Source organism: Mesorhizobium sp. M1273 (assembly GCF_040318195.1).
GTDB lineage: Bacteria > Pseudomonadota > Alphaproteobacteria > Rhizobiales > Rhizobiaceae > Mesorhizobium.
On sequence record NZ_JAMYLV010000014.1, the window covers coordinates 1 to 109,592 of the forward strand.

The following is a 109,592-nucleotide window of genomic DNA, read 5'->3' on the forward strand; positions in this document are numbered from 1 at the left end:
CCGTCGTCGCCACAATGCGCAAGCTTCTCACCATTCTCAACGCTATCGTCCGGGATCAAAAACCGTGGCAAACAACTTGACAGCCAAGACAGTCGCTCTCCCCAGCGGGGAGAAGGTGGCCGCGCAGCGGCCGGATGAGGGGGCCTCTCTTGCCCGCTACGCCGCCGCACTCCCCTGCCCGGCCGCGTCCCGAAACCAGCCAAGCCCGGCATCCGTCCCCGCCTTCGGCTTGTACTCCGCCCCCACCCAGCCGGAATAGCCGATGCGGTCGATGTGGTTGTACAGGAAGGGAAAATTGATCTCGCCCGTCCCCGGCTCATGACGGCCGGGATTATCCGCAAGCTGGATATGCGCGATGCGGTTGAGGTTTGCCTCAATGGTACGGGCGAGATCCCCCTCCATGATCTGCATGTGGTAGATGTCGTATTGCAGGAACAGGTTCTTCGAGCCGACGCGGTCGATCAGGGCCAGAGCCTGGTCCGAGTAATTCAGGAAGAAGCCCGGAATGTCGCGGGTGTTGATCGGCTCGATCAGCAGCCTGATGCCGGCCTGCTCCAGCTTTTCGGCCGCGAAAGCCAGATTTTCGGCGAAGACGTCTTCCAGCACGGAGCGGTCGACGCCTTGCGGCGCGATGCCGGCGAGGCAGTTGACCTGCTCGCAGCCCAATGCGTGCGCATAGGTGACGACCTTGGCAATGCCTTGCCGGAACTCCGGCACGCGGTCGGGCAGGATCGCGATGCCGCGCTCGCCCTTGGCCCAGTCGCCGGCAGGCAGGTTGAACAGGACCTGCGTCAGCCCGTTCTTCTTCAACCTGGCTGCGACGACATCCGGCGCATGGTCATAGGGGCCGATATACTCGACGCCCTTGAAGCCCGCGCGGGCGGCGGCATCGAAGCGGTCGAGGAAGTCATGCTCGTCAAAGAGCATCGAAAGATTGGCTGAAAACCGTGGCATGGCAGTAGTTCCTCATATGCGGCTTAGTCGAGCATGACGATCGCCGTGGGGGCATCTTCGTGATGTTCGGCTAGCTCCTCGAATTCGGTGATCTTGTCGATTTCAGTACCCATCGAAACGTTGGTGACGCGCTCGAGGATGAATTCGAGCACCACCGGAACCTGGTGCTCGTCCATCAGGCGCATTGCCTCTTCGAAGGCACCGGCGAATTCCTCCGGCCGGCGCACCCGGACCGCCTTGCAGCCCATCGCCTCGGCAACGGCGACGTGGTCGACGCCGTAGTCCGCCTCAGGCTCGTTTTTCCGGTTGACGTTCTCGAAGGCCAGGCTGACTTCGAAATCCATCGAAAAGCCGCGCTGCGCCTGGCGGATCAGCCCGAGATAGGCGTTGTTCACGACGACATGGATGTAGGGCAATTTGTGCTGTGCGCCGGCCGCCAGTTCCTCGATCATGAACTGGAAATCATAGTCGCCGGACAGCGCCACAATTGTGCGGTCCGGATCGGCGGCGCGAACACCGAGGGCTGCCGGCAATGTCCAGCCGAGCGGGCCGGCCTGGCCGCAATTGATCCAGTTGCGTGGCTTGTAGACGTGCAGGAATTGCGCCCCGGCGATCTGGGACAGGCCGATCGTGGTGACATAGGTGGTGTCGCGGCCGAACGCCTTGTTCATCTCCTCGTAGACGCGCTGCGGCTTCAGCGGCACCTGGTCGAAATGGGTCTTGCGCTTCATTGTCTTCTTGCGCTGCCGGCATTCGCCGGCCCAGCCCGACCAGTCGCGCAATTTCCCGGCCGTCCTCCACTCGGTGGCGACGTCGAGCAGCATTTTCAGCGCCGCACCGGCATCTGAGACGACGCCAAGGTCCGGTGCGAAGACCCGGCCGATCTGCGTCGGCTCGATATCGACGTGGATGAATTTCTTGCCCTTGGTGTAGACGTCGACCGAACCGGTGTGGCGGTTGGCCCAGCGGTTGCCGATGCCGAAAACGAAATCGGCTTCGAGCATCGTGGCATTGCCATAGCGGTGCGAGGTCTGCAGCCCGCACATGCCGGCCATCAGGCGGTGGTCGTCGGGGATCGCACCCCAGCCCATCAGCGTCGGAATGACAGGCACGCCGGTGACCTCGGCGAACTCGATCAGCAGGTCCGACGCATCGGCGTTGATGATGCCGCCGCCGGCGACGATGACAGGCTTTTCCGCCGCGTTCAGCATCGTCAACGCCTTCTCGGCCTGGGCGCGCGACATTGCCGGCTTGAACGGCACCAGCGGCTCGTAGGCATCGATGTCGAACTCGATCTCGGTCAGTTGCACATCGACAGGCAAATCGATCAGCACCGGCCCCGGCCGCGACGAGCGCATCAGATGGAACGCTTTCTGCAGCGCCATCGGCACCAGATAGGGTTCCATGACGGTGACCGCCCATTTGGCGACGGGTGCGGCGATCGCCGCAATGTCGACGGCCTGAAAATCCTCCTTGTTGAGACGCGCCCGCGGCGCCTGCCCGGTGATGCAGAGGATGGGAATTGAATCGGCAGCGGCCGAATAGAGGCCAGTGATCATGTCGGTGCCGGCAGGACCCGAGGTGCCGATGCACAGACCGATATTGCCCGATCTGGCGCGGGTAAACCCTTCGGCCATATGCGAAGCCGCCTCGACGTGCCGCGCAAGGATGTGGCGGATACTGCCCCTCGCCTTCAGCGCCGAATAGAGCGGGTTGATCGCAGCACCCGGCACGCCGAAGGCACAGGAGATGCCTTCCTTTTCGAGAACGAGAACCGCTGCGTCGACTGCGCGCATCCTGGCCATGTCAGCCTCCACGGAATTGTTGATAGCCGATGATGCCAGCGAACCAATGATTTTTCAATTTTTTCAGAATATTTTTTCATTTCTAGAAAACGGCTCTTGTGGATTGAATTGATTTGACTTTCTGTTTTCCACGAATTCGCTTCGCAAATCGGTGAAAAACTTTTTCATTGCCTTGTTGCGCGAACAGAGCGAAGAATGGTCCGATGGAGACCACCGAAAAACGCCAGCGCGGCCGGCCGCGCGCCTTCAACGGACCGTCCGAGGCCGCTTCGGTGCAGTCGCTGGACCGGGCGCTGCGCATCCTGGCAATCGTTGCCGATGGCAGCGGCCTGTCGCTGAGCGAGATCGCCGCCAGTTCCGGTCTGCCGGCATCCACCGCCTACCGCATGCTGACGACGCTGGAGAACCACGGCATGGTCGAGTTCGACGGTACCGACCAGCTGTGGTCGATCGGCGTCGAGACCTATCGCATGGGCGCGGCGTTCCTGCGCCGCCGCAAGCTGGTCGACCGCGCCCGTATCGTCATGCAGGAATTGATGGAGAAGACCGGCGAGACCGCCAATCTCGGCGTCGCCGAGGACGATTGCGTCGTCTTTGTCAGTCAGGTCGAGACGCATCAGGCGATCCGCGCCTTCTTCCGGCCGGGGACGCGCAGCTCCTTCCATGCCTCGGGCATCGGCAAGGCAGTGCTGGCGCATCTCGAGCCGGAACGCGTCGCCACCATCCTGCGCCGGGCCGGGCTGGAGCGCTTCACCGAAAACACGCTGTCCGATATCCCGGCGCTCGCCCGCGACCTGGTGACGATCAAGCTGCGCGGCTGGTCGGTAGACGACGAGGAGCGGCATCCGGGCATGCGCTGCGTTGCCGCCGCCATCTTCAATGAGTTCGGCGAGCCGATCGGCGGCGTTTCGGTCTCCGGGCCGACGGTGCGGGTAACGCCGGAACGGCTGGCCGAGATCGGCCCGCTTGTGCACGATGCGGCGGCGGAGGTGACAAGGATGATCGGCGGGCTGCCGACCCCTCCCGGCCTTCGCAGCGAACCGAGCGCATGGCAGCGCTGACCAGCGTCGAATGGTGCGACATCTGCCAGGATGGCCAAAGCTAGGCCCCGGGCACCGCGCTCTTGGTTGATAGGTCGTAGAAATCAAGCAGCATCGCCAGCCCAACTCCGCAGGCGGTGAAGATTAGGCCGGCAATGAAGATACGATTGGCGCGTTCATAAACGCGCCGTTGTAGAGACGTTAAGTCGAGCAGCAACCGCAGCGCTCGTATCTGCAGGGCAATGCCGATCAAAATCGGCGCGACGGCGGCCAGGTGATAGATTTCCCATGGTATCGGGTTGGCGGCCCAATGCGTGATGAAGCCCAGCGAGAACGCCAGCAGGATGCCGACGGTGGTGATCGTGCCGTTGCGGAAAATTGTCTCGATCGGCTCTTCGTTCGGATCTTGCTCGCCCAAGCGCCCTCTCCCTGTTTCGCTATCGGTGCAGACTAGGCTGTTGGGAAATCGCTGTATACTGCCGGGTTCCTGGTGAAATCAGAGACAAATGATAGCTAAATTGCTTGGAGACTGAAGCTGGCGCTGCCCCTCATTGGCCTACCGGGCATTTCTCCCCGCATAGTGACGGGGAGAAAGAAGCTGACCGCGACCTTGGCGCCCTCTTGCAGCGCTGGAGACTGGCGAAATCATCGCCGAGAGCGTCCCTTCTCCCTGTCACTATACGGGGAGAAGATGCCGGCAGGCAGATGAGGGGCAGCGCCGACACTGATAGTCAGTCGATTTCGACAGGAAGCCTATCGCCGAACAACAGAAAAAGGGCCAGTGGGGCGCCCTTCCGGTTGCATGAAACGGTCACGTCCTCCCAAGCTGGCATCGTGGCCCTCAAAGCCAGCAGCGATGGCGATAGCCGTCGTAGCCGACATAGGTGTCCGAGTACGGGTCGTAGCTCTGGTAGCGATTGAGGCAGCGCCGGACGTGCCACGAGCCGCCGTCTTCCTCGATATAGACGGTGCGCGGCTGGGCCAGCGCGTTGCCGAGCAGGAAGCCGCCGACACCTGCGGCAATGCCGATGCCGAGGTGCTTGTGCTTGTGATGGGCGGCCGACGGCTGAACGGTGCCGACCAGCATGGCGGCGGCGACAGTGGTGGCGACGAGGCCGGAAATGATGGTGCGCTTGAACATGACGATCTCCTTGTTGTGGGAGGCGATCCAACCGCCTCTTGACCATCAGTCGTCGCGACAAGGAAAAAGGTTCGAAGGTCCTTTTGGATTTTTTCTCGGCGGGCGAAATCGCGCGGTCTGATGCGCGACCACGAATGGTCGCGCCGTCGACAGTTCACCGGAACAACCGGCAGGCCTCACCCCATCCCGGTGATGTGGCGAAGCCAGAAGGCGAGCGCGATGAAGCCGACGATGGTGGTGACGCCGGTCCAGTCGATATTGGCGTGCTTCAGGTCCTTGATGAGCTTCACCAGGAGAACCCAGGCCACGACGACGAGCGGGAGAATGATGACAAACCTGATCATGCGACAGCCTCGCTGATGCGATTGCACCTTCGATCAATATAGGAAGCGAATTGGCCGTTTTCAGGACGCCTTGGCGGCAGAACCGGCGCGTTCGCGGCAGCCGAAAACGGAGTTTTGTCTTTACTGGCGCGGCAAATATGGTAACCGGAGCGCCGTGCCCTTGTAGCTCAGCTGGTAGAGCAGCGGTTTTGTAAACCGAAGGTCGGCGGTTCGATTCCGTCCGGGGGCACCAGTACGGGCTTCTTGAGACCTCCGGGGCGCTTGATATCTGCTCATCCCCGATATCCACAGGCCGGGGCCGTCAGGATCGGTAGCACATCAGCTTCAACGCATATATTCCCTAGCGGAAACCATAGTTCCCTAGCGGAAAACCTAGGAGTCTTCGTTGGAGCAGAAACGCACGACCGCCCCCTTCATCAACGGCATATTTGGCGGATTTATCGTCTTCGCCTTCGCGTTCGGTTTCCGTTTCCTGCTAAGTCCCGATCCCGATCCAACATCAAGAGCAACGACAAGCCTTTCAGTACTGGCCTTCGCCATTTGTTTCGGCGCAGCCTTCCTCCGCGAGCACCGGCGCCAGATTGCCGCCGCCAGAGAATATATAAGCCGCCCAAGACCGTATTAGGGGCGTACGTGTCGGGACCGTCCTCGTCGGGTCACCAGAAACTTCCGTGCAATTGCTGGCAAAATCTGTCGCCAGACAACGAGTTAGCATCTCATATCTAGAGACGCTGAGCCCGGGCGTGACTTCGCCGTTGCAGAGCCGTCATTTCGGCCCTCTCTCCCGGCCTCGGCCATCTCGTACCATTCGATTAAATTGCTCCTGTGTATATTAGCACTCGCTCAATTAAGCGCGCCGACAATGTCGGTGCGGCGGGCCAAAAACCAAAGGGTGTTGTCATGCGAAGTGATTTCGCCGCGGCGCGCGAGCTTTTGGAGTGCGCACAAAACCGCCTCTGCGGCGCGGATGGAACGAGCCGACGCGTCAACGAGGCCCTCGACGCGCTGATTGAAGAAATAGCCATCGCGGAATTCCGCAAGGCGCCACTGACGGTCGTGCCGTTTCCGCGAGCGCGGCCGCCTAAGCATGTTCGGTAGAGCGCTGATCGCGCGCGTTGACGAAGAGCCGGCAACTGGTGTTTCCGCAATCGCCCGTTGGAGCGTCGTTGAACGACCAAGCCTTTGACGATAGAGTTGCCGGGCATTGGTGCTCTGAAACTCCGGAGCCGATCCATGTCACGCTGTGGAGATGTCTACGAGAACAAGGTGACCGGCGAATATGCGGTCATCCTGCGTGGCACCGAAGACCGCGGCCAGGGACCTGGCATCGCTCATCTGACCGCCCGGCCGGGAGCCGCAGTGGTGGGCGAGCACTTCCACCCGAACCTGACGGAACGGTTTACCGTCCTCCGTGGCCGTCTCGACGCTTGCATCGCCGGGAAGACTTTGTCCCTGGAGCCTGGCCAATCCGCCACGGTCGAAGCAGGCGTCGCACATGATTGGTGGAACAGCAGCAAAACCGAAGAAGCGCATGTCCTGGTCGAAGTCGACCGGGCGCCAGGTGCGGACAATGTCGACCCGAACCGTTTCGAGCTGCTGATCGGCATGCTCTTCGGCCTGGCCAATGCCGGCAAGGTGGACAGAAAAGGTAGACCTTCGCCGCTTCAGGCAGCAGTCATCGCCAGGGAATTTGCCGACGTGATCGTCTTCACGCACCCGCCACCTGCGATTCAGCGAGTGGCGCTGGCGATCCTGGCGCCACTCGGCCATCTGCTCGGCTATCGCGCGATCGACCCGGACTACTGCAAGCCGCACGGGCATGTCACGCCGGCTCCTGAAATCCTCGCTCGAGCAGGCCTAGTAGCCGGATGATCGGGGTCCATATTGGGCGCCCGGCATTTTTGTCGGCAGGATGCTGCCATGTCGCGAACTCTGATCGTCGTTGGTCTCAGCATAGTCGCCATAGGCCTGCTGTGGCCTTGGTTGGCCCGGACCGGCCTTGGCAGGCTGCCCGGCGATATCGTGATCGAGCGTGAGAACTTCAGGCTTTATGTCCCTATCACGACGGGGATACTGGTCAGCATCGTGCTCTCGGCCATTCTATGGCTGATCAACCGGTAGGCGATGCTCCGGCTGCGGCGATTTGTGTTGCAGGCCCAACTCGCCCTTGATCTTCTTACACTCCGATCGCCGCCACCAATATCCTGTTCTGCCTGCGTATCGCCGTGCGCAGTTCGGCAATCCTCGCCTCCTCGCGCTTCACGAATTCGATGAACATCATGTTCATGTTGTTGAAGATGAGTTCGCCGAGTGCCGGCCCGTCGATGTCGCGACGCACCAGGCCGAGCGCCTGCAGGCGGACGATCAGCGCGCGGATCTGCTCGGTCAGGGCGCGGTCCAGCCCGGTATAGGCCTGGCCGAACGGGCTGTCGGGCAGTTGCGTCGAGATCGCCATCGCCTGCCGCCACATCTCCTTGCTGAGATAATGCAGCGAGTGCTCGATATAGATGCCGAGCAGCGTATCGAGAGCGTCGCCGACATTGGCCGGCGGGTTGGCGACGACGCCGCGCCCGGCATTGAGCACCTCGTTGACCTCCATCGAGACGATGGCGCCGAGGATGTCGCCCTTGTTCTGGTAGTAATTGTAGATGGTACCGACCGAGACTTCGGCCTGCGCCGCGATGGTCTCGATCTTGGCGCCTTCATAACCGGCATCGCGGAAAAGCGCCGCCGCCGCCTCGATGATGCGGCGGTGCCGATCCGCCTTCTGCCTTGCCCGCAATCCGCTCATAACGGCTGTTTGCCACAAAAACAGAATTGACTCAATTTTAGAATTGGTTCAATTTTTCCTACAAGCCAAAAAGGCAAGGGAGAACACTCGATGTCCGTCAATCCAAAGACCCCCAATCCAACCGTCAGGAATCCGCTTTCCGTTCTGAAGAGCCATCTCCAAGGCGCCTGTGCCGCGGCAGCACTGCTGCTGGCGGCGGGCAGCCTCGCTCAGGCGCAGGATCTCAACGCACTGATCTGGTGCGATCACGCCGATCCGGCGCTGCTGCAGCCGTTCGAGGAGGCCAACGGCGTCAAGGTCAATGTCAAGGAGTTCGAAGGCACCGGCGCCGGCCTGGCGATCGTCGATCAATCACAGCCCGGCGATTGGGACGTGATGGTGATCGACAGCATCGACGTGCCACGCGGCGTCGAAAAAGGCCTGTTCGAGCCACTGCCGGAAGACAAGCTGCCGCTGGCCGACCTGTTTCCGCAGGTGAAGATGGACAGTTCCACCGTCGTCGACGGCAAGCGCTACGGCATCACCGAAAAGTTCGGCTACAACACGATCGGCTACAACAAGACCAAGGTCGATCCGGCCGACATGCAGTCGCTTGCCGCGCTGACCGGCGATAAGTACAAGGGCAAGATCGCCATCTACGATTATTACCTGCCGGTCATCGGCATGGCCGCACTGGCGATCGGCAAAAAGACCGCCGAGCTGACCGAAGCCGACCTTCCCGCCATCAAGGAAGAGCTGCTCAAAATGAAGGCCAACGCAAAGCTGGTCGGCGAAGTGACCGCCAGCCAGACGGCGCTGGCGACCGGCGAGGTCGACATTCTGGTCGGCGGCGGCGAATGGGTGACGGCGGGGCTGGCCAAGGAAAACCCTGCCCTCGACTTCTCTATCCCGAAAGAAGGAGCCGTGCTGTGGTCGCAGTCGCTGGCAATGTTCAAGGATTCCAAGAACAAGGAGCTTGCGCTTAAATTCATCCAGTACATTATGAGCCCCGAAGGCCAGGCGCGGCTCGCCACCTCGTCCTGCTATTGGGGCATGCCGGCCAACAGCAAGGCGGCGTTGAGCGACGAGCAGAAGAAGATCCTGCGCTTCGACGAGCAGCCGGAATTCCTCGCCCGCGCCCAGTCCTATCCTGCGCCGAATGCCGATCTCGACAAGAAGATGCAGGACGTCTGGACCGAAATGCTGCAGGCGCAATGACCGGCTGCCGGTCGTGAACGCCGTCAACAGTGGGCGTGCCCTGCCCTGGGCGCTGGTCACGCCGGCGCTCGGCTGGACGCTGCTGTTCTTCGTGCTGCCCTTCGTCGCCATGGCGGTATCCAGCCTGACGGCACATGAAGGCGGCGGCTTCACGCTGTCCAACTACAGCCAGTTCTTTGCCAATCCGTCCTACTGGCAGGCGATGGTGAACTCGCTGCAGGTCACAGCGATCGTCACCGTGATCTCGGTGCTGCTCGCCTATCCTTTTGCCTGGATCCTGGCCGAACAGGTGCCGGAGCGCTGGCAGCGGCTGGCGCTGATGCTGGCAGTGCTGCCGTTCTGGACCTCCTATGTCGTGCGCTCCTATTCGTGGCTGCTGGTGCTGGCGCAGAACGGCGTCGTCAACCATGCGTTGACCGGCTCCGGCCTGTTCAGCGAACCGCTGCAGCTCGCCAATACGCGGCTGGCCACCGTCATCGGCTTCGTGCATTTCTTCGTCATGCTGTTGACGCTGACGATCTTCGCCAATCTGAAGCAGCTCAGCCCCAGCTATCGCAAGGCCGCCGCCGACCTCGGCGCCGGGCCGGTTCGGATTTTCCTGCATGTCGTTCTGCCGCTGACGCTCCCCGGTATCATGGTCGGCGCCTTCCTCACCTTCGTGCTGTGCATCGGCGACTACATCACGCCGCAGATCCTCGGCGGCAACAACGAGCTTTTGATGCCGCAGCTCGTCATGATGCAGATCGGCCGGCGCGGCGACTTTCCGCTCGCTTCGGCGTTGTCGATCATCCTGATGGCGGTGGTCACCGTTGCCTATCTCGCCTGCTCCCGCTGGCTGAAGATCGAGCGGGCCTGACCATGCGCGCGCTCATCCGCCTCGTCTCCGGCCTTTACGCCATCGCAATCTACGGCTTTATCTTTCTGCCGGTCATCGTTCTGGTGCTGTTTTCGCTGCAGGCAACCTCGTTTCCGATCCCGCCCTTCACCGGGCCTTCGCTGCGCTGGTACGAGGCCGTGCTCGCCGACACGCGGCTGACTTCGGCTCTGGTCAATTCGCTGCTGGTGGCGGTCGTCTCCTCGGCTGCCGCCGTCACGTTGGGCTTTCTCTCCGCCTGGGGTTTTGCGCGCTTCGCTTTGCCGGGCTCGGGCCTGATGCGCGGGCTGATCACCTTGCCCTTGACCGTCAGCTATCTCATCATCGGCATGGGGCTGCTGGTGCTGTTCAACTGGGCCGGCGTGCCGAAGTCGCTCATTGCCGCCGGCATCGGCCATGTGGTGATCAACCTGCCGCTCTGCTTTGCCATCGTCTACAGCCAGATGGGCGACCACCAGATCAATATCGAGCGCGCCGCGCGCGACCTCGGCGCGCCCGAATGGACGGTGCTGCTGCTGATCACCGTGCCCGTCATGGCGCCGGCGATCTTCGCCGGTTTCTTCCTGTCGATGACCTTCTCCTGGGACGAGTTCGTCATCTCGTTCCTGTTGACGCGCTTCGACACGACGCTGCCGGTCGAGATCTGGAACCTGCTGCGCTCCGGCCTCAATCCCAAGACCAACGCCGTCGGCTCGCTGGTCTTCGCCGTCTCCATCGTACTGGTGGTATTGTTCGAGCTGATGCTGTTGCGAAGGAAGCCGGCATGACCGCGCCACTGGTCGATATAAGCTCTGTCTCGCATCGCTTCGGTCAGCACACCGTGCTGAAGAACGTCTCGCTGACGATCGAGCCTGGCAGCTACACGATCCTGCTCGGGCCGTCTGGCTCCGGCAAGACGACGCTTCTGTCCATCCTCGGCGGCTTCGTCACGCCGAGCGAGGGCAAGGTGCTGATCCGCGGCGAGGACTGCACGGCCGTGCCACCGGCGAAGCGGCCGACGACGACCGTGTTCCAGGATTATGCGCTGTTCCCGCATATGAGCGTCGGCAGCAATGTCGGCTTCGGGCTGCGCATGCGGGGTGTCGATGCCGCAACCCGGGCAGCAAGGGCGCGCGAGGCGCTGGCGCTGGTTGGCCTCGCCACCGCCTTCGACAAGAAGCCGCACCAGCTTTCCGGCGGTCAGCGGCAGCGCGTGGCACTGGCGCGCGCCCTGGTGGTCGAGCCGGCGGTGCTGTTGCTCGACGAGCCGCTCGGCGCGCTCGACCTGAAATTGCGCCGGCAGATGCAGGACGAGTTGAAGGCGATCCAGAAACGCGTCGGCACCGCCTTCATCCACGTCACCCACGACCAGGAAGAGGCGATGGCGCTGGCCGATCATTGCGTGGTGATGAATGACGGGCGCATCGAGGACGAAGGACCGCCCGAGCGCGTCTATGCCCGGCCAGCGACGCGCTTTTCCGCGACTTTCATGGGCGAAAGCACGCTGATATCGGGAACGGTGACCGAGGCGAAGAGCGGCAAAATCGCCGTCACCACGAAGCTTGGGTCGCTCTCGCTGCCCGGCACATTGCCGGCCGGCTCGACCGTTGCGCTGGCCATCCGCCCGGAGCATCTTGTTCTCGGCGCTGCCGGCGGTGCCGTGGCGCTCGGTACGGCCAAGGTCAGCGACGTCGTCTTCCAGGGCAGCTTCAAGCGTGTGCTGGGGACCTCCACGACCGACCCGGCGCTGCACTTCATCGCCAAGGTCGCGGCCGCATCGGCCGTCCAGCCGGGCGACGTTGTCGCGGTATCGTGCGATGCTGGCGACATCATCCTGCTTGCGGACCAAACATGAGCACGCTTCCAATCATCGACGCTCCTGACTGGTACGAAACTATCCGCATGGGCGATGGCGTGACGCTGATCCACGAGCCGTGGATCAAGCCGTTCTTCCGCTGCAACATCTGGCATGTGCGCGGCCGCGACCGCGATCTTCTGTTCGATACCGGCCTCGGCCATTTCAGCCTGCGCCGCCACGTGCCGCTGGTCACGGAGCGCAAGCTCACCTGCGTGGCCAGCCACACGCATTTCGACCATATCGGCTGCCATCACGAATTTCCCGACCGCTGCGTGCACCCGGCCGAGGCCGAAATCCTCGCCGATCCACGCAACGAATGGACGGTTGCCGACCGCTATGCCACTGACGAGATGTTCGACGGCATGCCGCAAGGTTGGGACACCAAGCGCTACCAGATCCTGCCCGCACCAGCCGGCCGGTTGCTCGAGCAAGGCGACATGGTCGATCTCGGCGACCGTGCCTTCGAGGTCATCCACACGCCCGGCCATTCACCCGGCGGCATTGCGCTCTACGAAAACAGGACGGGCATCCTGTTTTCCGGCGACATCATCTATGACGGCCCGCTGATCGACGACGTCTATCACTCCGATATCGACGATTATGTCGAAACGCTGCTGCGCATGCGCGATCTCGATGTCTCGGTCGTGCACGGCGGCCATTTCCCGAGCTTCGGCAAAGTCCGCTATCGCCAGCTTGTCGACGAATATCTCGCGCAAAAGCGCCAGGCCGGCTGCCATCTGTTGCAAGCCCGATAAGCACTGGCGCTGTGGCGTCAAAGCGCCCTTTGCGGACAGGGTGTCCCCGCCGCGTCGCCGCAGCGCGAGGCCGTGGGCTCGGGTCTAAAGCTCTTTTCCTCCGCCTGGCGCACCAGTTCCGCGAAAGCCAGGGCAAAACTTGCCAGCATCAGGAAGACAATAATCAAGCGTGCCAGCGGCAATAGATCGGCCTCGACTGGTTAGCCCCCACGCCGCCCGTCCGCTGCCGGCTAACATGATCGATATGGCTTTACGAGAGTTTAAGGCGAGTCTTAACCATCACATCATTTTGTCCTCCGACATGATGCGCGAGTGCGGCTTGTTTGGTCGCCATCTCCAGGCACCTCCCTCCCTTTGCAGAAATGCCCACCCATGCTAACCCGGCGCTGGCGCGGCCCAGCAACCGGTCGCCGCCAATCGGTCGCCAGACGGTCGTCGCCAATCGGTTGTCGTTGAGAGCCATGAGCAAAACCGCCAGCCGTTTCGCCTTCGTCTCATCCGGTACAGCCGACGCCAATGCAGCGCTGGAAAGCCTCTCTGCGCGTTACGGCCAGGCCTCCGTCGAAGAAGCCGGGATCGTCGTGGCGCTCGGCGGCGACGGCTTTCTGCTGCAGACCCTGCGTGAGACGATGAGCACGGGAAAGAAGGTCTACGGCATGAACCGTGGCACCATCGGTTTCCTGATGAACGAATACCGCGCCAGCGGCTTGACCGGGCGCATCGCGGCGGCCGTTGCCGAAACGATCCGTCCGCTGGAGATGCAGGCGGTGACGGCCGAAGGCGAGACGATTTCGGCGCTCGCGATCAACGAGGTTGCGCTTTGGCGCCAGTCGTACCAGACGGCCAAGATCCGCATCACCGTGGATGGGCAAGAGCGGCTGGAGGAATTGCACTGCGACGGCGTGATGATTGCGACGCCGGCCGGCTCGACCGCATATAATCTGTCGGCGCACGGGCCGATCCTGCCGCTCGACGCTCCGCTGTTGGCGCTGACCCCGGTCAGCCCGTTTCGTCCGCGCCGCTGGCGCGGCGCGCTGCTCTCCAACAAGGCGATCGTGCGTTTCGACATTCTGGAGCCGGAAAAGCGGCCGGTGAACGCCGCCGCCGACCACACCGAGGTCAAGGCGGTGACGACGGTCACGGTGAGGGAATCGCCGACGGCAACGGCGACGCTGCTGTTCGATCCCAACCATTCGTGGAACGAGCGCATTCTCGCCGAACAGTTCAGGTATTGAACAGACCGTGCAAATAAAAACCCGGCACGAGGCCGGGTTCCTATTTGACAACACAAGTGTTGCGGCGGCCGATCGTTGCGATCAGAACTTGTAATTCAAGCCGATGACTCCGGTGTGTATGCGGACCTTTGCTTCGACATTCAGGCCGGTGTCGACTGCATAATCGCTCTTGCCCAGATCGAAATATTTGTATTCGCCCTTGAGCGACCAGTGATCGGTAAAGGCATATTCCAGGCCCGCGCCCAGGGTCCAGCCTGCTCTGGTTTTCGAGGTGCCGTTGGTCCCGATCGGACCGCTTGTGCTAATCTCAACCCTGCCGAAGCCGAGACCGCCGGTACCGTAGATCAGCAGCCTATCCATCGCATAGCCAATTCGGCCACGCAGCGATCCGAGCATCTTTACATCGGAGTCGCAAGAGAAGGTGGGGTTCGGACAATCCGTGCCGCCATCGATATGGGCGGCCGAGATGTCCGCCTCGACGCCATAGACTATATTTCCGCTCTGGAAATTGTAACCGGCCTGGACGCCGCCCAGGGCGCCGCTGCCATCATGATCAGCCGTCCCGCCAACAGTATATTCCCAGTCTACTTTGCTGCTGCCACCGCCGACATGTGCGCCTAGATAGAGGCCCGTCCAGTTATACGTTGATGCGACCGGCAATTCCACGACATCGGCCGCGATCGCCGGAGTCAAGGCCGCTGCCAGAAACGCTGCGGAAAGAAAAGCTTTCTTCATAATGTGGCCCCCTTAGCCAAGAAAAATAGATGAATCATTTGTGGCTAGTTTCTGAGTTATTTCAAATCTCAAATGGCACTTTGGCGTGTGGTCAGAATGAATGCACCCTGGCGTTGCTGATCTGCAACACCTGCGCTGGTGCGAGAATCTCGCCTTGCTGAAGAGCAGGCCATCGACGAGCGGTAACCATCGCGATTAAGCTTACGGCTTCACAATCGCGCCAATGCCGCCCGTTTGTGTTGACAAATCGTGGGCTTGCGCCTACCTGCAATACCGATCTTGCAGGCGCGCGGCGCTTGCCGCGACTGCATATGTTGCGCCCCCGAACCAGCCAAAGACAGCCAAACTTGTCCTCAGACACCCAGATCGCTCAAGAAGCGTTGACCTTCGCAGACCTCGGCCTGTCGCCGAAGGTCCTTTCCGCAGTTACCGATGCCGGCTACACCGAGCCGACGCCGATCCAGGCTGGTGCTATCCCGCACGCCTTGCTCGGCAAGGACGTGCTGGGCATTGCCCAGACCGGCACCGGCAAGACGGCGTCCTTCGTCCTGCCGATGCTCACCCGGTTGGAAAAGGGCCGTGCCCGCGCCCGCATGCCGCGCACGCTGATCCTCGAGCCGACGCGCGAGCTCGCCGCGCAGGTCGAGGAAAACTTCGTCAAATACGGCAAGAACCACAAGCTCAACATCGCACTGCTGATCGGCGGCGTGTCCTTCGACGAGCAGGACAAGAAGCTCGAGCGCGGCGCCGATGTGCTGATCGCGACCCCCGGCCGCTTGCTCGACCATCGCGAGCGCGGCAAGCTCCTGCTCAACGGCGTCGAGATCCTCGTCATCGACGAGGCCGACCGCATGCTCGACATGGGCTTTATCCCCGACATCGAGCGTATCTGCGAGATGATCCCGTTCACCAGGCAGACGCTGTTCTTCTCGGCGACGATGCCGCCGGAAATCACCAAGCTCACCGAGAAATTCCTGCACGCACCGGTGCGCGTCGAAGTGTCGAAGGCAGCATCGGCCGCCACCAACATCATCCAGCGGCTGGTGAAATCCGGCCCGAAACCCTGGGACAAGCGCGAGACGCTGCGCAATCTGATGAAAGCCGAGGATGCCGAGCTGAAGAACGCCATCATCTTCTGCAACCGCAAGATCGAGGTATCGGAGCTGTTCCGCTCGCTGCTGAAATATGACTTCGACGCCGGCGCCCTGCACGGCGACATGGACCAGCGCGCGCGCATGCAGATGCTGGCCAATTTCCGTGACGGCAAGCTGCGCTACCTCGTTGCTTCGGATGTCGCGGCGCGTGGCCTCGACATTCCCGATGTCAGCCATGTCTTCAATTACGACGTGCCGATCCACGCGGAGGATTACGTCCACCGCATCGGCCGTACCGGCCGCGCCGGGCGCTCGGGCAAATCCTTCACCATCGCGACCAAGTCGGACACCAAATACATCGACGCCATCGAGCGGCTGATCGGCACGAAGATCGAGTGGCATGACGGCGATTTGTCGACGGTCGTTGCCAGCGAAGGCGGCGAGGATGAGGCCCCGCGCCGTGGCCGCGGTGCGCCACGCCGTGCCGGCCGCAAGGACGACGCCAAGGACAGGGGCGAGCGCAAACCGCGTGAACGCCACGCCAAGCGCAGCGAAGAAGCAGCGCCAGAAGCAGTTAGCGAGGAACAGCCGGTCGTGGCCGAAGCCACCGTCGCCGACATCGACGAGCGGCGTACCCGCAAAGAGGCGATCCGCTCGGAAAACAGCGAGCGCCAGGCTTCACCTGAACGCAAGGCTTCGCCCGATCGCAACGAACGGCGCGCGCCGGAACGGGGCGACACCAGGCCGCAGCGCGAGCGCCCTGCCCGCCAGCGCCAGGAAGACAATGACGCGACCGTCGGCTTCGGCGACGACATGCCGGCCTTCATGCGGATCGTCGCCAAGGTCTGACACGGCTCGCGCGCGGCCCCGCCGACGCGCGAAGCACCCTCTTTTGAGAAGTACTGCTCTCGGTAATCTTGTGGCGTTGCTGCGAGGCGGTCGATTTTGGTGCTGCCGGCGATCCGTATGCCGCTAGGCTCGCTATGTGGCTAAAGATCCCTGAGCTCCAGGCGGGATGCCAGCAGGTCCAGAAAAGCGCGAACTTTGGCTGAGGACGACCTGCCTTCCGGCCACACGGCGTGTATCGGCACCGGCACCGGCTCGAATTCGGTTAGAACCAGTTCCAGGCGGCCATCGTCCACCAGGTGCTTTACCTGCCAAAGCGGCGAGTAGCCCAGACCCAATCCCTGAACCGCGGCCGCATAGATCGATATCATCAAATTCGACCGGAAGGTACCCGCGACCTTCACCGGCCGGGGCTTGCCTTCAATCTGAAACATCCATTCGCCTGGGCGGCCGTCGACGGTTCGTACGATGCATTGATGCTCACGCAATTCGAGCGGATGGGCCGGTCGGCCGTGTTGCTGGAAGTAGGCAGGTGCGCCGAACACCACGCGCCGCAGCGCGCCCAGGCGCTTCGCACGTAAATTGGAATCCGGCAAATTGCCGATTCGGACAGCCAAATCGAGGCGCTCGGCATCGAGATCGACAAATTCATCGGAAAGCTGGAGGTCAACCTCGACCCGGGGATATGTCCGCATATAATCGGCGATGACCGGCACGAGGAAGTCCGGGCCGAACAGAACCGGGGCACTGACACGCAGGATGCCCCATGGCTCCGACCGTCGATTGGCCGCCTGAAGCCTGGCTTCGTTAATTTCCTCGACGGCGGGTTTGATGCGCTGGAAAAAGGCCGCTCCGGCTTCGCTCGGCGTCGAGCGGCGTGTCGTCCTGTGCAGAAGCTCGACCCCGATTGATTCCTCCAATGTCGCCAGGGACCGGCTGACCGACTGCAGTGAGCGGTTCAGCCGGCGTGCGGCAGCCGTCAGACTGCCATGCTCGACAATGGCAATGAAGGCTTCGAAATCATCTATCCGGCTCATCGCTCATCGCTCCTTTCTACCGAAAATCGGGAGAACCTATCGCAAAATCGATCAATTGTAACGAAGTTCGCTAGATTTTATCTTCCCTGCACAGGCCGAAAGGCAGACTCGAAGGAAGGAGATCGTCATGCGAACACCCAGTCCAACGGTCCTGGTCGTAGGCGCCGCAGGCCGCGTTGCCGGTTTGGTGGTGCCTGAACTCGTCCGCCGCAATGCCAGGGTTCGAGCGCTTGTTAGTGACGCCGCGAGTGCCGAAAAAGCCCGGAAAGGCGGCGCATCCGAGATCGCGATCGGAGATCTGCGCAACCATCGGAGCCTTGAGCAGGCCGTGAAAGGTGTCGACGGTGTCTTTCACATCGGACCGGCCTTTGCTCCCGACGAAGCCGCCATGGGGGTTGCCATGGTTGAGGCGGCGGCGCGAGCAGGCGTTCGAAAGTTCGTCTTTTCGTCGGTGATCCAGCCGACCAATACGAGGCTGGAAAACCATGCAAGCAAGGTACCCGTTGAAGCTGCCCTCTATTCGACGAACATGGAGTACACCATTCTGCACCCGGCCAATTTCATGCAAAATATCGCGCCGGCCTGGCCGTCCGTCGTCGAGCACGGCGTTTTCGCCGAGCCGTTTCCAAGGACGGCGAAGCTCGCCCGCGTCGACTATCGCGATGTGGCTGAAGTGGCGGCAATCGCACTGACCGAAGCGCGTTTGTCCTATGCGACCCTCGAGCTGTGCGCCGACGGTATGCACAGCCGCGAAGAGGTCGTCGCCATGATGAGCGAAGCGCTTGGCCGGCCGGTTTCGGCGGGCGAGCCGACATTTCAGGACTGGGCGGCGAAGGCCCGCCTTCCCTATACCGACCGGCAGTTGCAGATGCTGGCCAAAGTACACAGCCACTACGCCAAATACGGCCTCGGCGGAAACAGCCTGACGTTGCGTGCCGTGCTTGGCCGCGAGCCGCGTTCGCTACGAAGCTTCATTCAGGAATTGGCGCTGCAGACGGCATATGCCGCCTGATCGTCCTCACAATAACGCCTACGCAAATTTTTTTGATTAGGAAGATTTCGATGCAAGCATCACCGGACCGAGCCTTCAAATTGAGAAAGCTGCCGCCCTCCTACGGCGCGGTGGTGATGCCGTTGGTTCTTTCGATTCTGATGTCCTCGATTGTCTCGGCGGTTTCGACGGCAATCGGCGCAGGCTGGACGAACGGGTTTATAGCGGCCTGGAGCTATGCATGGGGCGCTTCATGGCTTGTCGCGTTTCCCAGTCTGCTGATTGTGCTTCCGATCGTGCGCCGGATCGTTGCCGCGATTGTCGATCAGCCGGCCCGGTCCTGACATCACGAACGAAGGATGCCGGCGGACGGAGGGCCGACATAGCCATTAGAGCGGCCCCTTGCGGGGCCGCGGCCGGTTCGTGCGCTTGCCTCAGGTAAGCGGCGACAGCTGGATCTCGACGCGGCGGTTCTGAGCCCGGCCGGCAGCGGTCGCGTTGGAGGCGATCGGACGTGTCTTGCCGAAGCCGGTGACGGCGAAGCGGCGGGAATCGACGCCCTGTCCGGACAGATAGTTGGCGACCGCCAAAGCACGGCGCTGCGACAGGTCGAAATTGTGCTCGTCGCTGCCGGTCGAGTCGGTGTGGCCGAACACGTCGACGGTGGTCTGGCGGAACTTTTTCAGCACAAGGGCCACCGAATTCAGCACCGGATAGAAACCGGCCTTCACCGCGTCCTGGTCGACGTTGAAGGTGATGTCGGACGGCATATTGAGGATGATCTGATCGCCGGTGCGGGTGACGCTGACGCCTGTGCCCTGAAGCTGTCGGCGCAGTTCGGCCTCGTTCTGGTCCATGGTGGCACCGATGGCACCGCCGGCAAGCGCGCCGATGCCCGCGCCGATCAGCGCGTTGCGGCGGTCGTTACCGCCGGCAAGCATGCCGAGCCCGGCACCCGCCAAAGCACCGAGACCGGCGCCGGCAGCGGTGTTGGAAACCTTCTGTTCCCCGGTGTAGGGATCGGTGGTGCATGCGCTCACGAGCACAGCCGTCGCCACGACGGCGAGCACAATCTTTTTCATATGGTGGTCCCTCTCCATTCCACGGCCGCGCAACGGCGCACCGCATCAGCCCTTCCAGCGACTTGTAACATGAAATGCGGCGAAAAGCGGACCAGCAAAAGCCGCTGCCGCGGCTTTCCCCGGCTCAATTCCACACGCCTGCAGCGGCTCGCGCGACCACCGCAATTCGACCGGCTACCAGAGATTCTTGCCGTCGATGACCACCACTTCGACCTTGTCGAGATCGAAATCGTCGAACAGCCGCGAGTTCACGCTGATCTTCGGATTGTCGAAATTCGGCTCGCCTGTCGACCAGTCCGGCGTCTCGGTGAAGGTCCCACAGCCGCAGCTGGCGCAAAAACCGTGTTTTATGGTTTTCGATCCCCACTGGTAGAACGAAACATTCTCCGGCGGGCTGGTGAGCCTGAATTGGGATGGGGTGTAATAGGCCCACAACGAACCGCGTTTTGAACAGAAGGAACAGGTGCATCGCGTCACTGTCTGCGGTGCTTGCGAGACCTCGAACGTCGTCGCCTTGCAGTGGCAGCTTGCCTTGATCGTCATGGATTGGTCCCTCACAATGCCGCCCGTAAGCAAAGGCAGCATAAAGAAACGCTCCTGACAACTGCCTGTCAGCGACCTGTGAGCCTGCGATGCACAGGTTAAAAGTGCTGGAGTGCCGACCGAAGGCTCATCGATCCAAAGCCGCCGCACACCCCCGGGTCAGCCCGTCGGCAAGCTTTCGGGCGTCATGCGCTAATAGGACGATGGCGGCACGAACAGGCAGATGGTCTTTCCGTCATTGGCACCGGCAACGGAGCACCAATGATATTCGCCGTCGGGCGAATTCTTGATCCGCTTGTCGCTATAGGCCACGACTTCCCCGGTTCCTTTGATGACATAGCCCTCGGGACGTTCGCTGATCGATGTCTGAGAGACCTCGCGGCAATCATAGCCCGAGCAGCAGGAGAAGGGATAGCTCCAGCCTTGCGGCATGGCCGCGGTCGGCTTGGCATCATGCGCCAGAGCAGGCGCCGCAAATGGAATGGCGGCAGCTATCAAAACCACTGCCGCGACAAGTGAATTCAGGAGTCGGCGCGCCGTGCGGGCGACTGGGGCCGGTCTGGTTGTGAGAGCAGGCATGAGCGCAGTTCCTATCAACGGTTGTCAAGCATTTCGCTTGCCCGTTCCCGGAACGTGTCTTCCCAGTGGCCGGATCGTCAGGTCGCAGATACGCCGCGTCCGGCCATAAATGCTTTTTTCCTCCCCAGCGCATGAATGCTGGGCTGATTCCTTGGTCGGCGCAAGCAATTGCTGTCGCAACCGAACGCCGACCTCTGCAGCCGGAACCAACCTGCCGTCCTGATTGACGAAACCTGGTCAACCCCGGCAGCGGGATCGCCAATAACGGGATTTGGCTCGCGCTGGTTCCAGGCTTGGCACCGGCGGCCCGCGGCATCCGCGTCAAAAGCGGAAATCGATTTTTGAAAAATCCGATGAAAAACAAAGTTGTAGAACGACAGGTAAGTGCAAATTGAGAGCTCGTCACTCTCGCGCGATGGCCGTAACTCTCGCGTGATGAACCCACATTCCTGCCGGATTGGTGCCCGGCGGCCTCAGTCGATATCGGCCACCGTTTCGCCGGCGCCACCTTCGATCCGCTGCGACAGTGAGGCTTCCATGAAATCGTCGAGGTCACCGTCGAGCACGCTCGACGGGCTGGTGCTCTCGACACCGGTGCGCAGATCTTTCACCAGCTGATAGGGCTGCAGCACGTAGGACCGTATCTGGTGGCCCCAGCCAATATCGCTCTTCGACGCTTCGGTGGCGTTCGCCACCGCTTCGCGCTTCTTCAGCTCTTCCTCGTAAAGCCGCGAGCGCAGCATTTCCCAGGCCTTGGCCTTGTTCTTGTGCTGGGAGCGCTCGGCCTGGCAGGCAACCGCGATGCCGGTGGCGAGATGGGTTATGCGCACCGCCGAATCGGTGGTGTTGACGTGCTGGCCGCCCGATCCCGACGACCGATAGGTGTCGATACGGACGTCGGATTCGGAAACGTCGATGTCGATCGTATCGTCGATGACGGGATAGACCCAGACGCTGGCGAAGGAGGTGTGGCGGCGCGCATTGCTGTCATAGGGCGAAATCCGCACGAGACGATGCACGCCCGATTCCGTCTTCAGCCAGCCGTAGGCGTTGTGGCCCTTGATCAGCAGCGTGGCGGACTTGATGCCGGCTTCTTCGCCGTCATGCACTTCAAGCACCTCGACCTTGAAGCGCCGGCGCTCGGCCCAGCGCGTATACATGCGCAGAAGCATCGAGGCCCAGTCCTGGCTTTCGGTGCCGCCGGCGCCGGCATGGACTTCCAGATAGCTATCGTTGGCGTCAGCCTCGCCCGACAGCAGCGTTTCGATCTGGCGCGCCTTGGCCTCGCCGCGCATCGAGCGGATCGCCGCTTCGGCCTCCGCGATGACGCCCTCGTCGCCCTCTTCCTCGCCAAGCTCAATCAACCCGATATTGTCTTCCAGGGCCTGGGTGAGGCCTTTGACGGCGGCAATGCCTTCCTCGAGGCCCTGACGCTCGCGCATCAGCTTTTGTGCTTCCAGCGGCTCGTTCCAGAGGCTCGAATCCTCGGCACGGACGTTCAGGTACTCAAGCCGCTTTATGGCTTGGTCCCAGTCAAAGATGCCTCCTCAGCAGGGTGATCGCCTGCCTGATCTCGTCGACAATGTTTTGCGTTTCCGCGCGCATGGCTGGCTGTTCTGTCCTGTTGCTGGATGGCGGTTTGGTGGCGCGATACATAGGGACGGCACGGTCTCCTGTAAAGCGCCGGCCGCTGTAATGTACCGGCCCCTGTAAAGCGGAATGGACCGGCTCGACCATCATCGTCAAGCCGGCCCGACCCGATGTAGCGATTGTCAGTAGAGCCCGCCGCCGCCCGACTGGATGGCCTGGTTGGCCTGCGGCGACAGCGCCCCGCCGGTGGCGTTGGAGCCGTCCGCACCCATGCCGATCACCCAGTAGCTGTCGGCGGGACCGGTACCCGGCTTGAAGGCTTCGATGATGGTTCCGGCGTCACCCGCGTTGGCTCGCATGCCGGTCTTGCGATTGATCGCAATCAGCTTCATGCCGTCCGGAACCTTGAAGTCGACATTGGGCGTGCCGTCCAGCGCCACGCGCATGAAATCCTTGAAGATCGGCGCGGCAAGGCCGCCGCCGGTCGCGCCCTTGCCAAGGCCTTTCGGCTGATCGTAGCCCATATAGAGGCCAACAACGAGGTTCGGCGTATAGCCGATGAACCAGGCATCCTTTTCGTCGTTGGTCGTTCCGGTCTTGCCGGCGATGTGACGGCCGAGCTCGTTGATGGTGGCGCCGGTGCCGCGTTGCACGACGCCCTCCATCATCGATGTGATCTGGTAGGCGGTCATCGGATCGAGCACCTGCTCGGAATTGTCGACCAGCTCCGGCTCTGGCTGGTTCTGCCACTCGGCGGCGTTGCAGTTCGAGCAGCCGCGTTCGTCCTGCCTGAAGACGGTCTTGCCGTAGCGGTCCTGGATGCGGTCGATCAGCGACGGCTTGATCGACTTGCCGCCATTGGCCATGATCGAATAGGCCGACACCATGCGCATCACCGTCGTCTCGCCGGATCCCAGCGCCATCGGCAGATACGGCGCCAGGTGATCGTAGACACCGAAACGCTCGGCATATTCCACGACCAGCTTCATGCCCATGTCGTTGGCAAGCCGCACCGTCATCAGGTTGCGCGATTTCTCGATGCCGGACCGCAAGGTCGCCGGGCCGGCCACCGTTCCGTCGTAATTCTTGGGCGTCCAGGTCGTGTTGCCGCTCTGGATGGTGATCGGCCCGTCCATGATCACGGAGGCGGGCGTATAGCCATTGTCGAGGGCGGCCGAATAGACGATCGGCTTGAACGACGATCCCGGCTGGCGCATAGCCTGCGTCGACCGGTTGAACTCCGACTGCGCGTAGGAGAAACCGCCGACCATGGCCAGGACGCGTCCGGTATGCGGATCCATGGCGATCAGGCCGCCTTCCACTTCGGGAACCTGGCGCAAGCTGTAGCTGTTGTCCGAGCCGTCGTTCTTCTGCACAAAAATCACGTCGCCCGGCTTCAGCACGTCGGCCGGCGACTTCGCCTTGACGGTCCTGCCGTCGACGACGTGGCGCATGGCGAAGCTCATGTCTTCCTTGCTGACGGTGCCTTCGACGCGGTCCGTGACGATTTCGCCGGAGATCTGGCGCGTCGGCTGCAGGCCGATGGACAGGCCGGTGGCCGAGCTGTCGAGCACGACGGCGAGCGACCATTCCGGCACATCCTCCAACCGCTTGACGTTGCCCAGCGGCACACCCCAGTCGCCGGAAACGTCGATGCTCGTGACCGGCCCGCGGTAGCCGCGCAGCGTGTCGAACTTCATAAGTCCGTTCTGCATGGCCTTGCGGGCAATCAGCTGCATCTTCGGATCGAGCGTCGTGCGGACGGAAAGGCCGCCTTCGTAGAGCGCATTCTCGCCGTAGCGCGCGATGATCTGGCGACGCACTTCCTCGGTGAAATACTCCCCGGCGAAGAGATAGTTGCCGGTGCGGCGCGGCGTGACGCCGAGCGGCTCGGCCTTGGCCTTCTCGCCTTCTTCATGCGTGACGTAGCCGTTCTCGACCATCTGGTCGATGACCCAGTTGCGGCGCTCCAAGGCGCGATCGGCATGCTTGAAGGGATGGTAGTTGTTCGGCCCCTTCGGCAGGGAGGCGAGATAGGCGGCTTCGGCCACGGTGAGCTCGTTCACCGATTTGTCGAAATAGGTGAGCGCAGCACCGGCGACGCCATAGGCGCCGAAGCCGAAGAAAATCTCGTTGAGATAGAGCTCGAGAATGCGATCCTTCGAGTAGGCCTGCTCGATGCGGAAGGCGAGGATCATCTCCTTGATCTTGCGCTCGTAGGTCTGGTCTGAAGACAACAGGAAGTTCTTCGCCACCTGCTGGGTGATCGTTGAGGCGCCGACCTGGCGCTTTCCCGAACCAACATTCTGCAGGTTGACGACAATGGCCCGGCCAAGGCCGGTCACGTCGATGCCGGGGTGATTGTAAAAGTTCTTGTCCTCGGCCGACAGGAAGGCCGCCTTGACACGATCCGGAATCGCCTGAATCGGCAGATAAAGCCGCCGCTCACGCGCATATTCGGCCATCAGCGCGCCATCCGACGCGTGGATGCGGGTCGTCACCGGCGGCTCGTATTTGGCCAGCACCTCGTAATCGGGCAGGTCCTTCGACAAATGGCCGATATAGATCGCAACGCCCGCCGCGACCAAAAGGGCCAGCGTCGTGCCGATGCCGAAGAAATAGCCAATGAGACGAATCATACCCGCTCCAGTCCTTGGTTCGGGAATTTCCTAAACGAAGCCGCCCTTCACGCAAGCTTTCGGGACGATCCCAAACCGTAATCGCAAAATCCATGTCGCGACCATGTGGGCAAAATACGGCAGCGTGGAATTTCGGTTTCGAATGCCGGAAATAAAAGCACAGGGTGTTGTCGCCGTGCAACGCTGCTTCAGGTTGTGGGCGCCGGCGGACATTTCAGCCTCCGGCCCCGGTTCCGCTCTTGGCCGAAGCAAACAGGGCAACGGCGTTGGTTATGCTCTGGGTCGCCTTGTTGCGCCAATCGGCGCTGAGCAACTGCGCTTCGTCCTTGGCGTTCGACAGATAGCCGAGTTCGACCAGCACGGATGGAACGTCCGGCGCCTTCAGCACCTTGAAGCCGGCAGAACGCTGCGGGTTGTTGATCAGACCGACGCTGGTGGAAAGCTGGCCGACGAGAGTATGGGCGAAGCTCATCGAAAAACTATGCGTCTCGCGGCGGATCAGGTCGATCAGGATATCGGTCACTTCCTTGCTGTCGTCCTTGATCTCCATGCCGGCGAACTGGTCGGAAAGATTTTCACGGTCGGCAAGCGCCTGCGCCTCGGGATCGGAAGCCTTGTCGGACACGGTGTAGACGGTTGCGCCGCGAATGCCCTTGAGGCTGATCGTGTCCGCATGGATCGAGATGAGCAGGTCGGCCTCATGCTGTCGGGCAATGCGCACGCGGTCGTCGAGCCGCAGGAACTCGTCCGTTTCGCGCGTCAGGAACACGTCGTATTTGCCGCTGGCGGCGAGCTTGTCGCGCAGTTCCATGGCAAAGGCGAGCGTCACGTTCTTTTCGACCGTCCCGTTCAGGCCCTCGGCACCGCCGTCGATGCCGCCATGGCCGGGATCGATGACGACGGTGAAACGATGGCCCGGATTGGAGACCGGCCCGGTACCGACCCTGCCGGCCTTGTCGGCGGAGACCGTCGAACCGGTGGTCAGCGCCTGATTGGCGAGCGCTGCGTCGAATTCCCGCTGCGAGGCCGCCGACATGTCGATGGCAATGCGGTAGCCGTTGCCGTCACCGTTCTTGAGCACGTCGAGATTGTCGACGGCGAACGGTCCCTTGCCGGTGAGAATCAGCCGCGATTTCCCCTCGCCGAGCTCGCCGTAACGCACGGCGCGGACAAGGCCGCGCGGCTTTACATCCTTGGCATTGAGGGCAAATTTGGTGGCCGGCAGATCGATGACCAGGCGATTGGGGCCGCGCAGCAGGAACCATTTGATGTCGGGCTCGCGGTCGAAATTGATGACGATGCGCATCTTGGTGGCATCGCCGGCCATCTTGTAGCTTATGGCGCCGAGCGGTACGTCGGCAGCACGCGAAAGCGGCGAAAAGACCAGGCAAGCCAGGATCAGCGGCAGCAGGCAGGCGGTGCGGAAGAACCAGCCTCCATGATGACGGCCCTTGTCTGCGAAGCCTGCCAGTCCCATCTTTCTACCAATCGCTCCCGTTTTGGCGTCATGCCCGATCGCTTGTCGAAGTGCCCTGTCGCTTGTCAAAGTGCCGGCAGACCGCGAACTCGATTAACGATTGGTATCCAGAGAAGGTTAACCAAGCCTTTTCATGGAAGGCTTGGGACCTGGGCTTCCGCTGCGGAACGGCTTTTTGCCGGCATCGGGAATCGGGGTTGCCTTCCAACCCGCCAAATCATAAAAGCGATGGTGGATCACTGCAATCCTGGAACCGTCCTCCTCCGCAGCTTCCTGCTACAGGTCAGACGCAAGACGGCTCCTTTCGCTTCAGGCGAAGAAGGCATCGGTGATCGCGACGATTTTCGCAGGCGTGCTCCCGTGGCGGGGGAATCGCCTGCGTGAGCAAAACGGCCGGGATTGTCCCGTGCCGGCTCTGTATGAGCAAACAAGCTGGTCCGGTTTTTCCCGGGCTTTGGTTCAAAAGGTTCTGCTGGTGACGATGGCTTCAAGCGCAATCATGGAAAGGTCCGCAACAAACCGCGCCACTACGGCTGCGGGCGGCACCGCCATGGCGCTCAGGCAGCGGCCGGCGGACGTTCAATTGTCCGGCACCCATGTTCCAGGTCCACGGCAGCGGGCATTGCCTCGCAAGCTGCGGCCGACGGCTGCCGGGAGGAAACGAAATAATGCCCAACAAAATGCTGATAGACGCCTCCCACCCGGAGGAAACACGCGTTGTCGTCGTTCGCGGTAACCGTATTGAAGAATTCGACTTTGAATCTCAGGACAAGAAGCAGCTCAAAGGAAACATCTATCTCGCCCGCGTAACGCGCGTCGAACCTTCTCTTCAGGCAGCCTTTGTCGAATATGGCGGCAACCGTCACGGTTTCCTCGCCTTCAGTGAAATACACCCCGACTACTACCAGATTCCGGTCGCCGACCGTCAGGCGCTGCTGCGTGCGGAAGCACAGGAAGCCCAGGACGAAGAGGACGAGGAAGCCGCCGAAGGCGAGGACCGCCAGAGCCGCGACCGTGGCAAGCGCGGACGCCGGCGCGGCGGCAAGAGCCGCGACCGCGGCGAGCACAGGCGCGAGGCAGGCGCGGCCGACGGCGAGAATGGCGAGAACGGCGAAGATGCCGTCGCAGAAAAGCTGGATGCCGTTGACGACAACACCATGTCCGACATTGCCGGACAGAGCGAGGGTGCCGCCGGGCAGAGCGATGAAGCCGCCGATCGCGGTGAGACCGAGCCGTCCGAAGGCGGTTCCAGTTCCATCGCTGCCAGCGTCGATGCCGACGTAATCTCGGAAGCCGTCCCGCAAGTCGAGGTAAGCGGGCCCGAGACAAGCGGGACCGAGACAAGCGGCGAAGCAACCTCCGAAGACAATGATCGCGGCATGCTGGAAGAGGTGCAATCCTCGCATCCGGACGATCACGAGGTCGAATCGGTCGGTGCCGAGGACGCGCTGGAAGAAGTGCGCAACCGCCGCAAGCCGGTCCGTCGCCAGTACAAGATCCAGGAAGTGATCAAGCGCCGGCAGATCCTGCTGGTGCAGGTCGTCAAGGAAGAGCGCGGCAACAAGGGTGCAGCGCTGACCACCTACCTGTCGTTGGCCGGCCGCTATTCGGTGCTGATGCCGAACACGGCCCGCGGCGGCGGTATTTCGCGCAAGATCACCAATGCGCAGGACCGCAAGCGGCTGAAGGAAGTGGTCGCCGATCTCGAAGTGCCGCAAGGCATGGGTGTCATCCTGCGTACGGCAGGCGAAAGCCGCACCAAGGCAGAGATCAAGCGCGACTACGAATATTTGATGCGGCTTTGGGAAAACGTCCGCAATCTGACGCTGCAATCCACGGCCCCTGCCCTGGTTTACGAGGAAGGCAGCCTGATCAAGCGCTCGGTGCGCGACCTTTACAACAAGGATATCGACGAGATCCTGGTTTCCGGCGAAGAAGGCTACCGTGAGGCCAAGGACTTCATGCGCATGCTGATGCCGAGCCACGCCAAGGTGGTTCAGCCGTTCCGCGACACGACGCCGATCTTTGTGCGCAACGGCATCGAAGCGCAGCTCGACCGCATGCTGCAGCCGCAGGTGACGCTGAAGAGCGGCGGCTACATCATCATCAACCAGACGGAAGCGCTGGTCGCCATCGACGTCAATTCGGGCCGTTCCACCAAGGAGCACTCGATCGAGGACACCGCACTTCACACCAATCTGGAAGCCGCCGAGGAAGTCGCCCGGCAATTGAGGCTGCGTGATCTCGCCGGCCTCATCGTCATCGACTTCATCGATATGGAGGAGAACCGCAACAACCGCTCCGTCGAGAAGCGGCTGAAGGATCACCTCAAGAACGATCGTGCCCGCATCCAGGTCGGCCGCATCTCGCATTTCGGCCTGATGGAGATGTCGCGCCAGCGCATCCGTGCCAGCGTGCTGGAATCGACGATGAAGCCTTGCCCGCATTGCGGCGGCACCGGCCATGTGCGCTCCGATTCGTCGGTCGCGCTGATGGTGGTGCGGGCAATCGAGGAATTCCTGCTCAAGGATTCGCGCAGCCACATCACGGTGCGGACGCCGGCGGCGACCGCGCTCTATGTGCTCAATCACAAGCGCGGCACGCTGGTGGAATTCGAGCATCGCTTCGGCGTGACCATCACCATCGAAGCCGATGACGCGGTCGGTGCACAACACTATGCCATCTTCCGCGGCGCGCTGGCCGAAAAGCCGGAAGGCTTTGTCGAGGCGCGCACGTTCCCGGCCTATGTCGAGCCGGAAGAACCCGAGGACGAGATCGTCATCGAAGAGGAAGACGAGGAACCGGTGCAGGCCGAGCAGCCACGCCCTGCCCAGCAGCCGCAGCAGCCAAGGTCCGGCGAGGACGGCGAAGGCCGCGATCGCAAGCGCCGCAAGCGCCGCAGACGGCGCGGCGGCAAGGATCGTGAACATGGGGATCGTGAACACGGGGATCGTGAGCACGGGGAACGCGAACATGGCGATCGCGAGCATGGCGCTGCTGTGGAAGGTGCTTCCGTTTCGGCGCCGATAGACGATGCCTTCGTCGCCGCCGGCGATCAAGGTGCCGAAGCGGAACGTGAAGCGCCGGCCGGTGTTGCCGAAACGGCGGAAGCGGCGGACGACGGTCACGGCAAGAAGCGCCGGCGCGGCAAGCGCGGCGGCAAGCGCAATCGCCGCGAAGAGGGCGAAGGCGAGATCGAAGCCAGCGCCGGCGAGCCGGCCGCCATGACGGAAGGTGCGGTGTCGGAAGCACAGCCCGTGACCGGCGAGCCGGAAGGTGCGCCGCCGGCCGAAGAGCTTGCGGTGCGTGCTCCGGCGAACGACGACACGCCGAGCGCCGAAAAGCCGAAGAAGCCGCGCCGCGCCGCCAAGCCGAAGAAGGTTGCGGCGGAAGCAGTTGCCGAGATTGCGGGCGCCGAGACATCGGCTGCCGAGGCCGCCTCCGTGGCTTCCGGCGAGACCCCCGCACCGGTGTCGCAGGAGACCGAAGTGGCGGCTGCCGGGGAAACGCCGAAGGTCCGGCCGTCGCGGCGCAAGCCCGTACCGGTGGATGCTCCGGTCGTGCCGGTCGTCTCCTCGATCGTCCCGGACGAGGCAAAGGCCGACGAGGCAAAGACCGAGGAAGCAAAGGCCGAGGACAAGCCGAAGCGTGCCGGCTGGTGGCAGCGGAAGGGCTTTTTCTAAGCTTTTCCGCGCATTAGCCAGACTTTCTGATTAAAAAAAATCCCGCGCTGCGGATCGGCTGCGCGGGATTTTTTGCTCCAATTCAGGCGACAGGCACCAGAGCGGAATGCATTCAATTGAATGGGGCATTCCGCTCTAACTGTTTGTTTTGCTGCATTTGTGCGGACGCCAAATGATTCCATTTGGCTGCAAAATGCTTATGGTGCGAAGATCGACCAGTTCATCGTCTTCGCCAGTTTTTCCAACGCGATCGAGCCCAGCCTGGAATTGCCGTTGGCATTGAGGCCAGGGGACCAGACGGCAAGCGAGGCGACGCCCGGCACGATCCCCAATATGCCGCCGCCAACGCCGCTCTTGCCGGGAATGCCTACGCGGAAAGCGAAGTCGCCGGAGCCGTCATAGTGGCCGCAGGTCAGCATCATCGCGCCGATGCGGCGGGCGCGCTCTGCCGAGACGACGGAATGCCCGGTCGCCGGTTCTTGCCGCCATTGGCAAGGAAGCGGCCAGCCAGGGCCAGTTGCCGGCAGCTCATGGCGATAGCGCAATGGTGGAAATAGACGCCCAGCGCCAGTTCCGGCGCATGGTGAAGATTGCCGAACGATTTCATGTAATTGGCAAGCGCGAAATTGCGAAAGCCGGTGGCGCGTTCGGACGCCGCGACCTCGCGGTCGATGACGATGGTGTCGTCATCGGCCAGGAACTGGATGAAGCGCAGGATCTCGCCGATCGCCTCGCGCGGCTGATGGCCGGCAAGCAGGATGTCGGAGACGACGATGGCGCCGGCATTGATGAATGGATTGCGCGGAATGCCGTTCTCGTGCTCGAGCTGGACGATCGAGTTGAACGGATTGCCCGAAGGTTCGCGCCCAACCCGCTGCCACAGCGCGTCGCCGACATTGCCGAGCGCCAGCGTCAGCGTGAACACCTTTGAGATGCTCTGGATCGAAAACGCCTCGTCGGCGTCGCCCGCGGTCAGCATGCGGCCGTCATTGGTCACCGCGGCAATGCCGAATTTTTTCGGATCGATCTTGCCGAGCTGGGGGATATAGCTGGCGACGTCGCCGCGATCGGTACGCTCCGCCATTTCGGCAGCGACCTCGCGCAACGCCTGTTCAAGCTGGGGCGCCTGTTCAAGCTCCGGCATCGTCGCCCCCGCTACTTCAGCCAGCGTTCGATACGCGCCATCGCCTCGACCATGTCGTCGTGGCTGCCGGCATAGGAAAAGCGCATCGTGCGATGGCCTTGCAGCGGGTCGAAATCGCGGCCCGGCGTCGCCGCCACATGCGCCTCGGCAAGCATCCTGCGCGCAAACGCCATGCTGTCATTGGTGTGCCTGGTGACGTCGCAGAAGGCGTAGAACGCGCCGTCCATGGGCGCGGCCAAAGCAAAGCCGAGCTCCGGCAGGCGTTGTATCAGGAGCTCGCGGTTCCAGGCATAGCGCGCCTTCACCGCTTCCAGCTCTGGCGTCGCCTTGAATGCCTCGATCGCGGCAATCTGGGACAGTTCGGGCGGCGAGATGTAGAGGCTCTGGGCGATGCGCTCGACTGGCCGCACCAGTTCCTGCGGCAGCACCATCCAGCCGATGCGCCAGCCGGTCATGCAATAATATTTCGAGAAGGAATTGATCACCGTCACATCCGCGCCGAAAGCAAGCGCCGTCGTGTCGGGCGCCGCATAGGCCAGCCGGTGATAGATTTCGTCCGAGATGACGGCGATGCCGAGCTCTTGCGCCGTTTTGACCAGCGCCTCGAGATCGCCGGCGGGAATGACCGCGCCGGTCGGGTTGGCCGGGCTGGCGAACAGCACGCCCTTCAGCGGTTTTTCGCGGTGCGCGGCTTGCAGGTGCTCGGCATGCAGATAGGCGGCGCCGTCCAACTCGATCTCGGCGATGTCGATGCCGAGCGCGGCCATGATGTTGCGATAGGCAGGATAGCCGGGCGCAGCGATGGCGACGCGGTCGCCTGGATCGAACATTGCCAGGAAAGCGAGGTTGAAGGCAGCCGACGATCCGGTGGTGACGGCTATCCGCTCGGGCGAAACGTCAAGCCCGTAATGCTCGCCATAATGCGCCGCGATCGCCTTGCGCAGGCCGGCGAGGCCCAGCGCGTCGGTATAGCCGATGCGGCCTGTCTTCAAGGCATTGGCCGCCGCTTCGCGAACCCCGGCCGGCGCCGGATCGGAAGGCTGGCCGACGGCCATAGAAACGACCGGCAGGCCCTTGGCTTTCAGCCGATTCGCCTCGGCCAGGATGTCCATAGCATGGAACGGTTCGACCGCGCCGCGGCGCGAAAGCGAAACAACCATTTTTCAATCCACCACACTTGTCCACACGTGCCGGCCATGCTGGCCGCGCCGCACAAATGCCCGATTGGTGTGGGGATCACAAGTTCGGTAAGTTTAGGCTGCCGACTTTTCATCCTTCGCCCACTCGTCTACCAGTGGACCTGCCATGTTGAGCCGACCCAAATCGACGATCGCCAGGACAGCGCGCGCCCTCGCGATGCTTTCGCTTGCCGTGGTGGTCGCCATAGCCGGCTCGGTCAATGCCTTTGCGCAGAATGTGCCGGTTGTGCGCGATGCCGAGATCGAGGCGCTGGTGCGCGATTACGCGCGGCCGATCTTCAAGGCGGCGGGCTTGTCGGGCGACGCCATCAACATCGTGCTGGTCAACGACCAGAGCTTCAACGCCTTTGTTGCCGGCCGCCGGCTGTTCATCAACACCGGCGCGCTGATGACGGCCGAAACGCCCAACGAGATCATTGGCGTCATTGCCCACGAGGCCGGCCATATCGCCGGCGGACACCAGCAGAAATTGCGAGAACAGCTCGAGCGCGCCAAGACGATGGCGATCCTGGCGACGCTGCTTGGCGCCGGCGCCATGGTGGCCGGCGCCACCAGCAACAGCCGCGGTCTCGCCGGCGCCGGCATGGGCGTGGTGGCCGGCGGCGGCGAGATGGCGCAACGCAGTATCCTCGCTTATCAGCGCACCGAAGAGATGACCGCCGACCGTTCGGCGATCACCTATCTCAATGCAACCGGCCAGTCCGGCATGGGCATGCTGAAGACGTTTGGCCGCTTCCAGAACGCATTGTCGCTCTCGGGCGCGCAAGTCGATCCCTACAGGATCAGCCATCCGATGCCGCAGGAGCGTATCGCCAATCTCGAAGTGCTGGTGAAGCAGAGCCCTTACGTCGACAAGGTCGACCCGCCGGCACTGCAGCAGCGCCACGACATGATGCGCATCAAGATCGCCGCCTACATGCAGGGCCAGGCGGCGGCGTCGCGATTGATGCGCAAGAACCCCGGCAGCCTCGCCTCACGCTATGGCGACGCGCAGATGACCTATCTGTTCGGCAATCTGGCGTCGGCGCTCACCAAGACCAACGCGTTGATCAAGGAACAGCCGAAGAATCCCTATTTCCAGGAATTGCGCGGCGACATCCTGATGAAGGCGAACCGGCCGAAGGATGCGGCGGACGCCTATGCCAAGTCGGTCAGCCTCGATCCGGCGCGATCGGGGCTGCTGCCGGTCTCGTACGGCCAGGCGCTGATGGCGATCGGCGCGCAGGATTCGCTGAAGAAGGCGGTGGCGCAGATCAACACCGGCCTCGGACGGGATCGCGAAAACGCCGCCGGATACCGCTATCTGGCACAGGCTTACGGGGAACTCGGCAACATCCCGGCCGCCGAGCTTGCAACCGCCGAAGGGCATTTCTATTCCGGCGACTACAAGAATGCGAAAATCTTCGCCATGCGGGCGCAGCAGAGCATGAAGCGGGGCGAGCCGGGCTGGCTTCGCGCGCAGGACATTATAAACTACGCACCATCAGGTAAGAAGAAGTGAACCTTTCGGACGCAGGCTGCGACACAGCCAAACCGGGCGGACCCGAACACAGGCAAGAGGATCGAGGATCATGACAAAGGCAATTCTGCTGGGCACTACCGGAGTGGCAGCGGCTCTAGCGATGCTGGCGTTCGGCTTCGTCGCCGGCAATCCGCAGACGGCGAAGGCCGGCATGGCACAGCTTGCCCAGACGACGTCCTCAGGTACCAAGCTCGACCGTGCCGAAGTCGAAGGCATCGTCCGCGACTATCTCCTGAAGAACCCGGAAGTGCTTCTGGAGGCCCAGCAGGCACTCGAGGCCAAGCAGAAGGAAGAACAGCGCGTCGCCAGTCTCGGTGTCATCAAAGACGCCAAGGACCAGATCTTCAATTCCTCATTCGACGGTGTTGTCGGCAATCCGAACGGCAAGGTCACCATCGTCGAATTCTATGATTATAATTGCGGCTACTGCAAACGCGCCATCGACGACATGCGCGCGCTGACCAAGGCCGATCCGGACCTGCGCTTCGTGCTCAAGGAGTTCCCGATCCTCGGCCCGGATTCGCAGAAGGCGAGCGTCGTCTCGATGGCCTTCCATTTGATGAAGCCGGAGAAATACGGCGAATTCCACAATGCCCTGCTCGGCGGCCAGGGGCGCGCCACCGAGGCGGCGGCGATCAAGGTGGCGCTGTCGCTCGGCGCCGACGAGGCGGCGCTGCGCGAAAAGATGAAGGACCCGAGCATCACCGAGGCCTTCTCCAAGACCTATGACCTCGCCACCAAGCTCGCCATCACCGGAACGCCGTCCTATGTCGTCGGCAACGAGGTGGTGTTCGGCGCGCTTGGCAAGGAAGTGCTGGCCGAAAAGATCGAGGCGGCGAAGGCCGCGCTCTGATCAGCATTCGGGTTTCGATTAGGCTGCGGGTTTCCGGCACGGGCCGTTTTCCGGCTGTTGTGGACGGCGAAAGAACGCACTTGCGCTCTTTTCGCCAGCGTCTATGCCCATTATAGAGGGTCCGGCGCGCCGGCTTAGCCGCGCCGGGAAAGGTCGGCATTTTTTGAAAACGGTTTTCGTCCTGAACGGCCCCAATCTCAACGCGCTCGGCAAGCGCGAGCCGGGCATCTATGGCGGCAAGACGCTTGCCGCGATCGCCGACGACTGCAAGCAGGCAGGTGCCGCACTTGGGCTGGAGATCGATTTCCGCCAGTCGAACCATGAGGGCGACCTCGTCGACTGGATCCACGAGGCCGCCGACAAGGCCGCCGCAATCGTCATCAATCCGGGCGCCTACGGCCATACCTCGATCGCCATTCACGATGCCATCCGCGCCGTCGCGCCGCTGCCGGTGGCTGAGGTGCATCTCTCCAACATCCACGCGCGGGAACCATTCCGCCACGTCTCCATGGTCGCGCCGGTCGCCGTCGGCATGATCTGCGGGTTCGGGCCGCTCGGCTACACGCTGGCGCTGCAGGCGCTGGCTGCACGCCTATGACCGGCCAACAAACAGAAGGCTCGAAAATGTCGATAAAGAAGAACGGTGTTGACCAGCAGCTGATCCGCGATCTGGCGGGCATACTGAACGACACCAACCTGACCGAGATCGAGGTCGAGCTGGGCGATCTGAAGGTGCGCGTCTCGCGGCAGGCGCCGGCCGTCCATGCCGTCGCCGCAGCTCAGCCGGCCTATGCCCCGGCAGCTGCGCAGCCTGCGGCAGCGGCCGCGCCGGCGACGCCCGACGTGTCGAAGAACGCCGTTGCCTCGCCGATGGTCGGCACCGCCTATCTGGCACCGTCGCCCGACGCCAGGCCGTTCATCGAAATCGGCCAGAAGGTCAAGGAAGGCCAGACGCTGCTGATCATCGAAGCAATGAAGACGATGAACCAGATCCCCTCGCCGCGCGCCGGCACGGTGACGGCGATCCTGTTTGAAGATGCGCAGCCGGTCGAATATGGCATGCCGCTCGTCGTGATCGAGTAGAGCCGGGAACAGGCGAAAGATGTTCCAGAAAATCCTCATCGCCAATCGCGGCGAAATCGCCCTCAGGGTGCTGCGCGCCTGCAAGGAGCTCGGCATCCAGACGGTGGTGGTGCATTCGACCGCCGACGCCGACGCCATGCATGTGCGTCTCGCCGACGAGAGCGTCTGCATCGGCCCGCCGCCGTCGCGCGACAGCTATCTCAACATCCACCAGATCGTCGCCGCCTGCGAGATCACCGGCGCCGACGCGGTGCATCCCGGCTACGGTTTTCTGTCGGAGAACGCCAAGTTCGCCGACATCCTCGCCGCGCACAACATCACCTTCATCGGCCCGACCGGCGACCATATCCGCATCATGGGTGACAAGATCGAGGCCAAGCGTACCGCAAAACGCCTCGGCATTCCCGTGGTGCCCGGCTCCGACGGCGCGGTCACCGAGGACAAGGAAGCCAAGCGCATTGCCGCCGCGATCGGCTACCCCGTGATCATCAAGGCATCGGCCGGCGGCGGCGGGCGCGGCATGAAAGTGGCGCGTAGCGAGGCCGATCTCGAGGTGGCGCTGCAGACGGCACGCTCGGAGGCGGGTGCGGCCTTCGGCGACGACGCAGTCTATATCGAGAAATATCTGCAGAAGCCGCGCCATATCGAAGTGCAGGTGTTCGGCGACGGCGCCGGGCGCGGCGTGCATTTCGGCGAGCGCGACTGCTCGCTGCAGCGCCGCCACCAGAAGGTCTGGGAAGAAGCGCCCTCGCCGGCGCTCAATGCCGAGGAGCGCGCGCATATTGGCGGCGTCTGCGCCAGGGCGATCGCCGATCTCGGCTATTCCGGCGCCGGCACCATCGAATTCCTCTATGAGGACGGCGAGTTCTATTTCATCGAGATGAACACGCGCCTGCAGGTCGAACATCCGGTGACCGAGGCGATCACCGGCATCGACCTCGTGCACGAGCAGATCCGCGTCGCCTCGGGCGGCGGGCTTTCGGTGCGCCAGGAGGATATCCGCTTCCACGGCCATGCCATAGAATGCCGCATCAATGCCGAGGATCCGCGCACCTTCACGCCCTCGCCGGGCACCATCACCCATTTCCACACGCCGGGCGGGCTCGGCATCCGCGTCGATTCCGGCGTCTATTCGGGCTACAAGATCCCGCCCTACTACGACAGCCTGATCGGCAAGCTGATCGTGCATGGCCGCAACCGCGTCGAATGCATGATGCGGCTGCGGCGCGCGCTCGACGAATTCGTCGTCGACGGCATCAAGACGACGCTGCCACTGTTTCGCGACCTCGTTGGCAACGCCGACATCGCCAATGGCGACTACGACATCCATTGGCTGGAAAAATACCTGGCCGAAGGCGAGTGATACAGGGCGAAGCGATGACCCGTCCCTACGCACCCGGTTATCGCATCCCGACCGACCTTTTGCTCAAAGCCTATGCCTCCGGCGTCTTCCCGATGGCCGAAAGCGCCAATGACCCCGAAGTATTCTGGGTGCGGCCGGAGACGCGCGGCATCATTCCGCTCGACGGGTTCCACATACCGAAAAGCCTGAGAAAGACGATCCGCAAGAACCTGTTCGAGTTCCGCATCGATTTCGACTTTGAGGCGACGATCGAGGCCTGCGCTGAAAGGCGCGAGGAACGTCGGTCGACCTGGATCAACGCGCCGATCCGCGAAGCCTATATCGAGCTGCATCGGATGGGCCATTGCCATTCGGTCGAGGCCTGGCACAACGACCGATTGGTCGGGGGGCTCTACGGCGTATCGCTCGGCCGCGTGTTCTTCGGCGAGAGCATGTTCGCCAGGGAGACCGACGCGTCAAAGGCCTGCCTGGTTCACCTCGTCGAACGCCTGAAGGCGCGTGGCTTTGCACTGCTCGATACGCAGTTCACCACCGAGCATCTCAAACGCTTCGGTGCAATCGACGTGCCGCGCGGCAAGTACGAGAAGATGCTGGCCGAGGCGCTGAAGGGCGAGGCCGTGTTTTTTCCATAACCTGGAATGGCTCATCGTTTCACAGGAACGCAATTCCGGACGGAAAGCCGTTCACACTTCCTGGAATTGCTCTTGCGGCCGGTCAGCCTTTTGCTGCCGTCACCAGCGGCGTCTGTGCGTGGAACATCATCTTCCAGCCATTGACGCGGTGGACATAGCCGGTGCTGACCAGCGCCGCATAGGCTTCGCCATCTTGCCGCGTCGCACGCGCCTCGTAGGTCAGCATGACGATGTCGCTGCCCGGCTCGATGATGCCCTTGAGGTCGATGTCGAGATCGCGCCAGCGGTTCGGGTCCGTGGCAGTTGCGGCCAGATCGGTATTGCTCATCACCCGCGCCATCTGCGGGAAGGCCACCAGGCAGTCGGTATCGGCATTGGCCTTGAAATAGTCGGCACCGCCGGTCCAGAATCCCCTTTCGATGTCGAGAAGTTCGTTCTTGTTGGCCATCATCATGGCAACCTCCTCCGTAGAGAGGCACCAACGCTCGGGCAACGCGGCGGTTCCGCAGGGCGCGGTATGCGCCGCGCACTGACAGATTCTAGTTGGTTTTGGGGGCGGCGGGTGCCGGCACGTCGGACTTCTGCTTGCAGCCCTTCAGCCAGATATCATAGACGGCATGCTCGACGGCGTTGATCCCGGGGCTTTCGGCAAACATCCAGCCGGTGAAGATACGGCGTATTTTCCGATCGAGCGTGATCTCGTCGACCTCGACGAACGAATCCGTCTTCGGCTCTTCGTTTTCGGGCCGCGAATAGCAGATGCGCGGCGTCACCTGCAAAGCGCCGAACTGCACCGTCTCGTCGATATAGACATCGAAGGTGATGATACGGCCGGTGATCTTGTCGATGCCGGCGAATTCAGCGACTGGATTGGTGATGCGCTCGGATACTGCCGGTGCTGCAGGCGCCACCGACGCGTCCGGCGCAGGCGGCGCCAATTCCTGCGCAGTAGCGAGCGCCACCATAGAAGCGAGAACGACCGCGGTTAATCCGCCCGTCAAAATTCGGCTGAACATGCTCATGCAAGGTCCGGTGGTTTGCGCCCGGGTGATTCTCTTAACGCCAAGGCTAGTTGCTGCTGTCGGATCAGCAAACAGCTAAACAGCAATTGTGGCGACAAAGGACCGCCCTCGTGGGACCGCCCCCGTGGGGACCGCGCGCGTGTCGCGGCGATCGATCACGAACCAGGCGTCCAGGCGTCGTAGTCGCCCGTCACCTGCGGACGATGCTGGTTGGTCAGCACCGAGCCTTTCGGGCGATAGGCCGCGGGGCTGCCGGTGAGGTTCGGCACATGCGGCTTTTGCCAGTCGCGTGGCTTGTAGTCTTCGCTTGGCGGCGCAACGTCGACACGATGATGGATCCAGCCATGCCAGCCGGGCGGAATCGCCGAGGCTTCCGAATAGTCGCGGTAGATGACCCAGCGACGGGTGCGGCCTTCCGAATCGACGCCGCCCTCATAGTAGACGTTGCCGACCTCGTCCTGCCCGACCTTCTTGCCGTGCCGCCAGGTGTGGAAGCGCGTTCCCAATGTCTGGCTGTTCCACCAGGTGAAAAACTGCAGAAGGAAAGTCTTCATCCAAATCCTCGTGGCAAGTCCTTGAAGCAAGTCCTCGCGGCGGCTGCGGCGCCTGTTCCTGCTTATGGCGTCACGGCATTGCGAAGGCAAGGGTCTTGCCGCAACAGGCGAGCAAATGGCTGACGGGAAAGCGATACGTTCATGCTATTTTCGCGGCCGTCCGAAGCAGATGAAATAGGTTGTTGGCAACCTTACGCAGCGTTATTCTAGCAGTTGAAGCTTCGTTGCCTCAAGGACGGCAAATGAGAGGGGCTCATGTCATCGCTGGCGGGCACGGCCGGTCGCGCATTGCCGCAGGTCGTTGAGGCGATCTACGATTCGATTGCCGACGTCGGCCGCTGGCAGGCGACACTCGAGGCCATCTGCAATCTGGCGGAAGGCCAGCTTGCCATGCTCGCCGTCATCGACACGATCAGCAGCTCCGCGCGGTTTTCGGTGTCCTGCGGCGATCCCGCAGTTCTTGAGCCGTTGAAGCATGACTACGGCTCGCAAGTGCCGTTCTATGCGGCGGTTCCCAAGATGGAGATCGACGTGCCGTTCACCGTCGATTCGATCTACGCCCTGCAAGGCCCGGATACGCGACAGAGATGGCTCGAAAGCCGCATCGTGCGCGAATGGGTGCAACCCAACCGCCTGGACGATTTCTTCTGGGTGGCGTTGATGAAGCGGCCGACCCGGATCGGCACGTTGATGGTGGTGACCGACAAGGACAGGCGCCAGATTTCCCGCGAGGATCTCGAGCTTGTCAGCCTGCTGGCACCGCACGTGCGGCGCGCGGTGACCATCGGCGACCTGTTCGAAGCCGAGCGGCGCAAGGCCGAAATCTTCCGTTCCATCATCGAAAGCCTCGACCATCCGGTGCTGATCGTGGCCGAAGACATGACCATCATCTTCGCCAACCCGTCAGCCGAAACGCTGCTCGCCGAAAACATCTCGGTCGCTTGCGTACGCGGACAGCTTTCCTTCACCTATGCCAACGCCAACGCCGCGATCGGCCGTGCCGTCCAGCTCGGCACGCGCGACGAATTCGCGCTCGGACCTTGCGGCATCAACATTCCCCTGGCCAGGACGGTGGTTCCGGCGGTGGCCCATGTCATGCCGCTGGCGCGGCGTGAAATCTCGGCGCGCATCTCGCAACGCGCCGCCGCAGCGATCTTCATCGCCGCGGCGGGTTCGACACCGACCCCGGCGCTGGACGCCATTGCGGCGCTGTTCGGACTGACCGCGGCAGAAAGGCGAGTCGCCGGTCACGTTGCCGCCGGCCTGACGCGAAAGGAAATCGCCGCGGCCGGCGGCGTCTCGGACGGCACCGTCAAGTCGCAGCTGGCGACGATCTTCGACAAGACCGGTACCGGCGATCAGCGCGAGCTCGAACTGTTGATGCGCGAATTGTCACCGCCGTTGCGCTCCAGTTGATTTTGCTCAGGTTCCCCGGACCGGCAGCGGTCCAAAAGACTCGGCCGGTAAGTTTTTCAAACCTTTGACACCATCGTCCGCAAAATCTGGGAAACGAAACCGGCATCGTTGCAATTCGGCCAAAATCATGGTGCGGTCGTTCGCGGTCCAGAAACGCGGCACTATGCTCGGCTGGAATGAAAATGGTTTCTGGCGCGGATCTCGATCTTTGACACCGACATCTACCGAGCGGCTGCTCCCCTACCTCTTTCTGCTTGGGCTGATCGTAATCGCGGTCGCTTTCCGGCCACTGCTGCCCGTCGACGAAACGCGATATCTCAGCGTCACCTGGGAAATGTATCTGAGCGGACAGATCTTCGTCCCGACGATGAATTTCGCGCCCTATCTGCAGAAGCCGCCACTGCTGTTTTGGCTGATCGACCTTGTCTGGAACATTTTCGGCGCCAGCCGGCCGGCGGCGATGCTGGTCATCTTCGCCGCCTCCTCGCTCGTCATCTGGCTGACGACGGCGTTGGCAAAGACCCTGTTTCCGGGCCGCGACGACATCGCTCGGCGCATCCCCTGGCTGGTTGCCGGAAGCAGCGTGTTCGTCATCTATTCGACGCTGATCCTGTTCGACCTGTTGCTGACGGTCTTTGTGCTCGCCGCGCTGTTGTCGTTGATTGCCTTTGCCCGCAGCGGCAACCGCTGGCAGGCCGTTCTGGCCGGGCTGTTCATCGGCATGGGCGTGCTGACGAAAGGCCCAGTGGTGCTGATCCATATCGGCGCGCCCATCCTGTTCTACCCGTTCTGGCGCGACCGGCGGGCGGGACTGACGACACCGAACTTCCTCGCTGGAGTGGGCCTGGCCCTGCTCGCCGCACTAATTCCGGTGGCGATCTGGCTGGTGCCGGCGACCATCCTGACAAAAGGCAATTTCGTTTATGATCTCGTCTGGAACCAGTCGGCGGGGCGCGTCACCGGCAATTTGCGCAATTCGCATGGCCGGCCGTTCTATTTCTATCTGCTGCTGCTGCCCGTCATGTTCATACCGTGGATCTTCATACCCGAGGTGTGGCGGTTGAAGCTGCGCACGCGGATACGCAACCTGATCGACGCGAAGTCGCCGGATCTGCGCGCCTTGCGCCTGCTGTCATTCTCGTTCGTTGCCGTGTTTCTGGTGTTCAGCGCGATATCCGGCAAGCAGCCTCATTATGTCGTGCCGATGTTGCCGTTCGTGGTCATCCTGTTCGGCTATTTCATGGCGGAGATCCCGCTCGCCAGGCTGAAGAGCTCGGCCATCGTCATGCTTGTCATTTTCGGCATTGGCCACGCGGTGGCATCGGCAACCGCGTTCAAACGCTATGATCTGACGCCGCTCGCCAACTTCATCTACGAGCGAAAGGATGCGGACTGGGCCGTGGCTTTCGACTATCAGGGCGAAGTCGGCTTCCTGGCCCGGTTGCAAAAGCCGTTCGAAAGCACCGACAAACCGGAAGAATGGCTTGGCTCGCATCCCAGCGGCTATGTCATCGACAAGGTTTCCAAGGATCCCGGCACTGCAGGGCAAATCGCGTTCCGGCTTCGCGTCGAACGCGGCTATCTCGTCGTGCTGAAGGGACAGCATTGACGATCGTCACCGGTATGCGAGTTCGTCCCCCGCGCGGGAGATGAAGGCGTTGCTGCTTCGTGGTTCCATCGCTCGATAGAACCGGGAGGTATTCATGCGCAAGCTCATCTCGACGACGCTTTTTGCCGTATCGCTCGCTGTGGCCGGCCTTGCCGCCGATCCGGCATGGAGCTTCAAATGTCAGTCCGGAACGATTGGGCAAGGCAGTTGCTCCTGCTCCGGGACCGCCGACTGCACCGATATGCGGCATTCCAAAATGTGCAAGGGCGACCTGAACTGCGGTTCGGGCAAATGCTCCTGCACGGCCGCATTGGTAGTCGACCCCGGCCCGAAAACCCCCAAGCCCAAGGTCGTCGCGCCGATGGCGACAACCAAAGGCGTCGTGAAGCAGTAGATATCCAATCCGAAAGGACGGCGGCTCGACGTCGCTGGGCCGGCCCGATGTTTCGCGGTTCGTCCCCCATGCGGGCGATGAACCGCTGTCGAAGAAATGGTGTTGTCTAGCCGGAGGGTGGTTTCCAACCGAAAGAGCGAGGATACCATGTTGAAAACCTGCACGATGCTGTTCTTCTGCCTGATGGCGGCCGCCGCGGCCGCCCAGCCGCCGCCGTCGGGGCCGCCGGTTCCCAGTGCGGCACTTGCCCCATGCAACGCCACACAATCGAACAGGCCCTGCAAAGCCGAACTCGGCGTGTTCCTGATCACCAACACCGTCCGCAACCTGGCGCAAGCCAAAGTCGACGCCACCAACGCACAGCTGGCCGCCCAGGGACGATCGTCACGCGCATCGATCGAATCGCTGAAGCAATGGCGGCCGTCGCGCTTTGCGACGCAGATGCTGAACCAGCCGAACAGCTGGTTTGTCAAAGTTCCTTACATCCTGACCATCAAAGTCTCGATCCCGGTGACCTCCGACCGCCACATCGGCATTCCCATAGACGTCAACGTCTTCTGCAGCGGCTGGCAGACCGATTCCAGCCAGGTCATCATCCGCTCGCAACCCGGCCCGGCGAGCTTCGAGGGCGGCAACATCCTCGAAGACGTTTTCAACGTCGGCAATTACATCGACGCTCAGGTACGCAGCTCGTTTTCGGCACCTCTGCCGGTGACGACGCCGGTTCCAAATTCGAAATGCTCGGCAATAGACGGCTCCGATGCCGGCACACAGGCCACCGGCGATGATCTCATCTTCTGGACGGTGCCGCGGCGCAACCTGGTGGTGACGGACGCCATAGCCAAGCCGACGGTTGAAGTGACCTTCGACAGCCTCACACGCCTGCCAGCCCGCGACTTCCACAACAATGTCGTCTATGCGGAATCCGAGGCCATAAACCTCAACGTCTATGCCAATGAGGATGGTCGTCAGAAGGCGCTGACGATGCGCGAAGGCGACGTGGCTGCGCTGAACGTTCCCGCAGTACGGCTGGACGCGCGAAAATACGATTCGCTGGTCGTCATCGGCAATGTCGACCAGCCGCCGAACGACCCCAGAGACAGCGCCTTCGCAGTAGCGGCCAAGACTGCGGGATTCGGTGCCGGTTCCAAGATCATGCAGATCCCGAAGTGGTATTCGAGGCCGCCGGACCAGTTCAATCCCAAGCCTACATGGATCAGAGTTCCCGGCTATGAGCTGCACTATACGGTACGCTATCTCAACAGCGGCGGGCTGGCCGTCGATGGTGGAACCAGTACGGTCCGGCCTCCAAAAGTCGCCGTTCCGATAGAGACGCTCATCAAGCCGAAAACGCCCTGACGCGGCCGCTCGCGGATGACGGCGGCGGTTCAGACCGCTACCGCCTTCCCCCGCGCGGCAGATGCGGCAGCACCGGCATCATGGCCTGATCTTGCCGGAACAAACGCGCCGCTGCGCCACGAGCGAGCGGCGCCATCGATGGAGACAAACGATGCAGCACCTTCCCCTCACCATGCCCGCCGTCCGGATCATTGCGGCAATCTCGCTGCTTGCCTTCCCGACCTTCCTGCCGCCGGTCACGAGCCCGGCGAACGCGCTGCCGGTCAGCCAATCCTGCCGGATCACCACCTATTACAAGACTGCGGCAAAGGCGACGGAGGTTGGCGTGCGCTCGACGTGCCAGGGCGTCAAAAAATGGGGCGTCACCTCGAAATATTACGAGGTGGAAAAAATCGAAGCCGCCACGCCCCCGCACACGTCGGGCGGCGGCGGCAGCCTGCCATGCGAGTTTCTCGCTGCCGGCTGCTCCAACCTGCCTGAGAAACGCAACTGAGCGCCAGGCAAACGAGCTAGCCGATCGCCTTCTCCAAAACCAGCGCCGGCAATCCCGAGGCGCCGCCGCAATCGGCCGTGTTGCCGGCGGGCAAGAACCCTCTCGAGCGGTAGAAGGCGACAGCCGGAGCATTTGCTTCCTCGACCTCGACACGCAGCGTCCGGGCCTCCGGAAAGCTGGCCTCGATCTCGTCCAGCAACGCCTGGCCGATGCCTTGCCTCTGCCAGGCCGGATGCACGTAAAGCTGGTTCAGCATGACGATCCTGGCATCCGTGGTAGCGGCGGCGAAAGCCATGCCGCCGATGTTTTTGCCGTCGTCGGCGACCAGGAACTCCGAGTTCGGCCGCGTCAGCCGTGCCTTGAGCGCGGCGATAGAATGCCATTCATCGGTGATTTCGGTGACCCGCGGCCCGCCGTAGATGGCATCATAGGTGGCATGCCATGTCTCGACCAGCAATGCGCGCACCGCCGCAAGATCGCGCTCGCCGGCGGTGCGGACGAACATCCTACTCGATCCCGAGCCTGGCCTTGACCAGCTCGTTGACCGCTTGCGGATTGGCCTTGCCGCCGGTCGCCTTCATCACCTGGCCAACGAACCAGCCGGCCATGGTCGGCTTGGCGCGCGCCTGTTCGACCTTGTCCGGGTTGGCAGCGATCACCTCGTCCACCGCCTTTTCGATGGCGCCGGTATCGGTGACCTGCTTCATGCCGCGGCTTTCGACCAGCTGACGCGGATCGCCGCCCTCGTTCCAGACGATCTCGAACAGATCCTTGGCGATCTTGCCGGAGATGGTGCCTTCCTTGATCAGGTCGATGACCGCGCCGAGCTGATCGGGCGAAACCGGAGCATTTTCAATACTCTTGCCGGCTCTGTTCAACGCACCCAGCAAATCGTTGATGACCCAGTTGGCGGCAAGCTTGCCATCGCGACCGGCGGCCACCTTCTCGAAATAGTCGGCGACCGCCTTTTCCGATACCAGGATCGAGGCGTCGTAGGTCGACAGGCCGAGCGAGGTGATCAGCCGCGCCTTTTTCGCGTCGGGAAGTTCCGGCAGGTCTGTTGCCAACGCGTCGACATAGGCCTGGTCGAATTCCAGCGGCAGAAGGTCGGGATCGGGGAAATAGCGGTAGTCGTGCGCTTCTTCCTTGGAACGCATCGAGCGCGTTTCGCCCTTGTTGGGGTCGAACAGCCGCGTTTCCTGGTCGATCTTGCCGCCGTCCTCCAGGATGGCGATCTGGCGGCGCGCCTCGTAGTCGATGGCCTGGCCGATGAAACGGATGGAGTTGACGTTCTTGATCTCGCAGCGCGTACCGAATTCGCCGCCGGGCCGGCGCACCGAGACGTTGACGTCGGCGCGCAGCGAGCCTTCGTCCATATTGCCGTCGCACGTGCCGAGGTAGCGCACGATGGTGCGCAGCTTGGTGACATAGGCCTTGGCTTCATCGGCGGAGCGCATATCCGGCTTGGAGACGATCTCCATCAGCGCCACGCCGGAGCGGTTGAGATCGACATAGGACATCGTCGCATGCTGGTCGTGCATCGACTTGCCGGCGTCCTGCTCCAGATGCAGGCGCTCGATGCCGACCTCGATGTCCTCGAATTCGCCCTGCCGGTCCGGGCCGACCGAGACGATCACCTTCCCCTCGCCGACGATCGGCTGCTTGAACTGCGAGATCTGGTAGCCCTGCGGCAGGTCGGGATAGAAATAGTTTTTCCTGTCGAAGACCGATTTGTGGTTGATCTCGGCCTTCAGGCCCAGCCCGGTGCGGATCGCCTGCTTGACGCATTCCTCGTTGATGACCGGCAGCATGCCGGGCATCGCCGCGTCGACCAGGCTGACATTGGCGTTGGGCGCGGCGCCGAAAATGGTCGAGGCGCCGGAAAACAGCTTTGCCTGCGAGGTCACCTGCGCGTGGACCTCGAGGCCGATGATGATCTCCCAGTCGCCGGTGGCGCCGGGAACCAGGCGCTTGGCGTCGGGCGTGCGGGTGTCGATAATGCTCATAAGGGCCTGCATACTGAAATTGCGGATATGCGAGAACGCATATTTTGATGTGCAACTTCGCTAGTGCAAACCGCCAAAAGAGACAAGCGCAAAGCCGCAGGCCGCCGACGCGGCACAGGCCCGCACCTGCCGCGATGAACTGCGATAGCAGCTTGAAAAATCGAACTGCCGGCAACCCGGCCGCCGTCACCTATGCCGTGGCGATATAGGCCCTGATCTCCTCGGCCTCGCGCTCGACATCCTCGATGCGCCGCTTGACCACGTCGCCGATCGACACGATGCCGTCGAGCAGCCCGTTCTTTTCCACCGGCAGATGGCGGAAGCGGCCCTTGGTCATGATCTCCATGACCTCGTTGACGGTGTGGTTCTCATTGCAGATCTTCACCTTGGGCGTCATCGCCGAGCGGACGGCAAGGTCGAGCGCCGCCGCCCCCTCCTTGGCGAGAACCCGCACCACATCGCGCTCGGAAAGAATGCCGACGATCTTGTGATCGCCGTTGGTGATGACCAGCGCGCCGATCCTGTGTTCGGAAAGCATGCGGATGGCTTCGCTGAGCTTTTCGTTCGGCCCGAGCGTCACCACGTCGTGGCCTTTTGCCTCGAGAATTGCCTTAACAGTCATGGCGTCCTCCTCTGCATTTCCTGCCGGCTCCTGCCCTGGCCGGCTTGCCCTGGGATGAACATGGTGCGCCGCGAACGGTTGCATTTCAAGTGCGGCCGTCTCAGGTCTCCGGCTCGTCCGCCTGCCGGGGCACCTGCTCTCGCCGATCAAAAAACCGCAGGCCGAAAAAGCCGGCAAGAAAGCCGCCAATATGGGCTTCCCAGGCGATCTGGCCGTCAATGCCAGGCGCCAGGCCGAAGAGGCCGGTCGCGAGGTTGATCACCATCCACATGGCGAGAAAGGTGACGACGCCGCGCGAGCGCAGCACCGCCGCCATCGGCAAAGGCTGGCCGGCGAAGGCGGCCTTGCCCGACGATCGGTCAATGCGGAAGCCGTAGCGTGCCGCCGCGCCCATCATGCCGGAAATCGCGCCGGAGGCGCCGACCAGCGGCGCCTCGCCAAGCGGGTGCATGGCCCAGAACAACGCCACCGCCGCCAGTCCGGTCGCGGCGAAGAACAGGCTGAAGCGCAGCGCGCCGAAGCGGTTGGCCAACGGTGAGCCGAAGGCCGCGAGCCACACCATGTTGATGGCAAGATGGGCAAAGCCGCCATGCAGGAAGGCATAGGTAAAGGGGCTCGAAAACGCGAAGAAATCCAGATCGAAGCGGCCCGAATAGCGGATGGGGACAAAGGCAGCCCGGACAAGCAGTTCGAAGTCCTGGTCGTCGGTCAGCCAATAGACCCGGATCAGATGGACCGCGACGCAGATGCCGATCACCGCCAGCACCACGGGCGGCAGGTTGAACACCGGTTCGCGGCGCTGCTCCGGTTCGCGGGCGGCAGGCCCGCTCTCGCCCTGCTCGATCTCCGGTGGGCTTTCTGGGTCGCTCATATGGCTTGCACTCAGTCGCTGGATTGGACTTGGCGAGCATGTAGATCACGGCCAACCGAATCACAAACGGCGAATCAGCAGCCCCGAATCAAAAAAAGAAGCCGTCCAAGGTTTCCCTTGAACGGCTGGTCGAGCCCCCTTGCTCCCCCTGAACTCTTGACTGAAGTGCTGCCGATCGTCGCAAAACGACCGCTTCTGGAGTGGTTTTGGTGTGCCACAGGCCTGGCCGGCGCGCAGCGTAAACCAGTTGTTAACCTTAACCGCCCCGACCCGTGAACAAGTATTAACGATGCTGGCACGCATCCTGCTCCGCAACGCATGTAGGTCTTCGGAGGGCGCCCTTCTGTTCACCGATGGGACATCAGAAGACAGAATGCGCGGAGCAGCATTAGCATGAACCAGACCGGATCGATCACGCTGTTCCATTATTGGAACCGGTTGCGTGACGGACGCCCTGCCCCGAAGCGCTCGGAAGTCGAACCCGCCGACATCAAGTCGCTGCTGGCCGACACGTTCATCCTGGAAAAGGACACGCGCGGCGAAGCGGTGTTCCGGCTCGCCGGCACCAGGCTCTGCGCGGTCTATGGCCGCGAACTCAAGGGGTTTTCATTCCCTTCGCTGTGGCGCGAGAAGGACCAGCGGCTGATCTCGAAGCTGACCGATGGCGTCTTCGACCTGAAATCGGTGGTGCTCATCACCTATGAAGGTTTCAGCCGCAGCGGCCGTTCCAACAGGTTCGAGCTGCTCGCGCTGCCGCTCGACGGCGGTGTCGAGAGCCCGCGTTGCCTCGGCGTGATAAGCGCCGTCGAAAAGCCCTTCTGGCTGGGCGCCGACCCGGTTCTCGACGCCTTGATCGATTCGATCCGCGTCGTCGATCCCGACAAGGAGCCGATGTTCCCGGGGAACCGTCCGGCGATCGAGGTTCCCTCGCTCGCCCCATCGGAATTCGACCCGCCCGAGACGATTTCGGCGCTCGGCCAGGCCCGCCGCATCCGTCACCTGGTCGTCTTCGACGGCGGACGCGAGGAATGATGCCCAAAGCTTAAAGCAACAGCGCCGGGCTTTCCCCTTTGTTAACCTGCTTTGTTGTAGTTTTCCGCTGAAATTCCCCGCATCCATGCGCGGAATGCCGAACGGGGTATGGCAGTGATGAGGTCAGCGGCGGTCGACCATGCGCCGTCCCAAGCTGAAAGGCGTAACTTTCAGCGCGTCCGCGTGAAAATTTACGGACGTTTCATGCTCGAAGACCGCACCGAACATCCCTGCCAGGTGGTCGACATGTCGCCCGGCAACGTCGCGCTGCGCACCGAGCGCGCCGGCCTGGCTGGCGAAAAGGTCATTGCCTATATCGATCACATCGGCCGCATCGAAGGCGTCATCACCCGCACTTTGCAGGATGGCTTTGCGATGACCGTCATCGCGTCGGACCGCAAGAGGGACAAGCTCGCCGCGCAACTGACCTGGCTTGCCAACAAGCACGAGCTCGACCTGCCGGAAGACCGCCGCCATGAACGCGTCGCACCGCGCAACCCGACGAGCGTGCTGCAGCTTGCCGACGGACGCCAGTACCAGTGCCGCATCATCGACCTGTCGCTGTCGGGCGCGGCGATCGAGATCGACGTCAAGCCGGCCATCGGCGTCCAGGTGACGCTGGGCACCATGCGCGGCCAGATAGTGCGGCATTTCGAAGATGGCGTCGCCATAGAGTTCGCCGTCATCCAGCGGCCGGAAACGCTCGATACCGAATTCAGCTCATCGCGCGGCTGACGCGGAAGCGTTAGCACTATCGGGAAGAGAGGCTGGCGATCCTTCGCGCCCCCTCTGTCCCGCCATCCCAGCTGTTCGAATGGTGCGACGAAGCATGGGAACATGCCCGGCTGGAATCCTTAAACAATTCTATATTCAATTGCCTCAAATTTTATGTTTATTCTATTGGCGTTTTACTTAATGTCTACTTCGCGCTTTTGCGTCAAATAAATCCAGCCGTGTCATTGTCTCCTCAAACGGGGAGACTGAATAATGAACAGGATGAGGGGCAAGCTGTTGCTGGCGGCAATAGCGATGCAGCTTTTCGGTTGGGGGACTGTAAACGCGGCGGAGCCGGCCTTCATGCACACCGGCGGCCGCACCACGCAGCCGGTCGGACACTACGAAATGTGCCAGCAGCTTCCGCAGGAATGCAATCAGAGGACGCCTGGCCGGGCACCCGTCGAGCTGACCCGCAAGCTGTGGGCAACGATCGTCAAGGTCAACAATTCGGTCAACAGCAGGGTCGCGCCGCGCACCGACATGGAAATGTGGGGCAAGGAGGAAGTCTGGTCCTTTCCCAATAGCGGCTTTGGCGACTGCGAGGACTATGCGCTGGAAAAGCGCCGCGAGCTGATGAGCATCGGCGTGCCGGCCGGCGATCTGCTGATGACGGTGGTGCGCCAGCGCAATGGTGACGGCCATGCGGTGCTGACCGTGCGCACCAGCCTTGGCGAGTTCATCCTCGACAATCTCCAGCCCAAGGTGCTGTCCTGGACCAATACCGGCTACACCTACCTGAAGCGCCAGTCCGAGCGGAATTCCGGCGCCTGGGTGACGATCAACGACGGCCGCTCCGACGCGGTCGCCAGCGTCCGCTGAGGACGCCAAGGCATGTCGCCCAAAAGTGCGTAGCGGTTTTGGGATAACGACATGCAAAAACTGAGGTTAAGTGCGTCGCATGACTTCGCGCTTTAGGAGAAACCCGGTCGAGTCCCCACCCTCCCCGTCCCCAACGACCGGGTTTAAGGAGCCGGCCCCGTCCCCGGGCCGGCTCCACCATTTCTGGCGGAACACATCTCGATACAGTTATCTCGGCTTTGCCTCCAACTGCGCTTCGTCATCCAAGCTGTCTCACGATCGTTTGTGGGATACGAGCTGCCGTTTGCCGTCGAAACGCTGTTACTTGCCCCTGATACGGAACGCGTCGACAAAGGCGGAAAACGCCGGAGAGGGATGGCGCCGGCTTGGATAGTACAGGTGGTAACCCTGGAACGTTGGGCACCATTTGGTCAGGACTTCCTGGAGAAGGCCACTCTCAATGTGTGGAAGGACGAGTTCGCGCGGCAGATAAGCCAAGCCCACTCCGTCAAGCGCGGCCTGAATCGCCGGCCCCATGTTGTTAAGCGTCAGTTGTCCCTCGACCCGAGCATTGAACTCGCGCGCTCCTTCCCGCAATTCCCAGGCATAGACCGATCCTGACGTCGGCAGCCGGTAGTTGATGCAGTTATGGTCGGTCAGCTCCTGCGGCGTCTCCGGCGGTGTCCGGTGGGCGAAGTAATGGGGTGAGCCGACCACAGTGTAGGTCACGTCGGCTCCGATGCGCACGGCTACCATATCCCGGGCAATGGACTCGCCCAGACGCACGCCGGCATCGAACTGGCGCTCGACGATGTTGGTGAAGGCGTTGTCGACCACCAACTCGACATTGATATCGGGGAAGTCGCTCAGGAACTTTGGCAGCCGGGCGCGGAAGACAATGTCGACCGAATCGTCGGTGCACACCAGGCGAATGTTGCCGGACGGCCTGTCGCGAAGGACGCCGAGAGCGCTGACCTCAGCCGCGATGCCTTCGAAATGCGGTTCGATGCCTTCCTTGAGGCGTTGACCGGCCGCCGTCGGGGCCACGTCGCGCGTGGTGCGAGATAGAAGACGGACGCCAAGCCGCGACTCCAGCGACTTGATGGTGTGGCTAAGGGCCGAAGGAGTGACCCCGAGCTTGGCGGCTGCTCGGGTGAAGCTCCGCGTCCGGGTGATCTCCAGGAACGCGCGCATTTCGGCGAACTCGTCGCGTGGCATTGATGAGCCTCATTCACAACCACATCAAAATTATACCCGCTAGTCGCATTTAGCCAGCCCGACTACTTAGTTCTGGAACGGACAGGAGACTGCCTTATGACCATCGATTTCGTGCTGGACGAGGCCACTGCTGCTGACAGCGGGACGACCCCATGGTCTGCGGTGGTCTGCCTGTCGCTACTGACCTTCCTTCTGGTCGGACTGGAGTTCCTCCCGGTGAGCCTGCTCACCCCGATCGCTCAGGATCTGGCCGTCTCCGAGGGTCAGGCAGGCCAGGCAATCGCGGTATCCGGATTCTTCGCCGTGGTTACCAGCCTCTTCGGCAACTCGGTGTTGCGAAACGTCGATCGACGGACGGTGGTTGTGGTCTATACGGCAGTGCTGGCCGCATCGAGCCTGGCGGTGGCGCTTGCTCCCAACTTCCTGGTCTTCCTGGCCGGGCGGGCGCTGGTCGGCACCGCGATCGGCGGTTTCTGGTCACTGTCGACGGCCATTCTGGCCCGCCTGGCCGCGGGACCCGACCTGCCCAAGGCCATTGCCTTGCTCCAGGGTGGCACTGCCTTCGCATTGGTGATCGCCGCGCCCGTCGGCAGCTTCCTCGGATCGCTGATCGGATGGCGGGCAACCTTTTTCGTCACTGTCCCCATCGGCCTTGCGGCGCTCGTGTGGCAGTTGGCCGTTCTCCCGAAGATGCCGCCGATAGAGATCGCCTCGGTGTCGAGCATGTTCGGCCTGCTGCGGAATCGCAGATTCGCCATCGGCATGGGCGCGACCGGGCTCGCTTTCATCGGGCAGAACGCGCTCTCGATCTATCTGCGGCCGTTTCTGGAAAACGTGACGGGCCTTGAGGTCAATACCCTCTCACTGGCTCTATTGGGCGTCGGCCTCGGTGGCGTGGCGGGACTGTCGATTGTCGGCTTCATACTCCGGCGGCACCTCACAGCCGTGCTGATCGGGCTGCCGAGTGCACTCGCGGTCTTCGCTCTACTGCTGATTGCCTTTGGACCGTTTGCACGCGCCACGGCCGGCCTGCTGGTTCTTTGGGGACTGTTCGCGACCCCGATCCCGGTGGCGTGGAACACCTGGATGACCACGCTCATCCCTGAAGACCTGGAGGCCGGGGGCGGACTCCAGGTTGCCCTGATCCAGTTCGCGATCGCAGGCGGTGCTATTGCAGGAGGCCTGCTGTTCGACGTGGCCGGCTGGTGGAGCGCCTTCCTTCTCGCCGCCGTCCTGCTCACGGGATCGGCCTTGCTCGCCGCCTCGGCCGGCCCCCGCACCTGAACTCTTTCAATTCTTGTCAAGGAGAACCTCATGTCCGAAGGAATCGAGAACAAGGTCGTCGTCATCACCGGTGCCAGCAGCGGCCTCGGTGAAGCGACGGCACGCCATCTTGCCGCACGAGGCGCTTCCGTGGTCCTGGGTGCACGGCGGTCACACCGCATCGACGCCCTTGTCCAGGAACTGACCGCCGCTGGGCACAAAGCCAAGGCCGTTACTACGGACGTCACCGACGCCGGCCAGGTCCAGAACCTGGTGAACACGGCGGTCCGGGAATTCGGCCGCATCGACGTGATGCTCAACAATGCGGGCCTCATGCCGTTGGCCCCGCTCGAACGGCTCAAGGTCGACGAATGGGACCGGATGATCGACGTCAACATCAAGGGCGTCCTTTACGGCATCGCGGCCGCGCTTCCGTACATGAAGGAGCAGCGATCGGGGCACATTATCAATGTCTCGTCCGTATACGGCCATGTGGTCGACCCGGGTGCGGCGGTCTATTGCGCCACCAAGTTCGCGGTGCGTGCGCTATCCGAGGGTCTGCGGAAAGAGGTGAAACCCTACAATATCCGTACCACGGTGATCTCGCCGGGCGCTGTCAGCACAGAGTTGCTCGAGCATATCAGCGAGAAGGATATCCAGCAGGGGACCAGGGACTTCGTGAGCAAGATCGCCGTGGGGCCAGATACGTTTGCCCGAACGGTCGCCTTCGCGATCAACGAGCCCGACGACGTCGATATCAACGAGATCTTGTTCCGGCCGACCGCCCAGCCGGTTTGACTTGGAAGGGGTTATGCTTCGGTATCTTAAGGCGCGGCTCCGCCATTTCCGGGTCGGCTAGACCTTCTTCAGCCCCGCCCTGAACCGCCTGCCGTTTGCCACATAATGCGCGGCCGAGGCGCGCAGCCTGGCGACTGCGTCCTCGTCGAGCATCCTGACGACGCGCGCGGGCGAGCCGACGATCAGCGAATTGTCGGGAAATTGCTTGCCTTCGGTGACCAGCGCGCCGGCACCGACCAGCGAGTTGTTGCCGATCTTCGCCCCATTCAGCACGATGGCGCCCATGCCGATCAGGCTGTTGTCGCCGATCGTGCATCCGTGCAGCAAGGCACGGTGGCCGATCGTGCAGCCTTGGCCGACGGTCAGCGGAAAGCCGGCGTCGGTGTGCATGATTGTGTGCTCCTGCACGTTTGTGTCGGCGCCGACGACGATCGGCTCGTCGTCGCCGCGGACGACGACGCCGAACCAGAAGCCGGCATTGCGGCCGATCCTGATATTGCCGATCAGGGTGGCATCGGGCGCGATCCAGTTGCTGTCGGCGTCCTCGAAGGCGGGCGCTTTTCCGTCAATCGCGTAGATCGGCATTGCTGTCTCCAGATTGTCTCACACCGACAAGCTGCCAGACCCTAGAAGCGAAGCCGCCCAGGACGCAATGGCGATCACCACCATCCCCAGCGCCAGCGCCCAGATGGTCGCCGTACAGCCGCAGGAGATCAGCCCCAGCACCGAGATGCGACGCTCGCGCCAGGCGTCCAGCGCCTCGTTGGCGAACATCAGCGGCCCGGCGCAAGCCGTCGCGGCGAGTGAGCGCAGCATGTGCTTCGACGATACATAGGGCTGGACGAAGGCAAGCCTGCGGCCGGCGATCAGCTCCATCGCCGATCCGGCCAGGCCGCAAGCCGTCAGCCCAGCCATAAAACTGAATATGATTTGTTCGACCGGGCCCATCTTTACCCTCCGTTTACCATGAAATCGCACAGTCGCCCGCAAAGCTGCGAAGCAAGAGCCGTGCCGCGTCGAGATGTGCCGTTCAGGCACACCCGTTGGACGGCAAACGAGGGTCGCGATGAAGCAGGCAGCCACTGAGGGCCCGCAACTCAGCGTCGTCGATTCGACGCTGATGAGGCGGGTGTTTTATGCATTCGCGACGCTGGCGCTGCTTTCGGTGGCGATCAGCCTCGGCGGCAAATGGTTCGGCCGCTCGATCGCCATGGCCGGGTACACCGACGACACCACGGTCCACAGGGTCGTCATCGGCAACAACGTCATCGCCGTGCCGGCCAATGTCATCCGCTTTGCCCAGGCCCGGCGCGACGGCATCGCCTCGCGACTCGACCTCTATCTGCGCTATCCCGAGATGGACGGCTACAGCGAGGCTGCCCGCAACGACTTCAACCACACCGGACCCAGCAAGGACATCGTCTTCCTGTCGTTCGAGCCGCAGCTGATGTCGCGCGACATGAGCGGCCGCTTCGCGCCGATCTACAGCGCACTGATCGCCAAGCCGGGTACGCCCGGCCCTGGCGGCACCACGCTTTACGCCTTCAGCGAAAAATCAGGCTATCTCAACGAAGTGCTGGCGGTCGCCGATCGCCCCGGCAAGGATCCGTTCGTCGCACGCTGCCTGAGCGGCCCGAGCGCGGACGAATCGCTGGCGCCCTGCGAACGCGACATCCTAGTCGGCGACAATCTCAGCCTCACCTACCGCTTCCCCCGGGAATTCCTGGGCGACTGGCAGGGGCTCGACGCGGCGATTTCGGGCGAGGCGGCACGTGTGCAGAAGACCGGGCGATAAGCAACGAAACGAGCCGTTCCGTAGCGATCCTTCGCGCCCCTCTCCGTCCTACCGGACATCTCCCCCACGAGGGGGGAGATCGGCCGTCATCTTGGCTTTCGCCAATCTCCAATGTTGCAGGAAGAGCGCAGCGCCGAGGCTGCCAATCTCCCCCTTCGTGGGGGAGATGGCCGGCAGGCCAGAGGGGGGCGCTGTCCCACCGGCGTCCTGCAAGGTTCCGTATCGCCGCAGCACTTGAGGCGTAGCGGCCAGCTAAACTCCCAGCTCAGGCCAGATCGATGTCGAGGATCGCCATCGAGAAATTATAGTCCCCATCGTCCTCGTCCTTGAAGACGATGCCGAGGAACTCGTCGCCGACATAGACCTCGGCCGAATCTTCCTTGCGCGGCCGCGCCTTCACTTCGAGTTTAGGGTTCTGGAAGGTGCGCTTGAAATAGGCGTCCAGCTTTCTGATTTCGTCCGGCTTCAACAGTCTTCTCCGATCGTCGGCTTCTTCGTTTGAGCGCGCTTCTGGCACGTCGACAATGGCCATGTAAAGGCAAGCCGGCGAGAGAACACGGGCAATCGCCTCAGGTTTGCGCTGCGGCGCCGACATCGATAGTTGGTCCGACGTGACAAGCCCCTGCCCGAGCACTCAGATGTCGAAGCTGACGACGTGGTCCATCGTCTGCGATGGCAACAGCTGGTCCATCTGCCGCGAAGGCTGGTCGCAGCCGGTCTCGCCGACGACGCGGGCCGGCACGCCGGCAACCGTCTTGTTGTGCGGTACCGGCGACAGCACCACCGAGCCGGCCGCGATCTTCGAGCAATGGCCGATCTCGATGTTGCCGAGGATCTTGGCGCCGGCGCCGATCAGCACGCCGTAGCGGATCTTGGGATGGCGGTCGCCGCCGGCTTTGCCGGTGCCGCCCAGCGTCACGCCGTGCAGGATTGACACGTCGTCCTCGATCACCGCCGTCTGGCCGACGACGAGGCCGGTGGCGTGGTCGAGGAAGATGCCCTTGCCGATGCGGGCAGCCGGATTGATGTCGGTCTGGAACACCGAGGACGACCGGCTCTGCAAATACAGCGCGAAGTCCTGACGGCCCTGGTTCCACAGCCAATGCGCCAGCCGGTGCGTCTGGATGGCGTGAAAACCCTTGAAGTAGAGCACCGGCATGATGAAGCGGTCGCATGCCGGATCACGGTCGTAATAGGCCTGGATATCGACGCGCACCGTCGTCGACCAGTCCTTGTCGTCGGCCGCCATCGCCTTGAACGTCTGGCGGATGAGGTCGGAGCCGATGTCCTGGTGGGCGAGGCGCTCGGCCAGCCGGTGAATGACCGCTTCTTCCAGGTTTTCCTGATTGAGGATGGTCGAATAGAGGAACGCCGCCAGCAGCGGATCGCGGTTGACCGCTTCCATCGCTTCGTCGCGGATCGAACGCCAGATCGGATCTACCGGCTGCACCCTGGTGGGACGGGAAATCGTAACGCTGTTCATCTGATGTCTCCGGCCATCCAATGTCTCGGCCATCCAATGTCTCGGTTGGCGGCTTGCCTATTCTCCGGCCGCACCTATAAGCCAGATCATAGCACGGGTGAACTCAATTTTCCTTAGTGCTTGGTGAAATGGATTTGGTTGGCGGAATTTCAAGCAGCCATGGAAAACGCAACCTTGATGGACGAGACCCTGAAGCGCGAGCTTTCCGCGCTCTATGAGGCCGAAGATCGCCACTACCACGACCTTGGCCACATCGAGGCGATGCTGGCACTGGCCAATGATTACAAGGCGTTGCTGCATGATCCTGAAGCAGTCGAGGCAGCGATCTGGTTTCACGACGCGATCTACGACAGCCGCGCCAACGACAATGAGGCGAGGAGTGCCGCACTTGCCGAGGAAAAGCTCGCCGGTCGCGCCGATGCACAACGCCTCGGCCACATCGCGGCGATGATCACTGCCACCGCCGGCCACGAATTGCCGCCCCTTGGCGACCAGCATTCGGTTCGCGACGCGGCGCTGTTCCTCGACATGGACCTGGCGATCCTGGGTGCTGCGCCCGACGTGTTCGACGCCTACGAGCAGGCGGTCCGCCGCGAATATCAGTGGGTCGATGAGCCGATGTGGCGGGCCGGCCGTGCCGCAGTGCTAGAGGGCCTCCTCGCGCGTCCGCATATCTTCCACAGCGAGGAATTCCGCCGGCGCTTCGAAACCCAGGCCCGGCATAACATGGCGCGCTCGCTCAGGGCGTTGGGGCACAGCCCGCGCCGATCGTAGCCCGACGCGTCGGCCACTTGCGTCCGGAAGATTTGCCCGAAATCACGTAAACGCGCCTATGGTCGATGCCATGGCCCACAGCATAAACACCCCGGCGGCAAGCGACGCGCCGTTGACCACGATGCCAGCCAGGCCGAGCAAACGATTGTCGTTTGGACGACCCAGCGCCATCAGCCCGAAGACCGCGCCGGTAAGATGCGCCAATGGCCCGACCAGGAAAAATACCGCCATGAAGAAGCCCGTCACACTGTGCTGGATAAGCACGGACGCGTCGCTCGGCATTGCCATCAACGCGGTGATCGCTATCGCGCCTGCCACCAATGCAGCCAGCCCTAGAACAACGGACCATTCGCCGAACCTGCTTTTCGCAACGACGCCCAGCAAAGCGGCGTCGCTTCTTCCCCATTGTGCCATCGTACCCTCTGCCCCTCGTTCAGCGCGTGGCGGGTTTGAACCGATCCACACGTCACGCTTAGTTACCCCCGTATCGTTGCAAAACCGCTAAGAACCCCAGCTTCAGGCCCGATGGCCGCTTTTTGGGGAGCCATCCATCAGAGCGGATGCTCGGCATAAAACTCCAGCACACGCTGCTTGAAGGTCTTGTCGCCGACCGCCAGCATGTGGTCGCGACCTTCGATGTGAAACGCCCTGGCGCTCGGCATCAAGGCGGCGAGCTCATCCGGCGAGCCGCCGATGTCGTCCTTGGTGCCGACGGCGATCAGCGTCGGCTGGGCAATGCGGGCAAGATCGGCCTCGCTCAGCAATTCGCGGGAGGTGGCGATGCAGGCAGCGAGCGCCCGGCGATCGCTGCGGGTCTGATCGGCGAAGGCACGGAACGAGCGGCCGCGCGGATCGCTGGTGCCTGCCGGATCGTCGGCCAGAAGGGCGTCGGCTATCGGATCCCAGTCGCCGACGCCGTCGACCATGCCGATGCCGAGGCCGCCGAAGACCAGCGTCGCCACCTTGTCCGGGTCGGAGAGCGCCAGGAAGGCCGATATGCGCGCGCCCATCGAGTAACCCATGACATGAGCGCGTTCGATGCCGAGATGGTTCAAAAGCGCTGCCGCGTCCGACGCCATTTTTGCCGGCGTGTAGTCGGCTTCGTCATAGCTCTTCGACGACGAGCCATGGCCGCGATTGTCAAAGGCGATGGCACGGTAGCCGGCATCGTTCAGCGTCTTGAACCAGCCGGGCGACACCCAGTTGACGTAGTGGCTCGAGGCAAAGCCGTGGATCATCAGCACCGGATCGCCCTGCCCCGATGCCGGCTGGCGGTCAAGGAAAGCAAGGTCGAAACCGTCATGGGAGAAGAACTGCATCGGCCGAAGATCCTGCCCGTTCAGTCGGAATCGACATTCGGCGCATCGCCCTTGTCGGGCGGCGGCATGGCCGGCCCCGGCGCCGTGCCGATGGCCGGATGGCGCAGCAGGTCGCCGTCCTCAATGCCCTTTTTGGCGGCCGTGCCCGCCTTGAGCTCGAGCACGAAGCGCACCGGTTCGTCCGGCGAGATGATCGCCTCCGACTGCGGCTCGCCTTGCCTGATCGCCCGGATCCGGCCGTCCTGGCCGACGAAGATCAGGTCGAGCGGCATCGGCGTGTTCTTCATCCAGAAACTCACATCCTGCGGCGCGCCGAACACGAACAGCATGCCGTGATTGTCGGCCATGTGGCGGCGGAACATCAGGCCGGCTTCGCGCTCGGCGGGCGTGTCGGCGATTTCCACGGAAAAAGAACGCTCGCCGGCCTTCGTCACCGCGACCAGCGGCGCCGGGTCGACGGGAAGGATCATCGCCTTGCCGTCGGCGGAACTCGGTTGCTGAAAATAGAAGAAGGCGCTTGCGGCGACGATGAGGAAAATCCCGGCGCAGAGCGCGCCCGCCGTCAGCCGGTTCCTGTGAGCCATATGAAATCCTCGGCCGGAACTAATGCGAGACCGGCAAGGTACCCATATCGGGGTGAATTTCGGCAGCCATAAGGCCTTTGTCGCCGCGTCCGAAGCGGACCAGCACCACCTGGCCCGGCCGGAGTTCGGTGATGCCGTAGCGGCGCAGCGTCTCCATGTGGACGAAAATGTCCTCGGTGCCCTCGCCCCGGGTCAGAAAGCCGAACCCCTTGGTGCGGTTGAACCATTTGACCAGCGCCCGTTCGAGGCCGCTTTCCGGCGTCACCGCGACATGGGTGCGCTGCTCCTGCATCTCCGCCGGATGCACCGCCGTGGTGACATCCATCGAGAGCACGCGGAAGGCCTGCAGCCCGCGCTCGCCCTGCTTGACCAGGCAGACGACACGGGCGCCTTCCAGGGCGGTCTGAAAACCGTCCTTTCGAAGGCATGTCACATGGAGGAGGATGTCGCCCGAAGTACCATCATCGGGAAGGATGAAACCGTAGCCCTTGGCCACGTCGAACCATTTGATGGCGCCGGCGATTTCGACGAGATCGGCCGTATCGGCGCTCTCATCCCGCTTCAACGCATCGTTACCGGCCCCGTCCCGCCCCATGAAAGAGGCCTTTTCCCCCATAAGAACGCCCCCTTTTTTCAACAAACACCGCAACTGATTCTTGGTATCAGATTAACACCGCGGCTTCCGGTGTGTGCAAGACCTGACGTGCCTTTTTTCACGGTTCCGTACAGGAATAGCGGATTTGCCGTTTGCCGGCGCCGGCAAGCGTGGCCAATTGCCCTTTGGCCGGGCCGCCCCTATGTTGCGCCGCAACGCAACATAAGGAGGAAATCATGCGCTATCTGCACACCATGGTCCGCGTCGCCGACATCGATGCTTCGCTCGATTTCTACTGCAACAAGCTTGGCCTCAAGGAGGTGCGCCGCCATGAAAACGAGCAAGGCCGCTACACGCTGATCTTCCTCGCCGCCCCCGAAGACGAGCAGAGCGGCATCAGCGAGAAAGCGCCGCTGGTCGAGCTGACCTACAATTGGGACCCGGAAGACTACAAGGGCGGCCGCAATTTCGGCCATCTCGCCTATGAGGTCGACGATATCTACGCCACCTGTCAGCGGCTGATGGACAATGGCGTTACCATCAACCGGCCGCCGCGCGACGGCAACATGGCGTTCGTCAAATCGCCGGACGGCATCTCGATCGAGCTGTTGCAGAAAGGTCCGGCCAAGCCGAAGGCCGAGCCGTGGGCGTCGATGCCGAACACCGGCAGCTGGTAACCGATCACGCCATCTTGAACGGACGCAGGCGGGCCCTGGTTCGGTTTTCGCGTCCGCATTCCCAAGGAGAATTCATTCATGCCGGCCAGCCATGTCGACGTCGCCACCGAACATGCCAGCCGCTATCTGCAGCAGCTGTGCAAACATTGGGCGCACAAGTTTCCCGTCGAATTCGACCCGAACCACGGCACCATCGATCTGACGCTCGGCCGCACGGTTCTCGATGCCGACCCGGCTGCGCTGCACATTGCAGTGACGACCGATGAAGCCGGCTCGCTCGAGCGCCTGGAAACGGTCGTCGCCGAGCACATCAAGCGCTTCGCCTTCCGTGAAGAGCTGGCATTCGACTGGAAACGCGCTCCGACCGCGTAGACGACCTGTCAACCGCCGGCCTTCGCCATGTCCAGCAGCATCAGCACGGTGCGCCAATTGCGCGCCGTGCCCGGCACCTTCAGAACGCGCGGAATTTGATTGGCAAACACGGATTTGCCGAGCCCGTCAGGCGCATGCAGGTAGAGCACGTCGCCCTTGATCTCGAAGCGTTCTGGCCCGGTGCATTTTTCCGCCAGCCGGGCGACCTCCTCGGCGGTCGGCCGGCGCTCCAGCGCATAGGCATGCAGCTTGGTCGGCTCGCCGGCCACTTCCGGATAGGGATTGTCGGCCGCCAGCCGCTCGAGCCAGCCGATATCGCGCACCATGATGCGTGAATGGAACCCCCATTTCTTCTCGAATTCCGCTTCCAACCGCTTGGTCAGCGTCGCCGTATCGCCATCTGGCGACCGGAACACGGCGTTGCCGCTCTGCACATAGGTGGCGACATCGGAGAAGCCGAGCTGCTCCAAAAATGACCTGAGTTCCGCCATCTTGACGATGCGGTTGCCGCCGACATTGATGCCGGAAAACAGCGCGATAAAAACCTTCGCCGGAGCGTTCGGAAGATCGTTGCTGCTCATATGATGAACCCGGCGAGCGTCTCGTTGTCTGTGATGTCCTGGTAATGGACGCTCTCGGCGTCGAAATTCGCCTTGAGCAGGTCGAAATTGCGGCGGTCCTTGGTTTCGATGCCGATCAGCACCGAACCGAAATTGCGCGCCGATTTCTTCAGATATTCGAAGCGGGCGATGTCGTCGTCGGGACCCAGCAATTCGAGGAAATCGCGCAGCGCGCCGGGCCGTTGCGGAAAGCGGATGATGAAGTATTTCTTCAAGCCCTCGAAGCGCAGCGCCCGTTCCTTCACATCCGGCAGCCGCTCGAAATCGAAATTGCCGCCCGACACCACGGCGACGATGGTCTTGCCCCTGATTTCCTTCCTGGAAAAATCCTTGAGCGCATCGATCGCCAGCGCGCCGGCCGGCTCGAGCACGACGCCTTCGACATTGAGCATTTCGATCATGGTTGCGCAGAGCCGGTTTTCCGGGATCAGCCGCACGGTGTCGGCGGCAAACTCCTTCAGGTGGCGCAACGGCTCGCGGCCGATCTCGGCCACTGCTGCGCCGTCGACGAAATTGTCGACCTTGGCGAGCTTGATCCGCTTTCCGGCGGCGAGGCTCTCGCTCAAACTCGGGGCGCCGGCCGGCTCGCAAAAGACGAAGCGCGTTTCGCGGTGCTGGTCGGCGAAATAATGGGTGACGCCGGCGGCCAGGCCGCCGCCGCCGACCGGCAGCATGACGATATCAGCCATGCGCGCGCCGGGCATCTGGCCTGATATCTCATAGGCGACGGTCGCCTGCCCTTCGATGATGTCCTTGTGGTCGAACGGCGGCACCATGTGGGCGCCGGCAGTTTCGGTGAATTCAAGTGCCGCGCGGTAGCAGTCGTCGAAGAAATCGCCGACCAGCCTGATCTCGACGAACGCGCCGCCGAACAGCCGCGTCTTGTCGATCTTCTGCTGCGGCGTCGTCACCGGCATGAAGACGACGCCCTTCTTGCCGAAATGGCGGCAGACGAAGGCAAAGCCCTGCGCATGATTGCCGGCCGAGGCGCAGACAAACAGCTCGGCAGCGTTGCCGGCGGCGAGCGTCTTGCGGAAGAAGTTGAAGGCGCCCCGGATCTTGTAGGAGCGCACCGGCGTCAGGTCCTCGCGCTTCAGCAGCACCCGCGCGCCGGTCTTCTTCGACAGATAGTCGTTTTCCTGCAGCGGCGTCTCCGGAAAGATCTCGCGGATCGCGGCAGCGGCGGCAGCGACGCGAGAAGAGAAACTGGTCATGGCTGGAGCACCCCACAGGCTAGGCGAATTCGGTCCCGCTATTGCATATCCGGCCTCGCGAAGCCATTGTCCGGCCACCCGAAAGGGTGTTCCCAAAACCTCGTTGGCCGTTAGGAGCGTGTGTTCATGCCTGTCGCATCGGTGGCCCGGAAAACCGTGTCGCTGCCGAAGTTCGGCGAGCCGACGGCGATGCCGCTGGTTACGCGCGCCACCTACGAGGCCCGTATAGCGGCACTGGTCGCGCGCGGCGGGTTCGATGCCTTCGTCGTCTATGGCGACCGCGAACATGCGGCCAATGTCGCCTACCTCTGCGGCTACGATCCTCGCTTCGAGGAGACGCTGCTGGTCATCGTTCCCGGTAAGCCGCCGAAACTGCTGGTCGGCAATGAGGGCTGGGGCTATGCCGAGATCTGCGACGGGCCTTACGAGCGCGTGCTCTACCAGACGTTCTCGCTGCCGGCGCAGCCGCGCGACCGTTCGCAAGCGCTGGCCGACATCCTCGTCGGTTGCGGCCTGAAAGCCGGCCAGCGCATCGGCGCCATCGGCTGGAAGCCGTTCGGCCCCGGCGATGCGGGTTTTGGCGAAACGACGCTCGACCTGCCGTCCTTCATCGCCGACATGTTGCGCAGCCTTGCCGGCGATAGGGGCGTGATCGTCAACGCGGCGAACCTTTTGATGAATCCTGCCGACGGCCTGCGCGCCATCAACGAGGCCGACCAGCTGGCCGCGTTCGAATTCGCCGCGACCTATTCCTCGCAAGGCCTGCGCAATGTCCTGCAAGGCATCGAACCCGGCATGACCGAATTGCAGGCGGCGCGGCTGATGGGCATCAACGGCCTCCCGCAATGCTGCCACCCGATGCTGTCGGCCGGCAGGCGGGCGGCCTATGGCCTGCCAAGCCCGCGTCTTGACGTCATCAAGCGCGGCGACCCGATCACCATGGCCTATGGCATCCAGGGCTCGCTCAATGCCCGCGCCGGTTTTCTGGTCGAGGACGCGGCCGAGCTTCCGAGAGGCATCCAGGACTATGTCGAGAAGCTGGTCGCGCCCTATTTCTGCGCCGTCGTCGACTGGTACGAGACGGTCGGCATCGGCGTTCTCGGCGGCGCGTTGTGGCAAGCTGTGCATGAGCGCATCGGCGATCGGTTCTTCGGCGTAGCGCTCAACCCCGGCCATCTCATCCATATCGACGAATGGATGCATTCGCCGGTATTTTCCGGCTCCGACATCAGATTGAAATCGGGCATGGCCTTGCAGGTCGACATCATCCCGGCGACCGGCACCGATTATTTCACCACAAACATCGAGGACGGCATCGCGCTGGCCGACGAGGCGCTGCGCGAAGAGATCGCGGCGCGCCATCCCGAAGCCTGGCGCCGCATCGAGGCGCGCCGCGCCTTCATGACCGACGTGCTCGGCATAAGGCTGAAGCCGGAAGTGCTGCCCTTTTCCAACATTCCGGCGTTCCTGCCGCCGTTCTGGCTTTCGCGCAACAGTGCGATGGCAGTCGCGGGGCGCTGAGCGCATTTCGGGCGCCTGCGACTTACTTCTGCCGCACTTCGCCTGTCCGGGAGGTGCGGCGGAGGTGGATGGGCCTTTGGTCAGGCCGGAGTGGAATTGCTTAAGTGCCCTTGAAGACGATTTGCATCATTGTCCTTGCCGCGCTGCTCGCCGGCTGCGGCGGCCGCCAAACCGAGGAACTGCTCGGCAGCGCCATGATGGCGGTGCCGGTGACGGAAATCGCCGGCAATCACTCGATCTTCATCGCCACGACGCGCAAGCGCTCCGACGATCCCAACAAGGTCTTCGACGGCGAGCGTTCGGCGACGCTGAACTATGCCCGCGTCAACGTCACCGTCCCCGGCATCCACAAGACAGGCCAGATCGAGCGGCGCTCACGCGGCAAGTCGGACGATCCGGCCAAATACTTCATGGCTTCCGAGGTCGTCGGCTACGACACCCAGCCGAAATTCTCCAGCGCCCTCAGCGCCGACATCGCGGCGCGCGGCGGCCGTGTCATGGTCTTCGTCCACGGCTACAACACCGGCTTCGACGACGCCGTCTACCGCGTCACGCAGATCACCCATGATTCCGGCTATCCGGGCACGCCGGTGCTGTTTTCCTGGGCGTCGGGCGCCAAGACCACCGACTACGTCTACGACAAAGAAAGCGCCAGCGTTGCCCGCGACCAGCTGGAAGTGACGCTGAGAATGCTGGCGCAGACCGGCGCGCGGCGCATCGACATCGTCGCCCATTCGCTGGGGACCTGGGTTACCATGGAGGCGTTGCGCCAGCTCGCCATCACCGGCGACCGTGATCTGGGCGGCAAGCTCGGCGACGTCGTGCTGGCCTCGCCCGACATCGACGTCGACGTGTTCAAGAGCCAGATGCGCCGCTACGGCAAGCCGGACAAGCCGTTCATCCTGCTGCTCTCCGACGACGACCGGGCGCTGCGGCTCTCCGGCCTGATCGCCGGTGCGCGGCCGCGCGTCGGCGACTACAAGAACGCCGCCGACCTCGCCAGCTATGGCGTGTCGGTCGTCGATCTCTCCAGCGTCAAGGGAACCGACCGCTTCAACCACACCAAATTCGCCGATAATCCGGAATTGGTGCAGTTGATCGGCCAGAAGCTGCGCGAGGATGACGGGTTTGCCAGCGACCGCGAGGTGACAGACCGCATCGCCTCGGTCGGACAATAGCTGCATTGCGCGGCAGCGACCGTTGACCATTGCCGCACCATCGGAACAGTTTGAACTGGACCGCGCCGGCCTCTGCCTCTATCGAATAGGCCAAGACGTCTCCGGCTCGACGTCGCCTTTGCGGGAGCCCGCGTGATCGTGCCTTCGAAGATCTTTCTCGTCGTTGCGTTCGCGCTCGCGGTTACCGGCTGCGCCGGCCAGAACACGCACGATCTGCTCAACAAGACGACGATCATCGTGCCTGCTTCGGACATTGCGGCGACGCACAAGATCTTCGTCGCCACAACCCGGCAAAAGGCAATGAAAGAGCCCCGGCAGGTGTTCGACGGCGACCGTTCGCCGACCACCAGCTTTGCCAGCGTCGAGGTGACGGTGCCCAAAATCCACCAGCTCGGCGCCATCGAGCGGGTCAAGGGCTCGGCCAACAGCAATCCGGCGAAGGATTTCACGGCGACCGGCGTCACCTTCTACGAAGGCGCGCCGCAATTCGCCAAGGCGGTCGGCGCCGACATCGCCATGCGCGGCGACCGCGCGCTGGTTTTCGTGCACGGCTTCAACAACGGCTTCGATGACGGTATCTACCGGCTGACGCAGATCGCGCACGACACGAAATACCCAGGCACGCCGGTGCTGTTTTCGTGGGCGTCGAGCGGCAAGACGACCGGCTACATCTACGACAAGGAAAGCGCCAATGCGGCGCGCGACGATCTCGAAGCGACGCTGCGCATGCTCGCCAAGAGCCGCGCCAAGAGCATCGACATCATTGCCCATTCGATGGGGACCTGGGTGACCATGGAAGCGTTGCGCCAGCTTGCCATCACCGGCGACCGCGACCTCGGCGGCAAGCTCGGCTACGTCATCCTGGCCTCACCCGATATCGACGTCGACGTGTTCAAGAAGCAGATGATCCGCTACGGCAAGCCCGACAAGCCGTTCGCCGTGCTGCTTTCGGGCGACGACCGGGCGCTCAGGCTGTCGACCCTGATCTCCGGCGACAAGCCACGCGTCGGCGACTATGGCGACGCGGCCGACCTCGCCAGCTATGGCGTCTCGGTGGTCGACCTGACCAAGACCAAGGGCGGCGACCGGCTGAACCACGCCAAATTCGCCGACAACCCGTTCCTGGTGCAGCTGCTCGGCGACCGCCTGCGCGCCCCGGCCGGCCTCGCCTCCGAAGAGACCGCGCCGGCCCAGCTCGACAATCTCGGCCAGGGCCTCGGCAAGGCCGTCGGCTCGGTCGCCGAAATCGTCATCACCACGCCGTTCAAAGTGCTGACCATCGCCACCGGCGGGTGAGCCGACCTCTGCTGCCAAACGCGCCGGTGATTGGCAGCTGTCAACAAAAACGCTCTGCAGCGATCCTTCGCGCCCCCCTCTGTCCTGCCGGACAGAGGGGGCGCTGTCCGGGCGCTGTCCCTCCAGGGTTCAATGATTCTTCAAACGAACAAATCAACCTTCTGAAAAGTTGTCACGTCGATCAGGCCGACGTCGGAAATTCTGAGCTCGGGGATGACGACCAGCGCCAGCAGCGAGTGCTGCATGTAGGCGTTGTTGAGCGAGCAGCCCATCTGCCGCATGGCGTCGCTGAGTTTGTCGGCCTTGGCGGCGACGATTTCGGCGCGCTCGTCCGACATCAGCCCGGCGATCCGCATTTCGACCAGCGCCAGCTCCTTGCCGTTGGAAAACAGCACGACGCCGCCGCCGACCTCGCCCAGCCGGTTCACGGCCAGAGCCATATCCTGCTTGTTGGTGCCGACGACGATGATGTGGTGGGCATCGTGGGCCACGCTCGACGCCATGGCGCAGTCGCCGATATAGCCGAAGCCGGAGACGAAGGCGTTGGTGACGCCGCCGGTGCCCTTGTGGCGTTCGACCAGCGCGATCTGGCAGACATCGTTGCGGCGGTCCATGGCGACCAGCCCGTCCTCGACGGCAAGATCGGCCTCCAGCGCCCGCGTCGGCGCCTGGTTTTCGATGACGCCGATGACCCGCACCCGCACCTCGTTGGCGCCCAGGGGTGCGGCGATATCGAAATCGCCGGGCTTGAGCTTCCTGCCGAGCTTGACGGTGTTCTTCGCCGTCTTCGGATAGTCGTAGGCTGGAATGTCGATTTCGAGCTTGCCGCCCTTGGCCAGCCTGACGCCGCGGCCATAGACCTCGTCGATGGTCATTTCGGCGAGGTCGGAGACGATCAGCAGATCGGCGAGCCGTCCCGGCGCGATCGAGCCGATCTCGCGCTCCAGCCGGAAATGCTGGGCGGTGTTGAGCGTCGCCATCTGGATCGCCGTCACCGGCTTCAAGCCCTGGCTGATGGCGTGGCGCACGACCCGGTCCATATGGCCTTCGTGCACCAGCGTGCCGGAATGGCTGTCGTCGGTGCACAGGATGAAGTTGCGCGGGTCGAGCCCGCTCTCCGTCACCGCCTTGATCTGCGAGGCCACGTCATACCAGGCCGAGCCCAGCCGCAGCATCGCCTTCATGCCCTGGCGGACGCGGGCGATGGCGTCCTCGGCGCGCGTGCCTTCATGATCGTCCTCGGGGCCGCCGGCGACATAGCCGTGGAACGGCAGGCCGAGATCGCGCGAGGCATAATGCCCGCCGACGGTCTTGCCGGCCCTCACCGTCGCGGCGATCTCGCCCGACATCACCGGATCGTTGGCGGCGACGCCCGGAAAATTCATCACCTCGCCGAGCCCGATGATGTTCTCCCAGCTCATCGCTTCGGCAACGTCGGCGACGGTCAGCTCGGCGCCGGCATGCTCCAGCCCCGGTGCCGAAGGCACGCAGGACGGCATCTGCACGAGTACGTTGACCGGCATGGCGACGGCCTCGTCATGCATCAGCCGCACGCCCGGCAGGCCGAGCACGTTGGCGATCTCATGCGGATCGATGAACATCGAGGTGGTGCCGTGCGGGATCACCGCGCGGCAGAATTCCGTCACCGTCACCATGCCGCTCTCGACATGCATATGCGCGTCGCAAAGCCCCGGCACCAGATAGCGGCCGCCGGCATCGACCACCTTGGTGCCCTGGCCGATGGCATGGCCGGCGTTCGGCCCGCAATAGGCAAAGCGGCCGCCGGCAATGGCGATGTCGGTGCCGGCGATGATCTCGCCCGAATGGACGTTGACCCAGCGCCCGTTGCGGATGACGAGATCGGCGGGCTTGCGGCCCATGGCGACATCGACCAGATGCGTCGCCATCTCGGCCCAGGGTTTTGGTTTCGTCGCATTGGCGGTCTTCGGCATCAACAGGCTCCTCTTTGCCCGACTGTGCCAAGCCGCGAGGATTTTGACCAGCGGGGAAGTAAGCGCGGACGGCGAAGTTGCGGATCTCCCCCCTCGAGGCAGGGCTATCGCATTTGGATTCTTACGAAGATGGACCCCCACCCTAACCCTCCCCACAAGGGGGAGGGAATGCTGCCGCGCGCCCTTACTTCCCCTTTTGGCGCCGAAAGGCAGGCAAATTTGCCGAGGTCAGCGCCAACGGAAGTCTCCCTCCCCCTTGTGGGGAGGGGTTAGGGGTGGGGGTACGTCGTAGAGCGAAAGCCTCGGCGTTCCATCTGCGATAGCCCTGCCCTCGAGGGGGAGATGTCGCCGAAGGCGACAGAGGGGTCGCCTATCCACGCGCGACGACCCCCTCTGGCCTCCCGGCCATCTCCCCTCAAGGAGGGAGATCGATGCGCCATGGCCTTCGCCAATCGCCAAGGGCATTTTTTGCCGGCCGCAGCAACTTTGTTCTTGCTTTGTGCCGGCAGCTATGCTACTAAATTTGGGTATGGTGCCAATTGGCTCCAACGACCCGCCTCCCGAGGCGGGTTTTTGTTATTGCGCCATTCATGGCAAATGGCCCAGGCGGAATACGATTCCGTTGCGGCCAATCAGCTTTCGTCTCGTTAGAGGATCCTTCTGAATCGACGGTCGCGGAGTTTGACGCACTCCATCGTTCGAGCCTTCGGCCGGTTCACTCAATTCGATCCCGAACTGTCACTTCTTGCTTGGATCGTCTGCCGGGTTGACGTAGGTGATCTTGAATGGCCCCTCGCCATGAACCTGGATGATCGTATCGCTTGTCGTCCAGGCAAAGTGATTCATTCCGGCCGGCGCGACGCCGAAGCCGCCAGCAGTCAGTTCGACACCTTTCGCCTCGTCGAGCTTATCGCCCATTCCAATATGGAAGTTGCCGGAAAGCACCGTTACGCATTCCGTGGTGGGATGATTATGTGCGGCAATTTTGTAGCCGGCGGGTGTCTTCAACCGCAGCACATAGGCGCCCTCCTTTGAGGGGTCTCCAGCGACAACAGCCATTTCCGTGCCAGCGGGAATGACAGCTGGAGCAGGACCCCATTTGATGTCTTTGGCGTTCATCGGCATCTCATCGGCAAACAGAGACGCCGTCCCAACAACCAGCAGTGCCAGGGCAGAGGCAAGCTTGAGCATGACAATCTCCCAATGTCTGTAGAGGACGGCGTCGAGTATCGGCGCGCCGATCCACTTGCCAATTGGAGTCTATCAGGGCAGAGCGCCCGAACGCATCCTGCGAACGGGGGACGCGCATTCGCGGTAGCCGCGGAAGCTGCCGCTAAAAACATTTCCAGGTGAAACGATTTTGTTTGTATCACTGTAGGTGATCGGCCTCGCTAGCTTCCAGTGCCAGATTTGTCGACGGCAGAAGACGGCTTGACGGCCCCTGCCCGGCATCTGAACAGGACTGGCCTCCGGACGTGGCGGAATTGGTAGACGCAAGGGACTTAAAATCCCGTTCTAGTCCGTTGCACCCTCGCAACTAACCCCTCAACGCTTGTAATTCCCCGGTTTGCGCCGGGGTTTTTCATTTCATTTTAATCTCTCCACTCGTGCAACGGATTTTGTGGGAAACACGCCGTTGTGGGAATCGTGTGGCAAAAGGAGAACAGACGTTCATGGCCAAACCAATCCACATCAATCTGCAGGCCGGCACCGACGACGAGTTAGACAACTACGCCAAGGGTGGCTCCAGAAGAGGAAATCGAATTAAATCAGCACAATCTTAGAGGTGCGTGAGGCGGTTTCTCAAACACCAGCACATGACTGCCAAGAGGCGATGTGTGAGTGCTCTTAACCTGGAACCCCTCGTCAGAAAGCGTTTCGATGAATTCGCCATCCGTTCCAGGCGGAACGCGGGCAACGACGTTCGAGGTGCGCCTCACAATATTGGAAAGCACCCTTCGCGCCTTGCCTGGGCCGATGTTGCGCTGCATGTGCTGATAGACGGCCAGCAGCAGGACGATATCGTATTTCGGTAGAAGGATATTGCCGAGGCGCCGGCTGCCGAGGTTTAGGCGATCGAACCTGGCATGTACCGGGGAGCCACTCAACAACATCTTTGCGGTCTCGATGTGCGGCTTGGCAATGTCGATCCCGTGGATCGAACTGGGTTTCAGCTTGGAGATCTCATAGGCGACAACACCCATATTGCAGCCAACATCGAGAATGGATTTCCCAGCATAGTCGATCTCCAATGAGAATATCCCGTCCAGTCTATCCTCCCATGTTCCTGCAAAACCTCTTTTGAACCTTGACCACCACAAATCATATACTCCTAAATTAGAGATCGCCGAAATATAGCGCTCGTTACCTTCTACTATTCATAAGTCGTGGCCAAGAAAAGCCTGCCCCCCACAAAAACACAGAAAAACATCATGGACACCACGTTCAAGGGCGCTGCGAGGCGCCTTGCTGATCTCAACTTGCGGGAAACTAGGCGCTCGCATTGGAGTAGGAGAGGACGGTGTTTAGGACATCGCCTTCAAAGCTAGTCCAGCCAACCCCATTAACGCATCACGACCACGATCTCTCGGCAGTCGCCTGATGGCTCAGAACCGCAAGGGCATCCATCGTCCGATGCAGCACAGCGACCTCTGCGACATCGGCAAGTGGGAGGTCATAGAGGTGTGGCGCAGCATCCGCGAACACATCCCAGGACTGTCCGACACCGTGGTCTACACAACGCGGCATACGTGCTACTCGTGGCAGATCATCCGTGGCATCGACATCCGGCGCGTCCAAATCTGGATGGGCCACAAGTCGATCCAGACCACCCTGAACTACGCCCACCTCGCACCCAATCACTTGCTCGACAACCTGACCGCCCTCGAAGGTGGCGCGGCTCCGAGGCTCGTGGTAGTGAACGGCAAATCCTAAGCCGACCGTGTGGGAAACCATGTGGGAGACCGGTGGGATTTCCCCACAATGTGGGAAGTGGGCGTGGCGGAACTGGTATACGCAGCAGACTTAAAATCTGCCGGTGTTTCAAGCACTTACGGGTTCAAATCCCGTCGCCCACACCAAGCCTCGCAAGGGACTTAAAATCCCTCGATCTCTGATCGTACGGGTTCGATTCCCGTCGTCCGCACCAGCAACATCGGCGCCATTGCGGCCTAAGCAAGAGCGTGAACTCGCCGGATACAGGCTGCCACATGCCATTTCTCGACCAGGAGCCGGCGAGCCGATGCGGGATCTGCGATATGCGTATTCCGGCGTCCGCATGTTCGTTTGCCAGCTTCCAAAGCGCACTCAGGCAAGGGCGGCGGTATCGGTCACACGCATCATCGCCAGCAATTTCGATATGATCTTGTCACATCGGCTGCTATATGGTGGAAAAGGAGTCCGCCCATGCGAACCACCCAGCCGATAAGTATCACCCTCCCGCGCGACATGGCCGAGGCCGTCGCGCGCAAGGTCGAATCCGGCGCCTACGCCTCCGCCAGCGAAGTGCTGCGCGAGGGCGTGCGCGCGCTGCTCGACCGCGACGCCGCCGTTGAACGCTGGCTGCGCGAGGAAGTCGCCCAGAGCTACGACGAGTACAAGGCGAATCCGTCCAGCGCCATCCCTGCCGAGCAGGTCATGCTGCGTATCCGCGACCGCGCCGCCGCGCGACGCGACGATGCCACTAAGGAATGACGCGCACGGTTGTATTTTCCGCGCAAGCGGAGCGCCAGTTGGATGCGCTGTATCGCTACATAGAGGAATATTCCTCCACAGCCCGTGCGGAATCGTTCGTTGGCGGGATCGTGGCCTATTGCATGGCTCACCTCCCGATCGGGTTCAGCTTCAGGTGCTGGATCAAAATAATCGTCTTGGCGTCGATGATCCGACCATCGTTGATGCCAGCCAGTGCCTCGTCTAGCGGCATCTCCAAAACCTCGATGTCCTCGCCTTCGTCATGCGCGCCGCCGCCGTCGGAAATGCGGTCGGCGGGCGAATAGCGGGCGACGAAGAACCAGAGCCGCTCGGTCACGCTGCCGGGGCTCATATAGGGCGAAAACAGCCGCTGCACGTCCTTCAGGCGGTAGCCGAGTTCCTCCTCGGCCTCCTTGCGGATGCAGGTTTCGGGATCGTCTTCGTCGAGCAGGCCGGCGCAGGCCTCGATCAGCGGCTCCTTGTGGCCGGTGACGTAGGCCGGGTAGCGGAACTGCCGCACCAGAAGCACCGTCGAACGCTCCGGATCGAAAGGCAGGATCACCGCGCCGTCGCCGCGATCGTAGGTCTGGCGGGTGTGCGTTTCCCATTTGCCGTCGCGCCGGCGATAGTCGAAGACGGTCTTTTTCAAAACCGCCCACTCGTCGGAAAGGACTTCCTCGGAGCGGATGCGAATGCGATCTTCCATGGTGGACTCCCTGCTGCCGCGGCAAGGCGTAGCCGCGAACGGCGGTTCGTGCAATCGGGCCACCAATTGGTCCAGAGCACCGGTTCACCGTCTCGTGTCTGGCGCTGGCACAATCGGCTGCATAAATAGCGGCAACCCTTTCCGGAGTTTTTTATGACCTCATCGCTTTTCCAGCCGATCACCCTCGACGGCCTCACCTTCCCCAACCGCATCGCGGTCGCGCCGATGTGCCAGTATTCGGCTGAGGACGGCTCGGCCAGCGATTGGCACCTCTATCACTGGATGAACCTGGCGATGTCGGGCGCCGGCATGGTCACAGTCGAGATGACCGATGTCGAACGGCGCGGCCGCATCTCGCATGGCTGTCTCGGCCTTTATTCCGAGGACAACGAGGCGGCGGCGCGACGCACGCTGGATGCAGCCAAGCGTGTCGCCGCACCGGGCACGAAATTCGGCACGCAGCTTGCCCATGCCGGCCGCAAGGCGTCCAACCGGAAACCCTGGGAGGGCGGCGGCCCGCTGCATGCCGATCAGGATCCGTGGCCGATCGTGTCGGCCTCGGCGATCGCCTACGACACCGGCTGGCAGGTGCCGCGGGCGCTGGAGGATGACGAGATACTGCAAATCATCGAACGCTTCGCCGAAGCAGCCCGGCGGGCCGAGCGCGCCGGCTTCGACTTCATCGAGCTGCATGCCGCGCATGGCTATCTGATCTTCCAGTTCCTGTCGCCGCTCTCCAACCGGCGCACCGACCGCTGGGGCGGCTCGCTGGAAAACCGCATGCGTTTCGCCGTCGAGATCGCCAAGGCGGTGAAGAAGGCGGTGCCCAGGCTGATGCTGGGCGCGCGTCTGTCGATCAAGGAATGGGTCGATGGCGGCTTCGAGGTCGAGGATGCGATCGAAGTGGCAAAAGCGCTGAAGGAAGCCGGCGTCGCCTATCTCTGCTGCTCGAGCGGCGGCAATTCACCGTTGCAGAAGCTGCCCTCCGGGCCCGGCTACCAGGTGCATCTGGCCGAAGCGGTGCGCAAGGCCGTCGGCATCCCGACGCGGGCCGTCGGCCTGATCGACGATCCGAAACAGGCCGAGGCGATCGTCGCCGACGGCCGCGCCGACATGGTGGCGCTGGCGCGCGCCTTTCTTGCCGATCCGCGCTGGGGCTGGCGCGCCGCGGCCACCTTCGGTGAAAAAATCCACCCGGCGCCGCAGCTTGCCCGCTCGGTGACGACGATGCAGCACTGGATGAGGGCGGCGAACTGACGGCGGGTTCGTCTCGCTGGACGGGCCAGCACAGCTTCGCATTGATCCTCTGCCGGTGTAGAGTGGCCGGGGGCCGCGGCTGGGCGCGGCGGGTTGGGGGAGCAGAGACATGTCGTTCAGGGGGATTTCCATTTCGGCCGCCGCCGCGGTTGTGGCCGGGCTGTCGTTCGCCGCACCGACGCCGGCCGGGGCGCAATATTGCGAAGGCACAGTGCACGGCCTTTCCAGGCACTACAATCTGGCGACGGGAAGCGGCTTTCTCGCCGTTCGGGCCCGGCCGAACTCGTCGTCGCGCATGATCGGGCAATTGTTCAACGGCGACCAAACCGAGATCTTCGACCGCCGCGGAAGCTGGTACAAGGTCGATTTCGGCGGCCGCACCGGCTGGGCGAATGCACGCTGGCTGCGCAACGACTGCGGCTATTGAGCTATTTTCGCCTGAGCTAAAATAGCAGTTGCAACCAAATCGGCCGCTCCGCGTTGGCGGCGATGATGGACAGCAAGCCATTTGAAAAACCGGTCGTGGTCGAACTCGGCCATGTCGGCAAATATCGGCAGATCCGCAGCGCCCAGGAGGCGGCGGAGTGCCTGATGACGGTCTGGCCACTCAATCGCGGGCCGCGTCATCGTGATGCCCTCGACACTTGCCTAAAAGTGCTGGAAGGTTATCGTTCGACGGCGGATGCGCGCCGGGCACTGATCGAAGCCGCCAGGGAATCGGACGTGCTGGTCACAGACGACAGGCTGCCGGACGACAGACTGGCCGACGACAGGCTGCATTGAGGCAACGGGCTTTCAACCGGAGGGTTTCATGGCGAAACTGACCTACAAGATCGTCGAGCATGACGGAGGCTGGGCCTACAAGGTCGGCTCGACATTCTCCGAAACGTTCCCCACCCATCAGGACGCGTTGCGCGCCGCCGAGATCGCTTCGGCCGAACAGCAGGTCGCCGGCAACACCGACGGCATCCAGTACGAGGACGCGGACGGCAAATGGCACGACGAGCTCGCCGACGGCCGCGACCGGCCGCAGACCGAGGTTTCGGATTAGGGTGTGCCGATATCCAGGTGATGCCGGGCTGCTTTACAGGTCGGTTTGGTAGCGCTACCGTCTCACATCGCGCGTGACCGGGGAGGAGCCTGGGCGCTGTCGCGGGCCAGGCAGGAAAGCGGTTTCCTTCGAAGTCGTTGCGGGAATCAATCGGGAGGAGATCGATGGCGTCTGTCGCGATCGGGGATGTCTACAAATCATTTGGGACCGTCGAGGTCCTGCACGGGGTCAGCGTCGATATAGACGACGGCGAGTTCGTCACGCTGGTCGGGCCTTCGGGTTGCGGAAAGTCTACCCTGCTCAGGATGATCGCCGGCCTGGAAAAGATCTCGCGCGGCCAGATCGCGATCGGCAAACGTGTCGTCAACAACGTTGCGCCAAAGGAGCGCGACGTCGCCATGGTCTTCCAGAACTATGCGCTCTACCCGCATATGACGGTCGCCGAGAACATGGCGTTCTCGCTGATGCTCAAGGGCGTTCCCAAGGCGGAGAGCGATGCCGGCGTGCGGCGCGCGGCCGAAATCCTGGGACTGGTGCCGCTGCTCGACCGCTATCCGCGCCAGCTTTCCGGCGGCCAGCGCCAGCGCGTTGCCATGGGCCGGGCGATCGTGCGCGATCCGCAGGTTTTCCTGTTCGACGAGCCGCTGTCCAATCTCGATGCCAAGCTCCGGGTGCAGATGCGCGCCGAGATCAAGGAACTGCACCAGCGCCTGAAGACGACGACGGTCTACGTCACCCACGACCAGATCGAGGCGATGACCATGGCCGACAAGATCGTCGTCATGCATGACGGCATCGTCGAGCAGATCGGGCCGCCGCTCGAGCTGTACGACCGGCCGAACAATCTGTTTGTCGCCAGCTTCATCGGCTCGCCCGCCATGAACATGCTCAGGGGCGAGATCGTAAGCGACGGCTCGCCGTCATTTCGCGGCGCCGGCGGGATTTCGGTCCCGTTGGCCTCCGCACTTTCCATCGGCAACGGTGAGCCGGTCGTGCTGGGGATACGGCCCGAGCATTTACGGCTGTCCGACAATCAGGGCATTCCGGTCACCGTCGTGGTGGTCGAGCCGACAGGGTCCGAAGTGCAGCTCATCGGCCGCACCGCCGGCGGCGATGAGATCGTCGCAAATTTCCGCGAACGCCATTCCTTCACGCCGGGCGAAACCATCCGGCTTACGGCCGAGCCTGGCCTCATCCACCTCTTTCACGGCGAAACCGGACAGCGGTTCGAAACGCCCATCGGGCAGTAGGACGGCAAGGACAATAAGCAGGAGGAAGCGAGCATGGAATTCACCAGACGTGACGTGATCCGCACCACCGCCGGCGTTGCGGCGGGAGCCTTGGGAAGCCGGCTCGTCGGCTCTCCCGCCTTTGCCCAGGAGGGGTTGAAATACAAGCCCGAGGACGGCGCCAAGCTCAGGCTGCTGCGCTGGTCGCCTTTCGTGCAGGGCGACGAGGATCAATGGCTGGCCAACACCAAGCGCTTTACCGAAGCGACCGGTGTCGAGGTCCGCGTCGACAAGGAAAGCTGGGAGGACATCCGTCCCAAGGCGGCGGTCGCCGCCAATGTCGGCTCCGGCCCGGACCTGATGTTCGTCTGGTTCGACGACCCGCACCAATATCCCGACAAGCTGCACGATGTGACGGAGCTGGGGGAATATCTCGGCTCGAAATATGGCGGCTGGCACGATGGACCGCACCAATATGCGACACGGCAAGGCAAGTTCCTCGGCCTGCCGCTGGCGACCATCGGCAATGCCATCGTCTATCGTGAAAGCTGGGTGAAAGAGGCTGGCTTCTCCGAATTTCCGAAGGACACGGCAGGCCTGCTCGAGCTTTGCAAGGCATTGCAGGCGAAGGGGCACCCGGCCGGCTTCACGCATGGCCACGGCGTCGGCGATGGCAACAACTACGCCCACTGGCTGCTGTGGAGCCATGGCGGCCAGATGGTCGACGAGAGCAGCAAGGTGACGATCAACAGCCCCGAGACGCTGAAGGCGATCGAATACGCGCAGCAACTCTACAAGACCTTCATTCCCGGTACCGAAAGCTGGCTCGACGTCAACAACAACCGCGCCTTCCTGGCCGGCGAATTGAGCGTCATCGCCAACGGCATTTCGGCCTACAACACCGCCAAGATCAACAAGGACAAGGATCCGAAACTGGCCGAGATGGCCAAGGACATCCGCACCACCAACCTGCCGATTGGCCCGGTCGGAAAATCCGTCGAGCTGTTCCAGGTGACCACGGCCGTGATCTTCGACTACACGCCCTACCCCAACGCCGCCAAGGCCTACCTGCAGTTCATGTTCGAGGATCCGCAAATGTCGCAGTGGATCACGTCGTCAGCAGGCTATTGCTGCCAGACGCTCAAAGCCTTCGACAACAACCCGGTGTGGACGGCCGATCCGAACAATGCCGCCTACTCCAAGGCCTCGGCGACGCTGCGGCCCAACGGCTATGCCGGCCCGCTTGGCTATGCCTCGGCAGCGACCATGGCCGACTATGTGCTGGTCGACATGTTCGCCAAGGCGGTGACAGGCCAGGCGACGCCGCAAGAAGCGATGGAAGAAGCCGAGAAGCGCGCAAACCGCTACTATCGCGTTTGAGCCGGGTTCAGCCGGGCAGCCATGCTGCCCGGCTTCGAATCGCGCATGGCCGCCCGGCCGTTCAATGAGACCTTAGAGGAGCCGACCCATGGCCGTGACCTCCACTGCCGCTCAGCCACGCCGGTCGGCGCTGTCGCGCATTCTGACGTTCGTGTCCGAAAGTCATAACGCGCTTGGCTTCGGCTTCATGCTGCCGGCGGCGGCGCTGCTGCTGGTCTTCCTGACCTATCCGCTCGGGCTCGGCGTCTGGCTCGGCTTCACCGATGCCCGCATCGGCCGCCCCGGCATCTTCATCGGTATCGAGAACTACGAATATCTGTGGGATGACGCCGTCTTCTGGCTCTCCGTCTTCAACACCTTGCTCTACACGATCAGCGCCTCGATCCTGAAGTTTGCGCTCGGCCTGTGGCTGGCGCTTATCCTCAACCAGAACCTGCCGTTCAAATCGTTCTTCCGCGCGATCGTCCTGCTGCCCTGGGTGGTGCCGACGGTGCTGTCGGCGATCGCCTTCTGGTGGATCTACGATTCGCAATTCTCGATCCTGTCCTGGGCGCTTATGGAAATGGGCCTGATCGACCATCGCATCAACTTCCTCGGCGATCCCGAGAATGCGCGGGCTTCGGTCATCGCCGCCAATGTCTGGCGCGGCATTCCTTTCGTGGCGATCACGCTGCTTGCCGGCCTGCAGACGATTCCGCAGTCGCTCTACGAGGCCGCCACGCTCGACGGTGCCAGCCGCTGGCAATTGTTCCGCTATGTGACGCTGCCGCTGCTGACGCCGATCATCGCCATCACCATGACGTTTTCGGTGCTGTTCACCTTCACCGACTTCCAGCTGATCTATGTGCTGACACGCGGCGGGCCGGTGAATGCCACGCACCTGATGGCGACGCTGTCGTTCCAGCGCGGCATTTCCGGGGGCCAGCTTGGCGAAGGCGCGGCGATCGCGGTCGCCATGATCCCGTTCCTGCTGGCGGCGATCCTGTTCAGCTATTTTGGCCTGCAACGCCGCAAATGGCAGCAGGGCAGCGGAGATTGACATGACTGCGATCGAAACGAGCAAACGCCCGGAACTCGACGAAGGCGGCATGGGCTACCTGCAGAGTTTGCCGCGCCGCGTGGTGACGGTCTACCTGCCGTTGCTGATCTTCGTCATCGTGCTGTTGTTTCCGTTCTACTGGATGACGATCACGGCGGTTAAGCCCAACCTCGAGATGACCGACTACGCCAATTTCAATCCGTTCTGGGTGGTGCATCCGACGCTCGAGCATATCCGCTACCTGCTCTTCGAGACATCCTATCCGGGCTGGCTGCTCAACACGATCATCATCTCGACCGCCGCTACGTTCCTGTCGCTGCTGGCTGCGGTGTTCGCTGCCTATGCGATCGAGCGCTTGCGGTTCTCCGGGGCGCGGCAGGTCGGCCTCGCGGTGTTCCTGGCCTATCTCGTGCCGCCCTCGATCCTGTTCATTCCGCTGTCGGTGATGGTGTTCAACCTTGGGCTTTACGACACGCCGTTCGCGCTCATCCTCACCTATCCGACCTTCCTGATCCCGTTCTGCACATGGCTGCTGATGGGCTATTTCCGCTCGATCCCGTTCGAGCTGGAAGAATGCGCGCTGATCGACGGGGCGAGCCGCTGGCAGATCCTCACCAAGATCGTGCTGCCGCTGTCGGTACCGGGGCTGATTTCCGCCGGCATCTTCGCATTCACGCTGTCATGGAACGAGTTCATCTACGCCTTGACCTTCATCCAGTCGTCCGAAAACAAGACTGTGCCGGTCGGCGTGCTCACCGAGCTGGTGCGCTCGGACGTCTATGAATGGGGGGCGCTGATGGCGGGAGCGCTGATCGGCTCGCTGCCGGTGGTGGTGCTCTATTCGTTCTTTGTCGAGCATTATGTTTCCTCGATGACCGGAGCCGTGAAGGAATAGCCGACGTGATTAAGTTCGGAGGTATTCCGGGCGGCCGGAAATGCCTGGGATAGGCACCCTGCCGGCCGAGGCTACGGCCGGTTACTTCCCGCAGTATTGATCGTTGACATTCGTGTTGGCGTTGGCGTCGGAGACAGGCTTGCACACCTTTGCGTGAGGAATGCGCGAGGTTGCGGAAGGGTGTCAGCTGCTGGTGTCGGACTTCGGCGCAAATGCGCGCTCGGCAATGCGTTTGATGAAAGCGACGACCCGTTCCGGCTCGACGAATTGCGGCATGTGGCCAAGCCCCTCGACAGGTTCGAAATCGAGCCCGCTGATCTTTTCCATCAGCGGCCAGCCGTGGATATCGATGCCCAGCACGCGATCGGAAGCACCAAACAGAATGCCGGCCGGCAAGGTGATCTCGCCATAGCGTTGCTCGATGCGGCCAAGGTCGTGCGCGATCGCCACGACATCGGTCGATGTCGCGTAGAAATGGCTTGGCCTCAGCCCGCACCAGCCGCCGCCCTCGACCATATAGTCGGCCGGCGCCGTCTGCGGCGCGAAAATGAAGGCAAGCGTCGCTTCGGCATATTTGAGAGCCGCCGGGATCGCCACCGTACAAGCCATGATCCGGCGCCGCAGCGGCGACTTAATGTACAGCGGGCCGAACTTCTCGCGCGCGTCCGGCTCCAGATGGGTCAGCGGTGCCAGCAAGGCGATGCCGGAAATCGCCTCTGGATGCTCGACCGCCAGCGTCAGCGCGATGGCGCCACCCAGCGAATGACCGACGACCAGCGGCTTTCCCAGCCCAAGCGCGTCGATAAAATGCCGCACGACCTCGGCCTGCTCGGACAGCCGTCCGCTGGCGGCCCTGGCCCGCACCGAATAGCCGGAGCCCGGGCGGTCGAGCGCGATCAGCCGATAGTCCGGGCCGAACCGTCCGAACAGCGTGTGGCCGAATTGATGAAGCTGCGCGCCGAGGCCGTGCAGGAAGACGATCGGCCGCCCCTCGCCCGTCTCGACATAATGGATGCGGTTGCCGTCGATCTCGATGAATCTGCCACTGGCCGGCACCAGCCTTTCGGCCTTCGCCGCGATCCGCAGCGTCGCCAGCAGCGGATAGGCTGCCACGACGAGCGCCAGCAGAAACAGCGCGCCGGGTAGCCATAGCAGAATTGATACCGGCATCTTTCCCTCAGCGCCCAAACCGGCGCAGCATCACCCGCCAACGGGTGTACTGCAAGGGAGGTGGCACAGGTGGATCCGTCGTTTGGCGGCATTGCCGCCGGCCGTTTGCCGCGCTATCTCAGGCGACCCGTTTTCCGGAGCCTGCCATGACCGAAATCGTCACCGCCGCCATGCTCGTCATCGGCGACGAGATTCTGTCCGGCCGCACCAAGGACAAGAACATCGGCCACCTCGCCGAGATCATGACGGCGATCGGCATCGACCTGAAGGAAGTGCGCATCGTTGCGGACGAGGAAGACGAGATCGTCGCTGCGGTGAATGCGCTGCGCACCCGCTATACTTATGTCTTCACCACCGGCGGCATCGGCCCGACGCATGACGACATCACCGCCGATTCGGTTGCCAAGGCCTTTGGCGTGCCATGCGGATACGACGCCAAGGCCTACGCCCTGCTGGAGGCAAGCTACGCCGCCCGCGGCATCGAATACACCGAAGCGCGCAAGCGCATGGCGCGGATGCCGCGCGGGGCAGACCACATCGATAATCCAGTGTCGGTTGCGCCGGGCTTTCGCATTGGCAACGTCCATGTCATGGCCGGCGTGCCGGCGATTTTCCAGGCGATGCTCGACAATGTCGTGCCGACATTGCGGGCCGGCACCAAAATGCTGTCGGCAACCGTGGAATGCCCGTTCGGCGAAGGCCTGATCGGCGGGCCGCTGGGCGACATCCAGAAGGCGCACCCGGACACGATCATCGGCTCCTACCCGAAATATGGCGACGGCAAGTTCTGGACGGAACTGGTGGTGCGCGCCCGCAGCCAGCAGGCGCTGGACTCCGCACGCGCCGACGTAGAGGCTATGGTGGCGGGCTTGATCAAGGAAAGCCGAGTGGGCTGATGGCCGGCCTGACGGAACCAGCATCGCGCAGTGACGTTTGTCACGAGTGGGATCGCCGTATGAAGTGAGGGACTGCCATGCGCTTCAAGACCATCGTCGCCATATTGCAGAATGAACCGGATGCCGAGCGCGTCCTCGACTGCGCGATCCCGCTGGCCAGCCGATTCCAGAGCCATCTGATCGGCATCCATGCCGAGGCGCTGCCCGTGCCCTACACCTCTGCCACCGGCTTTCCGGACACCGAGTTCCTGCAGGTTTCCGCCGATATGAACCGGGAGCGCGCCGAGAAGTTGCAGGCCGCCTTTCACAAGCGCATCGAGAATTCCGGCCTGTCGTTCGAGTGGCGCAGCCTCGAGAGTTTTTCCGGCGACAGTGCGCTGACCGGCATCTCGACCGTTCGCACCGCGGACCTGATCATCGCCGCGCAGCGCGAATCGGGCAGCGACCCGAGCGCCGACGTCGACACCCTGGTCTACGATGCCGGCCGGCCGGTGCTGGTGGTACCGCATTCGGGTTCGCTGGTGACCAGCTTCAAGCATGTGCTGCTCGCCTGGAACGGCAGCAAGGAAGCCGCGCGCGCCGCCTTCGATGCCCTGCCCTTCATTATCGAGGCCGAAAAGACGGACATCGTCGTCATCGACCCGCCCGATACGCTCGACGAGGCGCCGGAAACAGCCGGCGCCGAGATCGCCGCCTCGCTGTCCAGGCATGGCGCGACCGTCAGTGTCTCGGTGCTGAGGTCCGGCGGCGCCTCGGTCGACGACATCATCCAGACCAGGGTCGCCGAGTCGGGTGCGGACCTGCTCGTGCTCGGCGCCTACAGCCATTCCTGGCTGCGCCAGCTGCTGTTCGGCGGCGTGACGCGAACGGTGCTGCGCACCGCACCCGTGGCGGCCTTTCTGTCGCGGTAGGTTCACAGGGATAGCTTTCCACGCCCCTTGCCAAGGCCAAGCCTTTCCAGTTAATTCCGCGCGCATTCCATGGTGTCTGCGCGCGATGCGCGCTTTGCGGAGTGCGCGAAAGATGTCCCTGCCCGAAAAAGCCTTCCCGGTCTCCTGGGACCAGTTCCACCGCGATGCGCGCGCGCTCGCCTGGCGGCTTGCCGGCGCCAACAAGGGGCAATGGAAGGCGATCGTCTGCATCACGCGCGGCGGCCTGGTTCCGGCGGCTATCATTTCGCGCGAGCTTGGCATCCGCATCATCGAGACGGTCTGCGTCGCCTCCTACCACGATTATACCAGCCAGGGGCAATTGCAGGTGCTGAAGGAGGTCACGCCGGCGCTGCTCGTCGATGACGGGGCCGGCGTGCTGATCATCGACGACCTCACCGACACCGGCAAGACGGCGGGCATCGTGCGCGCGATGATGCCCAAGGCGCATTTCGCCACCGTCTATGCCAAGCCGAAAGGCAGGCCGATGGTCGACACTTTCGTTACCGAGGTCAGCCAGGACACCTGGATCTATTTCCCCTGGGACATGGGCTTCACCTACCAGAAGCCGATCGCCGACGACCACGCCGGCTGATTCGCGGCAACGCCGCTTGATGCACCGAGTCCGCCCAGAGGACCTCCGCACACCGATAAAGGCGTGGCGCGACGCTGCTGCAGTCGCGCCATTAGGCTGAGATCGGCGCAGATTGACGGAATTTGGCCGATCCGTGAAACATTTTTTACTTTCATTGCTTATAATTAGCCGTAAGATTCGTGAGACGGCAAATGATTCTGGAAGCTGGGGCAAGCTTCTCCGATGTTGACGAGGCCAACGACGCACAACCATAAGGCCGAAAGGGTCCGGCGACTCTTAGGCGCGGTGCCGTACCGCCTGCAGGTTGCAGCCCTGCCTTGGCGCGATAGCGGGGACGGCGTCGAAATCATGCTGATCACCAGCCGCGATACCGGCCGCTGGGTGCTTCCCAAGGGCTGGCCGGAAGCAAAGGAGCCGCTTTGTGAAGCGGCGGCACGCGAAGCGGGCGAGGAGGCCGGGCTGCGCGGCACGATCTCGCATCACGAGGCCGGCCGTTATTTCTACGCCAAGGTGCTGGATTCCGGCGAGGAAGTGCCGTGCGAGGTGCTGGTCTTCCCGCTGCAGGTCGACAAGGTCGCCGACCGATGGAAGGAAAAGCGGGCACGCACCCGCAAATGGGTCAGCGCCGCCGAGGCTGTGCGCATGGTCAACGAACCCGACCTCAGCCAGATCATCGCCCATTTCTGCGCGGATCCACGCCGGTTCTCCTGAGCCCGAGCGGCGCATAGCCGCGGTCAGGTCCGGCGAACGCCATCGCCGAAGCACCTCCGCGCGGCGCCGAACCTTCCTCGCCGCGCTCCGCTTCTATCCCCGTTATCCACATATGTGACACACAAGATGTTGGGGTCATAAAAGCTACGCAAACGAATCCTTGACGGCGCAAAACGAGTCGCCTTTTATAGGCCATGCGCTCTTGTTGAGAGTGCGACCGGAAAAGTTTCGAGGCCGGTCTTTTTCCCGGAATATGTGCGTTTTGAGCCGCATTCCCGCCTGTTTACGAGGCCGGCGAAGGCGTGGGATTTTGAAGCCTTGGGGGGCGAAAGGGGAGGATTGTCGGACTTGAATAAATTGTCTGTTAATACTATATTTAGTGTTTGCAGGTAGGTTCGACGCTAGATAATGTGAAGTTCCCTCGACCGAGGGCGTTACAAAAAGTTTTCAGTTTTGAGGGACCCACAGGGTCCGTGAGCGCGTTGGACAGCGGCCTCGCAAGAGGTTCGACCGGCAGGGCGGCGGAGACTGTGATGATGAGAGCCGGCGGGTTTCGAACGCCGGCAGACGGCGGACATGCGCGTTTCGTCAAGAGGGCAGAAATCCTCTGGGAAAAGCGCTATATGTAGACAAAAGGGACCGGACCAATGCGCATCGAGCGTCGTTTCACCAAGCCAGGACAATCTGCCTATGCGGAGATCGAATTCCGCAAGGCGCTTTCGGAGATCAAGAATCCGGATGGGTCGGTGGTGTTCCGCTTGGATAACATCGACGTGCCGGCGCAGTTCTCCCAGGTTGCCGCCGATATCCTGGCGCAGAAATATTTCCGCAAGGCGGGCGTCCCGGCACGGCTGAAGAAGGTCGAAGAGACGCAAGTCCCCTCCTTCCTGTGGCGCTCGGTCGCCGACGAGGCTGAACTGGCCAAGCTGCCGGAAGCCGAGCGCTACGGTTCCGAGACCGACGCCCGCCAGGTCTTCGACCGGCTTGCCGGTACCTGGACCTATTGGGGCTGGAAGGGCGGCTACTTCAAGTCGGAGGAAGACGCGCGCGCCTTCCGCGACGAGCTCGCCTATATGCTGGCCACCCAGCGCGTCGCGCCGAACTCGCCACAATGGTTCAACACCGGCCTGCACTGGGCCTATGGCATCGACGGTCCGAGCCAGGGCCACTTCTATGTCGACCCGTTCACCGGCAAGCTGACCAAGTCGAAGTCTTCCTACGAGCATCCGCAGCCGCATGCCTGCTTCATCCAGGGCGTGCAGGACGACCTCGTCAACGAGGGCGGCATCATGGATTTGTGGGTGCGTGAGGCGCGCCTGTTCAAATACGGCTCCGGCACCGGCTCCAACTTCTCGTTCCTGCGCGGCGAAGGCGAAAAGCTGTCGGGCGGCGGCCGCTCGTCGGGGCTGATGAGCTTCCTCAAGATCGGCGACCGCGCGGCGGGCGCCATCAAGTCGGGCGGCACGACGCGTCGCGCCGCGAAAATGGTCATCGTCGACGCCGATCATCCCGATATCGAGGAATTCATCGACTGGAAGGTCAATGAGGAGCAGAAGGTCGCCTCGCTGGTCACCGGCTCGAAGATCGTCAAGAAGCATCTCGAAGCGATCATGAAGGCCTGCATCAACTGCGAAGGCAATGGCGACGATTGCTTCGATCCGGCGGTCAACACCGCGCTGAAGCGCGAGATCAAGGCGGCCAAGAAGGACGCGGTGCCGGAGAACTACATCTACCGCGTCATCCAGTTCGCCAGGCAGGGCTACACCTCGATGTCGTTCAAGACCTACGACACCGACTGGGATTCGGACGCCTATCTCACGGTTTCCGGCCAGAATTCCAACAATTCGGTGTCGCTGAAGGACGATTTCCTGCGCGCCGTCGAGCAGGACGGCGACTGGCATCTCACCGCCCGCAAGGACGGCAAGGTGCTGAAGACGCTGAAGGCGCGCGATCTCTGGGAAAAGATCGGCTATGCCGCCTGGGCGTCGGCCGATCCGGGCCTGCATTTCAACACGACGATGAACGACTGGCACACCTGCGCCTCGGCCGGTGCGATCCGGGCGTCCAACCCGTGCTCGGAATACATGTTCCTCGACGACACCGCCTGCAACCTGGCCTCGATCAACCTTCTGCCCTATCGCAACGCCGACGGCACCATCGACATATCAGCCTACGAGCACACGGTGCGGCTGTGGACCATGGTGCTGGAAATCTCCGTGATGATGGCGCAGTTCCCGTCGAAGGAGATCGCCAAGCTTTCCTACGAGTACCGCACGCTCGGCCTCGGCTACGCCAATATCGGCGGCCTGCTGATGACCTCCGGCATTCCCTATGATTCCGACGAGGGCCGCGCCATCTGCGCCGCCCTCACCGCGATCATGACCGGCACGGCCTATGCCACTTCGGCCGAAATGGCCGCCGAGCTCGGCGCCTTCCCCGACTACGACCGCAACGCGCAGAACATGCTGCGCGTCATGCGCAACCACCGCCGCGCGGCCTATGGCGAAAGGGACGGCTACGAAAAGCTAGCCGTCAACCCGGTGCCGCTGGTCGCCTCGGATCTCAAGCAGCAGGAGCTTGCCGACCATGCCAAGGCCGCCTGGGACCGCGCCATCGAGCTCGGCGAGGAGCATGGCTACCGCAACGCGCAGGCAACGGTGATCGCGCCGACCGGCACGATCGGCCTGGTGATGGATTGCGATACCACCGGCATCGAGCCCGACTTCGCGCTGGTAAAATTCAAGAAGCTGGCCGGCGGCGGCTATTTCAAGATCATCAACCGCGCGGTGCCCGAAGCGCTGCGTACGCTCGGCTATTCCGAGGCCCAGATCGCCGAGATCGAGGCCTATGCGGTTGGCCACGGCAATCTCAACCAGGCGCCGGGCATCAACCCCGGCTCGCTCAAGGCAAAAGGCTTTACCGACGAAAAGATCGCAGCGCTCAATGCGGCGCTGAAGTCGGCCTTCGATATCAAGTTCGTCTTCAACCAGTGGACGCTGGGTGCCGACTGGGTGAAGGAGACGTTCGGCTTCACCGATGAGCAGCTCAACGATTTCTCGTTCGAGATGCTGCCGGCGCTGGGGTTCTCGAAGAAAGACATCGAGGCCGCCAACATCCATGTCTGCGGGGCGATGACGCTGGAAGGCGCGCCGTTCCTGAAGGCCGAACACCTGCCGGTGTTCGACTGCGCCAGCCCGTGCGGCAAGATCGGCAAGCGTTCGCTGTCGATCAACAGCCACATCATGATGATGGCGGCGGCGCAGCCCTTCATCTCCGGCGCCATTTCCAAGACCATCAACATGCCGAACGACGCAACGGTGGAAGATGCCAAGGGCGCCTACATGCTGTCGTGGAAGCTGGCGCTGAAGGCTAACGCGCTCTATCGCGACGGCTCGAAGCTGTCGCAGCCGCTCAACGCCTCGTTGCTTGCCGACGTCGAAGACGACGAGGACGAAGCCATCGAGCAGCTGATCGCGGCACCGGCCGCGCAGCGCGCGGTGCAGGTGACCGAGAAGATCGTCGAGCGCGTCGTCGAGCGTCTCTACCGCGACCGCGAGAAACTGCCGAACCGCCGCAAGGGCTATACCCAGAAGGCGGTCGTCGGCGGCCACAAGGTCTATCTCAGGACCGGCGAGTTCGACGACGGCCGCCTCGGCGAGATCTTCATCGACATGCACAAGGAAGGTGCGGCCTTCCGGGCGATGATGAACAACTTCGCCATCGCCATCTCGCTCGGCCTGCAATATGGCGTGCCGCTCGAGGAATTCGTCGAGGCCTTCACCTTCACCAAATTCGAGCCGGCCGGCATGGTGCAAGGCAACGACGCCATCAAGAACGCCACGTCGATCCTCGACTATGTCTTCCGCGAACTCGCCGTCTCCTATCTCGGCCGCAACGACCTCGCCCATGTTGACCAGTCGGACTTCGACAAGACTGCGCTCGGGCGCGGCATCAACGAAGGCAAGGCAACGCCCTTCTCCAAGGGCCTGACCCGCGGCGCCTCGCCGGTCAAGCTGGTGTCGGGCATGGGCGCCGAGCCGAAAGGCTTTGCTGGCTCGGGCTCCGGAACTCCAGCCCGTACCGCCCCGACCGCCTTCTCCGGCTCCAACGTGCTGACGCTGAAGCCGGCCAGCGACGAAGCCATCGCCTATAAGCGCGACTACGAGGAGCGCGCCAGGGAACTGGTCGAGGACATCGTCTACGCGGAAGCCTCCGACCCGACGGAGCTGTTCACCGATGAGGCCGCGAAAGAAGCAGCCGAAGCCAGAGCACTCGCCGCCAACCGGCGCCAGCAATCATTGATGCAGGGCTACACCGGCAACGAATGCTCGGAATGCCACAATTTCACGATGGTGCGGAACGGGACTTGCGAGAAGTGCGATACTTGCGGGGCCACGAGCGGGTGCAGCTGAGTTCAGACCAGCAACCGATGATTCGCATTCTAACTTAGAGCTCCGACAAAATGTCGGAGCTCTTTGGATTTTCCGATGACACACCGCACTGCTGCCGAGGCTCTTGCTAACGAAATAACTGTGCTGGGCAACGATTATGGGCTTGCCTTCCACCATTGCTGCCAAGAGCTTTGGCGGGTTTCATCCTCATGGGACCGCTATGAGGCGCTATTTGGTAGCCAGGAGCGAGTTAACCTTCTGAATGACAGTAGCGGGAGCTTCTGGCATGCGATGCAGAGCGTATTGCTCGAACATGTCTTGTTGGGCATTTGCCGATTGAGCGACACGGCCGGAACCGGGCAGCGACGGAACCTCAGCATTTGGACCTTGGTTCACCTTGATCCATCAAGATATAAGGGCAGATTGAAACAACGCGCTGAAACAGCGGCCAAAAAAACGTCGTTTGCTAGAACTTGGAGAGACAAGCGAATTGCCCACAACGACTTAGAGCAATCGACGGGTGTTGCTAATAAGCTGGCCCCTGCAACCGGAAAGAGGATAACGAGGGCAATCCTTTCGATTCATGAGGTGCTTCGATGGATCAACGCCAAGCATTTTGATAGCGACATGGGTCTTTTGGAAATGGGAGACTACGACGCTATTGAGTTGATGACGTACATTGACGACGGCAGGAAATATCGAGCTTTGAGGGAGTCAGAATATAATTCTGGAACCCGGGTTAGGTATGAAAATAGCTATGATTGGATTCGCACAGGTACGGAGCCCAGCAAACGCTATACAGTCGATTTTGACCTAAAGCTACCAAAGGCAACTAGCCGATAGACTGCCATCGTCGTCCGACTCCAATATCACTTCCCCTTTGCAGTGCTAAATCAAGCTCAGGTGAGACCGATGCGTTACGCGGTGGTGATTGAAAAAGCCGGAAACAATTTTTCCGCTTATGTGCCGGATCTGCCCGGCTGCATCGCCACCGGTGCGACGGTGCCTGAGGTTGAAGCCGAAATTCGTGACGCAATACGCTTTCATATCGAAGGCCTGCGGGCCAATGGGCTGGATGTACCCAAAGGGGGTCAGCCTGGCGGAATATGTAGAGGCGTAGAAGGTGCGATCTCCCCTTCTACCCTTGTGGGAGAAGGTGGCCTCGCGAAGCGAGGTCGGATGAGGGGTGCTCCAGCTTGGCACCGGCGGCGCTCCGTCCAACACCCCTCAACCGTCTCGGCGCTCCGCGCCGAGCCACCTTCTCCCACAGGGGGAGAAGGGAAGAGCGCGCTACCGCCAAGGCTGCAAACTCTCGTCCCGTACGTAGGCGATGATGGTATCGCAGACGGCGTTCAGATCCCGCAGCACGTCATCGTTCCAGAAGCGCAGCACGCGAAAGCCCCTCGCCTTCAATTCGGCATCCCGCTCCCGATCATAGCCCGAATCCGCGTGCTGGCTGCCGTCGATCTCGACAATCAGCCTGCCCTCGGCGCAAACGAAATCGGCGATGAACCGGCCGACCGGGACCTGACGCCGGAATTTGATGCTGTCGAGCTTGCGTCCGCGCAGCTCATGCCACAGGCGGTCTTCCGCCTCGGTCGGCTCGCGTCGCATAGAGCGGGCGAAACGACGCTTGGTCGGCGCGACGGGCTGGTGCGGCATGGGACGAGGGTATCCAATCTGGGCATGACGTCCAAGGAATTTGAGACCAAGTGTGGAAAACCGAGCGCTATCCCTTCTCCCCTTGTGGGAGAAGGTGGCCTCGCGAAGCGAGGTCGGATGAGGGGTGCTCCAGCTTGGCACCGACGCACTCCGTCCAACACCCCTCAACCGTCTTGGCGCTGCGCGCCAATCCACCTTCTCCCACATGGGGAGAAGGAAGAAGCTGCCGCGCTACTCCGCCTCGGCCACCATCTGCCTTCCACCAACCCAGTCGCGCCACGCCTTCTCATCGCCGTGGAAGACGTTGAGGTCTATGCGACCCCTTACCCCGTGCGACAGGCCGGAGCCGGAATATTGCCAGAACAGCCATTTGCGGTCGGGATAGACCTTTGATGGGTGCGCCGCCACAGCGCGCAGCCAGAATGGATAATCGGGGAAGGCGCCCCTGAGATTGTCACGGTAGAAGTCGGGCGCGGTGTAGATGATCGGGCGCTGGCCGTAGTAGCGCTCGAGCTTGTCCATGAACACCTGCATCTTCTCCAGCACCTTTTGCCGCGATGGGCGGCGCTTGCAGCTGGAGTCGCCGTTCCACTCGACGTCGATCACCGGCGGCAGCGCACCCTCGACCCGCGGCACGTTGCGGATGAACCAATCGGCCTGCTCGCCGGCAGTGCGGCACCAATAGAAGAAGTGATAGGCGCCGCGCTTGAGGCCGGCGGCGTCGGCACTGCGCCAGTTCCTGGTGAACATCGGGTCGAGATGGTCGCCGCCGTCGGTCGCCTTGATGTAGGCGAAGTTGGCGCCCTGGGCGCGCAGCTTTTGCCAGTTCACATTGCCCTGCCAGCGCGAAACGTCGACGCCATGGACGGCAAGGCGCCTCGGCGAGGAGGACTTACCGAAATTGATCGGCTTGGCGTCGCGAAAACCATAGCGCGTGACCGGCTCGGCAAGCATCGCCGGTGCTGCGCGTGTCAGCCGCTTCGGCGGTGACATCAGCGCGATCACCTCGGCCGGCGGATCGATGCTTTGGTCGGGCTCCAATGTAGCGACCGGCTGTTCGTCCTGCTCCTGTTCCGCGAAGGCGGGCGCAGCATCAGTTTTCGCAGCAGATGCCACCGGCGCGGGGGGGCGCACAACCGAGCTGGTGGTCTCGCTGGACGGCACTTGCAGCGCATCGACGCCGGAGGTCGACGTGCAGCCGGCAAGGCACAGCGCTGCGATCGAAAAGATGACGACGCCTGATAACCGCATCTGGACCTGTACGCAAAACACAACAGACCGAAGGCAGGACAACGCCGCCGGACAAACCAAGCTGGATTCCTAACAAGAAACTACCAACAAAGTTTGAATCGACTTGTTAGGGCTTTGCAGCGGGACGTTGGCCCGGACGGAGGTGCGCTATCCCTCCAATGTTCGGCCACGGCTGCCTCGGCTTGACAACTCACGGCATGAGATTAGTCTCTACTAATCTTACGGTGTAAGGCACCACGTGGAGGACGTCATGCAGCCCGCCGCCCTGTCAGAATTGCAGCCCGTAGTCCCGCCGGAGCCATGCTCGCCCGCCATCGGGGTCGACGAGATACCTCGCAACCTCAGTCGCGCCATCGAACGCGCCGAGGTCGATGCGTGGCTCGACCTCTATCGCGCCGCCCCGGCAGACTTTGCCGCAAGGCAAGGCCTTGCCATCGCCGAAGATGGCGATCTCGTCTGGACCACCTGCACGACGATCCCGTTCATCCATTTCAACTGCGTCAAGAATCTCGGTGTCGATAGCGCAGCCACCGAGAGCCGGCTCGACGCGCTTCTGGCGCATTATCGCGACGCCGGCATTCTGCGGCCCTGGTTCTACACCAATCCACATACCGAGCCGGCGACGCTCAGCTGCTGGCTCGAGGCGCGCGGCCTGCAGCGTCAGGGCGGGTGGGAACGCATCTTTCGCGACGCCGCGCCATTGCCAGCGGAGCCGCTTTTCCCGACTGAGAACGTCTCGGTCGAGCGGGTGACGCCGGCAACGGCAAGGGAATGGGCCGGGTTCATCGACAGCCAATATCGGTTGCCGACCTCACCGTGGTTGCTGGCGCTGGCCGGCCGACGCGGCTGGCAGCATTACATGCTGCGGCGGGACGGCGCGGTGGCGGCGGTGCGCTCGATGTTCATCGGTGCCGACGGCATGGCCTGGAGCGGCATCGACGCGCCGGTTCCCGGCATCATGGCGCCGAGCTTCGACCTCGATGCAATGCTTGGCGAAGCGATGGTGCGCGACGGACTTGCGGCCGGTGCAAAACTGTTCGTGGCCGACATCGAGGCGCCGCGCGCCGAACGCGACGGGCCGGCGTATCGCAACTATGCGCGCCTCGGCTTCAGGCTCGCTTATTTCCGCAGCCATTACAGCTATTTGCCGGCAAATTCCGGCTGACCGCTTCAAGACCCTAGCCGCACAGCCACAGCTTGTGACAGGTCGTGGCCATGAGGTGGGCCGGCGGTACAAAGCGATCGTTGACCGGCGCATCATCGTCTACCCGGCGGACCTTTTCTTCGAGCAACGTGCGAAGTTGTGCCGGTTGCACGCGGTCGCGCTCCATCACCAGCTTGATCATCGGATCGCTCAAGAGTTCATCCAGGGTGTTGATGCTGTCGTTCATCCGTCGCCTCCTCGACTGCCTGCCCGCACGCCAATAGATAGGCAGCAATGATGGCCCGCCAATGACGCTTTGCCGGCTATCTCGTGTCGCTTCGGATTAAATTTTGTCCAGATTCCACCTCAAGCCGGAGGTGGCGCGCCTTCAAACTGCGGCAGGCCGTCGTCGATCTGCACCCAGGGCTGCTTCGAGGCGGTCCAGATATGCATCTCAGGCCTGAACACCGAGGGATCATCGAGGGAGCCGGTGGTGATGCCGATGATGCCGCCGGAATCGCGTCGGGAAAACATCGTCGTGCCGCAGCGGGGACAAAAGCCGCGCTTGAGATCGGGCGAGGAATTCACCGTCGCCAGCGGTCCGTCGACCGTCACATCGTCGATGCGGAACAGCACGCGCGCGTTGAAAGCGGCACCCAGTGCCTTCTGGCAGAGCCGGCAATGGCAGACGCGCTCATTGATCGGTGCCGCCTCGGCACGGTAGCGCACCGCACCGCACAAACACCCGCCCTGATATCTTGCCATCGCCCGTGTCCCTTCCCTGCGAGGATAGGCGATACCTATCGATAGGCGTGGCGGCGTCAATTGAAAAGCTTTGATGGCACCATCCAAAGCTGTGATCCGGCCGATGGGCGATCGGCTAGATGCGCCGCGCCAAGGCCTCATCAACGAAATGCCGGCCATCGCGCAGGAGACGGCCGGCAGACAATTAACCGGGCGTCAGTTCGTTTGGTTGACGACCTCATCCCAGGTCTTGACCTTGGTCTCGCCATTGAGGAACGGCAGCGTGGCAGCTGTCAGTTCCGGCGCGAAGAACACGTCGTAGTGGGTGCGGTTCGGCAGGATCGCCAGGCGGTTTTGCGACAGGTTCTCGCGCATCCAGCCGGCGTCCTTCAACCCGCCGCCAAGCATCTGGTAGAACTTGATCTCGTGCTCGGGCCGGTACATGTCGCTGTCGCCGAACACCAGCATGACCGGCATTTTCAGCTTCGGCACGTCGGCGGAATAATCGTAGTCCTTGCGCATATAGGCGCCAAGCTGGTCGAGCAGTTTCGGAAAATCCTCAGGATGCGGCGCAACCGCGACGTAGGATTTGTACATCGGCGTGTCCGTCATCATGTCGGCCATCGCCGCGCCGACCTGTGCCTGCTGGCCACGCATCTCGGCATAGAAGCCGTCCGCGGCATAGCCGGTCGAGACCAGCACCAGGCGGCGCACCGCTTCAGGCTGCTGGACGGCCATGCGGAAGGCGACGCCGCCACCCAGCGAATAACCCATCACGTCGATCTTGTCGTAGCCGAGCGCCTTGACGATCGCCGCCATGTCGTCGCCCATCGCCTCCAGGCTGAGCGGCCGGTCGCCGAGTGCGGTGCGGCCATGGCCCTGCAGGTCGACGCCGATGACGGTGCGGTTCCCGGTAAGCTTCGGCAGGATCGGCGCGAACATGTCGGTCGTGCCGAGACCGCCATGCAGCAGAAGCAGCGGCTCGCCCTTGCCGTAGACGGCGTAATAATAGTTCAGGCCGTTGATCGGCAGCAGGCCGGATTTTTCCGGCGTCGGCAGTGTTGCGGTTGCGGTCGTCATGGCGGGCTTGGCCTCCTCTGCGTTGATGGTGCCCGGTGCGGCAAATAGCGCGGCGGCCGAGGCGAATATGGCGAAAAATACCGATCTGGACACGTCAGTCTCCCTCTCCCGTTTGCATCAAAGTCGCTTGGCGACCTCCTCAAGCTGTTCGGCGCACTGGCCCCAGCCCTCGTGAAAACCCATTTTCTCGTGCTGTTCACGGTCGGCGACCGACCAATGCGCGACGCGGGCAATGTAGCGGGTCTTACCCTCGCCCTCGTCCTCAAAGGTCAGCACGACCGTCATGAACGGCTTTTCGGACGGCTCCCACGCCTTCGTATAGGCATCGGTGAAGACGAGCTTTTTGCCCGGTACGACTTCGAGGAAGATGCCTGGATTCGGGAACTCCTTGCCGTCGGGATCGGCCATGACGACAAGGGTGGAGCCCCCGGTCCGCACATCCATTTCGGCGCGCGGGGTCATCCACGGCTTCGGCGAGAACCATTGCGTCAACAGCTTTGGCTCGGTCCAGCAGCGATAGACGTTCTCGTGCGGCGCATCGATGATGCGCGCGAGAACCAGCTCGCGGTCGGAGTTGGGGGCGATGTCGAGCTTGGTGGTCATGGTGTTTCCTCACACGTCGGTTTTGGCTTCCGTGTCTAGGACGAACCGACACGACGCAAGCCGACACGGCCCGCGAAAAAATCCGCGGGACAGGAGATTCGAACGACGGAAATAAGTGGCTTCAGTGGCGCTTGGCTTGCACCAGATAGGCGTCGATCTCGGTCTCGCCGAGCCACTTGGCCGCTTCCAGCCGATGCAACCCTTCGACGAGGATATGGCGCTTGCCGTCATGGCGCACCTGGATCGGCATCTTCATGCCGTTTTCCAGAATGTCCTCGGCCAGATGGCGGACGGTCTCGGGATGCAGCGTCTTCTTGCGCGCCGTCGGTACGTAGATATCGTTGACCCTAACCTTTTGCACTCTCAGCATGTCGGCTCCCGTGGCGGACAAGGCCGCGTTTTGTGAGATAGTCTGTTTGTCCGGCAAGGCCAAGGGAGCGCCGGGCAATGGCTGGCCCGATCGTTTCCAATTGACGCTTGGCCGGCGGATGGCCGAAATGGCGGCCTTCGACCTTAGCGGTGTCCATGAACCACCTGCCGACCGAGTTTCCCGATTTCGGACTGACGCCGGAGCAGCGAGGCCAGGCGGTGCGCAGCCATTACTGGGAATGGCCGGGGATGGATGGCGGGCGCGGCGAAATCTGGTGCTACAGCGACCGTTTTTCCTACCGTCCTGGCGACATGGTGGCACTGCATGTCAGTTCGACGGCCGCCAGTTTCGGCATCGCGATCGTCCGCGACGGCGGCGCGGAAACGACAATGTTCGAAGGGACCGGAATCGCGGCGCGCTGGCAAGATACGCCGGACCAATGTTCGGTCGAAGGCTGCGGCTGGCAAGCGTCGTTCGAGTTTCGCATCGGCGACGACTGGCCGTCCGGCGCCTATCGCGTCACGCTTGAAGCGGACGCTCGCGACGGCAAGCCGATCCGCTGTCATCACCTTTTCATCGTCTCGCCGCAGCCCGGCAAGAAACCCGGCCGCGTGCTGCAGGTCGCGGCCACCGGCACCTGGCTCGCCTACAACACATGGGGCGGTTCCAACCATTACGAAGGCATCACCGGGCCGGCCCGCGACCAGTATGCACGAATGGTGTCGACGCAGCGGCCTTGGTGCCGCGGCTTCGTCGTGCTGCCCAGGGATGCGCCGCGCGTGCCGCTCGAAGTCGCGGTGCCGCCGAAAACCGTGCCGCGCTATCCGCACATGGAATGGGCCTTTGCCACCGGCCATTCGAAGAAATACGCCTCAGCCGGCTGGGCAAGCTACGACAGCCATTTCTTCCGCTTCGCCGAGCGTGCCGGCTACGCCGTCGATCTCGCCAGCCAGCACGATCTCCATTTTTCGCCCGACATTCTCGACGGCTATGACTGCGTCGTCCTGGTCGGCCACGACGAATATTGGACCTGGGAAATGCGCGATGCGGTCGACACCTATGTCGAGCGCGGCGGTCATGCGGCGCGCTTTGCCGGCAATTTCATGTGGCAGACCAGGCTGGAGGACGAAGGCCGCCGGCAGGTCTGCTACAAATACCGCGCTCGCGCCGAGGACCCGGCCTATCGCGGCGGCGATATAAGGCGCGCCACCAATTCCTGGGAAGCGCCGGAAATCGGCCGGCCGGGTGCCGCGACCTTCGGCCTCAACGCGACAAGAGGCGTCTATGCCGGCTGGGGCGGCTGCGCGCCGCGCGGCGTGCGCGGCTTTCCGGTCTACCGGCCGGAGCATTGGGCGTTTGCCGGCACCGGCATCTACTATGGCGATCTGCTCGGCGCCGACAGCCATGTCTATGGCTACGAGGTCGACGGGCTCGATTTCGAGATCCGCGGCGGCCTGCCCTACCCCACGACCACTAGCGGTGCGCCGGACGGCCTGCAGGTGCTCGCGGTCGGCATGGCGAGCCAGGTCGAGGAAAGCGCCGACATTGCGTTCGAGGACCAGTTTCTCGGCGACGAGGACGGACGCTTCACCGCCGAGACGCTGTTCGGCGAGGCAAGCGATGCCAACCTCGACAAGGTCAAACGCGGCAACGGCATGATCGTCAATTTCCCGCGCGGCAAAGGCGAGGTGTTTCACGCCGGAAGCTGCGAATGGGTTGCCGGCCTGCTAAGGCAGGATGCGATTGTCGAGCGCGTCACCAGAAATGTCCTTGACCGCTATCTTGGAAAGCCATGACATGTTGAAGTCTCCTGCCCCGGAAACTCGCGAAGCCTCGCATCTGTTTTATCTATCCAGCCTGCGCCGGCCGATGATCGACCGCGCCGAAGGCATCTACATGTGGACGCAGGATGGCCGCCGCTTCATCGACGGATCGAGCGGTCCGATGGTTGCCAATATCGGCCACTCCAATCGCAACGTGCTCGACGCGATGAAAAGGCAGATGGACCGCGCCACCTTCGCCTACCGTCTGCATTTCGAGAACGAACCGGCAGAGGAGCTCGCGCGGCAGCTGGCGGCCAAACTCCCCGAGGGCATGGACCGCATCTTCTTTGTCTCCGGCGGCTCGGAAGCGACCGAATCCTGCATCAAGCTGGCGCGGCAATGGGCGGTCGCCACCGGCCAGCCCAGCCGTTGGAAGGTGATCTCGCGCTTTCCCTCCTATCATGGCGGCACGCTCGGCGCGCTCGCCGTTACCGGCGACGATGCGCTGTCCGAAACATTTGTGCCGATGATGCAGATGATGCCGACCGTGCCGGCGCCCATCGCCTGGCGCGACCGCGACAATCTTTCGATGGAACAGCGCGGCATCCGCTACGCCGACATGCTGGAGGAAAAGATCCTCGCCGAGGGACCGCAGAGCGTGCTCGCCTTCATCATGGAGCCGGTCGGCGGCGCTGCCACGGCAGCACTGCTGGCGCCGGACAGCTACTATCCGCGCATCCGCGAGATCTGCGATCGCTACGGCATCCTGCTCATCCATGACGAGGTGATGAGCGGTGCCGGCCGCACCGGAAAATTCCTCGGCGGCGACCACTGGAACTGCAAGCCCGACATCGTCGCGCTGTCGAAGGGGCTGGCCTCGGGCTATGCGCCGCTCGGTGCGCTGGCGGCACCGATGCGGCTGGTGCAGCCTTTGCTCGCATCGGGCGGCTTTCAGCACGGCCATACCTACGCCGGCAACCCGCTCGCCTGCGCCGCCGGGCTCGCCGTGCTCGGCGAGATGGACCGTCTCGACCTGATCGCCAACGCGGCTGTCATGGGCGAGCTATTGATGGACGAGCTGAAGGGATTGGCGAAGCGGTTTCCGTTCATCGCCGACATCCGCGGCAAGGGCCTGCTCACCGGTGCCGAAATTGTCGCCGATCCGGACACGCTGAGGCCGATCGAGCCGGCGAAAAAGGCCACCCAGCGCCTGCTCGACCTCGCCTATGAGCGCGGCCTGATCATCTACGGACGCAAGGTCAAGGGCGGTGTCGACGGCGACAATTTCATGGTCGCGCCGCCGATGATCGTCACCGCCGCGCAGATCGGCGAGATCATATCCATCATCGGCGACTCACTCGAGGTGCTGGCCGGCGAGCTCGACCTGCTGGTCGAAGGCTGAGAGGCGAACCATGGCGTCGCGAAAAGTCATCATCACCTGCGCCATCACCGGGTCGGTACACACCCCGTCGATGTCGCCGCATCTGCCCGTGACGCCGGACCAGATCGCCGCAGACGCGATCGCCGCCGCCGAGGCCGGCGCTTCGATCCTGCATCTTCATGCCCGCGACCCTAGGGATGGGCGGCCGACCGCCGACCCCGAGGTGTTCATGCAGTTCCTGCCGCGCATCAAGCAGGCGACCGATGCGGTGATCAACATCACCACCGGCGGATCGTCGCTGATGACGCTCGACCAGCGGCTGGCCGCGCCGCTCAGGGCCGAGCCGGAAATGTGTTCGCTCAATATGGGTTCGATGAATTTCGCGCTGTTCCCGATGCTCGAGCGGCCGCGAGAATGGCAGCACGAATGGGAGCCGAAGCTGCTCGAGGCTACCCGTGACACGATCTTCAAGAACACCTTTGCCGACATGGAGACGGTGCTCGAGAAGCTCGGGCGTGGTTGCGGCACGCGCTTCGAATTCGAGTGCTACGATGTCGGCCATCTCTATTCGCTGGCGCATTTTCGCGATCGTGGACTGGTGTCCGGACCTTTATTCATCCAGTTTGTTTTGGGCATTCTTGGCGGCATCGGCGCCGATCCAGAAAACCTGATCCATATGAAGCGCATCGCCGACAAACTGTTCGGCGACAGCTACCGGTTTTCGGTGCTGGCCGCCGGACGCCACCAGATGCCGATGATCTCGATTGCGGCGGCGATGGGCGGCAATGTCCGCGTCGGGCTGGAGGATAGCCTCTACGAAGGGCGCCAGCTCGCCAAGTCCAATGCCGACCAGGTGCGCCGCATCCGCGGCGTGCTCGACGGATTGTCGCTGGACGTCGCGACGCCGGCCGAGGCGCGGCAGATGCTGGCGCTCAAGGGCGGCGACCGCGTGGCGTTCTGAGATGCGACCGTGACCAACCCACCGTCAAGAGACATTGTCATCCGGCCCGGGACCGTCGAGGACGTCGAAACCATCCACGCCGCGCTCCTGCGGCTCGGCGCGCATGTCGGCGCACATCAGGAGATCACCTCGACAGCTCAGGATCTCCGCACCTATGGCTTTGGCGAAAAGCCTGCCTTCTCGACCCTGATTGCCGAAATCGGTGGCGAATTTGCCGGGCTTTGCCTGTATTTCCCGATCTTCTCGACATGGATGGGACGGCCCGGCGTCTATGTGCAGGACCTCTATGTCGAGGACCGTTTTCGTGGCCGCAGGATCGGCGAACGCCTGCTGCGCCGAGTCGCGGCGCAATGCCGGAAGAGCGGCGGCGCCTATCTCAGGCTGTCCGTCGATACCGACAACGAGACCGCCAAGGCTTTTTACGAACGATTGGGCATTGCCTGGTCCAGCTACGAGCAGGTGCAGAAGATCGTCGGCGACGCCTTTTTCGCCTTTGCCGATGCACCGGAGGAGCCAACATGAAAGCCTTCTATGCCGAAGAACAGAAGCGCCATGACCCGAAGGCGTTCCTCTCGAGCGGCGCGCCGCAGCCCAATCCGGAAAGGCCGGAACGGGTCGAGCGATTGTTGGCCGGCGCAAAGGCTGCCGGCTGCACGATCGAACGGCCGCGGGATCACGGACTCAGCCCGATTGCGGCGGTGCATACGCCGGAATATCTCGATTTTCTCCAGCACATCTTCGCGCGCTGGCAGCGCATCGAGGGCGCCTCGGCCGAGGTCATCCCCAATATCCATCCGATCGCGCGGAACGGCTCCTATCCGGCCTCGGCGGTCGGCCAGGCCGGCTATCACATGGCCGACACCGCCTGCCCGATCTCCGGCGAGACGTGGCAGAGCGCGCTTTGGAGCGCCTGGAGCGCGGTTGAAACCGCCGAGGCGGTGATGTCTGGAGCGCCGGCCGCCTATGCGCTGTGCCGGCCGCCCGGCCATCACGCTGTGCCGATGTCGCCGGCGGCTTCTGCTTCGTCAACAATTCGGCCGTCGCTGCACAGGTTCTGCGCAAACAGGCGGCGCGGGTGGCGATCCTCGATGTCGACCTCCACCACGGCAACGGCACGCAAGGCATCTTCTATGCCCGGCCGGACGTGCTCACCGTGTCGCTGCATGCCGACCCGGTGCGCTTCTACCCGTTTTTCTGGGGCCATGGCGACGAGCGCGGCGAAGGGCGCGGCCTCGGCTACAATCTCAACCTGCCGCTGCCGCGCAAATCCGGCGATACAACGTTCCTCGAAGCGCTGGAGGCATCGTTCCAGCGCATCAAGGCCTTCTCGCCCGATGCGCTTGTGGTGGCGCTGGGGCTAGACGCCTTCGAAGGTGATCCGTTCGGCGGGCTGTCGGTGAGCACGCCTGGTTTTTCGCGCATTGGCGAGGTGATCGCCGGGCTCGGCCTGCCAACGGTCATCGTCCAGGAAGGCGGCTATCTCTGCGACGAGCTCGGCGACAATCTCACCGCCTTCCTCACCGGTTTTGGCGGCACCCACAAGCGATGATCCGCCCGCGAGGGCCGCTCAGGATCGTTCCTGCCGCAGCATGGCGACAACGCGGTGCACGCTCTCCAGCGTCTCGTCGATCTCGGCTGCAGTGTTGTAATGAGCGATGCCGATGCGCACCACGCCCTGCTCGGCCGGAATGCCGAGCTGGTGGACGATCTCCCAGGCGTAGTTGTGGCCGGACCACAGGAAGATGTTTTCGGCATTCATCTGCCGCACGATCGTCTCCGGCACGATGCCTTCGACAGTGAACGACACCGTCGGCACACGCTCATTGATCCGCTTCGGATCGGTGATGCCGTGGATGGTCAGGCCGGCAATATCCGACAGACCGTCGATCAGCTGTTGCGCCAGCGGGTTCTCGTAAGCGATTGAAACTTCGAAGGCCTTGGCGATTTTCAGCCGACGCGATCCTTGCGCGCCGGCTGCCGCGCCCAACTCGGCAAAATAATCGACCGCGGCCGACAGGCCGGCCATCAGTTCGATTTGCGGCGTGCCGAGCTCGAAGCGCTCCGGCAGGGCATTGGACGAGCAACGGCATTTATACGGCTTAAGCGCATCGATAACGTCCAGCCTGCCCCACAAAATTCCCATATGCGGGCCGAAGAACTTGTAAGCCGAGCAGATCAGGAAATCGCAGCCGAGGTTTTGGACGTCGATCAGGCCATGCGGCGCGAACTGGACGGCATCGACGTAGACCAACGCACCAGCCCGCCTGGCGATGCCAGTCAACGCCTTCACCCGGTTGATCGACCCGGTGAGATTGCTGGCGTAGTTGAGCGCGACGAGCCGCGTCCTCTCGGAAAGCAGCGCGGCGAGCGCCGCCTCCTCGATCTGCCAGCTCTGCTGGTCGAAAGGCAGCCAGCGCACGACAAGGCCAAGGTCTTCAGCCAGTTGCAGCCAGGGTGAGACGTTGCCCTCATGATCCATGCGGGTGAGGATGATCTCGTCCCCAGGCTTCATCGTGCGGCCGAGCGTTTGCGACATGTGGTAGGTCAATGTCGTCATGTTGGCACCGATGATGATTTCCTGCGGGCTCGCAGCGCCGAGAAAATCCGCCATCGCCAGATGGGCCTCGTCCACGATGTCTTGTGCTGCAACGGTGGTCTCGAAGAAGCCGCCGAGGTTAGCATTGGTGGTCAGCAAGCAACGCGATACGGCGTCCGCCACCGCCTGCGGGACCTGCGTGCCGGCAGGATTGTCGAGATAGATGCGCCGGCGGCCCTTGTCGATCAGCGACAAAGCCGGAAATTTCGCGCGCACCGCGTCGATCCGGAAGTCCATGGCTGTTCCCCTCCTTATGACGATCGGACAACCACGTCCCGACGCATCAAGGGCACGGATTGCCGACGCGCTGGTGGATCGCATCAACGGCTTTCTGCATGTCCTCGGTCCAGACCACGTCGGCGGAAGAGAGCGCCATTTCGAGTTGCGAAATGGTGGTGGCGCCGATGATGTTCGAGGTGACCAAGGGCCGGTTCGAGACATAGGCATTGGCAAACAGCGCCGGCTCCATGCCGAATGTGCGCCCCAATCGGTTGTATTCGAGCTGCACCTCGGCAGCATTCGGAGTCTCGTAGCGCTGGCCGCGGTTGAACAACTGCGAGCGCGAGCCCTGCGGCCGCGCGCCATGATCGTATTTGCCGGTCAAATAGCCTTGCGCCAGCGGCGAATAGGCAAGCAGCGACACCTGCTCGCGCTCGCAGACTTCGGCTAGGTTCACCTCGAAGGTGCGGTTGACGAAATTATAGGCGTTCTGCACGGAGGCGACGCGCGGGCCGAGGCCCTTGTCGGCTTCGCCAATGAAACGCATGACGCCCCAGGAATTCTCGTTCGACAGGCCGAAATGGCAGATCTTGCCGGCCTTCACCAGTTCATCGAATACGGCAAGCGTCTCGGCGATCGGCGTCTCGCCCTCCGGCACGCCGGCGGCATCGGAGCGTCGCGGCACGGCGCCGATCCGGTTCGGATTGGCGCCCCACGGCACGTCGCGTTCCGGCCAATGGATCTGATAGAGGTCGATGTAATCGGTGTTGAGCCTGGCCAGCGATTTCTCGACTGCGTCGAAGATATCGGCGCGCACCAGCTTCGACGGGCGGTCGCCGCGAAACCAGGTGTTGGCGGTGCGGCCGACCACTTTCGAGGCGATGATCATCTGGCCGCGATTGCGCTTCGCCTTCATCCAGTTGCCGATGATTGTCTCGGTACGGCCTTGTGTCTCCGCCTTGGGCGGGATCGGATAGAGCTCGGCGGTGTCGATGAAATTGACGCCGCGCGCAAATGCCAGATCCATCTGGGCGTGACCGTCCGCCTCGGTGTTCTGCTGGCCCCAGGTCATCGATCCGAGGCAGATTTGCGACACGAAAAGATCGGTCTGGCCGAGACGGCGTTTGTGCATGGAGTTTCTCCGGCGGGAATTTTTTGCGCGGCTGCGCGAGGAGGACGCAATAGCATACAGGAAAGCGCCGCCCGCTTCCAAGCCCACGGATGGAAGGTCAGGCGACTTTCCCGGGACGCTGGCGGACAGGGTTTATCCCTGCGGCTAATAAAAAGCCGGACTGCATTTTCATGCAGTCCGGAAGTTCGCCAGGAATGGCGAGGAAAAAACCGGCCAAGTGCCGGCATAGACGCCTACGGTCAAAGCGCCGCAGAAGTTTCGCCGGACCAGCCGAATTATGTCAAAAAAGATCAGGGCAGCATGGCTGCCATGCGAATGCTGCACTGCACAATCGTCATGATCTGCTTATATTGACCGCCTTGGAGGTTCAATAAGGGGCTTGAATCATGGGATTCTTCACTGAAATGTTCGCTCGTCCGCGTCCGCGGGAACAGCTGCGCTATCGAGCGGCGCTGGCGCTGCTCCATTCGATGAGCAATGCCGATCGCGCCGATATCGGCGTCAAGCCGGCCGATTTCCCGCGCATCGCCCGGGAAATGTCCCTGCGCTAAACAACCGTGAGATATCCGCCCTGGCGGATATCTCACGAGCGGATCTCAACGCGATCCGAGGAAGATCGACTTGCCCAATGGCACGCCGTTGTGGCGCAGGATGTCGTAGGCGGTGGTCAGGTGGAAATAGAAATTGGGCATGGCGGCATGCAGTAGATACTGCATCCCCGGCATCGAAACCTCGCGTCCCGCAAGCCGCAGTTCGACTATCCTGTCATCTGAACCATCGAATTCGGCCGCCGAAAATGTCGCGAGATAGTCGAGCGTCTTGGTAAGGCGGGCCTGCAGATCAGCGAAGTTCGCCTCATTGTCCTCGTATTTTGGCACCTCGCGTCCCGCAAGCCGTGACGGGGCGCCTTTGGCGTGATCGGTGGCAATCTGTACCTGCCTGGTCAGCGCAAACATGTCCGGCGCCAGCCTCGCCGTCAGATACACCTGCGGATCAATCTTGCGATCAGCCGCATTTTGCTCGGCAATGTTCAGCACATTGGCTAGTGCCTTCAGCCTCGCCGAAAATACCGGCACGGATGCTTCATACATTGATATGGTCACAAGAAATCTCCACGCGGCCCGACTGCCGAGGGCGAGAGGTAGCGCCTTCGCAGGCGATTGTTCAAGCGTCACCACGTCGCCGCAATCGATATGATAGGATTTTTCATCGAGTGGAGGTTCCCGATGAGACGCGCCCTTTTTGCAGCGACCGCTTTTGTGTCTCTTGCCATTGCCGGCCAATCGGCGCTCGCCGCAGACGCGCCTTATATCGACGACAGGTCGAATGCCGAAGCGGTCATCCGGTCACTTTATAGTGCCATCAGCCGGCACGAATTCGCGCGCGCCTGGGATTATTTCGGCGACACCAAGCCGGCCAAGGATTTCAATTCCTTCGTCAAAGGCTATGACAGCACGGACACGGTCGAAGTCAAAACCGGTGGCGTATCCGAAGACGGGGCTGCCGGCAGCATCTACTATAGCGTTCCGGTCGCCATCCGGGCGACGGCCAAGGACGGCAGCGAAAATGTCTTTGCCGGCTGCTATACGCTGCGCCAGATCAACGCCTCGATCCAGGAACCGCCATTTCGCTCGATCTTCATCGATAAGGGTGCGCTGAAACCCTCAAAGGCCGATTTCGAGGATGCCGTGCCGGCAAGCTGCGGCGAAGGACGGCCGCCGCCGAAGAAGGACGTAGCGCTTGAGCAAGCCAAAAAGGCGTTTGCCGCGACTTATGGCGACCAGTGTGACAAGGATCTTTTGGCGCAGGAGCCGGACATTTTCTCGATCCACTATAAGGGCAAGGATGCGTCTGCCAGTGATCCCGAAAGCGAAACGCGGCTTTTCCATTTCGGCTGCTCGGCCGCGGCCTACAACGAAAACTCGATCTATTACATGAGCGACGACGTGCTTGGCGTGAGACAATTGCAGTTCGCCGAACCTGAGATGGACATCCGCTACGAGAACAATGACAGCGACGGCAAATTGCTGGGCATGACCATAGTTGGCTTCCAGACCTCCGGCTGGGCAACTAATTCCGATTACGACGAAGAGACCAAGACGATCACCAGCTTCAACAAATGGCGTGGCATCGGCGATGCCTCTTCATCAGGGACCTATCTGTTTCGCAACGGCGATTTTTCCCTGGTCCAGTACGATGTCGACGCGTCTTATGACGGCGAGGAAAATCCGCAGACGGTCGTCGACTACAATACCGCGCCTTAGGGAGCCTTCGACAACATCCAATTGAGCGTGCCGCGCCAGTCGGTCATGCGGATAGGGGTGCCATGCGTGCCGGTCTCGAAGCGGACGAAGCGGGTCGGATAGGCTTTCGATTTGGCCAGAATCGATCGGAAGAAGGCTTCCTGTTTCTCGATTGGAAACACCGGGTCCTTGCTGCCCTGGCCGAAGAAGACCGGCACACGACGCTTGAAGGCGGGGCTTGAGAAGAAACTCTCGTCCCATAGCGAGCCGAGCAGCAGCAGCCCGTCGATGCGCCCGCCGGTGTCATGGCGGGCGGCCAGCTTCCAGCATATTGAGCCGCCCATCGAGCCGCAGGCGACGAAGATTTTTGCGCTCGGCGATTGTTCGGCATAGTGGTTGATCAGCGCGGCGATCTGGGTCGCACCGGTGTCGCCGAAATCGGAAAAATCCGGCGACAGATAGAGGCCGCCATTGCCGGCCATCAGGTTCTTGATGCGGTTGAAATTGCCGCCGAAGGTGAAGTCGTCAATGCCCTGCTTGCGGCTGCCGCCCTGCCCGTGCAGATAAAGCACGATGATGCTGGCGCCCCCGGTCTTGCCGACGGCAATATGGCGGACATCGCCTGCATCGGTCGGCAGCAAGAGATCGTGCTGCACCTTACGCACGCCGGTGTCGGAGTATTGCGCGTGTACACGACGCTCAGGCACTTCGTCACGAGCGTTGATGTCGCGCAGCTCACGATAATCGATGACCGTATAGGCGCCGTTGCTCTGGGACCAAAGTGTGGCCGGATAGGCGAACAGATCGTCCTTGAAGGGTTTGAGTTCGAGAGCGTTGGCGTAGGCGGCACAAGAGAGCGACAAAAGAATCGCCATCAGCAGGGCCGGGAGGCCGGAGGGAGGCAAGCGGAAGCAGGAACGAAAGGCCATCCCTCAGCCATGCGTTTTTCGGCTTCGGTTTGTCAATCCTGCAGCACGCCGCCGGCGCTTTCCAGCGCCTCGCGCGTGTCGACATCGACGGCTGCCCCTTCGCCGATCTCGACATCGATGACGTCGAGCCCTTCGGCCTCGACCAGATGGCGGGCACCGGTATCGCCTTCGAGGTGAGCGATCGCGGCAAACAGCGAACGCGGCAGCAGCACCGGATTGCCGCGCCGCCCATCGTGCGAGGCCCGCACCACCGATCGGCCTTCGGACCTGCAGAACGCCTCGATCAGCCTGTCGAGGTCGGCCGAGGCGACGCCGGGCATATCGCCGAGGACAATCATGGCGCCGGCGGCGTCGCCGGAAATCTTGGCGATGCCGGCCTTCAGCGACGAAGACAGACCCTCGGCAAAATCCGGATTGTCGGCGAAGGTCATATCGAGGCCAGACAGTGCACTGCGCACGCGCTCGCTCTGGTGGCCGGTGACGACGATGGTGGCCGCGGCTTTCGAACCGACCGCGCGTTCGGCGGTGCGGCGGACCAGGGGCTTGCCATCGAACAGTGCCAAGAGCTTGTTCGGCCCGCCCATGCGGCTGGAGCGGCCGGCGGCCAGAAGCACGATCTCGATCTTTGGTTCGGCTTTGGCCGGCAACGGCTCGCGGGGTTGCGGCCGCGTCGGAATTTCCATCAACAGCCCGCCGACACCCATGCCGGCAATATCCCTGGCGGTCACGTCGAGACCGGCGATCAGCCGGTCAAGCACCCAGTCAAAGCCGTTCTCCTTGGGACTGCGGGCGCAGCCCGGCGCACCGATGATGCGCTTGCCGCCTAGAGTGCCTAGCACCAGCAGATTGCCGGGATCGACCGGCATGCCGGCGCGGATAACAGTGCCGCCTGCCTTTTCGATGGCAGCGGGAACGACGTCGCCGAAATCGGCCATCGCCGAGGCGCCGAAGATAACCACCATATCGTTGTCGCGGATCAGCGAGGCCGCAGCCTCGGCGACGGGGATAATTTCATGCAGGGTTCGACGCTCCGCCGTCAGCCTGCCGCCCGAACGCGCCAGGCGCGCTTCGGTGACGCGCAGCGTCTTGTCGAGCACGCTGGGTTTGATGCCGGGCAGCACCGTCTGGATGACGCCGACGCGCACCGGCTGATAGGCGTTGACCGCAAATATCTCGCCGCCGGCGCAGATCCTTGCCACGGCATCGACCAAAGCGGAGGCGACCGCAAATGGGATGATCTTCACCGTTGCTACCATCTGACCTTTTTCGACCGGCGCATGCTGCGCGAGCGTGGCGATGGTTATCGTCGGATCGACGGCGTTGATGGCGTTGATCATCGCCGCGTCGACGGTGAACATGCCGGCAGCCTGCGCGTGGAGGTTGACCCTACCTGTCGCGGCGGGCTTCGCCTCGATGTTGCGATGGATCATGGATGCGGCGATCTTTTCGGCGGCGACGTCCTCGCTGAGATCATCGGGCGCCAACACCGCCGCTACGACCTCGGAAATGCCAGCGGCCGTCAACAGGGACACATCCCCGGCGCTTAGCCTGTGCGCCTTGCGGAAGCGGCGCTCTCCGACCGTGGTGGCGTGCGCAAGCACTGCCCCTTCTGCCGTATCGATCGCAACGGGACCAAATTTCACGCGACCGCGCCTTTGGATTCGAGGCCGCGGGAGCGAAAGGCGTGGATCGCTTGCGCCAACACCGCGACGGCGATCTCGGCGGGGCTGGCGGCGCCGATGTCGAGGCCGATCGGGGCATGAATGCGGGCGATCTGGTCGGCGGTCGCTCCCGAAGCCAGCAGGCGTTCCACACGTTTGGCGTGGGTCTTGCGGCTGCCGAGCGCGCCGACATAAAAGCAGCCGGCGTCGAGCGCCGCCTTCAGCGGGAAATCG

112 protein-coding genes, 2 tRNA genes and 3 pseudogenes (1 of these 117 running past the window's edge) are annotated in these 109,592 nt (G+C 62.5%); 64 read left to right on the top strand and 53 right to left on the bottom strand.

Features of this window, described 5'->3' with window-relative positions; translation table 11 throughout:
• Positions 1-156: 156 nt before the first annotated feature.
• Together hyi and gcl are read right to left on the bottom strand one after the other, a co-directional pair.
• The gene (gene hyi, locus NKH30_RS16555; RefSeq protein WP_352541357.1) at positions 157-954 is read right to left on the bottom strand and encodes a hydroxypyruvate isomerase; all 798 of its coding nucleotides are present in this window, start codon (positions 952-954) and stop codon (positions 157-159) included.
• Positions 955-977: 23 nt separating this feature from the next.
• Positions 978-2,759, bottom strand: coding sequence for a glyoxylate carboligase (gcl, locus tag NKH30_RS16560; protein ID WP_352996195.1), 1,782 nt, complete (start codon positions 2,757-2,759; stop codon positions 978-980).
• A 203-nt stretch (positions 2,760-2,962) separates the two neighbouring features.
• Between gcl and bhcR the strand changes: the two genes are divergently transcribed.
• The gene (gene bhcR, locus NKH30_RS16565; protein ID WP_352996197.1) at positions 2,963-3,820 is read left to right on the top strand and encodes an HTH-type transcriptional regulator BhcR; all 858 of its coding nucleotides are present in this window, start codon (positions 2,963-2,965) and stop codon (positions 3,818-3,820) included.
• 40 nt (positions 3,821-3,860) lie between these two features.
• Here bhcR and NKH30_RS16570 read toward each other — a convergent pair whose 3' ends face one another.
• The 3 genes from NKH30_RS16570 to NKH30_RS16580 form a co-directional block, all read right to left on the bottom strand.
• The gene (locus NKH30_RS16570; RefSeq protein ID WP_352685048.1) at positions 3,861-4,217 is read right to left on the bottom strand and encodes a hypothetical protein; all 357 of its coding nucleotides are present in this window, start codon (positions 4,215-4,217) and stop codon (positions 3,861-3,863) included.
• A gap of 423 nt (positions 4,218-4,640) precedes the next feature.
• Positions 4,641-4,940: a BA14K family protein gene (locus tag NKH30_RS16575; RefSeq protein WP_352996199.1), complete on the bottom strand. Its 300-nt coding sequence runs from the start codon at positions 4,938-4,940 to the stop codon at positions 4,641-4,643.
• Between the two features lie 176 nt (positions 4,941-5,116).
• Positions 5,117-5,284 carry a hypothetical protein gene (locus tag NKH30_RS16580; RefSeq protein ID WP_352649049.1) on the bottom strand — a complete coding sequence of 56 codons (168 nt, stop codon included), beginning with the start codon at positions 5,282-5,284 and terminating at the stop codon, positions 5,117-5,119.
• 156 nt (positions 5,285-5,440) lie between these two features.
• Between NKH30_RS16580 and NKH30_RS16585 the strand changes: the two genes are divergently transcribed.
• The 4 genes from NKH30_RS16585 (at position 5,441) to NKH30_RS16600 (ending at position 7,405) form a co-directional block, all read left to right on the top strand.
• A tRNA-Thr gene (locus tag NKH30_RS16585) sits at positions 5,441-5,516 on the top strand.
• Positions 5,517-5,669: 153 nt separating this feature from the next.
• Complete coding sequence (locus NKH30_RS16590) at positions 5,670-5,909, top strand: hypothetical protein (RefSeq protein WP_352996201.1); 240 nt, start codon at positions 5,670-5,672, stop codon at positions 5,907-5,909.
• Between the two features lie 608 nt (positions 5,910-6,517).
• Positions 6,518-7,156, top strand: coding sequence for a cupin domain-containing protein (locus NKH30_RS16595; RefSeq protein WP_352978089.1), 639 nt, complete (start codon positions 6,518-6,520; stop codon positions 7,154-7,156).
• Positions 7,157-7,204: 48 nt separating this feature from the next.
• Positions 7,205-7,405, top strand: coding sequence for a DUF2905 domain-containing protein (locus NKH30_RS16600; RefSeq protein ID WP_023679908.1), 201 nt, complete (start codon positions 7,205-7,207; stop codon positions 7,403-7,405).
• A gap of 55 nt (positions 7,406-7,460) precedes the next feature.
• Here NKH30_RS16600 and NKH30_RS16605 read toward each other — a convergent pair whose 3' ends face one another.
• The gene (locus NKH30_RS16605; RefSeq protein WP_352472778.1) at positions 7,461-8,075 is read right to left on the bottom strand and encodes a TetR/AcrR family transcriptional regulator; all 615 of its coding nucleotides are present in this window, start codon (positions 8,073-8,075) and stop codon (positions 7,461-7,463) included.
• A gap of 90 nt (positions 8,076-8,165) precedes the next feature.
• Here NKH30_RS16605 and NKH30_RS16610 point away from each other — a divergent pair, with 90 nt between their 5' ends.
• From NKH30_RS16610 to NKH30_RS16630, 5 genes are read left to right on the top strand one after another with little or no spacing between them, the layout of a single operon-like run.
• A complete protein-coding gene (locus NKH30_RS16610) occupies positions 8,166-9,272 on the top strand; it encodes a polyamine ABC transporter substrate-binding protein (RefSeq protein WP_352996203.1) in 1,107 nt (368 codons plus the stop codon).
• Positions 9,273-9,285: 13 nt separating this feature from the next.
• Positions 9,286-10,128: an ABC transporter permease gene (locus NKH30_RS16615; protein WP_352996205.1), complete on the top strand. Its 843-nt coding sequence runs from the start codon at positions 9,286-9,288 to the stop codon at positions 10,126-10,128.
• Between the two features lie 2 nt (positions 10,129-10,130).
• The gene (locus NKH30_RS16620; RefSeq protein WP_352996207.1) at positions 10,131-10,913 is read left to right on the top strand and encodes an ABC transporter permease; all 783 of its coding nucleotides are present in this window, start codon (positions 10,131-10,133) and stop codon (positions 10,911-10,913) included.
• Positions 10,910-11,980, top strand: coding sequence for an ABC transporter ATP-binding protein (locus NKH30_RS16625; protein ID WP_352996209.1), 1,071 nt, complete (start codon positions 10,910-10,912; stop codon positions 11,978-11,980). The genes NKH30_RS16620 and NKH30_RS16625 overlap by 4 nt, the downstream gene beginning before the upstream one ends.
• The gene (locus NKH30_RS16630) at positions 11,977-12,738 is read left to right on the top strand and encodes an MBL fold metallo-hydrolase (RefSeq protein ID WP_352774597.1); all 762 of its coding nucleotides are present in this window, start codon (positions 11,977-11,979) and stop codon (positions 12,736-12,738) included. The genes NKH30_RS16625 and NKH30_RS16630 overlap by 4 nt, the downstream gene beginning before the upstream one ends.
• A 17-nt stretch (positions 12,739-12,755) precedes the next feature.
• Here the strand turns inward: NKH30_RS16630 and NKH30_RS16635 are convergent, their stop codons facing one another.
• Positions 12,756-12,920, bottom strand: coding sequence for a hypothetical protein (locus NKH30_RS16635; RefSeq protein ID WP_352835934.1), 165 nt, complete (start codon positions 12,918-12,920; stop codon positions 12,756-12,758).
• Positions 12,921-13,199: 279 nt separating this feature from the next.
• Between NKH30_RS16635 and NKH30_RS16640 the strand changes: the two genes are divergently transcribed.
• Complete coding sequence (locus tag NKH30_RS16640; RefSeq protein WP_023679915.1) at positions 13,200-13,973, top strand: NAD kinase; 774 nt, start codon at positions 13,200-13,202, stop codon at positions 13,971-13,973.
• Between the two features lie 81 nt (positions 13,974-14,054).
• Here the strand turns inward: NKH30_RS16640 and NKH30_RS16645 are convergent, their stop codons facing one another.
• Positions 14,055-14,708, bottom strand: a complete 654-nt coding sequence (locus NKH30_RS16645) for an outer membrane protein (RefSeq protein WP_352472772.1) — start codon at positions 14,706-14,708, stop codon at positions 14,055-14,057.
• 347 nt (positions 14,709-15,055) lie between these two features.
• Between NKH30_RS16645 and NKH30_RS16650 the strand changes: the two genes are divergently transcribed.
• Positions 15,056-16,651 (top strand): DEAD/DEAH box helicase, encoded by a 1,596-nt coding sequence (locus tag NKH30_RS16650; protein WP_352451079.1) that lies wholly within the window; start codon positions 15,056-15,058, stop codon positions 16,649-16,651.
• Between the two features lie 140 nt (positions 16,652-16,791).
• Here NKH30_RS16650 and NKH30_RS16655 read toward each other — a convergent pair whose 3' ends face one another.
• Positions 16,792-17,685 carry a LysR family transcriptional regulator gene (locus NKH30_RS16655; protein ID WP_352996211.1) on the bottom strand — a complete coding sequence of 298 codons (894 nt, stop codon included), beginning with the start codon at positions 17,683-17,685 and terminating at the stop codon, positions 16,792-16,794.
• Between the two features lie 127 nt (positions 17,686-17,812).
• Between NKH30_RS16655 and NKH30_RS16660 the strand changes: the two genes are divergently transcribed.
• Both NKH30_RS16660 and NKH30_RS16665 read left to right on the top strand, forming a co-directional pair.
• Positions 17,813-18,697 (top strand): NmrA/HSCARG family protein, encoded by an 885-nt coding sequence (locus NKH30_RS16660; RefSeq protein WP_352996213.1) that lies wholly within the window; start codon positions 17,813-17,815, stop codon positions 18,695-18,697.
• Between the two features lie 50 nt (positions 18,698-18,747).
• Entirely contained in the window at positions 18,748-19,020 is a 273-nt protein-coding gene (locus NKH30_RS16665; RefSeq protein ID WP_023679921.1) for a DUF2798 domain-containing protein, read from the top strand.
• Positions 19,021-19,110: 90 nt separating this feature from the next.
• Here the strand turns inward: NKH30_RS16665 and NKH30_RS16670 are convergent, their stop codons facing one another.
• The 6 genes from NKH30_RS16670 to NKH30_RS16695 form a co-directional block, all read right to left on the bottom strand.
• Positions 19,111-19,758, bottom strand: coding sequence for a YiaD family glycine zipper/OmpA-like lipoprotein (locus NKH30_RS16670; protein WP_254817106.1), 648 nt, complete (start codon positions 19,756-19,758; stop codon positions 19,111-19,113).
• A 174-nt stretch (positions 19,759-19,932) separates the two neighbouring features.
• On the bottom strand, positions 19,933-20,301 hold the full coding sequence (locus NKH30_RS16675) for a GFA family protein (protein ID WP_352874039.1): 369 nt from the start codon (positions 20,299-20,301) through the stop codon (positions 19,933-19,935).
• Between the two features lie 192 nt (positions 20,302-20,493).
• Positions 20,494-20,880: a hypothetical protein gene (locus tag NKH30_RS16680; RefSeq protein ID WP_031212810.1), complete on the bottom strand. Its 387-nt coding sequence runs from the start codon at positions 20,878-20,880 to the stop codon at positions 20,494-20,496.
• A 473-nt stretch (positions 20,881-21,353) separates the two neighbouring features.
• Positions 21,354-22,485, bottom strand: a protein-coding gene (gene prfB, locus NKH30_RS16685) for a peptide chain release factor 2 (protein WP_352451084.1) whose coding sequence is annotated in 2 segments (ribosomal slippage) — positions 21,354-22,418 and positions 22,420-22,485 — 1,131 coding nt in all. Because the reading frame shifts where the segments join, the coding sequence is not laid out codon by codon here.
• Positions 22,486-22,652: 167 nt separating this feature from the next.
• A complete protein-coding gene (locus tag NKH30_RS16690) occupies positions 22,653-25,109 on the bottom strand; it encodes a penicillin-binding protein 1A (RefSeq protein ID WP_352996215.1) in 2,457 nt (818 codons plus the stop codon).
• 214 nt (positions 25,110-25,323) lie between these two features.
• The gene (locus NKH30_RS16695) at positions 25,324-26,586 is read right to left on the bottom strand and encodes an N-acetylmuramoyl-L-alanine amidase (RefSeq protein WP_352996217.1); all 1,263 of its coding nucleotides are present in this window, start codon (positions 26,584-26,586) and stop codon (positions 25,324-25,326) included.
• A gap of 668 nt (positions 26,587-27,254) precedes the next feature.
• On the opposite strand from NKH30_RS16695, the gene NKH30_RS16700 reads away from it, so the two are divergent.
• A complete protein-coding gene (locus NKH30_RS16700; RefSeq protein WP_352996219.1) occupies positions 27,255-30,269 on the top strand; it encodes an Rne/Rng family ribonuclease in 3,015 nt (1,004 codons plus the stop codon).
• A 197-nt stretch (positions 30,270-30,466) separates the two neighbouring features.
• Here NKH30_RS16700 and NKH30_RS16705 read toward each other — a convergent pair.
• Positions 30,467-31,413, bottom strand: a pseudogene (locus NKH30_RS16705) (glutaminase).
• A gap of 11 nt (positions 31,414-31,424) precedes the next feature.
• A complete protein-coding gene (locus NKH30_RS16710; RefSeq protein WP_352996221.1) occupies positions 31,425-32,573 on the bottom strand; it encodes a pyridoxal phosphate-dependent aminotransferase in 1,149 nt (382 codons plus the stop codon).
• A gap of 145 nt (positions 32,574-32,718) precedes the next feature.
• Between NKH30_RS16710 and NKH30_RS16715 the strand changes: the two genes are divergently transcribed.
• The 6 genes from NKH30_RS16715 (at position 32,719) to aat (ending at position 38,065) form a co-directional block, all read left to right on the top strand.
• Entirely contained in the window at positions 32,719-34,113 is a 1,395-nt protein-coding gene (locus tag NKH30_RS16715) for a M48 family metalloprotease (protein ID WP_352996223.1), read from the top strand.
• A 70-nt stretch (positions 34,114-34,183) separates the two neighbouring features.
• Positions 34,184-34,987, top strand: coding sequence for a DsbA family protein (locus NKH30_RS16720; RefSeq protein WP_352996225.1), 804 nt, complete (start codon positions 34,184-34,186; stop codon positions 34,985-34,987).
• 163 nt (positions 34,988-35,150) lie between these two features.
• The gene (gene aroQ, locus NKH30_RS16725; RefSeq protein WP_023717478.1) at positions 35,151-35,585 is read left to right on the top strand and encodes a type II 3-dehydroquinate dehydratase; all 435 of its coding nucleotides are present in this window, start codon (positions 35,151-35,153) and stop codon (positions 35,583-35,585) included.
• 26 nt (positions 35,586-35,611) lie between these two features.
• The gene (gene accB / locus NKH30_RS16730) at positions 35,612-36,070 is read left to right on the top strand and encodes an acetyl-CoA carboxylase biotin carboxyl carrier protein (protein ID WP_292662508.1); all 459 of its coding nucleotides are present in this window, start codon (positions 35,612-35,614) and stop codon (positions 36,068-36,070) included.
• A gap of 19 nt (positions 36,071-36,089) precedes the next feature.
• Complete coding sequence (gene accC, locus NKH30_RS16735) at positions 36,090-37,433, top strand: acetyl-CoA carboxylase biotin carboxylase subunit (protein ID WP_023674822.1); 1,344 nt, start codon at positions 36,090-36,092, stop codon at positions 37,431-37,433.
• A gap of 14 nt (positions 37,434-37,447) precedes the next feature.
• Complete coding sequence (gene aat / locus NKH30_RS16740; protein WP_023674821.1) at positions 37,448-38,065, top strand: leucyl/phenylalanyl-tRNA--protein transferase; 618 nt, start codon at positions 37,448-37,450, stop codon at positions 38,063-38,065.
• Positions 38,066-38,147: 82 nt separating this feature from the next.
• Here the strand turns inward: aat and NKH30_RS16745 are convergent, their stop codons facing one another.
• The 3 genes from NKH30_RS16745 to NKH30_RS16755 form a co-directional block, all read right to left on the bottom strand.
• Positions 38,148-38,516: a hypothetical protein gene (locus tag NKH30_RS16745; RefSeq protein WP_352472795.1), complete on the bottom strand. Its 369-nt coding sequence runs from the start codon at positions 38,514-38,516 to the stop codon at positions 38,148-38,150.
• Between the two features lie 88 nt (positions 38,517-38,604).
• Complete coding sequence (locus NKH30_RS16750) at positions 38,605-39,087, bottom strand: DUF2155 domain-containing protein (protein ID WP_023674819.1); 483 nt, start codon at positions 39,085-39,087, stop codon at positions 38,605-38,607.
• Between the two features lie 155 nt (positions 39,088-39,242).
• On the bottom strand, positions 39,243-39,641 hold the full coding sequence (locus NKH30_RS16755; protein ID WP_023674818.1) for an NADH:ubiquinone oxidoreductase subunit NDUFA12: 399 nt from the start codon (positions 39,639-39,641) through the stop codon (positions 39,243-39,245).
• Between the two features lie 255 nt (positions 39,642-39,896).
• Here NKH30_RS16755 and NKH30_RS16760 point away from each other — a divergent pair, with 255 nt between their 5' ends.
• From NKH30_RS16760 to NKH30_RS16780, 5 genes are all read left to right on the top strand, one after another.
• Positions 39,897-41,057, top strand: coding sequence for a helix-turn-helix transcriptional regulator (locus NKH30_RS16760; protein ID WP_352996227.1), 1,161 nt, complete (start codon positions 39,897-39,899; stop codon positions 41,055-41,057).
• A gap of 208 nt (positions 41,058-41,265) precedes the next feature.
• A complete protein-coding gene (locus NKH30_RS16765) occupies positions 41,266-42,666 on the top strand; it encodes an ArnT family glycosyltransferase (protein WP_352835973.1) in 1,401 nt (466 codons plus the stop codon).
• Between the two features lie 94 nt (positions 42,667-42,760).
• Entirely contained in the window at positions 42,761-43,060 is a 300-nt protein-coding gene (locus NKH30_RS16770) for a hypothetical protein (RefSeq protein ID WP_352472757.1), read from the top strand.
• A 147-nt stretch (positions 43,061-43,207) separates the two neighbouring features.
• Entirely contained in the window at positions 43,208-44,419 is a 1,212-nt protein-coding gene (locus NKH30_RS16775; RefSeq protein ID WP_352684853.1) for a hypothetical protein, read from the top strand.
• Between the two features lie 151 nt (positions 44,420-44,570).
• Positions 44,571-44,912 carry a hypothetical protein gene (locus NKH30_RS16780; RefSeq protein WP_352978065.1) on the top strand — a complete coding sequence of 114 codons (342 nt, stop codon included), beginning with the start codon at positions 44,571-44,573 and terminating at the stop codon, positions 44,910-44,912.
• A gap of 16 nt (positions 44,913-44,928) precedes the next feature.
• On the opposite strand, the gene NKH30_RS16785 is transcribed toward NKH30_RS16780, so the two are convergent.
• From NKH30_RS16785 to NKH30_RS16800, 4 genes are all read right to left on the bottom strand, one after another.
• Entirely contained in the window at positions 44,929-45,417 is a 489-nt protein-coding gene (locus NKH30_RS16785; RefSeq protein WP_352501641.1) for a GNAT family N-acetyltransferase, read from the bottom strand.
• Between the two features lies 1 nt (position 45,418).
• Positions 45,419-46,918, bottom strand: a complete 1,500-nt coding sequence (gatB, locus tag NKH30_RS16790) for an Asp-tRNA(Asn)/Glu-tRNA(Gln) amidotransferase subunit GatB (protein WP_352970520.1) — start codon at positions 46,916-46,918, stop codon at positions 45,419-45,421.
• 190 nt (positions 46,919-47,108) lie between these two features.
• A complete protein-coding gene (locus NKH30_RS16795) occupies positions 47,109-47,540 on the bottom strand; it encodes a CBS domain-containing protein (RefSeq protein ID WP_023674810.1) in 432 nt (143 codons plus the stop codon).
• Positions 47,541-47,640: 100 nt separating this feature from the next.
• Complete coding sequence (locus NKH30_RS16800; RefSeq protein WP_031211254.1) at positions 47,641-48,411, bottom strand: rhomboid family intramembrane serine protease; 771 nt, start codon at positions 48,409-48,411, stop codon at positions 47,641-47,643.
• Positions 48,412-48,804: 393 nt separating this feature from the next.
• Between NKH30_RS16800 and NKH30_RS16805 the strand changes: the two genes are divergently transcribed.
• The 3 genes from NKH30_RS16805 to NKH30_RS16815 all read left to right on the top strand — a co-directional run bounded on the left by NKH30_RS16805 (position 48,805) and on the right by NKH30_RS16815 (position 51,039).
• Entirely contained in the window at positions 48,805-49,443 is a 639-nt protein-coding gene (locus NKH30_RS16805) for a PAS domain-containing protein (protein WP_023674809.1), read from the top strand.
• A gap of 117 nt (positions 49,444-49,560) precedes the next feature.
• Entirely contained in the window at positions 49,561-50,178 is a 618-nt protein-coding gene (locus NKH30_RS16810) for a PilZ domain-containing protein (RefSeq protein WP_352541383.1), read from the top strand.
• Positions 50,179-50,439: 261 nt separating this feature from the next.
• The gene (locus tag NKH30_RS16815) at positions 50,440-51,039 is read left to right on the top strand and encodes a transglutaminase-like cysteine peptidase (protein WP_352702719.1); all 600 of its coding nucleotides are present in this window, start codon (positions 50,440-50,442) and stop codon (positions 51,037-51,039) included.
• A 300-nt stretch (positions 51,040-51,339) separates the two neighbouring features.
• Here NKH30_RS16815 and NKH30_RS16820 read toward each other — a convergent pair whose 3' ends face one another.
• The gene (locus NKH30_RS16820; RefSeq protein ID WP_352541384.1) at positions 51,340-52,236 is read right to left on the bottom strand and encodes a LysR family transcriptional regulator; all 897 of its coding nucleotides are present in this window, start codon (positions 52,234-52,236) and stop codon (positions 51,340-51,342) included.
• Positions 52,237-52,332: 96 nt separating this feature from the next.
• On the opposite strand from NKH30_RS16820, the gene NKH30_RS16825 reads away from it, so the two are divergent.
• Both NKH30_RS16825 and NKH30_RS16830 read left to right on the top strand, forming a co-directional pair.
• Positions 52,333-53,520 (top strand): MFS transporter, encoded by a 1,188-nt coding sequence (locus NKH30_RS16825; protein ID WP_352996230.1) that lies wholly within the window; start codon positions 52,333-52,335, stop codon positions 53,518-53,520.
• 30 nt (positions 53,521-53,550) lie between these two features.
• A complete protein-coding gene (locus tag NKH30_RS16830) occupies positions 53,551-54,297 on the top strand; it encodes an SDR family oxidoreductase (protein WP_352541386.1) in 747 nt (248 codons plus the stop codon).
• 57 nt (positions 54,298-54,354) lie between these two features.
• Here NKH30_RS16830 and NKH30_RS16835 read toward each other — a convergent pair whose 3' ends face one another.
• Together NKH30_RS16835 and NKH30_RS16840 are read right to left on the bottom strand one after the other, a co-directional pair.
• Positions 54,355-54,882: a gamma carbonic anhydrase family protein gene (locus NKH30_RS16835; protein ID WP_352766737.1), complete on the bottom strand. Its 528-nt coding sequence runs from the start codon at positions 54,880-54,882 to the stop codon at positions 54,355-54,357.
• 18 nt (positions 54,883-54,900) lie between these two features.
• A complete protein-coding gene (locus tag NKH30_RS16840) occupies positions 54,901-55,245 on the bottom strand; it encodes a DUF6949 family protein (protein WP_254817711.1) in 345 nt (114 codons plus the stop codon).
• Between the two features lie 118 nt (positions 55,246-55,363).
• Here NKH30_RS16840 and NKH30_RS16845 point away from each other — a divergent pair, with 118 nt between their 5' ends.
• Positions 55,364-56,092 carry a hypothetical protein gene (locus NKH30_RS16845; RefSeq protein ID WP_352978061.1) on the top strand — a complete coding sequence of 243 codons (729 nt, stop codon included), beginning with the start codon at positions 55,364-55,366 and terminating at the stop codon, positions 56,090-56,092.
• 265 nt (positions 56,093-56,357) lie between these two features.
• On the opposite strand, the gene NKH30_RS16850 is transcribed toward NKH30_RS16845, so the two are convergent.
• Both NKH30_RS16850 and cysE read right to left on the bottom strand, forming a co-directional pair.
• Complete coding sequence (locus NKH30_RS16850) at positions 56,358-56,561, bottom strand: DUF3126 family protein (protein ID WP_023674799.1); 204 nt, start codon at positions 56,559-56,561, stop codon at positions 56,358-56,360.
• Positions 56,562-56,726: 165 nt separating this feature from the next.
• Positions 56,727-57,575, bottom strand: coding sequence for a serine O-acetyltransferase (gene cysE / locus NKH30_RS16855; protein WP_023717455.1), 849 nt, complete (start codon positions 57,573-57,575; stop codon positions 56,727-56,729).
• 159 nt (positions 57,576-57,734) lie between these two features.
• Here cysE and NKH30_RS16860 point away from each other — a divergent pair, with 159 nt between their 5' ends.
• Entirely contained in the window at positions 57,735-58,349 is a 615-nt protein-coding gene (locus NKH30_RS16860) for an HD domain-containing protein (RefSeq protein WP_352978059.1), read from the top strand.
• A 42-nt stretch (positions 58,350-58,391) separates the two neighbouring features.
• Here the strand turns inward: NKH30_RS16860 and NKH30_RS16865 are convergent, their stop codons facing one another.
• The 4 genes from NKH30_RS16865 to NKH30_RS16880 all read right to left on the bottom strand — a co-directional run bounded on the left by NKH30_RS16865 (position 58,392) and on the right by NKH30_RS16880 (position 60,868).
• Positions 58,392-58,733: a hypothetical protein gene (locus tag NKH30_RS16865; protein ID WP_352996232.1), complete on the bottom strand. Its 342-nt coding sequence runs from the start codon at positions 58,731-58,733 to the stop codon at positions 58,392-58,394.
• A gap of 167 nt (positions 58,734-58,900) precedes the next feature.
• On the bottom strand, positions 58,901-59,668 hold the full coding sequence (locus NKH30_RS16870; RefSeq protein WP_352451114.1) for an alpha/beta fold hydrolase: 768 nt from the start codon (positions 59,666-59,668) through the stop codon (positions 58,901-58,903).
• Between the two features lie 20 nt (positions 59,669-59,688).
• Entirely contained in the window at positions 59,689-60,252 is a 564-nt protein-coding gene (locus NKH30_RS16875; protein ID WP_352451115.1) for a DUF192 domain-containing protein, read from the bottom strand.
• Positions 60,253-60,271: 19 nt separating this feature from the next.
• Positions 60,272-60,868 (bottom strand): cold-shock protein, encoded by a 597-nt coding sequence (locus NKH30_RS16880; RefSeq protein WP_502893739.1) that lies wholly within the window; start codon positions 60,866-60,868, stop codon positions 60,272-60,274.
• A gap of 215 nt (positions 60,869-61,083) precedes the next feature.
• Here NKH30_RS16880 and gloA point away from each other — a divergent pair, with 215 nt between their 5' ends.
• Both gloA and NKH30_RS16890 read left to right on the top strand, forming a co-directional pair.
• Positions 61,084-61,524 (top strand): lactoylglutathione lyase, encoded by a 441-nt coding sequence (gene gloA / locus NKH30_RS16885; RefSeq protein ID WP_023674793.1) that lies wholly within the window; start codon positions 61,084-61,086, stop codon positions 61,522-61,524.
• Positions 61,525-61,602: 78 nt separating this feature from the next.
• Positions 61,603-61,896 (top strand): DUF2218 domain-containing protein, encoded by a 294-nt coding sequence (locus NKH30_RS16890; RefSeq protein ID WP_352472739.1) that lies wholly within the window; start codon positions 61,603-61,605, stop codon positions 61,894-61,896.
• An 8-nt stretch (positions 61,897-61,904) separates the two neighbouring features.
• Here the strand turns inward: NKH30_RS16890 and NKH30_RS16895 are convergent, their stop codons facing one another.
• Both NKH30_RS16895 and ilvA read right to left on the bottom strand, forming a co-directional pair.
• Positions 61,905-62,477: a DUF1697 domain-containing protein gene (locus NKH30_RS16895; protein ID WP_352684877.1), complete on the bottom strand. Its 573-nt coding sequence runs from the start codon at positions 62,475-62,477 to the stop codon at positions 61,905-61,907.
• Complete coding sequence (ilvA, locus tag NKH30_RS16900; protein ID WP_352472737.1) at positions 62,474-63,730, bottom strand: threonine ammonia-lyase IlvA; 1,257 nt, start codon at positions 63,728-63,730, stop codon at positions 62,474-62,476. Before ilvA ends, NKH30_RS16895 begins: the two co-directional genes overlap by 4 nt.
• Positions 63,731-63,856: 126 nt before the next feature.
• On the opposite strand from ilvA, the gene NKH30_RS16905 reads away from it, so the two are divergent.
• The 3 genes from NKH30_RS16905 (at position 63,857) to NKH30_RS16915 (ending at position 67,725) form a co-directional block, all read left to right on the top strand.
• Complete coding sequence (locus NKH30_RS16905; RefSeq protein ID WP_352996234.1) at positions 63,857-65,251, top strand: hypothetical protein; 1,395 nt, start codon at positions 63,857-63,859, stop codon at positions 65,249-65,251.
• Between the two features lie 104 nt (positions 65,252-65,355).
• Positions 65,356-66,429, top strand: a complete 1,074-nt coding sequence (locus NKH30_RS16910) for an alpha/beta hydrolase (RefSeq protein ID WP_352451120.1) — start codon at positions 65,356-65,358, stop codon at positions 66,427-66,429.
• A gap of 132 nt (positions 66,430-66,561) precedes the next feature.
• Positions 66,562-67,725 carry an alpha/beta hydrolase gene (locus NKH30_RS16915; RefSeq protein WP_352637012.1) on the top strand — a complete coding sequence of 388 codons (1,164 nt, stop codon included), beginning with the start codon at positions 66,562-66,564 and terminating at the stop codon, positions 67,723-67,725.
• A gap of 140 nt (positions 67,726-67,865) precedes the next feature.
• On the opposite strand, the gene ade is transcribed toward NKH30_RS16915, so the two are convergent.
• From ade to NKH30_RS16930, 3 genes are all read right to left on the bottom strand, one after another.
• Positions 67,866-69,677, bottom strand: a complete 1,812-nt coding sequence (gene ade, locus NKH30_RS16920; RefSeq protein WP_352453476.1) for an adenine deaminase — start codon at positions 69,675-69,677, stop codon at positions 67,866-67,868.
• Between the two features lie 738 nt (positions 69,678-70,415).
• Positions 70,416-70,868, bottom strand: coding sequence for a cupin domain-containing protein (locus tag NKH30_RS16925; RefSeq protein ID WP_352996236.1), 453 nt, complete (start codon positions 70,866-70,868; stop codon positions 70,416-70,418).
• 578 nt (positions 70,869-71,446) lie between these two features.
• A complete protein-coding gene (locus NKH30_RS16930) occupies positions 71,447-71,929 on the bottom strand; it encodes a class I SAM-dependent methyltransferase (protein WP_352819708.1) in 483 nt (160 codons plus the stop codon).
• Positions 71,930-72,278: 349 nt separating this feature from the next.
• Here NKH30_RS16930 and NKH30_RS16935 point away from each other — a divergent pair, with 349 nt between their 5' ends.
• The 3 genes from NKH30_RS16935 (at position 72,279) to NKH30_RS16945 (ending at position 73,370) form a co-directional block, all read left to right on the top strand.
• Complete coding sequence (locus NKH30_RS16935) at positions 72,279-72,611, top strand: tyrosine-type recombinase/integrase (RefSeq protein ID WP_352819706.1); 333 nt, start codon at positions 72,279-72,281, stop codon at positions 72,609-72,611.
• Between the two features lie 57 nt (positions 72,612-72,668).
• A tRNA-Leu gene (locus tag NKH30_RS16940) sits at positions 72,669-72,757 on the top strand.
• A gap of 325 nt (positions 72,758-73,082) precedes the next feature.
• Positions 73,083-73,370 (top strand): ribbon-helix-helix domain-containing protein, encoded by a 288-nt coding sequence (locus NKH30_RS16945; RefSeq protein WP_352684891.1) that lies wholly within the window; start codon positions 73,083-73,085, stop codon positions 73,368-73,370.
• Between the two features lie 127 nt (positions 73,371-73,497).
• Here the strand turns inward: NKH30_RS16945 and NKH30_RS16950 are convergent, their stop codons facing one another.
• Entirely contained in the window at positions 73,498-74,076 is a 579-nt protein-coding gene (locus NKH30_RS16950; protein WP_352996239.1) for an NUDIX domain-containing protein, read from the bottom strand.
• A gap of 153 nt (positions 74,077-74,229) precedes the next feature.
• Here NKH30_RS16950 and NKH30_RS16955 point away from each other — a divergent pair, with 153 nt between their 5' ends.
• The 8 genes from NKH30_RS16955 (at position 74,230) to NKH30_RS16990 (ending at position 80,927) form a co-directional block, all read left to right on the top strand.
• Positions 74,230-75,333, top strand: a complete 1,104-nt coding sequence (locus NKH30_RS16955; RefSeq protein WP_352996241.1) for an NADH:flavin oxidoreductase/NADH oxidase — start codon at positions 74,230-74,232, stop codon at positions 75,331-75,333.
• Positions 75,334-75,442: 109 nt separating this feature from the next.
• Positions 75,443-75,760, top strand: coding sequence for an SH3 domain-containing protein (locus tag NKH30_RS16960; protein WP_352996243.1), 318 nt, complete (start codon positions 75,443-75,445; stop codon positions 75,758-75,760).
• Between the two features lie 62 nt (positions 75,761-75,822).
• Positions 75,823-76,116: a DUF982 domain-containing protein gene (locus NKH30_RS16965; RefSeq protein ID WP_031211240.1), complete on the top strand. Its 294-nt coding sequence runs from the start codon at positions 75,823-75,825 to the stop codon at positions 76,114-76,116.
• 28 nt (positions 76,117-76,144) lie between these two features.
• A complete protein-coding gene (locus NKH30_RS16970; RefSeq protein WP_023674770.1) occupies positions 76,145-76,384 on the top strand; it encodes a DUF2188 domain-containing protein in 240 nt (79 codons plus the stop codon).
• Positions 76,385-76,548: 164 nt separating this feature from the next.
• Positions 76,549-77,634: an ABC transporter ATP-binding protein gene (locus NKH30_RS16975; RefSeq protein WP_352837079.1), complete on the top strand. Its 1,086-nt coding sequence runs from the start codon at positions 76,549-76,551 to the stop codon at positions 77,632-77,634.
• A 33-nt stretch (positions 77,635-77,667) separates the two neighbouring features.
• Positions 77,668-78,993: an ABC transporter substrate-binding protein gene (locus NKH30_RS16980; protein ID WP_352996245.1), complete on the top strand. Its 1,326-nt coding sequence runs from the start codon at positions 77,668-77,670 to the stop codon at positions 78,991-78,993.
• Between the two features lie 187 nt (positions 78,994-79,180).
• Complete coding sequence (locus tag NKH30_RS16985; protein ID WP_502908678.1) at positions 79,181-80,032, top strand: carbohydrate ABC transporter permease; 852 nt, start codon at positions 79,181-79,183, stop codon at positions 80,030-80,032.
• 1 nt (position 80,033) lies between these two features.
• The gene (locus tag NKH30_RS16990) at positions 80,034-80,927 is read left to right on the top strand and encodes a carbohydrate ABC transporter permease (protein ID WP_023674766.1); all 894 of its coding nucleotides are present in this window, start codon (positions 80,034-80,036) and stop codon (positions 80,925-80,927) included.
• Positions 80,928-81,110: 183 nt separating this feature from the next.
• Here NKH30_RS16990 and NKH30_RS16995 read toward each other — a convergent pair whose 3' ends face one another.
• A complete protein-coding gene (locus NKH30_RS16995) occupies positions 81,111-82,097 on the bottom strand; it encodes an alpha/beta fold hydrolase (RefSeq protein ID WP_352996249.1) in 987 nt (328 codons plus the stop codon).
• A 146-nt stretch (positions 82,098-82,243) separates the two neighbouring features.
• Here NKH30_RS16995 and NKH30_RS17000 point away from each other — a divergent pair, with 146 nt between their 5' ends.
• The 7 genes and pseudogenes from NKH30_RS17000 to NKH30_RS17030 all read left to right on the top strand — a co-directional run.
• The gene (locus tag NKH30_RS17000) at positions 82,244-82,993 is read left to right on the top strand and encodes a competence/damage-inducible protein A (protein ID WP_352772698.1); all 750 of its coding nucleotides are present in this window, start codon (positions 82,244-82,246) and stop codon (positions 82,991-82,993) included.
• Positions 82,994-83,070: 77 nt separating this feature from the next.
• On the top strand, positions 83,071-83,904 hold the full coding sequence (locus tag NKH30_RS17005; protein WP_352474045.1) for a universal stress protein: 834 nt from the start codon (positions 83,071-83,073) through the stop codon (positions 83,902-83,904).
• A 112-nt stretch (positions 83,905-84,016) separates the two neighbouring features.
• Positions 84,017-84,517, top strand: coding sequence for a xanthine phosphoribosyltransferase (gene gpt / locus NKH30_RS17010; RefSeq protein ID WP_352474044.1), 501 nt, complete (start codon positions 84,017-84,019; stop codon positions 84,515-84,517).
• A 222-nt stretch (positions 84,518-84,739) separates the two neighbouring features.
• A complete protein-coding gene (locus NKH30_RS17015; protein WP_352772702.1) occupies positions 84,740-85,228 on the top strand; it encodes an NUDIX hydrolase in 489 nt (162 codons plus the stop codon).
• A 647-nt stretch (positions 85,229-85,875) separates the two neighbouring features.
• Complete coding sequence (locus NKH30_RS17020) at positions 85,876-89,640, top strand: vitamin B12-dependent ribonucleotide reductase (protein WP_352996251.1); 3,765 nt, start codon at positions 85,876-85,878, stop codon at positions 89,638-89,640.
• A gap of 75 nt (positions 89,641-89,715) precedes the next feature.
• Positions 89,716-90,462 carry an AbiU2 domain-containing protein gene (locus NKH30_RS17025; RefSeq protein ID WP_352474039.1) on the top strand — a complete coding sequence of 249 codons (747 nt, stop codon included), beginning with the start codon at positions 89,716-89,718 and terminating at the stop codon, positions 90,460-90,462.
• A gap of 69 nt (positions 90,463-90,531) precedes the next feature.
• A pseudogene (locus tag NKH30_RS17030) lies at positions 90,532-90,645 on the top strand (type II toxin-antitoxin system HicB family antitoxin); the annotation flags it as partial.
• 264 nt (positions 90,646-90,909) lie between these two features.
• Here NKH30_RS17030 and NKH30_RS17035 read toward each other — a convergent pair.
• Entirely contained in the window at positions 90,910-91,281 is a 372-nt protein-coding gene (locus NKH30_RS17035; protein WP_352467292.1) for an endonuclease domain-containing protein, read from the bottom strand.
• Between the two features lie 231 nt (positions 91,282-91,512).
• Positions 91,513-92,532, bottom strand: coding sequence for a GH25 family lysozyme (locus NKH30_RS17040; RefSeq protein WP_352996253.1), 1,020 nt, complete (start codon positions 92,530-92,532; stop codon positions 91,513-91,515).
• Between the two features lie 250 nt (positions 92,533-92,782).
• On the opposite strand from NKH30_RS17040, the gene NKH30_RS17045 reads away from it, so the two are divergent.
• Complete coding sequence (locus NKH30_RS17045) at positions 92,783-93,697, top strand: hypothetical protein (protein ID WP_352996255.1); 915 nt, start codon at positions 92,783-92,785, stop codon at positions 93,695-93,697.
• Positions 93,698-93,710: 13 nt separating this feature from the next.
• Here NKH30_RS17045 and NKH30_RS17050 read toward each other — a convergent pair whose 3' ends face one another.
• From NKH30_RS17050 to NKH30_RS17070, 5 genes are all read right to left on the bottom strand, one after another.
• Positions 93,711-93,923: a hypothetical protein gene (locus NKH30_RS17050; protein ID WP_352449428.1), complete on the bottom strand. Its 213-nt coding sequence runs from the start codon at positions 93,921-93,923 to the stop codon at positions 93,711-93,713.
• A 119-nt stretch (positions 93,924-94,042) separates the two neighbouring features.
• A complete protein-coding gene (locus NKH30_RS17055) occupies positions 94,043-94,441 on the bottom strand; it encodes a GFA family protein (RefSeq protein WP_352996257.1) in 399 nt (132 codons plus the stop codon).
• 195 nt (positions 94,442-94,636) lie between these two features.
• Positions 94,637-95,593: an alpha/beta fold hydrolase gene (locus NKH30_RS17060; RefSeq protein WP_352996259.1), complete on the bottom strand. Its 957-nt coding sequence runs from the start codon at positions 95,591-95,593 to the stop codon at positions 94,637-94,639.
• 24 nt (positions 95,594-95,617) lie between these two features.
• Positions 95,618-96,103: an SRPBCC family protein gene (locus NKH30_RS17065; RefSeq protein WP_352620675.1), complete on the bottom strand. Its 486-nt coding sequence runs from the start codon at positions 96,101-96,103 to the stop codon at positions 95,618-95,620.
• 121 nt (positions 96,104-96,224) lie between these two features.
• Positions 96,225-96,473, bottom strand: a complete 249-nt coding sequence (locus NKH30_RS17070; protein WP_023674751.1) for a ParB N-terminal domain-containing protein — start codon at positions 96,471-96,473, stop codon at positions 96,225-96,227.
• 155 nt (positions 96,474-96,628) lie between these two features.
• Between NKH30_RS17070 and NKH30_RS17075 the strand changes: the two genes are divergently transcribed.
• From NKH30_RS17075 to NKH30_RS17095, 5 genes and pseudogenes are all read left to right on the top strand, one after another.
• Entirely contained in the window at positions 96,629-98,269 is a 1,641-nt protein-coding gene (locus NKH30_RS17075) for a N,N-dimethylformamidase beta subunit family domain-containing protein (RefSeq protein WP_352996261.1), read from the top strand.
• 1 nt (position 98,270) lies between these two features.
• Entirely contained in the window at positions 98,271-99,638 is a 1,368-nt protein-coding gene (locus NKH30_RS17080) for an aminotransferase family protein (RefSeq protein WP_352996262.1), read from the top strand.
• A gap of 10 nt (positions 99,639-99,648) precedes the next feature.
• Entirely contained in the window at positions 99,649-100,578 is a 930-nt protein-coding gene (kce, locus tag NKH30_RS17085; RefSeq protein ID WP_352501605.1) for a 3,5-dioxohexanoate:acetyl-CoA acetone transferase, read from the top strand.
• A 9-nt stretch (positions 100,579-100,587) separates the two neighbouring features.
• Positions 100,588-101,100 (top strand): GNAT family N-acetyltransferase, encoded by a 513-nt coding sequence (locus NKH30_RS17090; protein ID WP_352766785.1) that lies wholly within the window; start codon positions 100,588-100,590, stop codon positions 101,098-101,100.
• A pseudogene (locus NKH30_RS17095) lies at positions 101,097-102,127 on the top strand (histone deacetylase family protein). The gene NKH30_RS17090 and the pseudogene NKH30_RS17095 overlap by 4 nt, the downstream one beginning before the upstream one ends.
• Positions 102,128-102,145: 18 nt before the next feature.
• On the opposite strand, the gene NKH30_RS17100 reads toward NKH30_RS17095, so the two are convergent.
• Together NKH30_RS17100 and NKH30_RS17105 are read right to left on the bottom strand one after the other, a co-directional pair.
• Positions 102,146-103,411, bottom strand: coding sequence for a cysteine desulfurase-like protein (locus NKH30_RS17100; RefSeq protein WP_352996264.1), 1,266 nt, complete (start codon positions 103,409-103,411; stop codon positions 102,146-102,148).
• 46 nt (positions 103,412-103,457) lie between these two features.
• The gene (locus tag NKH30_RS17105; RefSeq protein ID WP_352996266.1) at positions 103,458-104,525 is read right to left on the bottom strand and encodes an aldo/keto reductase; all 1,068 of its coding nucleotides are present in this window, start codon (positions 104,523-104,525) and stop codon (positions 103,458-103,460) included.
• 386 nt (positions 104,526-104,911) lie between these two features.
• Here NKH30_RS17105 and NKH30_RS17110 point away from each other — a divergent pair, with 386 nt between their 5' ends.
• Complete coding sequence (locus tag NKH30_RS17110) at positions 104,912-105,076, top strand: hypothetical protein (RefSeq protein ID WP_023674744.1); 165 nt, start codon at positions 104,912-104,914, stop codon at positions 105,074-105,076.
• Positions 105,077-105,121: 45 nt separating this feature from the next.
• On the opposite strand, the gene NKH30_RS17115 is transcribed toward NKH30_RS17110, so the two are convergent.
• Positions 105,122-105,628, bottom strand: a complete 507-nt coding sequence (locus tag NKH30_RS17115; RefSeq protein ID WP_352766959.1) for a DUF1993 domain-containing protein — start codon at positions 105,626-105,628, stop codon at positions 105,122-105,124.
• Positions 105,629-105,751: 123 nt separating this feature from the next.
• Here NKH30_RS17115 and NKH30_RS17120 point away from each other — a divergent pair, with 123 nt between their 5' ends.
• The gene (locus tag NKH30_RS17120) at positions 105,752-106,789 is read left to right on the top strand and encodes a DUF1176 domain-containing protein (protein ID WP_352996268.1); all 1,038 of its coding nucleotides are present in this window, start codon (positions 105,752-105,754) and stop codon (positions 106,787-106,789) included.
• Here the strand turns inward: NKH30_RS17120 and NKH30_RS17125 are convergent.
• The 3 genes from NKH30_RS17125 to NKH30_RS17135 all read right to left on the bottom strand — a co-directional run.
• Entirely contained in the window at positions 106,786-107,643 is an 858-nt protein-coding gene (locus tag NKH30_RS17125) for an alpha/beta hydrolase (protein ID WP_352996270.1), read from the bottom strand. The genes NKH30_RS17120 and NKH30_RS17125 overlap by 4 nt on opposite strands.
• An 86-nt stretch (positions 107,644-107,729) precedes the next feature.
• Entirely contained in the window at positions 107,730-109,340 is a 1,611-nt protein-coding gene (locus tag NKH30_RS17130) for an NTP transferase domain-containing protein (RefSeq protein WP_352996272.1), read from the bottom strand.
• On the bottom strand, positions 109,337-109,592 hold the final stretch of the coding sequence (locus NKH30_RS17135) for an XdhC family protein (RefSeq protein ID WP_352996274.1). 449 nt of this gene lie beyond the right edge of the window; the window shows 256 of its 705 coding nt (coding positions 450-705); its start codon lies off the right edge, out of view; the stop codon is at positions 109,337-109,339. Before NKH30_RS17135 ends, NKH30_RS17130 begins: the two co-directional genes overlap by 4 nt.

What these genes read in the sequence shown, in the direction of transcription:
- hyi (WP_352541357.1), bottom strand. Translation starts at nt 954, where the DNA reads ATGCCACGGTTTTCAGCCAATCTTTCGATGCTCTTTGACGAGCATGAC.
- gcl (WP_352996195.1), bottom strand. Translation starts at nt 2,759, where the DNA reads ATGGCCAGGATGCGCGCAGTCGACGCAGCGGTTCTCGTTCTCGAAAAG.
- bhcR (WP_352996197.1), top strand. Translation starts at nt 2,963, where the DNA reads ATGGAGACCACCGAAAAACGCCAGCGCGGCCGGCCGCGCGCCTTCAAC.
- NKH30_RS16575 (WP_352996199.1), bottom strand. Translation starts at nt 4,940, where the DNA reads ATGTTCAAGCGCACCATCATTTCCGGCCTCGTCGCCACCACTGTCGCC.
- NKH30_RS16580 (WP_352649049.1), bottom strand. Translation starts at nt 5,284, where the DNA reads ATGATCAGGTTTGTCATCATTCTCCCGCTCGTCGTCGTGGCCTGGGTT.
- NKH30_RS16595 (WP_352978089.1), top strand. Translation starts at nt 6,518, where the DNA reads ATGTCACGCTGTGGAGATGTCTACGAGAACAAGGTGACCGGCGAATAT.
- NKH30_RS16600 (WP_023679908.1), top strand. Translation starts at nt 7,205, where the DNA reads ATGTCGCGAACTCTGATCGTCGTTGGTCTCAGCATAGTCGCCATAGGC.
- NKH30_RS16605 (WP_352472778.1), bottom strand. Translation starts at nt 8,075, where the DNA reads ATGAGCGGATTGCGGGCAAGGCAGAAGGCGGATCGGCACCGCCGCATC.
- NKH30_RS16610 (WP_352996203.1), top strand. Translation starts at nt 8,166, where the DNA reads ATGTCCGTCAATCCAAAGACCCCCAATCCAACCGTCAGGAATCCGCTT.
- NKH30_RS16620 (WP_352996207.1), top strand. Translation starts at nt 10,131, where the DNA reads ATGCGCGCGCTCATCCGCCTCGTCTCCGGCCTTTACGCCATCGCAATC.
- NKH30_RS16625 (WP_352996209.1), top strand. Translation starts at nt 10,910, where the DNA reads ATGACCGCGCCACTGGTCGATATAAGCTCTGTCTCGCATCGCTTCGGT.
- NKH30_RS16630 (WP_352774597.1), top strand. Translation starts at nt 11,977, where the DNA reads ATGAGCACGCTTCCAATCATCGACGCTCCTGACTGGTACGAAACTATC.
- NKH30_RS16640 (WP_023679915.1), top strand. Translation starts at nt 13,200, where the DNA reads ATGAGCAAAACCGCCAGCCGTTTCGCCTTCGTCTCATCCGGTACAGCC.
- NKH30_RS16645 (WP_352472772.1), bottom strand. Translation starts at nt 14,708, where the DNA reads ATGAAGAAAGCTTTTCTTTCCGCAGCGTTTCTGGCAGCGGCCTTGACT.
- NKH30_RS16655 (WP_352996211.1), bottom strand. Translation starts at nt 17,685, where the DNA reads ATGAGCCGGATAGATGATTTCGAAGCCTTCATTGCCATTGTCGAGCAT.
- NKH30_RS16660 (WP_352996213.1), top strand. Translation starts at nt 17,813, where the DNA reads ATGCGAACACCCAGTCCAACGGTCCTGGTCGTAGGCGCCGCAGGCCGC.
- NKH30_RS16665 (WP_023679921.1), top strand. Translation starts at nt 18,748, where the DNA reads ATGCAAGCATCACCGGACCGAGCCTTCAAATTGAGAAAGCTGCCGCCC.
- NKH30_RS16670 (WP_254817106.1), bottom strand. Translation starts at nt 19,758, where the DNA reads ATGAAAAAGATTGTGCTCGCCGTCGTGGCGACGGCTGTGCTCGTGAGC.
- NKH30_RS16675 (WP_352874039.1), bottom strand. Translation starts at nt 20,301, where the DNA reads ATGACGATCAAGGCAAGCTGCCACTGCAAGGCGACGACGTTCGAGGTC.
- NKH30_RS16680 (WP_031212810.1), bottom strand. Translation starts at nt 20,880, where the DNA reads ATGCCTGCTCTCACAACCAGACCGGCCCCAGTCGCCCGCACGGCGCGC.
- NKH30_RS16690 (WP_352996215.1), bottom strand. Translation starts at nt 25,109, where the DNA reads ATGATTCGTCTCATTGGCTATTTCTTCGGCATCGGCACGACGCTGGCC.
- NKH30_RS16695 (WP_352996217.1), bottom strand. Translation starts at nt 26,586, where the DNA reads ATGGGACTGGCAGGCTTCGCAGACAAGGGCCGTCATCATGGAGGCTGG.
- NKH30_RS16700 (WP_352996219.1), top strand. Translation starts at nt 27,255, where the DNA reads ATGCCCAACAAAATGCTGATAGACGCCTCCCACCCGGAGGAAACACGC.
- NKH30_RS16710 (WP_352996221.1), bottom strand. Translation starts at nt 32,573, where the DNA reads ATGGTTGTTTCGCTTTCGCGCCGCGGCGCGGTCGAACCGTTCCATGCT.
- NKH30_RS16715 (WP_352996223.1), top strand. Translation starts at nt 32,719, where the DNA reads ATGTTGAGCCGACCCAAATCGACGATCGCCAGGACAGCGCGCGCCCTC.
- NKH30_RS16720 (WP_352996225.1), top strand. Translation starts at nt 34,184, where the DNA reads ATGACAAAGGCAATTCTGCTGGGCACTACCGGAGTGGCAGCGGCTCTA.
- accB (WP_292662508.1), top strand. Translation starts at nt 35,612, where the DNA reads ATGTCGATAAAGAAGAACGGTGTTGACCAGCAGCTGATCCGCGATCTG.
- accC (WP_023674822.1), top strand. Translation starts at nt 36,090, where the DNA reads ATGTTCCAGAAAATCCTCATCGCCAATCGCGGCGAAATCGCCCTCAGG.
- aat (WP_023674821.1), top strand. Translation starts at nt 37,448, where the DNA reads ATGACCCGTCCCTACGCACCCGGTTATCGCATCCCGACCGACCTTTTG.
- NKH30_RS16745 (WP_352472795.1), bottom strand. Translation starts at nt 38,516, where the DNA reads ATGATGGCCAACAAGAACGAACTTCTCGACATCGAAAGGGGATTCTGG.
- NKH30_RS16750 (WP_023674819.1), bottom strand. Translation starts at nt 39,087, where the DNA reads ATGAGCATGTTCAGCCGAATTTTGACGGGCGGATTAACCGCGGTCGTT.
- NKH30_RS16755 (WP_023674818.1), bottom strand. Translation starts at nt 39,641, where the DNA reads ATGAAGACTTTCCTTCTGCAGTTTTTCACCTGGTGGAACAGCCAGACA.
- NKH30_RS16760 (WP_352996227.1), top strand. Translation starts at nt 39,897, where the DNA reads ATGTCATCGCTGGCGGGCACGGCCGGTCGCGCATTGCCGCAGGTCGTT.
- NKH30_RS16770 (WP_352472757.1), top strand. Translation starts at nt 42,761, where the DNA reads ATGCGCAAGCTCATCTCGACGACGCTTTTTGCCGTATCGCTCGCTGTG.
- NKH30_RS16775 (WP_352684853.1), top strand. Translation starts at nt 43,208, where the DNA reads ATGTTGAAAACCTGCACGATGCTGTTCTTCTGCCTGATGGCGGCCGCC.
- NKH30_RS16780 (WP_352978065.1), top strand. Translation starts at nt 44,571, where the DNA reads ATGCAGCACCTTCCCCTCACCATGCCCGCCGTCCGGATCATTGCGGCA.
- NKH30_RS16785 (WP_352501641.1), bottom strand. Translation starts at nt 45,417, where the DNA reads ATGTTCGTCCGCACCGCCGGCGAGCGCGATCTTGCGGCGGTGCGCGCA.
- gatB (WP_352970520.1), bottom strand. Translation starts at nt 46,918, where the DNA reads ATGAGCATTATCGACACCCGCACGCCCGACGCCAAGCGCCTGGTTCCC.
- NKH30_RS16795 (WP_023674810.1), bottom strand. Translation starts at nt 47,540, where the DNA reads ATGACTGTTAAGGCAATTCTCGAGGCAAAAGGCCACGACGTGGTGACG.
- NKH30_RS16800 (WP_031211254.1), bottom strand. Translation starts at nt 48,411, where the DNA reads ATGAGCGACCCAGAAAGCCCACCGGAGATCGAGCAGGGCGAGAGCGGG.
- NKH30_RS16805 (WP_023674809.1), top strand. Translation starts at nt 48,805, where the DNA reads ATGAACCAGACCGGATCGATCACGCTGTTCCATTATTGGAACCGGTTG.
- NKH30_RS16810 (WP_352541383.1), top strand. Translation starts at nt 49,561, where the DNA reads ATGAGGTCAGCGGCGGTCGACCATGCGCCGTCCCAAGCTGAAAGGCGT.
- NKH30_RS16815 (WP_352702719.1), top strand. Translation starts at nt 50,440, where the DNA reads ATGAGGGGCAAGCTGTTGCTGGCGGCAATAGCGATGCAGCTTTTCGGT.
- NKH30_RS16820 (WP_352541384.1), bottom strand. Translation starts at nt 52,236, where the DNA reads ATGCCACGCGACGAGTTCGCCGAAATGCGCGCGTTCCTGGAGATCACC.
- NKH30_RS16825 (WP_352996230.1), top strand. Translation starts at nt 52,333, where the DNA reads ATGACCATCGATTTCGTGCTGGACGAGGCCACTGCTGCTGACAGCGGG.
- NKH30_RS16830 (WP_352541386.1), top strand. Translation starts at nt 53,551, where the DNA reads ATGTCCGAAGGAATCGAGAACAAGGTCGTCGTCATCACCGGTGCCAGC.
- NKH30_RS16835 (WP_352766737.1), bottom strand. Translation starts at nt 54,882, where the DNA reads ATGCCGATCTACGCGATTGACGGAAAAGCGCCCGCCTTCGAGGACGCC.
- NKH30_RS16840 (WP_254817711.1), bottom strand. Translation starts at nt 55,245, where the DNA reads ATGGGCCCGGTCGAACAAATCATATTCAGTTTTATGGCTGGGCTGACG.
- NKH30_RS16845 (WP_352978061.1), top strand. Translation starts at nt 55,364, where the DNA reads ATGAAGCAGGCAGCCACTGAGGGCCCGCAACTCAGCGTCGTCGATTCG.
- cysE (WP_023717455.1), bottom strand. Translation starts at nt 57,575, where the DNA reads ATGAACAGCGTTACGATTTCCCGTCCCACCAGGGTGCAGCCGGTAGAT.
- NKH30_RS16860 (WP_352978059.1), top strand. Translation starts at nt 57,735, where the DNA reads ATGGAAAACGCAACCTTGATGGACGAGACCCTGAAGCGCGAGCTTTCC.
- NKH30_RS16870 (WP_352451114.1), bottom strand. Translation starts at nt 59,668, where the DNA reads ATGCAGTTCTTCTCCCATGACGGTTTCGACCTTGCTTTCCTTGACCGC.
- NKH30_RS16875 (WP_352451115.1), bottom strand. Translation starts at nt 60,252, where the DNA reads ATGGCTCACAGGAACCGGCTGACGGCGGGCGCGCTCTGCGCCGGGATT.
- NKH30_RS16880 (WP_502893739.1), bottom strand. Translation starts at nt 60,868, where the DNA reads ATGGGGGAAAAGGCCTCTTTCATGGGGCGGGACGGGGCCGGTAACGAT.
- gloA (WP_023674793.1), top strand. Translation starts at nt 61,084, where the DNA reads ATGCGCTATCTGCACACCATGGTCCGCGTCGCCGACATCGATGCTTCG.
- NKH30_RS16890 (WP_352472739.1), top strand. Translation starts at nt 61,603, where the DNA reads ATGCCGGCCAGCCATGTCGACGTCGCCACCGAACATGCCAGCCGCTAT.
- NKH30_RS16895 (WP_352684877.1), bottom strand. Translation starts at nt 62,477, where the DNA reads ATGAGCAGCAACGATCTTCCGAACGCTCCGGCGAAGGTTTTTATCGCG.
- ilvA (WP_352472737.1), bottom strand. Translation starts at nt 63,730, where the DNA reads ATGACCAGTTTCTCTTCTCGCGTCGCTGCCGCCGCTGCCGCGATCCGC.
- NKH30_RS16905 (WP_352996234.1), top strand. Translation starts at nt 63,857, where the DNA reads ATGCCTGTCGCATCGGTGGCCCGGAAAACCGTGTCGCTGCCGAAGTTC.
- ade (WP_352453476.1), bottom strand. Translation starts at nt 69,677, where the DNA reads ATGCCGAAGACCGCCAATGCGACGAAACCAAAACCCTGGGCCGAGATG.
- NKH30_RS16925 (WP_352996236.1), bottom strand. Translation starts at nt 70,868, where the DNA reads ATGCTCAAGCTTGCCTCTGCCCTGGCACTGCTGGTTGTTGGGACGGCG.
- NKH30_RS16935 (WP_352819706.1), top strand. Translation starts at nt 72,279, where the DNA reads ATGGCTCAGAACCGCAAGGGCATCCATCGTCCGATGCAGCACAGCGAC.
- NKH30_RS16945 (WP_352684891.1), top strand. Translation starts at nt 73,083, where the DNA reads ATGCGAACCACCCAGCCGATAAGTATCACCCTCCCGCGCGACATGGCC.
- NKH30_RS16950 (WP_352996239.1), bottom strand. Translation starts at nt 74,076, where the DNA reads ATGGAAGATCGCATTCGCATCCGCTCCGAGGAAGTCCTTTCCGACGAG.
- NKH30_RS16955 (WP_352996241.1), top strand. Translation starts at nt 74,230, where the DNA reads ATGACCTCATCGCTTTTCCAGCCGATCACCCTCGACGGCCTCACCTTC.
- NKH30_RS16960 (WP_352996243.1), top strand. Translation starts at nt 75,443, where the DNA reads ATGTCGTTCAGGGGGATTTCCATTTCGGCCGCCGCCGCGGTTGTGGCC.
- NKH30_RS16965 (WP_031211240.1), top strand. Translation starts at nt 75,823, where the DNA reads ATGATGGACAGCAAGCCATTTGAAAAACCGGTCGTGGTCGAACTCGGC.
- NKH30_RS16970 (WP_023674770.1), top strand. Translation starts at nt 76,145, where the DNA reads ATGGCGAAACTGACCTACAAGATCGTCGAGCATGACGGAGGCTGGGCC.
- NKH30_RS16975 (WP_352837079.1), top strand. Translation starts at nt 76,549, where the DNA reads ATGGCGTCTGTCGCGATCGGGGATGTCTACAAATCATTTGGGACCGTC.
- NKH30_RS16980 (WP_352996245.1), top strand. Translation starts at nt 77,668, where the DNA reads ATGGAATTCACCAGACGTGACGTGATCCGCACCACCGCCGGCGTTGCG.
- NKH30_RS16985 (WP_502908678.1), top strand. Translation starts at nt 79,181, where the DNA reads ATGCTGCCGGCGGCGGCGCTGCTGCTGGTCTTCCTGACCTATCCGCTC.
- NKH30_RS16990 (WP_023674766.1), top strand. Translation starts at nt 80,034, where the DNA reads ATGACTGCGATCGAAACGAGCAAACGCCCGGAACTCGACGAAGGCGGC.
- NKH30_RS16995 (WP_352996249.1), bottom strand. Translation starts at nt 82,097, where the DNA reads ATGCCGGTATCAATTCTGCTATGGCTACCCGGCGCGCTGTTTCTGCTG.
- NKH30_RS17000 (WP_352772698.1), top strand. Translation starts at nt 82,244, where the DNA reads ATGACCGAAATCGTCACCGCCGCCATGCTCGTCATCGGCGACGAGATT.
- NKH30_RS17005 (WP_352474045.1), top strand. Translation starts at nt 83,071, where the DNA reads ATGCGCTTCAAGACCATCGTCGCCATATTGCAGAATGAACCGGATGCC.
- gpt (WP_352474044.1), top strand. Translation starts at nt 84,017, where the DNA reads ATGTCCCTGCCCGAAAAAGCCTTCCCGGTCTCCTGGGACCAGTTCCAC.
- NKH30_RS17015 (WP_352772702.1), top strand. Translation starts at nt 84,740, where the DNA reads ATGTTGACGAGGCCAACGACGCACAACCATAAGGCCGAAAGGGTCCGG.
- NKH30_RS17020 (WP_352996251.1), top strand. Translation starts at nt 85,876, where the DNA reads ATGCGCATCGAGCGTCGTTTCACCAAGCCAGGACAATCTGCCTATGCG.
- NKH30_RS17025 (WP_352474039.1), top strand. Translation starts at nt 89,716, where the DNA reads ATGACACACCGCACTGCTGCCGAGGCTCTTGCTAACGAAATAACTGTG.
- NKH30_RS17035 (WP_352467292.1), bottom strand. Translation starts at nt 91,281, where the DNA reads ATGCCGCACCAGCCCGTCGCGCCGACCAAGCGTCGTTTCGCCCGCTCT.
- NKH30_RS17040 (WP_352996253.1), bottom strand. Translation starts at nt 92,532, where the DNA reads ATGCGGTTATCAGGCGTCGTCATCTTTTCGATCGCAGCGCTGTGCCTT.
- NKH30_RS17045 (WP_352996255.1), top strand. Translation starts at nt 92,783, where the DNA reads ATGCAGCCCGCCGCCCTGTCAGAATTGCAGCCCGTAGTCCCGCCGGAG.
- NKH30_RS17050 (WP_352449428.1), bottom strand. Translation starts at nt 93,923, where the DNA reads ATGAACGACAGCATCAACACCCTGGATGAACTCTTGAGCGATCCGATG.
- NKH30_RS17055 (WP_352996257.1), bottom strand. Translation starts at nt 94,441, where the DNA reads ATGGCAAGATATCAGGGCGGGTGTTTGTGCGGTGCGGTGCGCTACCGT.
- NKH30_RS17065 (WP_352620675.1), bottom strand. Translation starts at nt 96,103, where the DNA reads ATGACCACCAAGCTCGACATCGCCCCCAACTCCGACCGCGAGCTGGTT.
- NKH30_RS17070 (WP_023674751.1), bottom strand. Translation starts at nt 96,473, where the DNA reads ATGCTGAGAGTGCAAAAGGTTAGGGTCAACGATATCTACGTACCGACG.
- NKH30_RS17075 (WP_352996261.1), top strand. Translation starts at nt 96,629, where the DNA reads ATGAACCACCTGCCGACCGAGTTTCCCGATTTCGGACTGACGCCGGAG.
- NKH30_RS17080 (WP_352996262.1), top strand. Translation starts at nt 98,271, where the DNA reads ATGTTGAAGTCTCCTGCCCCGGAAACTCGCGAAGCCTCGCATCTGTTT.
- kce (WP_352501605.1), top strand. Translation starts at nt 99,649, where the DNA reads ATGGCGTCGCGAAAAGTCATCATCACCTGCGCCATCACCGGGTCGGTA.
- NKH30_RS17100 (WP_352996264.1), bottom strand. Translation starts at nt 103,411, where the DNA reads ATGGACTTCCGGATCGACGCGGTGCGCGCGAAATTTCCGGCTTTGTCG.
- NKH30_RS17105 (WP_352996266.1), bottom strand. Translation starts at nt 104,525, where the DNA reads ATGCACAAACGCCGTCTCGGCCAGACCGATCTTTTCGTGTCGCAAATC.
- NKH30_RS17110 (WP_023674744.1), top strand. Translation starts at nt 104,912, where the DNA reads ATGGGATTCTTCACTGAAATGTTCGCTCGTCCGCGTCCGCGGGAACAG.
- NKH30_RS17120 (WP_352996268.1), top strand. Translation starts at nt 105,752, where the DNA reads ATGAGACGCGCCCTTTTTGCAGCGACCGCTTTTGTGTCTCTTGCCATT.
- NKH30_RS17125 (WP_352996270.1), bottom strand. Translation starts at nt 107,643, where the DNA reads ATGGCGATTCTTTTGTCGCTCTCTTGTGCCGCCTACGCCAACGCTCTC.